Origin of the sequence: Paenibacillus sp. SAFN-054 (assembly GCF_051966755.1) — a bacterium.
GTDB lineage: Bacteria > Bacillota > Bacilli > Paenibacillales > Paenibacillaceae > Paenibacillus_AQ.
On record NZ_JBQCKS010000006.1, the window covers coordinates 173,015 to 288,357 of the forward strand.

81 protein-coding genes and 1 pseudogene (2 of these 82 running past the window's edge) are annotated in these 115,343 nt (G+C 49.5%); 15 read left to right on the forward strand and 67 right to left on the reverse strand.

Going from position 1 to position 115,343, the window contains the following annotated elements; translation table 11 throughout:
* The 5 genes from ACTHPM_RS23790 to ACTHPM_RS23810 form a co-directional block, all read right to left on the reverse strand.
* A protein-coding gene (locus tag ACTHPM_RS23790; protein ID WP_440397455.1) for an extracellular solute-binding protein crosses the window boundary here: on the reverse strand, positions 1–949 show its 5' end (the start). It extends 2,048 nt beyond the left edge of the window; the window shows 949 of its 2,997 coding nt (coding positions 1–949); the start codon lies at positions 947–949; its stop codon lies beyond the left edge, outside the window.
* A gap of 161 nt (positions 950–1,110) precedes the next feature.
* Positions 1,111–2,499, reverse strand: a complete 1,389-nt coding sequence (locus ACTHPM_RS23795) for an ABC transporter substrate-binding protein (protein ID WP_440397454.1) — start codon at positions 2,497–2,499, stop codon at positions 1,111–1,113.
* Between the two features lie 181 nt (positions 2,500–2,680).
* Complete coding sequence (locus tag ACTHPM_RS23800; protein WP_440397453.1) at positions 2,681–3,568, reverse strand: AraC family transcriptional regulator; 888 nt, start codon at positions 3,566–3,568, stop codon at positions 2,681–2,683.
* 115 nt (positions 3,569–3,683) lie between these two features.
* Positions 3,684–5,357, reverse strand: a complete 1,674-nt coding sequence (locus tag ACTHPM_RS23805; RefSeq protein WP_440397452.1) for an extracellular solute-binding protein — start codon at positions 5,355–5,357, stop codon at positions 3,684–3,686.
* Positions 5,358–5,439: 82 nt separating this feature from the next.
* Positions 5,440–7,134: a DUF4838 domain-containing protein gene (locus ACTHPM_RS23810; protein WP_440397451.1), complete on the reverse strand. Its 1,695-nt coding sequence runs from the start codon at positions 7,132–7,134 to the stop codon at positions 5,440–5,442.
* Positions 7,135–7,219: 85 nt separating this feature from the next.
* On the opposite strand from ACTHPM_RS23810, the gene ACTHPM_RS23815 reads away from it, so the two are divergent.
* Positions 7,220–8,083, forward strand: coding sequence for a helix-turn-helix domain-containing protein (locus ACTHPM_RS23815; RefSeq protein ID WP_440397450.1), 864 nt, complete (start codon positions 7,220–7,222; stop codon positions 8,081–8,083).
* Between the two features lie 216 nt (positions 8,084–8,299).
* Here ACTHPM_RS23815 and ACTHPM_RS23820 read toward each other — a convergent pair whose 3' ends face one another.
* From ACTHPM_RS23820 to ACTHPM_RS23835, 4 genes are all read right to left on the reverse strand, one after another.
* Positions 8,300–8,818 (reverse strand): SecY-interacting protein Syd, encoded by a 519-nt coding sequence (locus ACTHPM_RS23820; RefSeq protein ID WP_440397598.1) that lies wholly within the window; start codon positions 8,816–8,818, stop codon positions 8,300–8,302.
* Between the two features lie 257 nt (positions 8,819–9,075).
* The gene (locus ACTHPM_RS23825) at positions 9,076–9,444 is read right to left on the reverse strand and encodes a DUF5301 domain-containing protein (RefSeq protein ID WP_440397449.1); all 369 of its coding nucleotides are present in this window, start codon (positions 9,442–9,444) and stop codon (positions 9,076–9,078) included.
* 178 nt (positions 9,445–9,622) lie between these two features.
* Positions 9,623–10,027, reverse strand: coding sequence for an Imm7 family immunity protein (locus ACTHPM_RS23830; RefSeq protein WP_440397448.1), 405 nt, complete (start codon positions 10,025–10,027; stop codon positions 9,623–9,625).
* 120 nt (positions 10,028–10,147) lie between these two features.
* Complete coding sequence (locus ACTHPM_RS23835) at positions 10,148–10,675, reverse strand: hypothetical protein (RefSeq protein WP_440397447.1); 528 nt, start codon at positions 10,673–10,675, stop codon at positions 10,148–10,150.
* Between the two features lie 156 nt (positions 10,676–10,831).
* On the opposite strand from ACTHPM_RS23835, the gene ACTHPM_RS23840 reads away from it, so the two are divergent.
* A complete protein-coding gene (locus ACTHPM_RS23840) occupies positions 10,832–11,173 on the forward strand; it encodes a helix-turn-helix domain-containing protein (RefSeq protein ID WP_440397446.1) in 342 nt (113 codons plus the stop codon).
* Between the two features lie 129 nt (positions 11,174–11,302).
* On the opposite strand, the gene ACTHPM_RS23845 is transcribed toward ACTHPM_RS23840, so the two are convergent.
* The 3 genes and pseudogenes from ACTHPM_RS23845 to ACTHPM_RS23855 form a co-directional block, all read right to left on the reverse strand.
* Complete coding sequence (locus ACTHPM_RS23845) at positions 11,303–11,560, reverse strand: S-layer homology domain-containing protein (protein WP_440397445.1); 258 nt, start codon at positions 11,558–11,560, stop codon at positions 11,303–11,305.
* Positions 11,561–11,605 (reverse strand): annotated as a pseudogene (locus tag ACTHPM_RS23850) (S-layer homology domain-containing protein); the annotation flags it as partial.
* 3 nt (positions 11,606–11,608) lie between these two features.
* Positions 11,609–13,525 (reverse strand): ubiquitin-like protein, encoded by a 1,917-nt coding sequence (locus tag ACTHPM_RS23855; protein WP_440397444.1) that lies wholly within the window; start codon positions 13,523–13,525, stop codon positions 11,609–11,611.
* 203 nt (positions 13,526–13,728) lie between these two features.
* Here ACTHPM_RS23855 and ACTHPM_RS23860 point away from each other — a divergent pair, with 203 nt between their 5' ends.
* Complete coding sequence (locus tag ACTHPM_RS23860; RefSeq protein WP_440397443.1) at positions 13,729–14,769, forward strand: S-layer homology domain-containing protein; 1,041 nt, start codon at positions 13,729–13,731, stop codon at positions 14,767–14,769.
* 134 nt (positions 14,770–14,903) lie between these two features.
* Here the strand turns inward: ACTHPM_RS23860 and ACTHPM_RS23865 are convergent, their stop codons facing one another.
* Together ACTHPM_RS23865 and ACTHPM_RS23870 are read right to left on the reverse strand one after the other, a co-directional pair.
* Positions 14,904–16,628: an outer membrane protein assembly factor BamB family protein gene (locus ACTHPM_RS23865; protein WP_440397442.1), complete on the reverse strand. Its 1,725-nt coding sequence runs from the start codon at positions 16,626–16,628 to the stop codon at positions 14,904–14,906.
* A gap of 241 nt (positions 16,629–16,869) precedes the next feature.
* Positions 16,870–17,754 carry an SDR family oxidoreductase gene (locus ACTHPM_RS23870; RefSeq protein WP_440397597.1) on the reverse strand — a complete coding sequence of 295 codons (885 nt, stop codon included), beginning with the start codon at positions 17,752–17,754 and terminating at the stop codon, positions 16,870–16,872.
* Between the two features lie 598 nt (positions 17,755–18,352).
* Here ACTHPM_RS23870 and ACTHPM_RS23875 point away from each other — a divergent pair.
* On the forward strand, positions 18,353–18,991 hold the full coding sequence (locus ACTHPM_RS23875) for a TetR/AcrR family transcriptional regulator (RefSeq protein WP_440397441.1): 639 nt from the start codon (positions 18,353–18,355) through the stop codon (positions 18,989–18,991).
* A 154-nt stretch (positions 18,992–19,145) separates the two neighbouring features.
* Here the strand turns inward: ACTHPM_RS23875 and ACTHPM_RS23880 are convergent, their stop codons facing one another.
* From ACTHPM_RS23880 to ACTHPM_RS23895, 4 genes are all read right to left on the reverse strand, one after another.
* Complete coding sequence (locus ACTHPM_RS23880) at positions 19,146–19,979, reverse strand: carbohydrate ABC transporter permease (protein ID WP_440397440.1); 834 nt, start codon at positions 19,977–19,979, stop codon at positions 19,146–19,148.
* A gap of 3 nt (positions 19,980–19,982) precedes the next feature.
* Positions 19,983–20,933 carry a carbohydrate ABC transporter permease gene (locus ACTHPM_RS23885; protein ID WP_440397439.1) on the reverse strand — a complete coding sequence of 317 codons (951 nt, stop codon included), beginning with the start codon at positions 20,931–20,933 and terminating at the stop codon, positions 19,983–19,985.
* A gap of 78 nt (positions 20,934–21,011) precedes the next feature.
* The gene (locus tag ACTHPM_RS23890) at positions 21,012–22,322 is read right to left on the reverse strand and encodes an ABC transporter substrate-binding protein (RefSeq protein ID WP_440397596.1); all 1,311 of its coding nucleotides are present in this window, start codon (positions 22,320–22,322) and stop codon (positions 21,012–21,014) included.
* Positions 22,323–22,461: 139 nt separating this feature from the next.
* Entirely contained in the window at positions 22,462–23,388 is a 927-nt protein-coding gene (locus ACTHPM_RS23895; protein ID WP_440397438.1) for an AraC family transcriptional regulator, read from the reverse strand.
* 156 nt (positions 23,389–23,544) lie between these two features.
* Between ACTHPM_RS23895 and ACTHPM_RS23900 the strand changes: the two genes are divergently transcribed.
* Positions 23,545–24,741, forward strand: a complete 1,197-nt coding sequence (locus tag ACTHPM_RS23900) for an acyltransferase family protein (protein WP_440397437.1) — start codon at positions 23,545–23,547, stop codon at positions 24,739–24,741.
* A gap of 543 nt (positions 24,742–25,284) precedes the next feature.
* Here ACTHPM_RS23900 and ACTHPM_RS23905 read toward each other — a convergent pair.
* The 3 genes from ACTHPM_RS23905 to ACTHPM_RS23915 all read right to left on the reverse strand — a co-directional run bounded on the left by ACTHPM_RS23905 (position 25,285) and on the right by ACTHPM_RS23915 (position 28,878).
* Positions 25,285–26,130 (reverse strand): hypothetical protein, encoded by an 846-nt coding sequence (locus ACTHPM_RS23905; protein WP_440397436.1) that lies wholly within the window; start codon positions 26,128–26,130, stop codon positions 25,285–25,287.
* Positions 26,127–27,206 carry a Gfo/Idh/MocA family protein gene (locus tag ACTHPM_RS23910; protein ID WP_440397435.1) on the reverse strand — a complete coding sequence of 360 codons (1,080 nt, stop codon included), beginning with the start codon at positions 27,204–27,206 and terminating at the stop codon, positions 26,127–26,129. Before ACTHPM_RS23910 ends, ACTHPM_RS23905 begins: the two co-directional genes overlap by 4 nt.
* A gap of 820 nt (positions 27,207–28,026) precedes the next feature.
* On the reverse strand, positions 28,027–28,878 hold the full coding sequence (locus ACTHPM_RS23915; RefSeq protein WP_440397434.1) for a helix-turn-helix transcriptional regulator: 852 nt from the start codon (positions 28,876–28,878) through the stop codon (positions 28,027–28,029).
* Positions 28,879–29,025: 147 nt separating this feature from the next.
* Between ACTHPM_RS23915 and ACTHPM_RS23920 the strand changes: the two genes are divergently transcribed.
* Positions 29,026–30,405, forward strand: a complete 1,380-nt coding sequence (locus tag ACTHPM_RS23920; RefSeq protein WP_440397433.1) for an MFS transporter — start codon at positions 29,026–29,028, stop codon at positions 30,403–30,405.
* A 19-nt stretch (positions 30,406–30,424) separates the two neighbouring features.
* Here the strand turns inward: ACTHPM_RS23920 and ACTHPM_RS23925 are convergent, their stop codons facing one another.
* The gene (locus tag ACTHPM_RS23925; protein ID WP_440421703.1) at positions 30,425–30,601 is read right to left on the reverse strand and encodes a hypothetical protein; all 177 of its coding nucleotides are present in this window, start codon (positions 30,599–30,601) and stop codon (positions 30,425–30,427) included.
* Positions 30,602–30,694: 93 nt separating this feature from the next.
* A complete protein-coding gene (locus tag ACTHPM_RS23930) occupies positions 30,695–31,531 on the reverse strand; it encodes a GNAT family N-acetyltransferase (RefSeq protein WP_440397432.1) in 837 nt (278 codons plus the stop codon).
* 161 nt (positions 31,532–31,692) lie between these two features.
* On the opposite strand from ACTHPM_RS23930, the gene ACTHPM_RS23935 reads away from it, so the two are divergent.
* Together ACTHPM_RS23935 and ACTHPM_RS23940 are read left to right on the forward strand one after the other, a co-directional pair.
* Complete coding sequence (locus ACTHPM_RS23935; RefSeq protein ID WP_440397431.1) at positions 31,693–32,058, forward strand: PadR family transcriptional regulator; 366 nt, start codon at positions 31,693–31,695, stop codon at positions 32,056–32,058.
* Complete coding sequence (locus ACTHPM_RS23940) at positions 32,045–33,094, forward strand: HAAS signaling domain-containing protein (protein WP_440397430.1); 1,050 nt, start codon at positions 32,045–32,047, stop codon at positions 33,092–33,094. Before ACTHPM_RS23935 ends, ACTHPM_RS23940 begins: the two co-directional genes overlap by 14 nt.
* Before the next feature lie 117 nt (positions 33,095–33,211).
* On the opposite strand, the gene ACTHPM_RS23945 is transcribed toward ACTHPM_RS23940, so the two are convergent.
* From ACTHPM_RS23945 to ACTHPM_RS23960, 4 genes are all read right to left on the reverse strand, one after another.
* On the reverse strand, positions 33,212–35,446 hold the full coding sequence (locus tag ACTHPM_RS23945) for a helix-turn-helix transcriptional regulator (protein WP_440421705.1): 2,235 nt from the start codon (positions 35,444–35,446) through the stop codon (positions 33,212–33,214).
* A gap of 184 nt (positions 35,447–35,630) precedes the next feature.
* Positions 35,631–37,265, reverse strand: coding sequence for an extracellular solute-binding protein (locus ACTHPM_RS23950; protein WP_440397428.1), 1,635 nt, complete (start codon positions 37,263–37,265; stop codon positions 35,631–35,633).
* Between the two features lie 33 nt (positions 37,266–37,298).
* On the reverse strand, positions 37,299–38,210 hold the full coding sequence (locus tag ACTHPM_RS23955; protein ID WP_440397427.1) for a carbohydrate ABC transporter permease: 912 nt from the start codon (positions 38,208–38,210) through the stop codon (positions 37,299–37,301).
* Positions 38,211–38,221: 11 nt separating this feature from the next.
* Positions 38,222–39,154, reverse strand: coding sequence for an ABC transporter permease (locus ACTHPM_RS23960; protein WP_440397426.1), 933 nt, complete (start codon positions 39,152–39,154; stop codon positions 38,222–38,224).
* Between the two features lie 103 nt (positions 39,155–39,257).
* On the opposite strand from ACTHPM_RS23960, the gene ACTHPM_RS23965 reads away from it, so the two are divergent.
* A complete protein-coding gene (locus tag ACTHPM_RS23965) occupies positions 39,258–39,416 on the forward strand; it encodes a hypothetical protein (protein ID WP_440397425.1) in 159 nt (52 codons plus the stop codon).
* Between the two features lie 298 nt (positions 39,417–39,714).
* Here ACTHPM_RS23965 and ACTHPM_RS23970 read toward each other — a convergent pair whose 3' ends face one another.
* The 9 genes from ACTHPM_RS23970 to ACTHPM_RS24010 all read right to left on the reverse strand — a co-directional run bounded on the left by ACTHPM_RS23970 (position 39,715) and on the right by ACTHPM_RS24010 (position 46,147).
* Positions 39,715–39,891 (reverse strand): YjfB family protein, encoded by a 177-nt coding sequence (locus tag ACTHPM_RS23970; protein WP_440397424.1) that lies wholly within the window; start codon positions 39,889–39,891, stop codon positions 39,715–39,717.
* Between the two features lie 109 nt (positions 39,892–40,000).
* The gene (locus ACTHPM_RS23975; protein WP_440397423.1) at positions 40,001–40,906 is read right to left on the reverse strand and encodes an HD domain-containing protein; all 906 of its coding nucleotides are present in this window, start codon (positions 40,904–40,906) and stop codon (positions 40,001–40,003) included.
* A gap of 62 nt (positions 40,907–40,968) precedes the next feature.
* The gene (locus ACTHPM_RS23980) at positions 40,969–41,559 is read right to left on the reverse strand and encodes a hypothetical protein (protein WP_440397422.1); all 591 of its coding nucleotides are present in this window, start codon (positions 41,557–41,559) and stop codon (positions 40,969–40,971) included.
* Positions 41,543–42,334, reverse strand: coding sequence for a hypothetical protein (locus ACTHPM_RS23985; protein ID WP_440397421.1), 792 nt, complete (start codon positions 42,332–42,334; stop codon positions 41,543–41,545). The genes ACTHPM_RS23980 and ACTHPM_RS23985 overlap by 17 nt, the downstream gene beginning before the upstream one ends.
* A 66-nt stretch (positions 42,335–42,400) precedes the next feature.
* Positions 42,401–42,586 carry a hypothetical protein gene (locus ACTHPM_RS23990; RefSeq protein ID WP_440397420.1) on the reverse strand — a complete coding sequence of 62 codons (186 nt, stop codon included), beginning with the start codon at positions 42,584–42,586 and terminating at the stop codon, positions 42,401–42,403.
* 108 nt (positions 42,587–42,694) lie between these two features.
* Positions 42,695–43,036 (reverse strand): endoribonuclease MazF, encoded by a 342-nt coding sequence (gene mazF / locus ACTHPM_RS23995; protein WP_440397419.1) that lies wholly within the window; start codon positions 43,034–43,036, stop codon positions 42,695–42,697.
* On the reverse strand, positions 43,030–43,260 hold the full coding sequence (locus ACTHPM_RS24000) for an AbrB/MazE/SpoVT family DNA-binding domain-containing protein (protein WP_440397595.1): 231 nt from the start codon (positions 43,258–43,260) through the stop codon (positions 43,030–43,032). The genes mazF and ACTHPM_RS24000 overlap by 7 nt, the downstream gene beginning before the upstream one ends.
* 373 nt (positions 43,261–43,633) lie before the next feature.
* Positions 43,634–44,680: a methyltransferase domain-containing protein gene (locus tag ACTHPM_RS24005; protein ID WP_440397418.1), complete on the reverse strand. Its 1,047-nt coding sequence runs from the start codon at positions 44,678–44,680 to the stop codon at positions 43,634–43,636.
* Between the two features lie 282 nt (positions 44,681–44,962).
* A complete protein-coding gene (locus tag ACTHPM_RS24010) occupies positions 44,963–46,147 on the reverse strand; it encodes an alanyl-tRNA editing protein (RefSeq protein WP_440397594.1) in 1,185 nt (394 codons plus the stop codon).
* Positions 46,148–46,517: 370 nt separating this feature from the next.
* Here ACTHPM_RS24010 and ACTHPM_RS24015 point away from each other — a divergent pair, with 370 nt between their 5' ends.
* Positions 46,518–48,824, forward strand: coding sequence for a serine hydrolase (locus ACTHPM_RS24015; protein WP_440397417.1), 2,307 nt, complete (start codon positions 46,518–46,520; stop codon positions 48,822–48,824).
* 127 nt (positions 48,825–48,951) lie between these two features.
* A complete protein-coding gene (locus ACTHPM_RS24020) occupies positions 48,952–49,563 on the forward strand; it encodes a hypothetical protein (protein WP_440397416.1) in 612 nt (203 codons plus the stop codon).
* A gap of 1,303 nt (positions 49,564–50,866) precedes the next feature.
* Here the strand turns inward: ACTHPM_RS24020 and ACTHPM_RS24025 are convergent.
* From ACTHPM_RS24025 to ACTHPM_RS24035, 3 genes are all read right to left on the reverse strand, one after another.
* Positions 50,867–51,643, reverse strand: coding sequence for an HNH endonuclease (locus ACTHPM_RS24025; protein WP_440397415.1), 777 nt, complete (start codon positions 51,641–51,643; stop codon positions 50,867–50,869).
* A gap of 318 nt (positions 51,644–51,961) precedes the next feature.
* Entirely contained in the window at positions 51,962–53,875 is a 1,914-nt protein-coding gene (locus ACTHPM_RS24030) for a response regulator receiver domain (protein WP_440397414.1), read from the reverse strand.
* Positions 53,875–57,018 carry an ATP-binding protein gene (locus tag ACTHPM_RS24035; protein WP_440397413.1) on the reverse strand — a complete coding sequence of 1,048 codons (3,144 nt, stop codon included), beginning with the start codon at positions 57,016–57,018 and terminating at the stop codon, positions 53,875–53,877. Before ACTHPM_RS24035 ends, ACTHPM_RS24030 begins: the two co-directional genes overlap by 1 nt.
* 109 nt (positions 57,019–57,127) lie before the next feature.
* On the opposite strand from ACTHPM_RS24035, the gene ACTHPM_RS24040 reads away from it, so the two are divergent.
* Positions 57,128–58,336, forward strand: a complete 1,209-nt coding sequence (locus ACTHPM_RS24040; protein ID WP_440397412.1) for a DNA cytosine methyltransferase — start codon at positions 57,128–57,130, stop codon at positions 58,334–58,336.
* A gap of 22 nt (positions 58,337–58,358) precedes the next feature.
* Here the strand turns inward: ACTHPM_RS24040 and ACTHPM_RS24045 are convergent, their stop codons facing one another.
* The 10 genes from ACTHPM_RS24045 to ACTHPM_RS24090 form a co-directional block, all read right to left on the reverse strand.
* Entirely contained in the window at positions 58,359–59,222 is an 864-nt protein-coding gene (locus ACTHPM_RS24045) for a phospholipase D-like domain-containing protein (protein ID WP_440397411.1), read from the reverse strand.
* Between the two features lie 3 nt (positions 59,223–59,225).
* On the reverse strand, positions 59,226–61,055 hold the full coding sequence (locus ACTHPM_RS24050; RefSeq protein ID WP_440397410.1) for a hypothetical protein: 1,830 nt from the start codon (positions 61,053–61,055) through the stop codon (positions 59,226–59,228).
* Positions 61,048–64,392 (reverse strand): helicase-related protein, encoded by a 3,345-nt coding sequence (locus ACTHPM_RS24055; RefSeq protein ID WP_440421707.1) that lies wholly within the window; start codon positions 64,390–64,392, stop codon positions 61,048–61,050. Before ACTHPM_RS24055 ends, ACTHPM_RS24050 begins: the two co-directional genes overlap by 8 nt.
* A gap of 26 nt (positions 64,393–64,418) precedes the next feature.
* Positions 64,419–66,413 (reverse strand): hypothetical protein, encoded by a 1,995-nt coding sequence (locus ACTHPM_RS24060; protein ID WP_440397408.1) that lies wholly within the window; start codon positions 66,411–66,413, stop codon positions 64,419–64,421.
* 3 nt (positions 66,414–66,416) lie between these two features.
* Positions 66,417–71,297, reverse strand: coding sequence for a RecQ family ATP-dependent DNA helicase (locus ACTHPM_RS24065; RefSeq protein ID WP_440397407.1), 4,881 nt, complete (start codon positions 71,295–71,297; stop codon positions 66,417–66,419).
* 807 nt (positions 71,298–72,104) lie between these two features.
* The gene (locus tag ACTHPM_RS24070) at positions 72,105–72,671 is read right to left on the reverse strand and encodes an IS110 family transposase (protein ID WP_440397406.1); all 567 of its coding nucleotides are present in this window, start codon (positions 72,669–72,671) and stop codon (positions 72,105–72,107) included.
* A 180-nt stretch (positions 72,672–72,851) separates the two neighbouring features.
* Entirely contained in the window at positions 72,852–76,199 is a 3,348-nt protein-coding gene (locus tag ACTHPM_RS24075) for a DEAD/DEAH box helicase family protein (protein WP_440397405.1), read from the reverse strand.
* A 70-nt stretch (positions 76,200–76,269) separates the two neighbouring features.
* Entirely contained in the window at positions 76,270–77,448 is a 1,179-nt protein-coding gene (locus ACTHPM_RS24080; RefSeq protein ID WP_440397404.1) for a restriction endonuclease subunit S, read from the reverse strand.
* A complete protein-coding gene (locus ACTHPM_RS24085; RefSeq protein ID WP_440397403.1) occupies positions 77,441–78,910 on the reverse strand; it encodes a type I restriction-modification system subunit M in 1,470 nt (489 codons plus the stop codon). The genes ACTHPM_RS24080 and ACTHPM_RS24085 overlap by 8 nt, the downstream gene beginning before the upstream one ends.
* Before the next feature lie 258 nt (positions 78,911–79,168).
* Complete coding sequence (locus tag ACTHPM_RS24090; protein WP_440397402.1) at positions 79,169–80,317, reverse strand: amidase domain-containing protein; 1,149 nt, start codon at positions 80,315–80,317, stop codon at positions 79,169–79,171.
* A 116-nt stretch (positions 80,318–80,433) separates the two neighbouring features.
* Here ACTHPM_RS24090 and ACTHPM_RS24095 point away from each other — a divergent pair, with 116 nt between their 5' ends.
* A complete protein-coding gene (locus ACTHPM_RS24095; RefSeq protein WP_440397401.1) occupies positions 80,434–81,933 on the forward strand; it encodes an oligosaccharide flippase family protein in 1,500 nt (499 codons plus the stop codon).
* A 181-nt stretch (positions 81,934–82,114) separates the two neighbouring features.
* Here ACTHPM_RS24095 and ACTHPM_RS24100 read toward each other — a convergent pair whose 3' ends face one another.
* The 9 genes from ACTHPM_RS24100 to ACTHPM_RS24140 form a co-directional block, all read right to left on the reverse strand.
* The gene (locus ACTHPM_RS24100; RefSeq protein ID WP_440421708.1) at positions 82,115–84,097 is read right to left on the reverse strand and encodes a WD40/YVTN/BNR-like repeat-containing protein; all 1,983 of its coding nucleotides are present in this window, start codon (positions 84,095–84,097) and stop codon (positions 82,115–82,117) included.
* A 191-nt stretch (positions 84,098–84,288) separates the two neighbouring features.
* Complete coding sequence (locus ACTHPM_RS24105) at positions 84,289–85,080, reverse strand: copper amine oxidase N-terminal domain-containing protein (protein ID WP_440397399.1); 792 nt, start codon at positions 85,078–85,080, stop codon at positions 84,289–84,291.
* A 194-nt stretch (positions 85,081–85,274) separates the two neighbouring features.
* The gene (locus ACTHPM_RS24110; RefSeq protein ID WP_440397593.1) at positions 85,275–86,309 is read right to left on the reverse strand and encodes an N-acetylglucosamine kinase; all 1,035 of its coding nucleotides are present in this window, start codon (positions 86,307–86,309) and stop codon (positions 85,275–85,277) included.
* Positions 86,306–87,817 carry an argininosuccinate lyase gene (argH, locus tag ACTHPM_RS24115; RefSeq protein ID WP_440397398.1) on the reverse strand — a complete coding sequence of 504 codons (1,512 nt, stop codon included), beginning with the start codon at positions 87,815–87,817 and terminating at the stop codon, positions 86,306–86,308. Before argH ends, ACTHPM_RS24110 begins: the two co-directional genes overlap by 4 nt.
* Positions 87,818–88,557: 740 nt before the next feature.
* Entirely contained in the window at positions 88,558–91,113 is a 2,556-nt protein-coding gene (locus tag ACTHPM_RS24120; RefSeq protein ID WP_440397592.1) for an NEW3 domain-containing protein, read from the reverse strand.
* A 169-nt stretch (positions 91,114–91,282) separates the two neighbouring features.
* The gene (locus tag ACTHPM_RS24125) at positions 91,283–93,028 is read right to left on the reverse strand and encodes an ABC transporter permease (protein WP_440397397.1); all 1,746 of its coding nucleotides are present in this window, start codon (positions 93,026–93,028) and stop codon (positions 91,283–91,285) included.
* Between the two features lie 17 nt (positions 93,029–93,045).
* Positions 93,046–94,128, reverse strand: coding sequence for an ABC transporter ATP-binding protein (locus ACTHPM_RS24130; RefSeq protein ID WP_440397396.1), 1,083 nt, complete (start codon positions 94,126–94,128; stop codon positions 93,046–93,048).
* 101 nt (positions 94,129–94,229) lie between these two features.
* The gene (locus ACTHPM_RS24135) at positions 94,230–95,312 is read right to left on the reverse strand and encodes an extracellular solute-binding protein (protein WP_440397395.1); all 1,083 of its coding nucleotides are present in this window, start codon (positions 95,310–95,312) and stop codon (positions 94,230–94,232) included.
* A 35-nt stretch (positions 95,313–95,347) separates the two neighbouring features.
* Positions 95,348–96,529, reverse strand: coding sequence for an ROK family transcriptional regulator (locus tag ACTHPM_RS24140; RefSeq protein WP_440397394.1), 1,182 nt, complete (start codon positions 96,527–96,529; stop codon positions 95,348–95,350).
* Positions 96,530–96,590: 61 nt separating this feature from the next.
* On the opposite strand from ACTHPM_RS24140, the gene ACTHPM_RS24145 reads away from it, so the two are divergent.
* Positions 96,591–96,992, forward strand: a complete 402-nt coding sequence (locus tag ACTHPM_RS24145; protein WP_440397393.1) for a hypothetical protein — start codon at positions 96,591–96,593, stop codon at positions 96,990–96,992.
* A gap of 126 nt (positions 96,993–97,118) precedes the next feature.
* Here ACTHPM_RS24145 and ACTHPM_RS24150 read toward each other — a convergent pair whose 3' ends face one another.
* Positions 97,119–99,089 carry a LuxR C-terminal-related transcriptional regulator gene (locus ACTHPM_RS24150; protein ID WP_440397392.1) on the reverse strand — a complete coding sequence of 657 codons (1,971 nt, stop codon included), beginning with the start codon at positions 99,087–99,089 and terminating at the stop codon, positions 97,119–97,121.
* Positions 99,090–99,313: 224 nt separating this feature from the next.
* On the opposite strand from ACTHPM_RS24150, the gene ACTHPM_RS24155 reads away from it, so the two are divergent.
* Complete coding sequence (locus ACTHPM_RS24155) at positions 99,314–102,997, forward strand: NHL domain-containing protein (protein ID WP_440421712.1); 3,684 nt, start codon at positions 99,314–99,316, stop codon at positions 102,995–102,997.
* A gap of 454 nt (positions 102,998–103,451) precedes the next feature.
* On the opposite strand, the gene ACTHPM_RS24160 is transcribed toward ACTHPM_RS24155, so the two are convergent.
* The 8 genes from ACTHPM_RS24160 to ACTHPM_RS24195 all read right to left on the reverse strand — a co-directional run.
* A complete protein-coding gene (locus ACTHPM_RS24160; RefSeq protein WP_440397390.1) occupies positions 103,452–105,191 on the reverse strand; it encodes a glycoside hydrolase family 35 protein in 1,740 nt (579 codons plus the stop codon).
* Positions 105,192–105,266: 75 nt separating this feature from the next.
* Complete coding sequence (locus tag ACTHPM_RS24165) at positions 105,267–106,541, reverse strand: Gfo/Idh/MocA family protein (protein ID WP_440397389.1); 1,275 nt, start codon at positions 106,539–106,541, stop codon at positions 105,267–105,269.
* Between the two features lie 36 nt (positions 106,542–106,577).
* Positions 106,578–107,465 (reverse strand): carbohydrate ABC transporter permease, encoded by an 888-nt coding sequence (locus ACTHPM_RS24170; protein ID WP_440397388.1) that lies wholly within the window; start codon positions 107,463–107,465, stop codon positions 106,578–106,580.
* 15 nt (positions 107,466–107,480) lie between these two features.
* Positions 107,481–108,371 (reverse strand): ABC transporter permease, encoded by an 891-nt coding sequence (locus ACTHPM_RS24175; RefSeq protein ID WP_440397387.1) that lies wholly within the window; start codon positions 108,369–108,371, stop codon positions 107,481–107,483.
* Positions 108,372–108,462: 91 nt separating this feature from the next.
* A complete protein-coding gene (locus tag ACTHPM_RS24180; protein ID WP_440397386.1) occupies positions 108,463–110,187 on the reverse strand; it encodes an extracellular solute-binding protein in 1,725 nt (574 codons plus the stop codon).
* Between the two features lie 140 nt (positions 110,188–110,327).
* Positions 110,328–111,686 carry a response regulator transcription factor gene (locus tag ACTHPM_RS24185; protein ID WP_440397385.1) on the reverse strand — a complete coding sequence of 453 codons (1,359 nt, stop codon included), beginning with the start codon at positions 111,684–111,686 and terminating at the stop codon, positions 110,328–110,330.
* A 2-nt stretch (positions 111,687–111,688) separates the two neighbouring features.
* Entirely contained in the window at positions 111,689–113,434 is a 1,746-nt protein-coding gene (locus tag ACTHPM_RS24190; RefSeq protein ID WP_440397591.1) for a sensor histidine kinase, read from the reverse strand.
* Between the two features lie 254 nt (positions 113,435–113,688).
* On the reverse strand, positions 113,689–115,343 hold the 3' portion of the coding sequence (locus ACTHPM_RS24195; RefSeq protein ID WP_440397384.1) for a hypothetical protein. The gene runs 436 nt beyond the window's last position; only the last 1,655 of its 2,091 coding nucleotides appear in the window; its start codon lies off the right edge, out of view — the gene reads right to left on this strand; the stop codon is at positions 113,689–113,691.

Genomic DNA, 115,343 nt, shown 5'->3' on the forward strand with positions numbered 1-115,343 from the left:
CCTTCCACCAGCTCCATCCATCGATCATGTTGAACAGAATTTTCCCGCCTTCGGCTTTCGGCGTCGTCAGCGGATCGCGGCTCGTCTCCATCTTGATGGAGGATACGGTTTTGCTGCTAATCTGCTCCGCTTCGATGACTTGAACTTCGCTTGAGGCCGTTTGAGTATCCGGCTGCCGACTCTCGTAATTTGCATAAGAGGGGTATTCCGTCGGCGGAGCAAGCTTGATCGTATCCAAAACCATCGAATCGATCGTCTCGAGGCGCAATCGGTGCTTACCGGCGGGCAAATACCATCGTAACGGGGCCGAATAAGCTCCTTCCAAGTCATGCAGTCTTTTCAGCGTCCATCCGCTGATCTCTTCGGGAGCCGGACGAATCTGATCTCCTTCCTCGTCAACCTTAATGGGCGATTTATCTTTCCAGTGACGTTCCAGAGGAACGGAGCCCGACTCGCGGAACGGCAGCTCTCCATCCACGGTGAGCTTGACTGAGGCATTTCGCTTCATTGACTTATCCATCAATGGATGGTAACGCATCTCGATCTCGTAAAGTCCGTCCTCCGGAACGTCGACTTCATATTCGATCCACCCCGTCCGGTCGTTCTTCCATTGGAGCGTGTTTGCCTCTCCCGCATACTCTCCGGTTACAACCTCGGTGTCCGGTGATTTAGCGCTAATATCGACTGCCTCGATGGAAACTTCCCCGCTAGCATTGGTTGCTCCGCTTTCGATCCATTGCGTCAATCTATCCAGGTAATAGGGCTCCAGCCCATCCTTCCTTTCGGGTCCCAAACTCGCTTGATTCTTTGCCGGTCCGTCATTGGGCTTGGTGGACGCCGCTTCAGAAGAGCCCCGCTGTATCATAAGCGAGGGTGCGAAGATCATGGATGCCAAGACCAGCACTTTCAATCCTCGGCTAGCGGCTCTTCGATGTTTTCGGAATGCCACGGGATGGCCTCCTTCCGTTAGCAATGATTTCTTTTCAATGCTTGGCTGCCTTCACATCAGGAAATTAGAGAAAAGGCTGCTGAATAAATAGACAGTGTTCCTGGATGGTGTGAAGACGCACCTTCCAGGAACACCCCTTTTTTCAGCGTCGAGATTCTTCGTTATTTTCCTTGAGCCTTCATCGTCTCTACCGCCTTGATCGCCTCTTCGTCCATTTCCCTCAAGACCGTATTGATATCTTTATCCAGCTTGGCGAAGGTTTCGGCTCTTCCCCAATGATCAGCTTTCGCTCCGAAGTACTTAGGCAACGGCGAAGAATAATGCGGACTGCTCGGTTTCAAAGCAAAGATGGATTCAAAGCTTTTGTCACCGAATTCCGTCTTCAAATAATCCAGATAAGCCTGCTCTACTTCAGGTGTCGTCGAGATCGGGAACATGCCTGTTTTGGCATTCGCCATTTGGAATTCATCGCTTACGATATAGCTGAGAATCTCATACGCCTGTTCCTTATGTTTCGTCGTCGCGCCAATGCCTATCACGTTGCTGTACGAAATCGGGCCCTGATCCTTTGTATCCGGCCATACCGGCATTGGTCTGTAATCCCATTGCAGGCCATGTTCCAGTTCAGCTTCTTTCAGCTCCCAATCCGACGTCCAAAATACCAGCATGGCGACATTTTTCTGGGTTGCGAAGTCTTCGACACCCTTGTAATGAACGATCGTGCTCGGATCTACGCCTTCAGGGAAGATGCCGGGAATCGACCAGAAGCCCTGCAAAATTTCAAAATACTTTCGGAACGCAGGCTCTTTCTGATACAAAGGCTCGTTGTTCTCATTCAAATCCGCCGGACGGTTCGAGTCCAGAATGTAGATCGGATTCTGCAGATCAATCCCCCGGTACTGCACGCCATCGACCGTCCCCGTTAACTTCTTGGCAAGCTCGACCGTCTCTTCCCAGGTCATCGGCACGTTCGGATCCGGGTAAGGAACGTTGAATTTGTCGAACACCTCTTTGTTGATATATAGCTTCTCGACCGCGCGGTTCCAAGGCAGTGCATACAGCGAACCGTTACCTACAAGCTTCAAGCTTGTAATATTGGATTGCTCCAGTCTGTCGACGCCAATATCGCTGCCTTCGATCAAGGAGGTTAAGTCCATCAACACGCCTTCCTTGACTCTGCCGTTGACATGCTCCCAGTTGGGAAGCGTGATCAGGTCAGGAACATTGCCTGTCGCGATCATCTCCGGTTCGAGCTTTGGAATCAGCTTCCATGTCACATGCGGGAACTTCTTGCGCAGCTTTTCGCCGAACATTTTCTCGAACCGTGCATCATCCCACGTATTGAGGAAGGAAATTTCGACTGGCTCCGTCAATGCCGGTTTGGCCTTTTCCGGAGAAGGCTCTGCCGGGGCCGTCACATTCTCCTGCTTTTCCTCTGCAGCCGGCTTGGGATCAGCTGCGTCCCCTTTGCTGGAACATGCAGTAAATAAAGAAATAAACAAGACCATAACCATAAAAAAGATTCCGCGGTTCTTTGCTGTTGTTCTCATCTTTACCCCCTCCTGGAAATTCATAATTGAAACGCTTTCACGAATGATCTTATCACCATCGCCTCCCCGTTAACGAGACAGCGTTGTAGACAAAAACTATAATTTTGTTATCGTGATCCTTGGACTGGACAACAAAAAAAGCCGTGCATACACGGCTTTGGAAGAAGCATATTGAACCGCCTCACGCATGGCTCGGAGAGGTGCGGTATTTATAGGGTGTAAAGCCGACATGACTGCGAAAAAAGCGGCAAAAGTATTCGGTGGAAGAAAAAGATAGCAGCTGGGCAATCCCGCTAACCGGCAAGTCGGTTTGCTGCAGGAGCTCCTTGGCCCGATTGATCCGAAGTTGTTGAGCGTAGTATTTGGGAGACACGCCGTAAACCTCCCGGAAACAATTGCAAATATACGTACGGTGAACGTTCAGCTTACTCGATAAATCCGATATCAGCATGCTGTACGTTGTATCGTTCTCCAGCAGGTAGGCCACCTCATGGGCAATCTGCAGCTTGGACTGGTGCATGCTCGTACGAATCGTCGTTTTCTGGAGCTGCGTTTCGAACAGAAAGGTCATGAATTGCAGCCAGACCGTTTGGAACTGGATGGTCCGCAGCGAATGAATGCTCATGACCTGTGATCCGGAAACGCCTGCGGCACCCTCCGACGGGCGGTAGGTTTCGGTAAATTGCTCGATAAAATGTTCCATCCACATTCGCAGCTTGCTGCTCTCGGCCGGATGGTCGTCAGAAGTCAGGATCGGATCTTCTATACCTTGAAGAATCATGCGGACTTCCTGATGATCCATGCTGAAATGGAAATTGAAAAAGACGCTGTCCTCAGCGGCTCTCACACTGTGAGTAATGCCGGATTTGATGAAGATGGCTGTGCCTGCGGGCAAAGAATACGTGCGGCCGTTAATTTGCTCTATCAAATGCCCCTTCTCGCAATACATAATCTCAAATATCGGATGACGATGAGAGGGATAATCCCATCCTTGTTCCACGGAGGAGTATTGCAAGCCGGTCAAGTGTATCGACGTAAAAAACTTCGGGACCACTAAGTTCTCATCCATCTCAAAGCTCCTTCCCCTCTTTCGCGCTCAATCCTTTCTTGCTATTAGTATAACGGCGCATGCCGGTAAGTCCTATGGCAGCATTTTAACTTCTATGACCACGCTCATAACATATTTATTGTTTAACATTCACATACCAATCGTTTACTTCCTGCTCGATCAGCATGCCTCCCTGACGCTGCCACTCGGAGATGAAACGATCAAAATGATCAAGCGGCACGGTACCGTAAATGATTTTCACGAAGGTTTCAAGCTCGATGTCCGTGAGCAGATCGCCCACTTGGCGCATCGTCTTCGTAGGCGCGCCCAAAAAAACATTCGATACGTTGCTGAAATTCAAATGATAGCTGACAGAGCCTGCCCGTAAGGTTTCCTGGTCAAGCAAGCTTGATCTCATCTGCGCTACGGTTTGCGGTTTGTTCCCGCTATAAATATAATCAATGTCCCTCGTTTCCAGATGCGGGATCTCCGGGGAATTCCAAAACAAGGTGTACTTGCCGACGGTAGGATTGCGGTCAAACCGGTTGGAGCCATTGACCAGCCTGCCTTCCTCGTTAAACGAATAATCGTAGCCTTCGAAATAGCCGAATTTAAAGTCCCCCGTCTCGTATTCCCTGTCATAAATTTTATCCAGATAGTAGAAGAAGGCATCCATATGCTTGAAGTCCTTATTAAACAGGACCACTTTATTCTCATTGACCGTGCCCGTATATCGGGCAGACTTCCCCTCCGGCCCTGCGGGAAGCGGATAGGCGACGACTTCTGCCCCCGGATGCGCTTTCATAAGTTCCTTCAAAGGCCAGTCCAGCGCCCAATACGGTGCTGCGATCATTCCTGCTTTCCCGTTCACGAAGCTTCCCGCTGCTTCCGTTTCGCTAAGCGCAGCGATTTTGGGGTCGAGATAGCCTTTGGCGAACCATTGATTCAGGATGGAAAGGGCGTCCTTGATTCCGGGCTGCACGGAACCGTACCTGAGTCGGCCGGCCTGATCTTCCTGCCATATTCCTGGAATAGCCTTGCCTGTCATGGCGCCGAAGATGAAACTGGCGTCAGACATCCAATTGGAGAATCCGTTTCGGGCTGAGAACGTAAAACCAAACGTATCCTTCTTATGGTTCCCATCCGGATCTTTATTCGTAAACGCTTCCATAACAGCTTCGAATTGCTCCATATTCTCAGGCGCCTTCAGATGTAAGCGATCCAGCCAGTCCTGCCGAATCCATAGAACGGAGCTGCTGCCTTCCCCTGATGTCAGAACCGGCAGCCCCATCAGCTTGCCATCGATCCGCACTTGATTCATGGTGTCGCTATACTTCTCGTACAGCTTCTTAATCCGCTCGGATGCGTATTGGTCCATGGCTTCCTGAATATCCTGTACTCGGCCGGATTGAATGAAATCGGCAATCAAACCCCGGTCCTGCACGATGAACACATCCGGCAGCTGATCGTCCGTGGCCAGGGACAGCCTTAACTTGGTATGGTAAGAAGAGCTGTCCCGGGTGTTCCAAAGGTCTTTAATTTCGATTCCTAATTGATCTTGGGCCCATCGGTTATGCACATTATCATGGATGTCCTCTCCATTAACGAATACATAGTCCGGCCCCACCACCCGGGCTGTCGTGATCGTAACCCCGGGATCGAATTTTCCATTCTCCGTCACCCGGCCGTACTCCTTGTTGTTGAACCCGTTCTTCCCGTTAAGCACATTTCCGCTTTGGGTGCATCCGACCGACATGACCAAGACGAAAGCAAGAGCCAGAATGCCGGATGCTGCAACGCGAAGTTTCATTGTCCGTTTCCCCTTTTCCTACAGCTTTGCCTTAAATCATAATCGATCCGAGTGATTAAAATAAAGAAATATTAGAGTGCATTCAATTGGCGGTAAGCCCGGATTCCATCCGGTTCCTCGACTCGGCCAGCGGCTTCCATTCCGTGATTCGCGTAATTCCAAGCTGTGCGGCTTCATCGAAGAAAGCATTCCGCATCGAGACGTAACGATCGTTCATGAGCATCATCCGCACGTATGTGATCTGCATCCGCACGATTCGGACACGTTCCTGCAGGACTTCATTGTCGGCAAGCCGCAACGCAGTTTCCAGCAGAGCATCCGCTTCGTCAAGCAGTTCCTCCGTAAAAAAGCCCCCATCCACCGGTGCGAAGCAGCCCATATGGCAGTCATCCAGGCGATTAACCTGGCGCTCCAGCAAACGGATGTACGCCTGGATCGGCGCTGCCGCCGGACCATAATACAGCTGCAGAAATTCATCAATTAATGCATCCGGATCAAGCTCCGGATTCCAAAGCAATTTCGCGATAACATAGGCCTTCAGCTCGGCAAATTCCGTCTCGAGCGCCGTGTGCGCACCCTGGGCCATAATGCCGAGCGTACTGTTCCGGATAAAGAATTGAATATTCGGCTTCAGAACCCTCAAGTTGGGGAAGGGCATCAAATAATGATTAAAATCAACGACGTAATCCCAAATGTACACCTGGTCGCTCATGTTCCCCCAACCGATAATATCCTCTACGAATGCCTTGTTTTTCTCGCATTCGTCCAGCGGGTGCATAAAGCAGCATTCGATGCTGCATAAACGAATGATGACGTTTTTCCGCGGCTTCATGAATTTCGGCGGTTTTCTCGAGTACCAGTAAGCCAATGTCTCGATTTTTTTATCCGGATATTCCTGTTCAATGGCTTCCGCCAACCGGTTCACAAAGTACAGGATCGATCCGATCGGACTTTCTTCCCGCTCATCGATCGCCCGGCAATGCTCGCATTCACATGCGCCCGTCCAGTCGTTCTGGGACACGCCAAAAATGGTGGCATGAGGTTCTTCCTGCATCCACTGCTTCAACTGCTTCAACGCAATGTCGAATACATCAGGATTGGTTAAGCACAGCTGACCATCGCTTCGCTTTCGCTCACCTTGCACCAGCGAGAAGTATTCGGGATTGGCATCGAAATATTGATCCGGAGGAAGAAGCTCGTAAAACGTGTGGACGAAGTGCCTGGACATTCCCAATTTCCCGCCATGCTTTTCTTCCAGGCGATATGGAGGCCAGCAGTTGATTTTGTTCCGTGCCGCCCAATCCCCATCGTATGTATCTTGAAAAAGCGCCGTACGGGTTGCGAGGACTGGGATTTGCTCAATATTAAGCTCCGGCACCCCAATAACGCTGTGGCGGGGAATGTGGCTGGCCTTCGAGCTTAACCAACGGCAGCCTGTCACATCTTCCAAAAAGGTATACACGCCATACAACGTGCCGCGCGGCTTGCCGCCTGCAATGACGATCCGGTCTCCGCAGGTCTTGATAAGGAATCCTTCCTCTCCCAGCCGGGACTCGGCCGCATCCAATCCGAGGGCTTGCGTGCGCCTGTTAAATCCAACCACCAGTTCGTACAATGCCTCTGCCTCTTCGTCGCTTACAATCGGAAGCCTGACGCCTCCAACTTCCTCCAGGAAATGCTGGAGCTCTTCGGCTGCATGCTTTTCTGATACGATCGCATCCTTAGAGAGGACGATTCTCCAATCGCTTTTCCCACCGGAAATGATGCTCTTCTCCATCTCTGATCCTCCTTTGGCCATATTGTCAACTACCTTTCATCATTGTATGATGTGTTCACAATAACATGGGGAGGGTACAGGAAACATGGCGAAAATAACCACTTACATGGATTATGCGGTTAGTTCGAAGCCGATTCGGGTCGTGGACCGCAAAGCGGACAAAACCAGATTAAACATCGCCTCGTTAAGCATCGTGAACGTGGGGCATCTTCCAGGGAGAACGTTATTTCGCAGTAATGCCACCTTTCCTCACTTTGCCATCGTGTTCATCTCGGACGGAGCAGGAACGTTCCGGATCAATGACGGGGAGCCACAGGAGGTGCGGAAGGGCAGCCTGTTCTTCCTTCGCACGGACGCGGTCTATAACTATGGGCCTTTGCCGGGGGATACATGGGACGAGCATTACTTTACGGTCGAAGGGAACAGAATCAACGAATGGCTGGGGAGCTGGGTTACCGAGACGGATAAGGTCAAACACGTCGGCAACGAGGATATCTATCATCATAAAATGGATACGATCTTCATGCTGATGGAGAGCGGCGCTCCCGGGGACCAGGACCGGGCCGCACTGATGCTCGAGTCTCTGCTGCTTGAATTCATATTAATGGAGAAATCGAGGCAAACGGCCGACCGCGCCTATTCAGCCCCCAAACTCATGGAAGACATTGTACACTCGATCTACGAGACATTTAATCCCATGGATATTTGTGAACGAAATCATATTTCGCTTTCGACGTTACGCCGGTTGGTTCAGAAGCATACCGGTTACCCGCTCAACGAGTACGTTCACCGGTTAAAAATTTCCGCCGCCAAAAATACGCTTCTGAACACCGACAAATCCGTTAAAGAGATTGCCGATCTGTACGGCTACTCGGATGCGTATTATTTCTCGAGAATATTCAAAATGTATGCGGGAGTCTCGCCCCGGGATTATCGCAATCAAGTTTAAACATATCACTTTTCAGCTAAGCAATTTCTCTTCAATATAAGGATGCTCAAGTAAGCGAAGTAAACTCTTGGTTAAGTATTTTATCTGGTATGGATCCAAATTCAAAATCCATGCTATTTCTATCCCCCAGATATCCGTGTGATTTTTCCATCAGCAACAACTCAGATGGTATGAATCTACTATTTTTCTACGTCGTCCATGATCCTGATCATTTATTTATCTTTTTAGCCTCAACGTGGAAATAAGCTGCTCAAGACTCTCCGAGATGACTTCGAATGAATTCCTTTCGAAATCCTCAAGCTTCACGGAACCGTCTTCGTTATCCACCACAACGATCAGCCCGTCCCCTTCGATCCCTATCGGGATATGGGCAAGCTTCGAATCGTGATTATTCTTGTAGCCTATGAGCATATCCCTAAACGATGGAACGAATTTCCCCGGCTGGACGGATTCCAAGTTCACATTATGGTCTTGAATAAACCCTTCCAGATCGACAAACCAGTAAGCGTTAAAATATTCGATGATTGACGGATGAATTCGGGTATCCAGTGCCTCTTCCAGGGTCTTCAGATCATGAAATTCTCTTTTTTCAACAGGATTCCACATGACGTACCCTTCCTCATCAACCTCACCCGCATATATCAAAGGATCGACATCTTCGAGGAACGGCGTCATAAACAAAAAGTCCAGGCCCTCATCCGCCATTTCTTTTCTTAATGCAAAATAGCCCTGCATCGCTTTTTTAATAGACAAAAGTTTCACTCCTTTATTTTTGTTCATCCTCCCGTATTATCGCGATCATCGAATAATCCCGTCAACCATTTCATTCTTCTAAGCCATTCTCATGAGGATTTACTCAAATAAGCCAGGAATGACTGAATCAAATTTATTTTTTATTTTAAATGTATATAAATTGAACTAAAGAAAGGGAAAGCATTTCTCCTGTATTCCGTATGGAATCAAGGAGAAGCAGGGCTAAGCTTTAGTTCATTTTATGTAGTCGCATTCTTTTTCCCGTTTGACTGGTAGTCATACACCTTCAGAACGTCTTCATCGTAAAGCAGCAAGCCAAATCTCCTTTGATTATTAATTCTTATGGTCATGTAGTATGGTTCTGCTGTATCTATTGCGGTGTACGATCCTGCTCTTAATGTAATGACGGATAAGGAGTTTATGATCTGATTGATTTCGCTTTTGTCTGTTAATGTTTTCTTCTCGTCGGTTGAACTCTTTAATACCTCCACAGAGCTAATCTGATCCGTATTTATTTTTGTGAGTACAAGCCCCTTGAATGTGGTGTTCTTACTATAAGAATGAAAGGTGACTAAACCAACCATAGCGATGATCATTACCGCAGCCATAATGTAGATATTACTTTTCCGCATGAGATGCCTCCCCTTTTGACAATCAAAAAAGCTCATTCCTACTCATCATTCACGTGAAAAGAGCTTTGAAGAGAACCAAGCGCTGAAATGAATTTGTTCTTTGGGTTTAATAGCCCAATACGGTTCAATTAGCACCAGGTAGTCCCACCAAATTCTAAAATTCAGAGTCATCAGCTACAACAGGTATGAATGGCGACAAAAATGGGTCATCTTTTTCTTCAATGCTTCCCCTAGCAAGAACGAAGACTTTAAATTTATTAAAATATATTGGGTGCTCATCATTAAAAACATAGAGCATTCCATATGAGCCAGGTGCAACCTTCCCTATATTCTTCATTATTTCCACGGGATTGAATTTTGAAGAAGGCTCATGATTCAATAAACCCGTCATCGAAAGATGATATTGTCCATTGATCGCCTTCATTTCTAACACATCTACTTTTGGTTGTAAATCCTCAACAAACTTTTTAATGGATTCAAAAATGTTTATTTCTTTTTCGTTACTAGGCTCATCACCAGTACTTTCTAATACAACCGCCCAACCATGATATTGATACATACTTAGCACCTCTCTAGTCCTTTATCAAAATGGCTGAGAGCCATCTTTTGCATGATTTCCAAACGATGGTATGAATCTTCTACTATTTTTCTCTATAAAATGTTTCCGCAGATCCCCCCACTATAGAATCGAACGGTACTGCTCCAACGGGTTTGAAGTAATCCTGGCTGAAAGGCGGAACAGTACGTCATCCACTTGGGTCAGCAGCCGGGTCAGATGCGAGACATGCGTGTGCCGGATGAAGGAGACTTCTTGGCAGCTCGCCAAAAAATGAATGGAATAAAGCAGCATGACCGTATCCAAATCAGGGATCGAATCCTTGGCAGTCAGTTGAACCAGATCATGGAGCGATAAAGCATGTGGAGGTAAAATGTGATGATTCGCCTTCATATAAAGCGCCTTCAGCATATACTCCAAAGCGCGTTCGCTTAATATGATGCAGATCTGCGCCGAGGAGGGATCGATATAGCGGGCTGCCGAGTTCATGTAAGTTTGCGAGAGATGCTGCAGCTTCTTCATAGTCTTCTCCAGCGTCCGGCCGGGGTCCTGCCATTCCAACATCGAGTTTCTGTTATGCCTGCTTTCATTCTTCGAGTTCGAACGATTCACGTGCTTCAGCTCCCATTTGGTTAATTGCACGATTGACATGAATTGGAGTCGTTATGATTTTGCTTATCGTGGACATACTTATTGGTACCATTATACAACAAAATAATAGTTATAAATATTATTTATGATATTTACCTGCTCATGTATGGCGAATGGGTTTTTATCTACACTTTTTAGTAGAGAGGTGTGGAAGGGATGACGGATAAGGATATACTGCTTCGGGTAGGCGCCCGCATTCGCGAGCTGAGGAAGGAAAAAGGCTTGACCCAGGAAGCTCTCGGCGAAAAAGGCGGCTTTCACTTTTCATATATCGGGCAAATCGAACGGGGCGAGAAGAACGTCGCGCTGTTGAACCTTGCCAAAATTGCGGAAGCGCTGGGAGTGGACATTTCTCAGCTGTTTACGCAGCCCCATCTGGACCAAGGCGAGGAATCCAAGGCAGATATTCAGGAGATCAACTACATCTTGAACCAGCAGAACGCGCAAAAGGTCGCGATGGCGAAAAATGTGGTGAAAGAGATTTTTAATCATAAGTGAACGTGAGCGGGAAAATAGAGTAAAGCCGATTGGAAACCCAATCGGCTTTTTCGTGCACTCCTGTATGCGAGTCCCCGGATCAAAAGATATAAAACGATGACCTGGGGATTTTGATGAGTTGACGGAGGATTAAATCATACCCGACTTCTGCAGCAGACGCTTCAGAACGAGGCAAACCTCGGCACGGGTGATATCGCTTTTCGGATCGAGCACACGGTCGCTTTTGCCGGCGATGAGCCCTGCGGACAGGGTGTCCGCAATGCCCCTGAGCGCCCACGGTGATGCTTCTGCCGCATCCTTGAAGGAGCTCAGCTCGTGAGCGCCCGAGGCTTCGGAAAGCCCGGCTGGCAGTGAGGTAATCTTCATCGCTGCGGCGATCAAAACCATTGCCTGCTCGCGGGTGATGGTGTCGTTCGGACGGAATGTCCCGTCCGCTTATCCGGCGATCAGGCCAAAGTCCTTGCCCGCTCTGACATCACCGCCGTACCACTCAGCAGGGTCCACATCGCTGAATAAGGAGCCGTTCTGAGCCGGGAACAGTCCCAAAGCGCGAACAAGCATAGCGGTGAACTCGGCGCGGGTGATTTTCCCGTCCGGATCGAATGCAGCAGAGTCTCTGCCCTCCAACATGAGCCTGGAGCCGATCTCCCGGATTGCTTCCTGGGCCCAATGAGGGTCCGTATCCGTAAACGTTAACGGGCTGCGGACCAATGCAAATGTTCCTGTATATCTGCTGGACAGACGAGCGGAACGGCTGTCGCCGTCACGCTCCAGCATGCGGGTGGGAACGTGGCGCATCGTCTCGTCTGCGGCCATGGCGGCGCCCGTCGTCACATCTTGGGCACGGGCGCCACTCGGAAGAGGAATATCGTATTCGGCATAGGCGCCAAACTGCGGAATGCCGATGATGCTGTCATGATGCATCCACTTCGCACTGAAGTGGACCGGCGGGATTATGAGTTCGAGCGAATGGTGCTTGGCGGCACTCGCTGCCGTCTTCTCGTTCCCCGCGGTGACTTCCAGCTGGAGGTTGACGTCCTGCAGGATGATCGACGGATCCAGCTGGCGTCTTAACGCCTCAAGATCGATCGCCGCGGCAGGAATTGTCATACGGCCACGCTTGGTCTCCAGTACGAGCACGGCCTGATACTCTTGCATCAAGGATACCAGGGAGCCGTTAAGCTCGCCGATCGCCACATCGGCATCCGATAGAATCGAGAGCGAAACAACAGCCTGTTTGGCACCCGCCAGCTTGGAGCGAAGTTTGGTGGCATCCAGCGACGCGGTGGCGACCGTCCTGCCGTTCTCCTTCGTAACCGAAGAGCTTCCGATATCTGACTTTTCCCCATTAATCTTAAATACAATATCCTTGTTAAGTCCCGATTTCGGCGACGGTTGAGGGATTGGCGAAGACGGGGCCGGCGCATCCCCTCCGCCATATACAGGCGGTTGGTTTGCCTGGACTGTTACCTTCGCCGTGTCGCTGGCGACCGACGCCGTATGCGAACCGGTCACCGCCGCATTGGTATTGGTCACGACCGCATAATAATAGGTTGTGCCAACCGCTGTGACGGGCGGCATATACGCTGAAGCGGTCGCACCATCGATGACCGTCCCGCCGGTATTGGCATTCAGATCGTTCCGGTACCATTGGTAGCTCAGCGTCCCTCCATCGTATACGGCTGCGGTTACGCTGAGCGGTTCTGGACGGTCTCCCGCGAGCAGCGTCTGCCCCAGCGGCTGCGCGGTGATGACAGGAGCCTCTGCGTTTACGGGCGTTGGAGCAGCCCGGGTCACTGTCACTTCATACGTCTTCGTGGCCTGTCCGTTCATTACGAATATTGTGATTAGATTCGGTCCTACAACCAGCTTAACGCTCGCCGTTTTTCCGATGAATCCGTTGATCGTGACCGTTGCAGCGTCATCTAGCGGCTCGGCGATAACGTCGATAGAGGATGTCGCATTGCCGACCAAAGCTTGGTAGGTCTCCTTGGATGAATCAAATGCCGGGTCCAAAGTACCCGGCTGCAGTGCCAGGCTACCAAGCGCGGTGCTGCCTTGCAGGCGCAGTACGAGATGGAGCGTCGATTCCTTCTGGATGTTATAATCCGCGAGTGTGCGACCGTCTTCCAGCTGCTTGCCGGCGAAGATCAGGCGCTGCTGCTCGGGTGGGATGCCCTCTTTGTCTTGAATTTTTTGTTTTACAGCCTCGATAGTATCTGAACTTTCCACCTCGAGCGTGATCGTCTTGCCGGTCAAGGTTTTCACGAAAATTTGCATCGCCGAAGCCTGCTGCGTAATGAGCAGCGCGAGAATGAGCAAGCAAATGAACGAAGTGCCCAGCTTTTTCATAATTCCCCCCCTTTTTATCGAGAACATTTTCCATGAGGTAATTATAATGATAAGACGAGCCAAAACATAGATGCATGGGTAAAAATCCTTCCATAAATCGGGTGATCGATTCAATTCCACTATTTACTTGTTGTTGATAATAAAGGTTTTGAATACGATGGATAAGGCCATAACCAATTCAACATCTTAGGGGGAACAACATTTTGAAAAAATGGCTTGCTGCTTTATTTGCCATCGTTATGATGAGCATTTCTTTCCAACCGGCGTTTGCCGCCGAGTCAGAGGAATACGACCTGGACCGGTTTTATCCTGCTGACGTAGATGGACACTGGGCTTCGGATGTATTGGACGATTTCATTCAAGCCGACCTTATTAAAGGCTATGCGGAAAATGAGGACATCTACATCAAGCCCGATGCCAATATTACAAGAGCTGAATTTGTTGCCATTTTGCTGAGAGCGGCCAGCCCTTCCGTGGAACAAGACGCGAACAACAGCAATACATACGCCGATGTGAAGCCTGGCGACTGGTTCTATGCAGTCGTCAATGAAGCTAAAGCGCTGGGCATTGTCAACGGCATCGATGCAACTCATTTTGCACCTCATCAAAAGATCTCCAGAGCTGAGATCAGTGCGATCTTGTCCAGATTTTTCAGCGAAACCATCGACTTTAACGGTACAGCGGCGAGCTTTACAGATATTGCTAAGCATTGGGCCAAAACCGATATCGAGAAGTTAAGCAAAGCTGGCATTACCGGCGGTTATCAAGACGGAACCTTCCGTCCTCAAAAAACAGCGACCCGCGCAGAAGCCGTCGCCTTGTTGAGTCGCGCTTTCCATAAGGAATCCGGCCAGCTGCCCGACGACGACACGCTGGTCGATCTAATCAAGAAGTCGACCCAGGCGCAGTACGAGGCGCTAGAAAGCGGATCGTTCGATCAGATCAAAACCAGCATTGATAAATATAACGTCGGCTTCGCCAGAGACGCCCAGCTCTACTCCGCCGATTTGATCCAGTCGTATCAAGAGAGCGGCATGGTAATCGGATACAATGCGGTCGGGGAAATGAAGGGCCGCGTTCTGTCGAAGTCCAACCGCTTTGCAACCGTGGATATCACGGGTGGGGAAGTCGAAGTAACCATAACCCAAGGAAAAAATGTCACGACGACGACCATGGCAGGAGATGCAACCTACTGCCTGCGTAAGACGCAGGACGGCTGGAAAATCTACGGCGTAGAAGAATAATCGTACTTTATGCGGAACGGTGGATGGATGAAAGCAATAAAGAGCACCTGCCGTTCTTCAAATGAACCAGTGAAACCCTGTCCTTTTTCAAAGGAACAGGGTTTCTCTCATCTAGGAGAATTTTACATTACTTCCTATTTCACCGCCGCTGCCCCTTTGGTAACTTCCACCGTGCGCGTAGCGCCATTCCATTTCACGGAAACGCCCAGCAGATCGCCAAAGTCCTTGATCGGCACGTAAAGTGACCCGCTCAGCGTCGCAGGCGAATATGTTAGAGCGACTTGCTTCCCGTCTATGAGAGCGAAGGGAGAACCGTCGGCAATCGAGAAAACATGCGCTCCGTAAGTCACGGTCGTCCGCTTCGTCTGCCCATCGTAATTGACCTTGGCTACAAGCGCTTCCGTCAGTGACCGGAAAGGGATGAACATCCGGTTGTCCGTCGTCATCACACCCGTCCCGGCCGGCAGCGCGAGCGCCTTCCCATCCAGCGTAACTTTGGCATCTGACTTGATGAAGGCGCCCACGCTACTACCCGCAGCAGCAGGCTTTGCCAATTCCGCAGGCAGCGGGTACGCCTGCAGCTCACCTTCCGCCTGAACGAGGAGCATGGCGCTCTCTACCTGGAATGCTCCGTAACTGCGTGCCGCCGTCTGTGCACGAAATAAGGCTTGGCCCGTCGCGACGTTCAGCGCATATACCCTACCATCCGTCTGCCCGACGAACAGACCGGATTCGATCATATCGACACGGCTGGCCGGGTTATCGAGGCCATTATAATAAACCTGTGTGCGATCAACGATTTTGCGGGCATGTATTCCGCGGTTATCGTCATTCAGAAAGAACAGCTTACCGTTGTAAGGACCGGCGATGAACTCTCTTCGTTCCTCAATGATTTCCGGCTTTACAACAGCGGGATCGGCATCGTAATTGAACCGGAAGACGCCCTTGCCTGCCACGGCAACATAGACGTCGTTGCCGTCCATCACTACTTTGGACGGGGGATAGACCGGACTGCCGTCAGCCGTCATGGCAACGAACTTCTTGCTTGCCGTGATCTTGCCAGTCTTCACATCCACCTCGTCAATGTTCGCAGAAGTCTCTACATAATCGACATTCGGCCACTGGTCCTGGAAGTATAGCTTATCCCCTTCCGATTGGAGAAGACCCGAATGGTCGCCAGGCAGCCGCCACAGCGTCTTGCCCGTGGCGGGGTCGATCGCGTAAGTCGTATAGACGGTAATCGCTCCCGATTCCACGGCCCCAGCAAGCAGCGTTCCTCCGACGCGCTGAGGCAGGGACTTGACGTCCTGATTCCGCCATTTCTCCTTGCCTGTGGCAAGATCAACCGAAATGAGCGAACCACCATCGAAGACGTACAAGGTTCCGCCATCCACAGATATCGACGGTGCCTGGCCTGACGGAGCACGGTAGATGCGCGCGCCTTGGCCGGTTGACGCATCGACCCGATAGACCGAGCCGTCTTTGGCGCCGACGTACAGCTTCGTTCCGTCCGTACGAGCCAAGGCAGCATTGCCAAGCCCTGTCCCGAAAGACCAGAGCGTCTTCCCGGTAGCGGCCGCCTTCGCGGTCAGTTTGCCGCCAGCGATATAATAAACGCGCTCCTGACCCGTGGTGACCGCAGAAGGATTGGAGGCGGACGATTCCCTCGGCGCGTCGAGCGCCGCTGTCCATGCGGGCTTGACGAGTGGTACCGGATTCTTCAAAACAGATTCCGAGCCCGGGCTTGAATAACCTGCATTCGGACCGGATGTTGCAGCCCACGCGGACGGGGCTGTAGAGACGCTCCCAAGCGTTCCGGCGAGCAGCAGCCCGGCCGCCGCCATTGTCCATTTTCTCATGATCGGGTTCCTCCCAGTTTTTAACGAAATTTTCCCTACCTTTTATGGACGCTGCCAGCTACAGCAAAGTTACAATCTTGAACTTTCGGCCCTTTGCACAGCAAAAGAGGCTGATTGGAATTCCAATCAGCCTCTTTATACGGAGAATACCCACCCATCTCTTATTCCATGAACCAAATGAGTCTAAAACTTATTGGCTCAGAGCCATTCGAAAAACTCTTTGTTCATCCATTTCATCAATTTAACGGTTGAAATAATGCCCCTGTTCCAGATCTGCGATCAATCCAAGGTTTACCGGTTGCCATCCCAGGCGTTCCTGAGTCAGCGCGCTCGATGCCAGATTGTCGGTCGACGCGGCGAAGGCGAGCCACCCGAAGTAAGCCTCTGCCTCTTCAGCTGGAATGCTGCGCACCGGCAAGTTCAGGTGACGGCCGATGACCTCAGCAATCTGCCGGAAGGGCACGCCCTCCTCACCGACCCCGTGATACACGCCGCCTGCGACCCCTTTCTCCAGCGCCAGTCTGAACAGGCTCGCTGCATCAAGCTGGTGAACCGCCGGCCAGTGGTTGAGTCCTTCATCCACGTATGCAGCAAAGCCTTTTTCACGCGCGATGCCAATCAGGGCCGGAACAAAGCCCTGCTCGCCGGGACCATGCACGGTCGGTGACAAGCGGACGACCGAAGCTTTCACCCCGCGCTGAACCAGCGCGAGTGCAGCCTCCTCGGAGCGCCGCGGCGTAGGCTGGTTCGACGCCTCTTCTTCCGTCACGAGCCGCCCGGGCTCAAGCATTAATGTTCCCGAGGTAGCCACGAGCGGCTTTCCGGTGCCTTCAAGTGCTGCCCCGATCGCCTCGATCGCCCGGCTGTCCGCCTCGGCGGCTGCCGCGAAGTCCGAGAAATCGTGTTTGAAGGCTAGATGAATCACGCCATCCGCTGCGTCGGCACCTTCCTGCAGGCTGTTAAGGTCGTCCAATGAACCGCGGTGCACCTCGGCCCCAGCGGCCGTCAGCGACTGGGCAGATCTATCCGAGCGAGCAAGCCCAACGACCTGATGCCCCGCGGCAATCAGTTCGCGAACAACGGCCGAACCGACGAACCCGGTTGCGCCTGTTACAAAGACGCGCATATTTTTTGCATTTTCCATTGTTGCCATATGAATTCACTCTCTTTCCCCGGTTTATTGATTAGTAACTCAGATAGTTAGCCAACAGATACTTAGATGTACGGTTACGGACTCAAAAGGAACGAAGCGCGTCACGCCAGCATTTACGAACAAGGCGTCGATCGTTCCAAACTCAGCCTTCACCCGTTCGGCAAAAGGCGTCAATATCACTCAACGAGGAGGCGTCACTTACGACAGCGACTGCAATGTTCCCCAATTGTTGTAGAGCCGAATCGAGCGTGGACTGAGTTCAGCCGGTGATCAATACACGTGCTCCTTCATCCGCCAGCATCTTCGCTGTCTCCAGGCCGAAACCGCTGCTGCCTCCGTAATGACGACCCGCTTGCCTTCGTATTTCCCTTTTTCCACCGTATTCATCTTACTTTCCTCCCTCGGCTTTAAAAGCTCATTTATTTTTGCAAGACCGATTATAACCCGATAAATTAATAAAGTAAACTAAATTAATAAAAATAGTTAATTTATTATTTTTAGTAAAAACGGTTTGTGAACACAGCGAATTCGTTATAATATGTGGTATAAGCACTAAAGGAGGCTTCATTTCGTGAGAAAAGCCGTAAGCGCCGATCACTACATCGAGAGAATAAAACCGGTCATCCGAAAAAACAAATTCAGCCAGCTCAAAATAGACGAGATCGCCAAATATATGGATATCAGCAAAGTGACGCTGTATAAGCATTTCTCATCAAAAGATGACATCATTCAGCAGGTTGTAGAGTATGAGATGAACTACTTGCAGCAGGCCGATGCCGTGGTGAGCGACGAATCCGTCTCTTACATCGAGCGTTTTAAGCAAACATTCCTGCAAACCCTGATCTGCGTCGTTTTCATATCCGATTTGTTCCTGGAGGACCTCAAGGAATTCTATCCGCAGCTGTTTGAAAGACTGGCCATTGCCCAGCAGAATCGGAATAAAAATCTGGAAAGCTTCTTTGAAGCCGGGATGGATCAGGGAATATTTAACCGGATGAATGCAGTCCTATCTTTGGTTCAAGACGATGCTATGCTGCGGCGGATCATGGAACCGACGTTTAGCATCCAGTGGTATGACCTCACCTTGAAACAAGCCGTTATGGAGTTTTACCGAATGAAAAAGTATCAAATGATTCGGCCTGAGCACTGGAATAAAGTTGACGATTCCCGTATTGAAGATCAGGTCGTGAGCATTTTGCAAACCATATAATCATCCTGTTCATTGTTCCAGTTCAAGCATCATTAAGATAAAGTTTGAAGCATTGCCTGATCCATGTACGCCAAAGACCCTGCTGGCACTTTACGCGCCGGCAGGGTCTTTTTTAGTTATCAGAAAGAATAAAATTTGAAGCCGAGTCAAATCCTCATTTGAACCCCGTAAACGCCGACCCCGACTGCATAAAATACTTTTGCCCGAAGAAATACAGGAAAATCATCGGGATTGCCATGATCGTCGACGCGGCCATCAGCTTCTCCCACTGGGCCCCGTGATCCTGCTGGAAGCCCTGCAGCCCGAGCGTCAGCGTCCATTTGGCGGCATCGTTCAAGTAGATGAGCGGTCCCATGAAGTCCGTATAGGCACCCACGAAGGTGAACAAGGCAACGGTCGCCAGCGCAGGCTTCAAGGTCGGCAGGATAATCTGCGAGTAGATGCGGAATTCGGAGGCCCCGTCCATCTTAGCGGCTTCGGACAGCTCTCTCGGAATGCCGAGCAGAAACTGCCTGAGCAGGAAAATGTAGAACGGCGCGCCGAAAAAGGCACCGATCGTCAGCGGCAGGATGGTGTTGACCCAGCCCAGCTTGGCGAAAATGATGTACTGCGGAATCAGCTGCACCTGCGACGGCAGGATCATGGTTGCCAGGATGATCGCAAAAATAATTTTGCTCCCCGCCCATGGAATCCGGGAGATCGAGTAAGCCACAAGCGGTGACGCCAACAATTGCCCGACGATGCAGACTGCGCAGATGAGGAAGGTGTTCAGCATGTAGCGCCAGAACGGCACCGCCTCGAACGCGGCCTTGTAATTCGACCATTGAAATGCATCCGGCAGGATGCGAGGAGGCAGCTCGAAGATCTCATTCGACGACTTGAGCGAAGTAAACACGAGCCAGACGAACGGGAACAGAAAGAAGAAAGCGAACAGAATCAGCATCGTATGCGGAAAAATTTTTGTGCGAAGCAGCTTGGCAGCGCTCATCCGCTATTCACCTCCGTAGTAGACCCAGCGTTTGGATGTTTTGAGAACCAGGAGCGTAATCAGCATCACGATCACGAACAAGATCCAGGCCAGCGCCGAGGCGTAGCCCATTTTCAGATTGATGAAGGCTTCCTGGTACAAATTGACGGCATAGAACAACAACGACTGCCCCGGTCCGCCGAGAGAGCCCCCGTTTGACTTGCCGCCCGCCAGAATGTAGGATTCCGTGAAAATCTGAAAGGCTCCGATGAGCCCCATGATCAGCTGGAACAGAATGATCGGCGACAGCGCCGGCACCGTGATTTTCCAAAACCGGTACCACCAGTTGGCCCCATCCACCTGCGCCGCTTCGTAGTAGGTTTGCGGAACGCCCTGCAGGGCAGCGAGAAAGATGAGTGCACCCGCACCGGAGCCCCACAGCCCCATCAGAATCAGAGATGGCTTGGTGAACTGGGGATCCAGCAGCCAAGCCGGATCGGGAAGATGCGCCCACCGCAGGAAAATGTTGACCAGACCGAAGTCCGGATTCAGCATCCAGGTCCAGAGCAGGGCGCTTGCCACGCCGGGAATTACCGCGGGAAGATAAAATATGGTGCGGTAATAGTTGATGCCTTTCACTTTGAAGTTCAGCAGCAGGGCGATCAGCAAGGAGCTGAACAGCGTAATCGGGACGGATATGAACGCCATGAACAGCGTATTGCTGATCGATTTATAAAAGCTGTGGTCTTTCATAATGGCCTTGTAATTGTCCATCCCCACCCATCTCGGGGGATTGAACAGATCGTATTCCGTCAGGCTGAAATAAAGGGAACTGAAGAAAGGATACACGGTAAAGATCAGGAAGCCGATGATCCACGGGGAAGCGAAGAGCAGCCCCAGTCCGAAATAATGCCATTCCTTTCTCGTCCAGCCCTTTCTGCGTTTGGGCGCCGCTGCGGATACCGTTTCTATCATCTGCACGTCCTCCTCGTGATCGTGGAATGCCGGACCAAGGTCCATGAACGGTCCTTAGCCCGGATGTGATGAACCCGCTTATTTGACGAGAGGCTGGATTTTGTCTTTCACCCTTTTCAAGCCTTCTTCCATGCTGATATCCCCGCGCAGGATCACGTTATATTGGTTCGAGAATTCCGTCATGTACTCCGTCGAGAAGGAAGTAGCCGGGAAGGAGTGCAGGTTCGGACTCGAGGAATATTGCAAAAACTCCTGGAAGCCGGGCACCTCCTTATAGATTTCATGCGTCTGCAGCGAGGTCCGGGTCGGCAGGTTGCCAATGGCCGCGGTGAACTCCGCCATCTGCTCCGGCTCGGTCATCCACTTCAGGAACTGCCATGATTCGTCCGGATGCTTCACGCCTTTTGGAATGTAAAAGACGCTGGTCGTGACGTTGCCCGGATTTTTCAGGCCAGCGTCGCTCTCGTCATATGGTATCGGCGCAATGCCGTACTTCAGGTTCGGAGCGTACTGCTTGATGAACGTCGGAAGCCATTCGCCGTCGATCGTCATCGCGTATTTGCCCGTGAAGAACGGGTTCTGCGGCGACATGTACTGTCCGAGTCCAGACGCGAACCGGTCCAGCTCCTTCGATCCGAATTGGTCCCAGATGCCTTTGCCGAATTCCAAGGCTTTCTTGACCCCGGCATCATCCGGCGTGACCTGCTTCTTGTCGGCATCGTAATACGACCCGCCATAGGCATAGCTGAACGTATAGGCATCGACGCCCGGCCAGAGGCCCAGCTGCTGCAGCTTGCCGCCATCCTCCTTGACGCTCAGCTTCGCGATGTATTCCTTCAGCTGGCTCATCGTCTCCGGCGGCCCGCTAAAGCCTGCCTTCTCCAGCAGCTCCTTGTTATAGAACAGCATCGAGACATGCATCGCAACCGGAAGAGCGTACGTTTTGCCGCTGGCTTGGGAAGAGCTCAGCGCGGCAGGCACGAAATCGTTCAAGTCGACGTTGTCCTTCTTGATGTAGTCGTCCAGCGGCATCATCGCTCCGCGTTCGCCCCACGGCACGACGTCCTGGCCGAAGTTGGACGCGATGTCCGGCGGGTTGCCCCCGGTAATCGCCGTCAACTGTTTCTGGTAATCGCTCTGGGACAGTCCTTTCACCTGAATGTCCGGGTTCGCGTCGTTCCATTTCTTGATCAGTTTCTCGAGGGCTTCCGCCTCCATGCCGGTCCAGCCGTACCAGAAGCTCAGCTGCACCTTTTCTTTCGGGGCGTCGCTGCCCTTCGCTTCACCGGCTTCCTTGCCGGAACTTGGCGCATCCTTACCGCCGCAGCCCGCAAGCACGACCGCCAGCAGGAAAACCATTACAAGCCCCCATGTACTCCCTTTTCGCATCATGTCTCTTCCCTCCTTAATCTTGGGGCGGCAGCGCCGCGCAATAGCGCGCTTGCCGCCGTCAACTACACACATGGTATCATGTAAGCGTTTTAGTTAATTTCACTATTGTCTCTACTAATTGGATTATCGTTAAAATTTAAAACGACTTGCCTGTCACCTGCTTGCGGAACTGATTCGGGGAAATGCCCGTGTACTTTTTGAAAATCCGGCAGAAATACGCCAGCTCATTGAACCCCGTCGCGTAGCATACGTCCGTGATGGACAATGAAGGGCGCTGCAGCAGCACGAGCGCATTCGAGATGCGTAAATCGACGAGATAGCGGTTGAAGGTCTTGCCCGTCCACTCTTTGAACAGCCTGCAGATCGTCGGCTTGGACATGTTGGAGATGGCGCAGATATGCTCCAGCTTGATGTCCTCATGCGCGTTCCGTTCGATGTATTCGACGACTTTGTTCATCGTATCGCGGTATCGTTCGATTTTCTGGAATCCGGCCTTCACCAGCTCCCCGTTCACCTGGCGGATCAGGATCGACAGCAGCTGCAACAGGCTTGCCTTCAGCACGATTTCAAAAAAAGGCGTCCGCTCCTCGTATTCTCCGAGCATGTCCTGGAGCAAGCTGCGAATCCTGCCGTCCGTGACGACGTCGAAAGCGATCTGCGAATGCGGCGTGCAATCCGACTGCGAGAAATGCTTCAAATAATTCGCGTCGAAGAACCTCCGCTCACCCGAAGGATCGCCGAAGCGCTCGTTAATGAAGGACGGCATGAATTCGCAGCCGAGGATCTCCACTTCTTCCTCAAAAGCCTGCACGCGATGCAGCGTAAAGGGAGGAACGAGAAACAAATCGCCTTTGCGGATGCGGTACTGCCGGTTGCCGAGCGTGTGCACGAATTCGCCTTTGGATACGTACCAGATCTGATAATAGTCATGGAAATGGGTGGACAAGCTGACGAGGGCGTCCATCCGGTACATTTTGCAATGCAAATCTTCCAGCATCTCCAGCTTGGAGTTGAAATAAATGACTCCGGCGCGGGTCAATCGATCGATATCGAGCTTCTTCATTGTCGCGTGACTCCTCTCTGCTTACCCTTTGGAATAACGATCTCATTCGCTTGTGCGTCCCGATTCGGGCTGTGGCAATTCGATACGTAAGTACAATCTTTCCCTTCCCGGATCACCTAGAATGAACTCAAAAATCGAGGGAGGACTGCACCTGGTATGAAGACGAAAATCGCTTATTTGGATGGTTTCAGAGGACTGGCGGCCTGCGTGGTCGTGGTCTCCCACTTTTTTCAGGTGTTCGCGCCGTCGGTCTTCGAGGGAAAGCCGGAGATCGCCCACTTTCCCTTTGAAGGCTTCGCCGCGCGCACGCCGCTGAACCTGATGTTCAACGGCAACTTCTCGGTGTGCGTATTTTTCGTATTGAGCGGATATGTGCTCAGCTGGCGCTATTTTCGCACGAAGGACAAGATGCATATTTACGCCTCCGCGCTGCGCAGGTTCTTCCGGCTCGCCATTCCGGCCACGCTGTCAGTCTGCCTCGCTTTTGCGGCCATGCGCCTGGGCTTAGGATTCTTCGATAACATCCGCCAGGCGACCCAATCGTCGATGCCCGATCCGTTCACAGCCAGCCCCCGCTTTCTCGTCATGGTCCAGGAAGCTCTGTACCACACCTTCTTCACTTATGGGTCCGCTTACAATCCCGTGTTATGGACGATGACTTATGAGCTGCTGGGCTCCTTCCTCATCTTCGGGTTCCTGCTGACCCTTGGCCGATCGAAGCTGCGGATTCTCGGTTATGCCGTTCTCGCGGTACTGCTCGCGGATTCCTACTATCTCGGATTCGTGCTCGGCATGGTACTCAGCGACCTGTCGTACAGCGGCCGTGACCGGCTGGCGGCCTTTCTTCCGCCTTGGACGGTTCCCCTGCTTCTCGGCGCCGGGCTGTATCTCGGATCATTCCCCTACGTCGGTACCGGGAATACGATCTACTCCATACTGGTATGGAGGGGCTCGTCCACCTTCTCACTCTTCGTGTTCTACCATACGCTGGGCGCATGTCTAACCTTAACGGCACTCCTCATCTCGCCCCGGCTCAAGTCGCTGTTCGGCAGGCGTCCCTTCCTCTACCTCGGCCGCATATCCTTTTCGCTATACCTGGTCCATTTCACGATCATCTGCTCTCTGGGCTCCTATCTGTTCTATCAATTCCACCTCCTGTTCCCTTACGGCCTAAGCACAGTCCTCACCGTTATCCTAACAACTCCTTTCATTTTTGCAGTAGCTCATTTTTTCAATCGGTTCGTCGACGCTCCCACGCTCGCGGTGCTCGGACCGTGGAGCAGGCGGGTTTTGGATCGGTTCGTTCGGGATAAGCGTGGCGGTGTGCCGGTGGAGAAATCGAAGGGAGTGTAGGGCAAAGACTGCTGGCGTAAATGAGACGAAAGAATCTTAAAGCTTTACTATGTGCAAGGCAGCCGCTGCGGGTACGGATCGTTCTTCCGATCGCTGTTGTCTCCAAGTTTTCTTGATGATGTTTTCAAAGGTAAAAACTTGTAGACAAAGGCGAACGCTACCGCTTCTTCAGATCGATTCCGTCCCCTCCGCTGCTTTTGTGTTTTATCAGGTACTTTTGTGTTGGACATTCATTATTTAGGTTTCGCTTGCAAATCTTTGTGGTCGCACTCCCTTTTATGTCCATGGGCAAGCCGGACCATAACAAAAAAATCTCCACAGACTCGTTTCAGCGCCGCCATGCGCTATCAACGAGTCTCAGGAGATTGCAAATCGAGCTGCGTAACAGCTTAAGCACTATCAGAAGAGGCTCGATAATAGCCTCCAAAGCGCTTCTTCTGCCAAGTCAGCCGGCTGGTGATCGACTGCCGACCTATATTCAAATGCAACACAAAGCAGCCATTTTCCGTTCTCCGAAAATGGCTGCTTTTTCTGTTCTTAAGCTTACTGGCTCTGCGGCAGGTCGATCCAGTGATACGGCTGCTTGGCGGCCATAAGCCCGTTTTCGATGATCGACATGATCGCGATCGTCTCGGCTGGCGGTACGCTTGCGCGGCCCGTTTCGAAGAACGTCACCAGGTCCCGGATGAAGCTCCGGAAATAATCCGATGCCGGCTGCACGACGCGGCAGGTGCCCGAATCGTAGTTGACGGCCATCATGAACGGGCAGCCGGCACCCGGCTGCTGGATCGTGGCCTGGCGGCCGCCCGCGAACTCGATCAGCAGGGACGGCGCGGCCTCCGTGCCGACGAACATGACGCGCTTCGCGTCCGTGCCCATAAGCGCGACGATCGGCTCGATCTGATGGATCGAGTAGTTCTCGAACGAGCCCGGTCCGAGGCTCGTGATCACTTGAATCCCTGCGCGCTCGACGTCCCCGTATTCATCGGCATAACGCAGCGCCGACGAGGAATACAGCGGCGTTTCATGCTCTGCAGCCCGCTCGAACAGGCGCAGCGCCGCCGCCCGGTCAGGTGCGAACGTCTTGTCGATGTACGTCGGCTTCCCCGAAGCGAGCGGCAGCTTAGCCAGCGCCTCATGCTGCTCGGGGTTGTCGGGCGAGAGCACGATTAGGTAGTCGCTTTGGGCGATGACCTCTTCAATCGTGTCGCACCAGGACACGCCGTGCTTCGTGCACCACTCCCGGTTAGTCAGCCCACGGTCCGCGTCCTTGATCGCATGTGCAAAAGCAACCTCCATCGCCCCGCCCGAGGCTTCTCTGATCCATCCGGGGTATTGATTGGCATGCCATTCGTCGAGGTAGTAGTCGATGAAGCCGATTCTTTTCATGCCTTCGTTCCCGCTTCCACCAGGGATACCTCGCGGCCTTCGCCCGAGGATTGATAGATCGCCTCGATCATTTGCGCGGTCAGGATCACGGTATCGATGTGCGACGGCAGCTTTTCACCCGAATGGATGCCTGCGATGAACCCGTCGATCTCCTCCTGGAACGCGTTGGTCTTCGGATAGCTTGGCGTGCTTTCGATCAATGCGCCGTGCTTTGCTGAATAGAGCGTAAATTCCTTGCCGTATTGGAGACGGATACCCGCCTTGTCCCCAAGGAAATCGATGTACGTTTCTTCTACGCCGATGTTTTGCGCCCATGCGCCGTTGACCGAAATCGACGGACCCTCGGTCCGGATCATGGCCGTCACGAAGTCGTCGACGTCGTAGCTGCCATCGTAATTCGGCGGCCCGGCCCACATGCTCAGGTAGGCGTAATTCCGGAGGTCCTGGCCCAGCTTGGAGTACGCTTGCCCCGACACCGTCCTCGGCCGCGGATCGCCCGTACAGTACATCACGATATCGAGGTAATGCACGCCCCAGTCGATGAGCGTCCCGCCGCCGGCGACCGCTTTGGTCGTGAAATCTCCGCCGAGTCCGGGAATGGAGCGATGCGCGCGGAAGCTCACCACGACGTGGTACAACTCGCCGAGCTCGCCGCTTTCGATCATCTGCTTGATAATGTTGACGCCTTTATTGAAGCGGTTGACGACGCCAATGTTTAGCGTCATGCCGGTCTCATGCTGCACACGCTGCATTTCCAGCGCCTCCTTGTACGTCCGGGCCGCCGGCTTTTCGCAGAGCACATGCTTGCCCGCCCGCATACAATCGATTGCGATTGAGGCATGGACGTTATTCGGTGTACAGATCGACACCGCCACCACGTCCGGGTCCTCCAGCACCGTATGATAATCCTCCACCGCCATGCCGCAGCCGTACTCCTCTACCGCCTTTTCGGCCCGCTCCTTGCGAATGTCGCAGAAATACTTGATCTCGGCATCCTCGTTCGCCATGTACGCTGGGATATGTGCATTGTTAGCAATCGTTCCGCAGCCGATAACGGCTACAATCGTTTTAGCCATAGTCTCTTCCCTCCGATGGTTTGCACCCGGACAGGCAGCTCCGGATGGCAATAAGTATTTTGGATAACCGGCGTTGTCGTCGGAATCATCATGCCCTTGCCTTTTCAGCCGGCGGCATTCAATCGTCCAACTTGACGGCCAGCTTACCGATAGAATACCATGTAAGCGGTTTATTTGTTGTCAATATCGTATGTAAAAATAGGATTATCGTATTTTTCGGAGGTGCTTATTACCGCCGTCTGCATCAACAGAATGAACAAGCCGGCAGGGGCTTGGTAAAAAGTATGCGGAGAGACGGTTGGGTATGCGAATGCAGGCCTGGAATTTAAGCAATCGAGAGTCGTGTGTATGGGGGAGGAAAGGATATACGGGGCCATCCTTTTGAGTGACACAAGCAAGCTGCCAGCATGGATGGCATTGTGACCGATCTTGGAGAGGAGAGAAGCACGAAAGACATTGATCGTTACATGGATTGCGGTGATGCAGCGTCTGCCTGAGCAGTAAGGGGCGGATATTAAACAGGAAGTGCAAGGTCTGATTGAAAATATGCTGGAGGAACGCGCATCAGCTGACCAAGTATCCATGAGGATGTCAAAAGCGTGCTGCCTTCAGCCTTGACCTCCGAATGAGCGGCCGCGAAGTATCGCGGGTACCGGGACTTGATCGTTCACCTGTTGATCGATGCTTACGTGACTTACGCTAAAAATGTTGTTGGTCCCGATTGTCATAGGACTAACTGCTGCTTTCCTCATGGATACATTCCTTTCAGATTCGATAAAGCGAAGCCCGGTTACAGGCTATTTCGCTTCTCTGGTGAATTTCAAGGCAGGTTATGTTCTTCTGACAGAAGCTTCTTGGCTCTCGTGATGGTTTCGTCGTTAGCAGGAATATTGACCGTCACCGTAAGATGGGGTGCATCCGATACCGAAAAAGAAATTTGATCAAATACAAGCAAGCCTGCCGTCGGATGATAATTGATTTTTTTCCCTTCAGGGCCATTCACGACATCATGCCGGGACCACCATGTCCTGAATTCTTCACTTGCAAGACTTAATTCCTGGATAAGCTCCATCCACCAAGGATCACCGGCGAACTTCCCGTAGTTGGCGCGAAAGTGCGCTAAGCGGTGCCGGGCATGAGTCTCCCAAGTTTCCTGAAGCACCTGGCGGACATACGGAGAGGTAAACGTCCGCCAGACCGTGTTGCGCTCGCGCGCGGACATCCTCCCATAATCCCCGTAAATTAAGGATGCTACAGGGTTCCACGCAACGATATTCAGCCGCTGGTCAGTCACATAAGCGGGACTTGCCCCCTGTTGATCAAGGAAGCTTTGCAAGGTTGGGCTGACTTCGCTCGTGTCCGGCAGCATGTCGGCAGGCAATTGCTGTAACGCCAAATGAAATAAATGTTTGCGCTCGCTCCAATCAAGCTGAAGAGCCTGCGCAATACTTTCCAATACCTGAGCGGATACCTGAATGTTGCGCGATTGTTCCAACCACGTATACCAATCTACGCTAATGCCCGATAGCTGAGCCACTTCCGAGCGGCGAAGCCCGGGCGTACGTCGCCGACCTGCATTCGGCAAGCCGGCCTGCTCAGGTGTAATGCGGTCGCGCCGCGTTTTTAAAAACTGCCCTAGCTCGCGTAAACGTTCATTCTCTGTATGTTCCATTAGCTCGCACCTACTCTCAGCACAGGGGTAATGTATAGGACTAATACTCCTATGATAAACCGTCATCTAGTTCTAGTATATGTTTCTAATATACACTCTCAATGAAGCAAATGGAAAAACGTTCAGAAATGAAAGGGGAGTCTATACTTGGAAAACACACTACGAGCCCATTCTCACAATAGCGGGAAGCTAGCGCAAGCGCTGCTGCTTCTCGGAATTTCGCTCGGATACTTTATGGTTCTATTAGATACGACTGTTGTTAGCGTCGCACTCCCTGCTATTCATGCCGACCTTGGCGGAGGTATTACCGGGCTTCAATGGATTGTTAATGCCTACACCATCGTATTCGCAGGTCTGCTGTTATCCATGGGGACGATCGCCGATAAGCTCGGAGCCAAACGAATCTATATCATTGGTCTGGCTCTCTTCTTCGCGGCATCAGGCTTCTCAGCCATGGCTCAGTCTCTAGGTGCCCTTATCGTACTTCGCGCGTTGCTCGGAGTGGGAGGCGCTGCTCTGTTGCCGGCCTCGCTTACTCTCATCGCACATGTTTTTCCCGAACCAGCTATGCGTGCCCGCGCTCTTGGGATCTGGGGAGCGGTTACTGGGGTTGCGCTCGCCGCAGGGCCTGTCATAGGTGGACTTCTAGTTGACTCGCTTGGATGGCGCAGCATTTTCCTTCTTAATTTACCGCTGGCTGTCATCAGTTTAATCCTCACTTCGCGGTACACCACCGAAACCACTCGTCAACCGCAGCTACGGCTTGACCTAGCGGGGCAAGTCCCAGCGGTTTCCTTCATCGTCGTTTTGTCCTTTGCCCTTATGGAGGGAGGAGCCTATGGATGGAGTTCACCCCTTATTCTGGTGGCATTAGGTATAGCGCTGGCATGCATCATCTTATTCTTGATCGTGGAAGCAACAAGCAAAGCCCCCCTGCTTCCGTTACGGCTATTTAAGAAACCTACCCTATCCGCAGGAATACTTGCCGGGATGCTGGTTAACATTGGCCTCTCGGGGATTTTGTTCATGATGCCTCTCTTTTTCCAACAAATTCGCGGATTGTCAGCCCATTCCGCAGGATTAGCACTTCTTCCGATGATGATCCCCATGGCCATTAATCCCATTTTCACCGGCCGGATCGTGGGTCGTACCGGACCAAGAATACCCATGACGGCCGGATTTCTCCTGGGTGCCATGGGGATGCTGATGCTAATCGGTAAAGACGGGAATACGGATTACACGTTGACCATGATCGGCTTATTTTTGTTAGGCATAGGAATATCCTTTACGATTCCGGCGTTAATGGCGGCTGTTATTTCTTCGGTTCCCACCGATCAAGTTGGCGCTATCTCTGGAGCGCTGAACTCAAGCAGGCAGCTTGGAGCGACGCTCGGCGTTGCCATCCTGGGTGCCATTCTGAGCAGCAGCGGAACCCTGCTTACCGGAATGAATGCGGCGCTGATTGTGACAGCTTCCATTTTTGTGGGCGGAAGTTTACTTTCGTTCCTATTTATTCGTCGGAGATGACGAAGACCGTTCGTTTCTCTTACTCCAAGAACAGGTGCATCATCTTACAAAAAAAGATTACAGAACGCAAACAAGACACTTCATTTTTATGAAAATGAGGTGTCTTGTTTGTAGCTTCTGCCTCGCCAATCCGCGCTTTCAGAAGAAAAACGCCGCTAAGCTCAGCTGTGATGTAGAGCGGTTCGATGCGGCTCATCACAAGCGGTGTCGAACAATCCATCCATCCTCCGCTCTTTCCAACAGCGTATCCGCATTATTTTGATAAATGATGTCCTTGATATCTTCATTGTCATTCGTTGGAAACCGCCGGGTTCATCCATCTATAGTAATCTTGGGAATGCACGGTTTTAAATCCAACCGATTCATACAAACCTAGAGCGTGGTCGTTTTTCGTCTCGACTTCTAAGTGTACCGAATATCCCGCCAAGCTTTGTTCTTTAATGACTCGGCGCAGCACTTTCCGGCCTATTCCCCTGCCCTGATATTCTGGCAAAATGGCAAATCCATAGATCCACGCTTGCCCCTCTTCCCGGCTCACTCGAATGTTCCCTACCGTACCTTCGCTCACGTCAATCATCAACATTTCCGTGTGATCCGGGGTGACCTTGCTCTCTATAGCTCTGGCGTCCTCTTCGCTCAACCCGAACGCCGCAACGGATAACCGTACGCGCATGTCGTAATCCTCTAATGTGGCGTGCCTCAAAAGAATATCATTCGTATCTTCAAGGGATCGTTGCTGCCACTTCATTTGATGCTCTGTGAAGGCATACTCAGCACCTATTTTGCTCAAAAAAGCTTTTGCCGCATCGGATCCCGCAGGCGCGTTCAACAAAACCTTCCGGTATCCGTCTCGCTCTACTCTTTTCATTCCTTGTTGGAACAACCGGTGAAAATGCCCTTGTCGCCTTGCACCTGGTTTGACCATCCCGCACACTTCGACGGTCGAACCAAAAGCATACAAACCTAGAAACGCTACAAGTTCGCCATCTTCATAATGAAGAAAATCCAGGTGGTCAGATTCGCGCGCTCTAAGCATTTCCCAGTTAAGCTTCAGTTGGATGTGATCATGAATTTCACACTCTTTTTGCAATTTTTCAATATTTTTTAATGTTTGTGTCGTTAACATGTATTCTCCCTTTGGCTGTCCGCATTCATATCACTCCGTTATTTGAACAGGACATGAGGTTGGTTACTCACACCATAACACATATTGAAATACCCAATTTATATTATTTCATTTACAATAGTGTGCGTCATACAGTACAATATTTTCCAGGAGTTGATCATATGGCGGATGTCAATGAAACGATAACGGGTTTATTAAGCGAGCTGCGGCGAGGCACGATTGTCATTGGCGTGCTCAGTCAATTGTCCGAACCCCAATATGGCTATTCTCTCGTGCCCTTATTGCAGGAAAAGGGAATCGCCGTCGATCCCGGCACCCTATACCCCTTGCTTCGCCGGCTGGAGAAGCAGGAGCTGCTTCAGAGCAAATGGGATACGAATGAATCGCGTCCCCGTAAATATTATTTGCTCAGCCCGTTCGGGAAGAAAGTATATGCAGGACTGTGCGAGGAGTGGCGCAAGCTGGTCGCCAGCATGGATGGCATTTTGACCGATCTTGAAGGAGGAGAGCAGTATGGAAGTCATTGACCGATATATTTATGCCGTGACGCAGCGTCTGCCTGAGCAGCAAAGAACGGATATTAAACAGGAATTGCAGGATCTGATTGAAGATATGCTGGAGGAACGCGCACCGGCTGACCAAGTATCCCAAGAGGATGTCGAAAGCGTGCTGCTTGAGCTTGGACCTCCGAATGAGCTGGCCGCAAAGTATCGCGGGTACGACCGTTACTTGATCGGTCCCCTGTTGATCGATGCTTACTTGACTACGCTCAAGATTGTGCTTGCCTCGATTGTCATCGGACTAACCGCTGCTTTCCTCATCGATACATTCCTTTCCCATTCGGGAAAGCTAAGCCCGGTTACAGACTATCTGGCCTCTCTCGTTACAGGCGCTGCACAGGGATTCGCTTGGGTTACCGTTGTATTCGCGTGGATAGGGCATAGGCAGCGATTAAATATCGCCGGTAACGCCAGCAGGACTAAAGTGTGGAGCCCCTCCCATTTGCCGCCGATTCCGGACGCCAAGATGAAGATCAATAGATTTGGGCCAATCCTAGGCATCTTTCTTACCATTGCAATCATGGTGGTTTGTCTCTATCTGACCGATCTGCTCGGGATTTGGAGGTACCACGATGGCGTGTTCATAAGCGTTCCGTTCCTGGACAACGATGTATTCAGGCACTACGCACCGCTTCTGTGGATTGTAGCCGCATTGTCGATTATGCAGGGAATCGTCCAACTGGTTGTACGTTATAGATCGGTTAAGCTGATGGCTTTCAATATGGTGATAACGGTGATGACAACAGCGCTTGTGTGCATCATGCTTGCGGATCAGACGCTATGGAATCCTCATTTCATTCAGGATTTGACCGCGTCGAGTTTTTTGCTCGAAGGCGACGGAATAAACCTCGATAACATCGTGGCGATCTGGCCCAAGGTAAAAGATAGGCTGATCAACATCATCATGTTCTTTGCATTCCTCAGTCTCTTACGTGAGTACCTTGCCTTATACCGAGCGAAATCGTCACCTTCTCCAAAAGAAAAACAAAAGCCGCTTGTATAGCGGCTCAGGCTGTCGATCCCTATTTTTCCGGTCTTGGCCGGATTTCCAAACTACCTGTCTATGCATCAGAAGCATGTCAAAATTAAATGATGATGAACGCTTCAGCCCCAGCTTAAATCAGCGGCCATCCGCCGTTCCCGCGTATTCATCCGGCTTGATGCCTTCATACCGCGCGAAGGCGCGCTTGAAAGAATACACATTTTCGTACCCCACCCGGTGCGCGACATGATCGATGCCGCAGCTTCTTTCCCTGAGCAGTTCTTTCGCCTTCTCCATGCGCAGACGGCATACGTAATCATAGAAATTGATGCCTGTAACCTCTTTGAATATTTTGGACACCTTCGAGACGGACATTTGATACATCTCCGCAAGCTGCTTTAATGAAATATCTGCGCTCGCATAGTTGTGGTTCACGTATTGCAGCAGCTCGCTGCCGGCCGTCATCGCGGAAGACGTATTGGCATACCGTTTGCGCTCGCAAATGAGCGTGCCGACTTCAAACATATAGCTCCACATTTCCTGGGTGTCCGCCGCTTTGGCCCGGCTGGCGAACTGCTTCGAGTAAATGGCCGTATCCAGATTCAGCTCATGCAGCACTCTCAGCATCGTTTCCATCAGCAGGGACAGCAGTCTGCTCACGCTGGACTCCATCAGCTCCCGCCTTTCATTCTCGGCATGGATTTCATGCAGAATCTGCAGGGAGGTGTCCAGGTTCCCGATCTTCAGGTTGTTGATGAGCTGTACTTCCCAATCCGTCGGATAATAATAATCGACACCAGCCTGAATCGTTTCCTCCTGCAGCACCTGGAAATGTTCGCGCGAGAATACGGTGTAATGCAATCTCTCGTTGGCCGTGTAATATGATTTGCTGATGCCTACAAGCCCTTGTTCAACCCCTCCGTATAAAATATCGGGATGAAATCCGCACAGCCGCTCGATTTCCCCGGCCATCCCGGCAGCCATTCGCTCCAGTATATCATCGTCCCCAAACGGGCGCGCAGAGGATACAATCATCGCCTTGTCCGCATTCGTCACCTCGAACAGCTCATAGTCCAGCCCATAACGGCTCATCGCCTGCTCCACAATCATCATCAGCATTTCGATCTTCCGGATTTTCTCGAAGTCGGAGAAATCGCGGATGGCATGGAAGCTGACCAGCATCGTGCAGTAATACATCTCCTCGGTGTAGCCGATCCCGAGCTTCCCCAGTTCATTTTTATGATGATCGTCTATAAAATATCCTTTGAGCAGACGAAGATACAAATTCGACTTGGCGGCGCTTTCATAATCCTGCATGGATTCCTGAAGCTTGCGGTTCTCGTGCAGCAGCCGGTCGAACGACTTTTCGATATAGTTATATTCGGAACCTCTTACGCTGCCCTGTCTAGAATCCTCGGTCCGTGCCGCGGCGCTGAGCTTGTTCAGCAGGGCGCCGAGCGGACGGTAGCTGATCCTGGCCAGCAGATAAGCTGAACAGGCGCCAAGGATGATGGAAATCAGGATGGCCGCAAGCGAGCTGAACAAATTGCCGATGCCAATGACGCTGCTGTCGACGTAGGAGATCGTATACTGCAGATCGCTGGCTTGCGAAGACAAATGAATGGGGAAGGTCGCTGCGCTGCTGCCGGGCGGGTCATTTCGGGTTTGGCGATAGATCAATGCATCACGGGACGTCATGGCAATCTCCTGCGATCCGGTTCCCCCGAACCGGTGCATATAATCCGTGAGGTAGGCGCTGTCCATAAACAGTACCAATACCGCGCGCGGATGATTGACGACCTCCAGGCTCTGCAGCACGGGGATTACCCGCTTATCGCTGCCCCACAGCTTCATGCCTGCCGGCGGCAGCAGGGTAAAATACTGCTGCTCCGAGAAAGAGCCGAGCAGCTGCTGCCTGGCCGGCTCGTCGAATGCGGCAATCGACTGGAACAGCTCCTGAAGCGGGAACATCCCCCAGGACGTCAGCGCCTGCTGCTGCTCCGGAAACACCACCATGCCGAACGAGAGGATGCCCTGCGAATTCACGCTGTTGTCGAGGCTTTTGCGGATCTCCAGCATTTTGGTAATATCGAATTCCTGATCATATACACTCGTATGCTGCATCAGCTTCTTCACCCAGGATTCGTTGCTCAGCGTTTTGCCTAAATTTTTGAGCTCACCCAGCTTATTGTCGACCAGGTCGGCAATCCGCTTGGCATCCATCGCCTGCTCCTCGTGCTGCCGACGTTTCTCTTCGATGATATTCCGCTGCACGTTCAGGGCGCTGAACACAATGATCGGAATCATCAAAATCGCGGTGTAAGACAACAGGATTTTACGAAACGTGCCGCTGCTGAAGCTGCCATTGCGCATGGGCTACCCTCCCCTAAAGATAAGACTTATATAAACTGAACTTGAACACCCGGCTTCGTCGCGCCGGAAACATGTTGCTTTCTTAAGTCCTTTTTATACAGACTACAAAAACAGGAAAACAGCAGTGCCTCCAAAGCGAAAAGGAGGCCGCCATTTTCCAAACGCATACGGGTGCGGCATCAAACTACTGGATGCTGTTGTACCGGTCGAGCAGCTGCTGGTCGATGGCAAGCAGCTCATCCAGCCCCAGCTTTTTCAGATCCGCGATATATTGATCCCAGTTGTCGAGCGATTTCTGCCCCAAAGCCAGCTTGGTCGCAAGCTCCGTGGAATATGTGTTCAGGTTGGTCAAAATCTTCGTTTTGGTCTCCAGCTGCTTGTCATCGGGAATGGCCAGATAGTTGTCGTTCATATTGACGAAATACGGCTTGTATTTCAGAATATTACGCTCGTTCTCCGCTTTGTATTCCGGTACGCCGGACAGCTCAAACTCGAGATTGGCGAACTGAACCCGCGGGAACACCGTATCTCCGAACAGCCGGAGCCCCGGTGCCAGGCCCGATTTGGACAGTTCTTCGTCCGAGGCGTTATTGATGAATACGTTGGCGCCGCTGTCGTCCTTCTTATAGGTTTGCCCTTCGATTCCCCAATACAGAAGGTCCGCATACTTGTCGGAATAGATTGTATCAAAGTATTTGATCGCCGCCTCGACGTTCTTGCTGTCCTTCGTAATGGCGTATTTCTGCCACACCAGAAACGGAGGCTCGATTTGGGCTGCAGGCGTGATGCCATCGGCGGCCGGAAGCGGCATGAGGGGGAGATATTCCCCGCCGCCTTTGATCGTCGGCTCCAAATACGTCTCCAGATTGTAATCGCCGACGGAGGCGACCTGGTTTTCGGTCATTTTCTGCTGCTTCTGCTCCGCTGTCCCCCCGATCAGACTTGTATCGAGCACGCCTTCCTTCACCAGCTGCTGCAGGTAGCGGAAATAATCCTTGATGCCGTCCTGGTACCATGGGGAGACGACCTTCTTGTTCTCCACATCCACGGAGGAAATGCTCGTTCCGAGGCCAAACCACTGCGCGATGGGACCGGAGAAGGCGCCCGGATCGTAGACGAGGACCTCATCCTTTTGCCCGTTGCCGTTCGCATCCTTCTCGCGCATCGTCTTCAGCGTTTGCAAATATTCCTCCGCACTCGCCGGAACCGGAAGGCTCAGCTTATCAAGCCAGTCTTTGCGGAGCAGCATCGTCAAAGAGACCGGGGCCGGATCGGTACCTTTATACGTTTTTTTGTGCAGGTCGCTGAACCAGTACATTTTCCCGTCCGACGTCGTCGTCGTTTTTTTCGCATACGGGAATTCCTGTTCATACATCTTCTTGATGTTGCCGTTGCTGTATTTCTCAATCAGCGGATTCAGGTCCAGCAGCACGCCCTGCTTCGCCAGATTAAGCACCGTCGTATTATCAAGCGCCGATATGTTCACGATATCCGGAAGATTGGAGCCGGACGCCATGCGCGTTTTGATGACGACGTTATACTGCTCGTTCGGCACGAGCTCGTAATCGAGCTGGAGCTTCGCATCGGTCAGCAGCTTGTCGACTTCCTTCCAGACCGGGTACTTCTCCCTGTCCTGGAATTTGATGTACTTGTTCGAACCGGTCGGCCCGAGAAGCTTCAGCTTGGCGGACTGCTGCCCGTCCGGGGCACCACCTTCCGCTTCCTCCGGTTTGCTGTCCCCTCCGCTGCAAGCGGTTGCAGATGCAAGTATAATAACGGCGATGATGGCGGGCATGAACGGTATTTTCCTTTTTTTCATGGAACTCTTCCCCCTTTGGATGGCTCTATCGGCTTATTCCTTCAATGAACCCAGCAGCGCTCCCTTGATGAAGTACTTCTGAAAGAACGGATACGTAAAAATGACCGGCAGCGTCGTGAAGACGATAATGGCGTATTTCAGCTGAATGTTCGAGAGCATGTTGGCCACCGCATTTTTCGTATCCTCAAGCGATAACATCTTCAAATCGACCGACTGCTGGACCACGACCCGGTACAGGTACATTTGCAGCGGATGCAGCTTCTCATTCGGCAGATACACGAGCGCGTCGAACCAGCTGTTCCAGATGCCGACGACCGAATAAATGGCGATGACCGCCAGGATCGGCTTGGATATCGGCAGAATGACCCGGAAGAGCAGCTGCAGATGGGAAGCGCCGTCGATAAAGGCCGACTCCTTCAGCCCGTCTGGAATGTTGGCAAAAAAGGTCCGGACCAGGATGATATTCCAAATGCTGACCATTCCCGGAATGATGACCGCGAACATCGTGTTGTACAGCCCGAGCTTATTCACCAGCAGATAGGACGGAATGAGACCGCCTCCAAAATACATCGGGATCAACAGGTAAGCAACGACCCACTTCCTGCCCATGAGATTGCGGACGGTCAGCGGATAGGCGCCAAGCACGGCCGTGAGACAGTTGAGAAGCGTACCTGCACTCACATAAATCAGCGTATTGGAATAGGCCCACCACATTTTCGTATCGCTGACGATCAGCTTGTAGGAATCGAGGAAGAAGCCTTTCGGATACCAGAACACATTCATGGCCGCCACTTCCGTCGGATTGCTGATGGACATGATAACCACGAAATAAAAAGGATACAGCGTCAGTAAGCAGATCGCGAGGGCCAGCACATACATCATCACGTCGACGGCTGCCGAGCCCTGCTTGATGGTGTTCGGATTTCTTTTGACCAAGGCGGCCATGGGACTCCCCCTTACCATAAGGCGTAATCGGAATATTTGCGGCTGAGCGTATTGGCTGCGTACAGCAGCGAGAAATTGATGATTGAGATAAACAGTCCCACGGCCGTCCCCGCGCTGAAATTTCCTCCCAGCAGGCCGTCGCGGTACAGATACGTTCCGATGACGTCGGCCGTCTCGTACACCATGGGGTTATAGATGAGCAGAATAAACTCGCTGTTGGCGGAAAGCAGGTTGCCAATCGCAAATATCAGCAGGATGAAAATCGTGGGCCGGATGGCGGGCAGCGTAATATGGAGCATTTGCTTGAAGCGGTTGGCTCCGTCCATCTTCGCCGCTTCATATAGATGAGGGTCCACGGAGGACATAGCGGCCAGATAGAGGATGCTGCTCCACCCGAACGACTTCCAGATGCTCGTGATCGTATAAATCGCCGGAAAATATCCCGGCTCCGTATTCAGCGCCACCGGCGTGCCGCCGAACAGCTTGACGACGGCATTCACGATGCCGTCCGTATTGATGAAGGACAACACCATCCCCGCCACGACCACGTTCGAAATAAAATGGGGCAGATAGCTTGCCGTCTGCACGTACTTCTTGAACACGCCGCTTTTGAGTTCATTGAGCAGCAGGGCGAACAGGATCGGCACCCAGAAGCCAAACACCAGAAAATACAAGCTGAGCAGAAACGTGTTGCGCATCAGCCGCCCGAAATACGGGCCGTTAAAAAAGTCGATGAAATGCTGAAAGCCTACCCAATCGGTTCCGTGGAGGGATAAAAACGGTTTGCCCGGGTAGTAATTCTGAAAAGCGATCAGAATCCCGTACATCGGTATATAGCTGAAAATCAAAATGTGAACCAGAACGGGAAGCATGATGAGGTAAAGCTGCAGATTGTCACGCACTCGAAAAGATTTTCGCTTAATCGGCTGACGGATGGCTTTCATGATCTTCCCCCTTCCCTGATGGTCTGACGGAACTTGCAGGCCCGCTTTCCGCTTGGACTCATGATAAAGTGATCCCCGGATGCCGGGCAAGCAACAATTTTTGATGGGGCGCACAATATTTGCGGAAAGTCCGGTAAGATCGGCGCATGATGCCGGATGCAGCGGAGGAGCCGCCGCCTTGCAGGTGCTCTCTATCAGTACTTTCAAGCTGCCTGAAGCCGGTTCAAATGGAGCCACGGATTTGGCAAGCAGCAATATTTGATGGTTCGCGCAATATTTGCGCTGGGGGGAAAATCAACGTTACATGAGGTTATCGAATAGCGGGTAGATCGTATGCTGGATGCTAAGTATCGTGAACAGGGTGAATGGAATGTTGCCGGATATAAGGAGGAAAGCGAAGGAAATAGGTCATCGGCGGCGTTATGTTCGGTAGTTGAAGGTACAATTTGAGAAAAGCACTGCTAACTCCGCGCAAGCAAAAAAAGACGTGACCGGACTGGTCATTTACAGCGACCCCCTGTTCCGGTACACGTCTTCTGTTTACCACGCTTGCTGACAGTTTAAATCGAAATGTCCAGCTTCTTTCCCAGGTTGGGATCGATGCTCTTCTCCATCAACTGAATCAGGTTCTGCCCCTGCAGTTCCGCCTGGCCCTTGGCCATGCTGAGCACCGACAAGCTTACCTGCTGAGCTAAAGCTGCCTGACTCATCGATGTAGACAATGCTGCAATATCCATCATGCCACCTCCTTTGCCTTTATATCGGCATCCGCCCTGAATCTCATCACCTCCAAGGGGATCATTACTGCCGCTATCGCTTCCGTGTTCCTTCCGTCCGGTGAAAGGACTATAGGGTTCCCTTTTTCAAATTACGGTACAGGTGATGGTATACCTCATGCGGATACAGATGGAACTTCTCTTGTAAGGCAGCGCACACGGATAAAATCATATCGGTCCCTTCCGAGTTGACCTCAAAGTCGATGTCGCGGGATCGAAGGTACTCGAGGAGCTCCAGCTTTTGCCCGATTTCGTCTTCGCCTGCCCCTTCCCTGTATCCCCGGCTCCACCCGTACACAGCGCGCTGCCAATCCTCCAAGGTTATGGGCTGCTGCACCGGCGGCTCAGCGCGGTCCAGCTCTTCATACAAGTTCTGCAGAACCAAATCATACAGCTTCTTGTCCCGGCGGATGCGGCGAATTTCCTCGGGAAGCTCCAGCTCCAGGAAAAACCGCTCCACCTCGTCCTGGAACGTATCCAGGAGCGGGAACCGCGAGGCGTACCCCAGGCTTTCGACCAGGCTGGTATAATACCATTTCTGCTGCTCATAGCCCCGGTTAAACCTGCGCCACACCGCATCCCCGTGGGCTTCGAAATCGCGGCGGGTGGACCGCAAATTGTGAAGCTTATCCGCGCAGGAGAGCTGCCGGAGGGGCAGATCCGCGCTTTTCAGAAAATCCAGCGTATGCTGCTTTCTCGCTTCCCAAGGCGCCGACTTATCCGGCTCCGATGCTCCCTGCACCAGGCGGAGAACCTCGCTCCCGAAGCGGCTGCGGATGTCTTCTTCCGTCGTGTCCGTGTCCTCCAGCGTATCATGAAGGAGCGCGGCGATGACGACTTCCTCTTTGCACTTCGCCTGCTGCAGGATCATGGCCACGCCGTACGGATGGCTGATGTAAGGAATGTCGGAGCCTTTTCTTACCTGGTCCCGATGCGCAACGGCGGCGAATTCAATGGCCGAATCGAACTGAGTCATGCGGATGCACTTCCTTTCACAATCGTGGAATGGGTTGAATCATGCTATGCGAAGACCTGCCCTTATGCCTCAGGCAAATTTAGAAGCTGCTCGAATAGGTTGTTCCGGATCGTCTCGGCGTCCGTGACGGAAGTGAGCGGAATGCTTGTACCGATAGCCTGCTGGAGTCCCCAATACTTCTTGACGGACTTCGCCTTCGTCTTGCTTCGCCAGATGCCGTCTTCGCAGGTAATATCAAAATGATTGTCCAGCCAGTATGGATCGCGAAACAGCCAGTGGTCCGAGGTCGCAGGCATGCGCTCCCACTTGGAGAAATCGTAACGGAAACGGGACAAGGTGATGTCCGGATAATCGTCCTGCCCCTCCAGGTCGATCTCGATGACAAACACATCCCCGTCCTTCACATCAGGCACGCGCTCGTTGCCGGCGGAATCGCCGTCCAGCTGATAGATTTTGATAAAATTGCTCAGCAGCCAGCCCTCTTCATAGGCATCGGATTTCCATCTGAGAAACCGTGACGTTAAAGACATGAACCCCAGTTCCTCGCCGATCATATCCATTTCATTCATAAGCAGATTTAAGTTTTTGTAGGTTTCGCGCAGCACGGTGACCGAAAGGCTGATATTCCCGCCCAGATCATTTGTTGTAGACATAGTATTCCTCCTGAAGCGCAGTGTTGGTCGGCCAATGTAGTTGGGTTTGCGAGCCTGATGTTGTACTGAACTGGTACGGCTTCTCCTCCAGCGGGATGTTATGAATGTGGTGCAGGAAGCCTCTGAAGCGCTCGAAGCCTTTTTGGACTAACAAATCGATGACATCCCGGATGATCATCTGCTGCCCCCGGTCCAGCGCTGCCGGATCCACCGATTGCAGTTGTTCCAATACATGTTGCCAGGCGAGGAAGCCCAGCGTGACATCGGGTGAAATCAGCGGCCGATCCTTCATATCCGTTTCGACCGGGAGCAGGATCTGGAAAGGTGCCAAAAACACGAGATAAGCGGGGCGCCCGCCGCGGATATCCTCAAGCAACCGGGAGTACCGCACGAGCTGGTGGCAGCTCTCTTCCGGCGTAATCATCTCCTCCGACTCGTCGTCCTCCGACGACAGGCCACTGTAATACTTCACTTCGATACCCAGAACGATGTCCACATGCTCAAGAATCAGATCGATTTCTCCCTCGGCGTGGCGGTACCAGAACTTCAGTTCATAGTCGTAATCTTGGGTCGTTTCTATAAAGCTCTTCCAGACGGGGTCCGGGGAAGGGTGCCCGGCGTCCTTCAGGCGAACCGCCTTCAGGATCTGCTTCAAGCCCACTTGAAAAGGAAGATATCGTAGCGCCCCAAAAACGTCGCTGGTCAGCTGGTCCTCCAGCCGGTCGGACAGGTTGCTGCCGGAGCTTGAGATTTTATGGTGAATTTCTGCGAGCAAAAGGTTCTCCCTCCCTGTTGGAACAAACATGTAGAGTTTATGTATGTCATTCGTTATTTCCGGTATTTAATCCTCCGCCTCGATCAGCAGAATGCGCTTCTGAAACTTGCCGCGCTGCTGCGCTTTCTCGTCCTCTTTTCTCAGCAGTATCGATTGAAAATGAGGCACTCCCTCGCCCATGTCGCGTGTATGGAAATCCTCGATCCGAAAATAACCGTGGACCTTCATGCGTATCTCCTGATCAGGGTACATCGCAAAATAACGCTTCGGCTCATAAGCATCCTGCTCCCAAATCCCGCTTATTGCATAATTTCCTCATAAACAAAAACCCCTCCGAAACGTGTTCCGGAAGGCAAATCATTAGTGGATAAGCAAGTTCAGTTTTGAAACCACCTCTGCCAGCGTCTTTTGCGGCACCTTGCATATAAAAGCAGCTTGACGCGACTCCCAATCCAGGCTCTTGACCTGATCGGCGAGAATAACCCCCTCGATCGGCAAATCCTGCGGAATGTTCACCTCAAAAGGATAGCCTTTTCGTTTAGAAGTTATCGAGCATAATAAGGAAAGCTTCGCCTTTCCATTATAGGCTGCTGGGGATAGGACCAACGCGGGTCGTTTTCCAGCCTGCTCATGACCTGCTTGTGGATTGAACTGCAGCCACACCAAGTCTCCGCGATCCGGCACATAACCGTTTCCTACCATGCTTCACGACCCTCTGGATTGCCTGTTGAGACTTCTTCATGGAGGTTCTCCGGCGTCATTTGGTCAAGCAATTCCTCTAGCGAAGTCGACTTTGGCTTGATGATCAAATTTCCATCCTCAACGTCAAGCTCGATCTCCGACCCTTCCTCTAGACCAACCTTAACAGCAAGGGATTTCGGAATACGAACACCTAGACTATTGCCCCATTTTTGAACCTGGAACACAAAACCACCTCCGTGATTGTATATACAAAGTATATACAATGTGATGAGAGGAATCAAATCAGCCTGAGACGCTATTGCTCCAACTAACATTTTATAGATCATTTACTCCTTCTGCTTCAATCGAGGTCACCCGACTTTTGGAAATTAACGGATTATGATACACCAAATATGCCTTGCTAAATCGCTCGAAATAGCTTGGCTCATGCGATTTTGGAGCTAAAATGATCATTTTCCGATTAAGCTCGCGCACATGAAGGTCAAAGACCGTATTTTTGCGCTGCTCATCAAGCGCACTGTCAAATTCGTCGAGCACGGGTAAATCCGGGATTAGACTGTAAAGGTATTGTTCACGTTATGGTTTGAAGTGGATGCTTCAAGCCATCTCGTCCTCTTTTCTAAGCAGCATCGATTGGAAATGAGGGGCTCCTTCGCCCATGTCGCGCGTATGGAAATCCTCGATCCGAAAAAACGCCTGAATCTTCATGCGTATCTCCTCATCAGGGTACATCGCAAAATAACGCTTCGGCTCATAAGCATCCTGCTCCCAAATCCCGTCCGACTCCATCCCGCCATACAGCCCTAAGTAGAACAAGCCTCCCCGCTTCAGTACGCGCTTGATTTCCGTGAGCACATCCGACAGCTGCGCTTTCGGCACATGCAGCAAGCAGTTCATGGCATATACCGCGTCAAAGGAACGATCCGCAAAATCCAAATCGCAAAAATCCATCACCCGTGCGCGCAGCCCCTTTTGCCTGCATAAAAGAACCATTTCTTCGGATAAATCGACGGTCGTCATATCGAAGCCCCGCTCCTTCAAAAACAAGCTGTCCCGCCCCGGCCCGGCTCCAATCTCCAAAACGGTTTGCACATCATTCGTCCGGAATGCACTCAGCACTTGCTCGCGTTCTTCAGCCTTCCAGCCTTCCAGGTTGGATGCATTTCTGAGTTCTGCCTGATTGTCGTAGGACTGACGGAGAATGGTTTTGATATCCGCGGTCTTCATATGATCAGCACCGGTTCTTGGACTTGAAGGTTCATTCTCTTCGATTAACAGGTTAACGAATGCTACATCCGCCGGCGCGAAAATATATTCGCCAAGCTCATCCCGCTTCACCCAACGGACTTCGTCATGATCGGTCAGCTTGATGGTGCCGCTAATGAACCGTGCCTTGTATCCGATTAAACGGATATGCTTTTCCCCATAGCGATGGTCATTGGTTCCGAAGTACGCGTAAGGTTCAATGCCGATCTGCATCTCCTCAAGCAGCTCACGCTTCAGGCATTCCACCGGAGTTTCGCCTTCCTCCAACTTGCCTCCCGGAAACTCCCAAAGTCCGGCCTGCGGCTTTCCCGCCTTTTTTCTGGCGATTAACAACTGTCCGTGTTCGTTTTCGATAATAGCTGCGGCTACTTGGATCAAAAGGGGAACCCTCCTGTCATTAACGCTAAAGAATGGTAAATCGATAACAATAGATTAGCACATTTGGATGAGGGAAGCGTAAAACTGCACAGCAAAATATCGTAAGTATATTGGTTCTTCCCACATAAAAATAGAAGTGCCGTGTTTTAGACTACAACACGCAAAGGCATGCAAATTCCGTGCCTCTTGTAGCATCTTATGCTTCTCTGTCACTAATTCTCTTAAAACCAACTAAAAAAGCGCCCATCATGGGCGCTTCTCACATTCTCCGCTGCGTACCGCTTATTCCCCTTCAAGCGCCGATAATGTCTGCGCCGCAAAATGGTAAAACGCCATGGCGTCCTCTCCATTAGCAAAACCGGCCTGCGCCATCTTGTCGCTGCCTCCGCCTTTACCGCGGTAATCATTCAGATGCTGCTTGAAGAACGCACCGCAAGCGAGATCGCTATCATCACCTCGGGCGAGAAGCACCTTATCATCCGCGCCAGATACGAAGAGCACGATCACATCAGCTTGGTCGGTGAGCTTGGCCGCCAGGCTTTGCATATCCTTCAGCGGCTTGTCCGCAAAAGCGTGCTTGATCAGGCTACCCTGACGGTTTGCCAGCAGCTTGTCAGCCAGATACGCGTCATTCTCCGCCTTCACGGCAATCAACTCGGCTTGGAGGTGTTTGTGCTCCTCATCCATTTTCGCAATCCGATCCGGAATCTCTTCCTTGGCGGTCTTGAACCTGGTGGACAAGCTACCGAGAATCTCCATGCCGGCATTAAATTCTCTCAAGGCACGATAGCCGCATTTAAAATAGATACGCATATGCCCTTTCTGCTTCTCCGCTTTCAGCAGCTTGATCAACCCGATCTCACCCGTTGCAGAGACATGCGTCCCGCCGCAGGCATTATATTCGATCCCTTCAATCTCTACGATCCGGATATCTTCAGTTACCTTCGGCTGCTTCACCAGCGGCAGTACGGCTGCCTGTTCCTCGCTTACGAAATAATTCGTTACCTTGCGATTAAGGTAAATCTGATCATTGACCTCGAGCTCCAGCATCATCAGCTCGTGCTGTGGCAGATCGGACCTAGCGATATCAATGGTGGCGTAATCCTCACCCAGGTGAAAACTGAGCGTCTCTGCCTGGCATGCCTCCAGACACATGGCCGATAGCAGATGCTGTCCGCTGTGATGCTGCATATGGTCGAACCTTCTCCCCCAATCCAAGCGGCAGCCGACCTCTTCCTTCTCGGGAAAACGCTCAACTTTATGCAGGATCTCCCCTTCCTTCAGTACAACATCCAGAACCGGAATGGTATCGATCCATCCCAAGTCACAAGGCTGCCCTCCGCCATGCGGATAAAAGGCCGTCTCCTCCATGACCACATAGGCCCCGTCCTCCCGCTCCACTTTGCGCGTGATTCGTGTCTCCCACTCCCGGATATATGCGGATTCATAATATAGCTTCTTCGTCATCTTCATGTCCTCACTGTTCCAAGTTTAATTCACTCTGTTTCCAGCTTACTATAAAACGGTCGCGAAGCGCCAAATTCCCCTACAAATAAAAAGGACCGCCTGCCAGCGATCTTCAATTCCCCATATGGAATCATGAGCTCCAGATGTCAACGACACGTCCCATCTAAATGGAAATTAGCTTGGGCTGGTATGTACAATTGATTACTCCACTTTACGTTATGTCAAGTTATATTACACATTCTAACTGAATGCCAAACTAAAAAATAAAAATCGTAAACATATTGTAATATAATCTAACATCAATATATAATGTGTTCAATCAATTTACTGTTGTGTAAGGTAATATTACATTATATCTAGGAGGCTCATCATGCGCAAAAGATCCAGAAGTCTCAAATTCTTGACGGCAGTCGCCTTATCCGCAGCTTTGCTGCTGGCGTCCGTTCAAGCACCTTCCGCCTATGCGGCCGCATCCGGCGAACATTTGACCGGTTTGGAAACCGTGCTTCAGCCCATTATCGATGCGGCGGAAGCTCACGGGGTCGGCGTATCGGTCGATATCAAAGATTTGAGCGGTACATACGGACACGAGACCATCGAGCTCGGTTCCCAGGATGCCTATTACTCCGCAAGCATTATCAAGCTGGCTTTGATTGCGACCCTGATGCAGGAGGTGGATTCTGGTCAGCATTCCTTGGACGAGAAGCTTACAGTGAAACCGGAAGATGTCGTCGGCGGAGCGGGTTCGCTGCAGAAAGAGAAATTCCCACAGGATGTGACGATCGGACGGCTGGCGAAGCTGATGATCACTCAATCCGACAATACCGCAACGAACGCCCTGATCGGCCTCGTCGGCTTCGACAAGGTTAATGCGTTCATCAAAAGCCAGGGCTTCACCGTCACCCATCTTGGACGCAAAATGATGACCCCGGCCAAATCGCCTGCCGAGGACAACTATGCGAGTGTGCCTGAGATGCTTACTTTGCTTGATCGAATCTATAACGCGGAGGTGGTGTCGGCGAAGTCCCGCGACCAAATTCTGGAGTGGATGAAGGCGCAGGAGGTCAATACGAAATTTGGCGCCGTTCTGCGGGGCAAGCCGATCGCACATAAGACCGGGGAGCTTGGGTACGTTAGCCACGATGTCGGCTACTTCCTCATTCCAGGCCGTGAGATCGCCATAGCTGTACTTACGAAGGTGCTGAAGCCCGAAGATGACGGTAAAGCAGAGGAACAAGGCAACCCTTACGTGCAGCGTATCGCCAAAGCAACCTATAACTATCTTTCCGACCATCCGGCATCTGCTGCTTCTACTGCTTCGACATGGCCGGCCATGTCTCTGGCCGTCGCCCCAATCATCGACACTGCCAAGAGTAAGGGCATCCGCGTGTCGGTCGGCATCAAGGACTTGAGCGGGCAAGCCGGCGGCGCCGAAGTTCATCTGGGATCGCTGCAATCATACATGCCGGCCAGCACCATCAAAATGGCCCTTGTATCGACTCTCATGCAGCAGGTGGATAAGGGCGCACTGACGCTCGACCAGAAGGTTACGGTTAAACCGGACGATGTTGTCGGAGGCACGGGATCGCTCCAGAAGGAGACTTTCCCACAGGATGTGACCATCGAGCGGCTGGCGCGGCTGATGATCACCCAGTCGGACAACACGGCGACCAACGTGCTGATCGACGTTGTCGGATTGGAAAAGGTTCAGGCACTCATGGATCAATTGGGTCTTCAAACGATGCATCTGGGCCGCAAAATGTTCGCCGCGGCGCCGACGCCGGAGCAGGACAACTATATCGACGCAGCCGACCTGGTGACGCTGCTCACCAAAATCTACAACCATGAGTTTCTGTCCGAACAATCGAGCAATCAGATTATCTCTTGGATGAAGGCGCAAGAGGTGAACACGAAGTTCGGCGCCGCGCTGCCGGATGCTCCGATCGCCCACAAGACCGGCGAGAACGCAAACGTGACCCACGACGTAGGCTATTTCCTCGTGCCGGGCCAAGAGATCGCCATCTCCGTCATGACCGAAGTCACGACGACGGGCGATTTCGATGAAGCACAGGCGATTGGCAATCCGGTCGTGCAGTCCATCGCTAAGGCGGTATACAGCAGCCTGACCAATCATGTGAAGTTCACGGATGTGAAGCCCGGTTATTGGGCGGAATCGCTGATCGAGAGCGCCGCTGCCGCGAATCTCATCAAGGGAACGACTGGCAGCACGTTCAGTCCGGAGCGCGAAATTACCCGCGCGGAATTCGTCTCCCTGCTTGGGCGCTCCCTCGGTTTGACGGCTTCCAACGGCGCTCAGCCGTTTGCCGACATCCCGAGCGAAGCCTGGTATGCGTCAGACGTCGCTGCTGCTCAAGCGGCGGGCATCGTGCTGGGCTCGGGCGGCTCCTTCCGTCCGAATGCTTCGATCAGCCGCGCGGAGGTCATGGCTCTGATCACCCGGGCCTATGAATACAAGCATGGCCAGGTCGCCGTACCTTCGGCAACCGTCTCCTTCCAGGACGCGAAGAGCATCCCATCCTGGGCGAGCGAGGCTGTCGCTAAAGCGGTGTCCCTGCAGCTCGTGAACGGCTATCCGGACGGCTCCTTCCGTCCAGGCAATCCGACCACGAGAGCCGAAGCTGTGAAGCTCGTGGCAGAGTTGCGTTTTAAGCTATAATCCGAGTCCGGATTATATGAGAAAAGGGCGCGATAGACCTGTTAATCCAGGCCTTTCACGCCCTTTTTTGAGGATCCAAGAAACTAAAACTATTTTATCGAGTTTAAGATTATTAAAGGAGGCAGTTATGAAGATTACTTGTGTTAAGTCGGATTATGCTCATATAGGTTATGTGTATCTACAACCTCCAGCCGGGAAAGTTCCCCATCAAACCCACTGTATATTAAATCAATCCATGGATATTTCCCAGATCCAAATACCTTTTGAACAAAAACAGGAACTGGGAATCTTCCTCGACAACATGACGATGCTCCCTTTTTCGTTTAGAAGCGGATATAAGCAAGCGAAATTCGAGACTGAATATGGAGTCGATTTTGACAGTTCCGGATATATTACCGGATTTGAAGTCGGGCTGTCTCCAGCGCAATTTATACAACTCATTGAGAGCCAGTCATATAGACTATACGAATCGGATTGGCACAATCAAACCTGCCATATCTTCTTACTCGATGAGTTTGATTCGGTATTTTCTGAATTTAATGTGATATGCCGCATGAACCGAAAGGAGGACGCCTATCTCATCATTCAATTCATTGAACCTGAGACACTTGGCGTAACCTTCTACCCTTCGGAAGGGAAAAGAATCGCTCTAATCAAGGCACTCATCTCAGCAAATTCAGAGCTATATCCTCTGAGCTATTTGTTACAGCCTGAATTTGAGCTTATTGAAGACAAGTAAACTCTAAAAAGCTTAATATATGGAGTATTGGGAAGTTCACCATGGAGTTTTCCAACATACAAAAGCTATGTCTCAGCTCTTCTATTAATTAGAAAGGGAGAGTCGACTGAATTCCCCCCCGGGACTAACACGCTTTTCCGCTCAAAATAAACAGCCAAACGATATTCGGCAATTTCTCGGGTCCATTGAAACAGCTTTTCCCGCACTTGCGCCGATTCCTTCTCAAAATCGACCTGTACGGCAAGCGTCGTGCCATCAAACGTAATGAGCCATTCCAGAATCCGGATGTACCCCCCCTATTCCTTTCTCCCCAGATGCTCCTGTTCACCTTCTTTCCCCAAGATTAAATCTTTCATATTAATGGATTATCGTAAATATCTAATAGGAATCTGCAAAGTACCTTATTAAAGAAGAGGATATCTTATGGTTATCTGATCAAGCATAGGAATGAGCGCTGGAGGAGCGGGGAGATTTAAAGAGCTTAAAGTGGCATTGTGGTAAATGTTCCATTATCAGAGTTAAGGTTTGATTTTATTGTTGGTACCAATCTTGTTGAATCGTTATTGAGGACTAAAAATGGGTATGTTAAGATAAGAATAGAAATAAGGAGCAGCCGCCCTGCTGCTCCCCGGTACAAACATCTTGAGCGGGAATTTCTCCTCCAAGATCAGAATGACCAGGAAGTAACCCACTTAGGCGCGAACCTTAAGAGTGGGTTACTTTCGTTTATCGATGTAAGTCAGCAATGCCAACAAGAAGATCCCGAAGGTTATCGCCTCACCGAACGAAATGTTCATCGCATCACCTCCTTCACAAGGAGGAGTGCGCCCACTCAAGGTGTGTATGTACCATCCAAATTATAACATTCTACGAAAACAGATTCATTAACAATCATATATTTCGTCCACTGCCAACTGTCCCACTCTTACTGTCTTCTACAATCCCCAGCACCCGCTTTTCTATGCGCAATAACTCCACGCTTTGATTAGGAGAGGGATGGCACGATCGATTTGATTCGAGCATACTAATTGCAATTTAGATAAATGTGGCTTTATTCAAGAATTTCTAATGAGTAACACACAGAAACACATGCACCGTATGCGGGAGCAAGTGGGAGTTGTTTGGCTTCTGTGTTAGTTGGTTAAAACCCTTGATATATAAGGGTTTTATCCATAGTATATTGCTCTATTTGCGTTTTATTGTTTGTTGGCGATGTTCGTCAACAAACTGTCAACACAATTAATGGTGCCTACTCGAAAGGATGGGAGCATCTCAACATCTTATTTTTTTAGCTAATATTGATTTAATCCTGGTAATAGCCATAAAGTTCATTTAATGTTATGCAAATTCCGCTATTTTCAAGCCGCTTTTGTCTCAACTTGTATAATTTTTCCAATATCATCCTTTTATCTTCAAAAGAACCATAGTGCAGTATTTTATGACAAACTAAACATAGTGATACGATGTTCGCGTAAACGTCTAAACTAACCTCGAATTTCTCTTGATACTCCATCGGGATAATATGATGTGCCTCAACATAATTTTGTTTATTAAACTTTGAAATGAAGTGTTTATGGTTATTATTTATTTCACATAAAAAATTCGCCGCGGCTATAGTATCTTTAGCTAATCCAGAATTTCTTGGCCATAACTTAAAATCATTGAGTTTTAGACTCAGCCTTTCTTGCACCGTATCAACAATATCAGGTGATACTATCTGTCCTTCTTGCGACAGTTCTATCAGCGATTGGTCATACTCAAAATCTTGGCGTGTTATTTCTTTGCTAATTAATTGTTCATTATATTGATCTAGAAATAACTTGAAATAATTGAATGCTCTGCTGTACATCCTATTCCCACGTTCATCTTTATCTCTTAATTCTGGAATTGATCGGTATTTCTCCTTCATTTCTTCAATAATTCGAGAATCGGTAATATCATAGAGACTGCCCTCAAGCATTTTATATTTCTTTAGTTCTTGTGAATTGACATGCATAGCCCGTGTATATTTATCGAGAGTACTTGCAGAAAGAGATGTATAACATTCTAGCCATACACGGAACAACTCTACTTGTGGCATTTTTTTGTTCTCCTGTTATTCAAAATTAGCCGTCCAATCAATATTAAATGATCAATATATACTTATGGTTAATAAACTATATTCCTCGATTGACATACTGCTTGGTCGAGTCCACATAATTGATCCCTCATTAGTTATTGTTCGGGCAGTATTATTAATTTCTCTCTTAAGTAGACTTTGTCAGGCCTTTTGGAAAAATCATTTCCGTGCAACATCTTTGACCAGTTCCATACAAAATACGCCGGACAATAAATTCCGGCGTTTTACTACAGATCTTATATTACTTATATAGAAGCTCTTTTGTCTTTACAAACAAAATCATTCAATTTTATTAAATATATATAGACCTCTTAAACTCGTGGAACCTTTTATAAACACTTCATCAACTCCTGCTCTTGAATGATAGGCTATATATGAATTTACTATCTGTTGGATGTAGTTATTCATCAATCTATATGGTCGTGTATAATCCTTTAAATCCTTAATCTTTACGGTATTTGAATCACTTAATTTCCATATTACACATATAAGCTTTGCTCTATCTTCAGGATCCGGAATTATCGATAGATGCTCATTACCTCCTAATGTTCTTGCGGAGTCATACCTCTCTATCTTACCTTTAATAAATTTTAATTTGAAACCAACTTTTTTAGGTCTGAATACATCACATTGAGGTGAGATACAAAGTAATAATTCACCATCTCCTTTAAAAAGAATGTCTCCAGTATTAAAATAATTATTTATTTTCGTTTCATCAGTTGAAAAATGCTCTATCTCTTTAATAGAGGTGTTATCATAACTTGTTATCTTCATAAGATGAACAAGTTCATTTACACTGTCATTAACCTTTTTAGAGTCCGCTTCATCACCTATAATGAACAAGATTACGCTGGGAATAATCGGTTTTAACCACTTGGTCGCTTCTGTATGTAAGTTCTCCCTTAGAAGACTTAGCATAGTATCTTTAACTTGCAAATCTGCAGCTTCGGGTAATCCATTAATACCCATTTCTTTGTAATGCAATTCAGCCATTATAGAGAGTATATCTGCATAAATGATTTCACAAACATTTACTAGCACATTTTGTTTAGTTAGATCCGCTTGGGACAGAACTTCAAAATACTCTCTCCACTTTTTAGGATTAACATGAAGAGCCAATTCAATATAACTTTTGTTTTTTATTCCAGTTTTTTTAGAGTCTTGGATTCGTATCAGCTCATTTATCGCATCAGACACTTTATTTGCGATAACTTCATCATTTTGTTCAAGTAATTTTTTCGCATTAGTTTTCCAACCATCAGAAATCTTAATAAATATTTTATTATTTACATCGATAGATTGAGTAATATGATTATTAACCATTCTGGAAACAACTTCTGAATAATCTTCCATATCAAGGCCAGAAGAATGTAACTGAAGCATTAAAGCGTTGTCAAAAGGAAAAGAAAATTTTTTTAATATTTGCGCTGATTTTTCTGTAATCTTGTTAATTGTGTCAAAAAACACAAAAGGAAAAAAACCAAATAAATTTACTAACTTATCAATAAATACATTTAAAATTTGTTCAGCCTCTAACTCTCTTTTTTTACAAATAATAATTAATGAGTTTGTGGTCTGAAATCCATAGACTTCCTTATCCTTAATATCGACAAACATTTCTTGAACATCGCTATTAAATTTATCAACTATACTCTTTCTAGCAACAGCAGGATCTTTAGTATAAATTATGAACAACTTCATCTTATTTGATTTCTTAAACAGTAAATCCAATAATTGTAGTGTAGTATTACCTTTCGATTCATCTAGTTCCCAATCCATAATCGTAAGATGTGATCTCTCAATTATTAAACTTAACTCTTCCAAATTCGTTTTATTTTCATAATAATAAGGACTGACCTTATATCCTAATTTATTAAGATTATAAACCAGATCAAATGCTTCAAAATATTCATTTAATTGTTGTGCCCTATTTTCTATTACGGGAAAAGCTGAATTCTGCGTTTCATCAGCTTCTTTTCGCTCATGATTTCTTTTAAAAGTAACTGGTCTCGAAGAAATTTGGCCTTCTATCTGTTCTATTTCTTTTTCTACGCCTACAGATACTTCGCTATTGGGGTGTAAAAGAAGTCCTTTTATATCATCAGGTCGTTTTAAAGCATCATCAATATATAGAATGTCTTTAAAATAATTTCGTGCAATGTTATAAATATCATCAGTTTCAACTGGCGGCATTATTGATTCACCCTAGCTTTCTCGTCAAAAGTAATTTCAAAACATGCACCGTCTAAATGTTTATCCTCTCTATCTTCAATTAATTTTATTTGGTGTTTTTGTGATTCAAGAACTTTCTTAACTATTGTCAGCCCTAAGCCACGTCCTCCGGTTCTTTTTGTGAAGAATGGGTTAAAAATCTTATCCACATCCCTTGCTGAAATTCCCGGTCCACTATCCTCTATATAGATTGTATTTTTATTTGAGTTACTCCTGAACAAAATAACTCTGGTATCCTTATTTAGCATCCAATAGATCGAATTATCAATTAAATTAGATATTACGGGATATATCTTAGATGTAGATAATAAAAGAAAATAATCCTCTTCTATTTTGTTCTCAACTTTTATGTGGGCTTGAGTAAGTCTTGAACTAAAGAAATTCAATATATCATTGATTAAATTACGCACATTAATCTTTCTTCGACTTAAATGGTTACTACGATACATGGGGGATAACTGACTATGTTTTGTACTTATAGCCCTAAAGCCCGCTTCGATTTGCTTAACCCAATAATTCTGAATAGAACTCAAATTAGCACTCTTAATATTACTAATACCGTCTTCAACGTTAGTCATCAACTGATTGAACTCATGATTCACAATTTCCGCCGCCATTCCGATATTAGCCAAGTCCGTTAAAATCTCATTTTCTCTTAGTAGTTTAGCATTTTCTTCTTTCAGTATTCCGATAATTTTATCGGTTTCATTGTAACTTTTCGCTTGGTGTTCAGAAAGAAGAGTTTTCGCAAACTCTATGAATAATTCATTTATTTCCAGTTTATACTTTTCCCTGATAGCAGGTAATTCTTCTGACTCATAAAGATCGATTTTCTCTTCAATCATTGTATAATGAGCCTTTAGTTCTGAAATCTCAATGTTATGAACCTCGGCTTTTTTTAAATTTTCGATCTTTAAATTAATGCTATTTAAGATATTAGAAATATCCTTAAACTTTTCTTCACACATCGAAAGAGTCTGTCTTTTTAGTTGATCAATTTGATTATTAATTTTTATTGAGTACTGAACTCTATTTGTATCCGAATCGGCGACTTCAGTAATGGTGTTTACGGTCTTATCTCTTAAAGTTTGCACCTTCTGATTCAATTGATTTATTCGTGTCTCATTGTCCGCAATAAATGTCTTAAAATTCAGCTTTAAAGCGTCATAAAATTGGTTTTCCCAAATGACCAATAACTTCTTATATTCGCTTTGAAACTTATCACAGTTATTTTTAAAGTCTAGTTCAGCCGTAATTAAAAATGAGGCTACCTCTTGATTATGTGTCATTACTTCTAAAATATCTTCTTCATCCATGGAAGGCTGTATTCTTGGATTAATTTCGACAGTTAATAATCTTTTATTATTATCCAACTGTTCAGTGAATGATGCTTTACAAGACAAAAAAACCGCATATGCTCCTTGTATCAAATCATATGTCAATGTTGACGGGAGCTTTGGAAGATGAAATGCCAGTCCTTCATTCTTTATTTTATTAAACTGCTTTTGCTTCTCTTTAAAAGTTACCTTTAATTGTTTAATTTCCTCCTTACTTTCAGTTTCTTCTTTCAGAAGTGAGGCATTTTTTTCCTCTTTTAATTGATGTTGTAGATTATTATATGCAAGATACGTATCGCGAAGGCCCTTTGACGATTTTCTTGAACTTGTTACATAATCTACCGCCACGGTAAACAACAAATTTTGCAGCACTTTAACAAAGTAGTGATACTGATTATTTTCAATTAATCCCTCCCGACTAGACTTGTCTTCGAGAAAGGGATTGTCTTCTGAAGTTAATTCGATTTTACCAAAAAGGTTTCGATGACTGAATAAATATCTACCTGCATTTTTTGATCTACTTTGCTCTAGATTCAGAAAATCGTTTTCCGGGTCTCCATAAGGAAGAATTCTTACATTATCTCTGTATACTTTTAATCCACCTATGTAATCTATTCTCGAGTTTAATAATTCTATCTGTTCAGAAGTCAAACCCGAGTTCTTAGGGTTTTTTTCATAGTGACATAATTCCAGCTTTATTGGACCACAATAATTTTCGGCCGGATTAGTAATGCCAGCAGTAACATCTATTCCGCTCCGGAAGTCAAGATTGCATTCTTTTAGTAATTCAAGCTCCCCATTAGGTGCGAATAACTCACCGTAAAACTTCCCCTCTATTATCTCACCTTTTATTTTTAGATCATATAAATCGTGCAGTTCATCATCAATAAAATGATTAAAAGGTGCCTTTTGATTGTTTGCGATAATTTCTATAGAAAAATCTTTAGCAGTGTTATTAAAGCTATCAACAAACGAACCAAGGCGATTATACTTTTGGGTGGCCATGTAATTTTCGGATCTATTTCCGGAATCATCAAAGACTTCTTCCCATGAATGACGTAAATCTTGAATCACAAGAACAGTTCCTTGTGAGATTTCGTCGATGGAATGAATTATCTCAGATAATTGTGAGATTGGTATCAGGCATTTCTCAATTTGGCTTTTTATCCTAAAATAAATATCTTTGTACTGTTCTTTAACAACGTCGTTGCTTTCGTACCAAATGGTATTCTTAAGATTATCTAATTGAATACTCATCATAGATTTTAGAAAACCATTGTCAATAATCTCATTAGGATCCCGATTAAAAAACAATGGTATATTAACATCCTCAAGATACAGGTCCTGTATCTCAAATAAATTCCAATTTAGATAAAGTGCATGCCAATTCTGGGTCGAATGTTTTGTAAACATCCATAATTGCTCACCAAGGGCCGCTGATGCTAGCCTGCCAATCCCTTTCTCACCCATTAACGGTCTTTTCTTTATATTTGAAATTTTATTCTTTTTATCCTTCTTCTTAGAGTCAGTCCCTAAGACCAACCATTTATTTACTACATCACTTTCGAGCATTCCATGACCATCATCATACATAATGATATAAGAATGATCTGTTCCTAAATTGTCAAATAAAACTGCAACAGATTCTGCATCTGCATCGTACGAGTTTTTCATCAATTCAATCAATGCAGTTATGTCGTCTCTAATTTGTTTCCGTCCTAAGAGCTCAATGGCTCTTGCTTTGGTTCGAAATTTATTAATCGTCAACTTGTTCACCTTCCGATTACATAGTTTTCACTCGAGAAATAACTTTTCAGAGCCGGTTCATTGTTATACAATAATATGTTATAAGGAGTATTATTGTAGGAGGTACCATGTGAAATTATTTTCAGCTATAGATCTATTTTCCGGAGCAGGCGGGGTATCCGAAGCGTTGAAAAAACACTTTGATATAAAATGTGCCGTTGAGTTCGACAAAATTATTGCGAGTACATATGCACTAAATCACGGTAGCGACCACCTGTTAGTGAAAGATATACGAAAAGTCAAGAAAAAAAAATGGAATAAGATTAAAAGTAAACTGAATGGCGATAACCTGGACCTTCTCGTTGCAACACCGCCGTGTCAAGGATTCTCAAGACATAGCCGTAAGAAAAGTGTCACTAATGCCGACGATCGCAATAAACTTATAATGCAAGTGCTAAGAGTCGCGAAGATATTTCAACCCAATTATATCCTATTTGAGAACGTCGATAATATAGTTAATTTCAAAATCTTTCATATCTTCTTAACCCTTCTTGCTAATTTGGATTCCAACGGCCACAAAAAACATTGGGATCGTCCGTCATATCACTTACGCTTTGAAGTAGTAAATGCCGTTAATTACGGGGTTCCTCAACATAGAAAAAGAATGATACTTATCGGAAAAAAGATAAATGAATTCCCGAATACCGATGCGATTATTAAAGAACCCGTCAAGGGACAACCTTATGTAACTAACCCGCTTCCTTTATGGCCAAAAACAGAAAAAGCCCCCACGTTAAGAAAGCATTTGGAGCCATACAATTTATCTAAATTAGAAGCCGGTGGGGCTGATGAAAAAGATAAACTACATAGATGTAGGAATCTTTCCCCTGATAACCTAGTTAGAATCCGGGCTACTCCTCGGAATGGAGGTAGTCGTTCCGATTGGAAAGAAGAGCAGTTAACATTGGAATGCCATAAAAAGTCGAATGTTAGCTTTGGAGATGTCTATGGAAGAATGAATTTCGACAATTATGCTCCAACCATAACATGCGGGTGTTTAGCCTATACAAAAGGACGGTTTGGACATCCTGAAGAAGATCGAGCAATCAGCATGAGAGAAGCTGCATTAATTCAAACATTTCCTATGCATTACAAATTCACCGGAAAGGTCGATGGAAATGCTTATGAAGGTTCAAGCGAAAACATAGCTACTCAAATCGGCAATGCAGTGCCTGTAAAACTCGCTCAATCTTTCGTGAATCTTATATACAATCAACTTCTAAACGGAGCTCAAATTGAATTTTTTCCCGAACAATTAGTTGCTGCAACCCAAGCATAAGACCGAGACCTAAGATATTCACTTAGGTCTCTTTACTATTTTCATAAAAAAATGAAGTACATCCCCGAGAAGACAACATTACGTTTAATAAAGAGTAAAGGGGCTTAACTTGTTTACCTTTAAGCAAAACACCTAATTCAATGTTTCTCTCAAAACCATACTGGGTGAAGTTGGCGCTTCCTAAGTAAGCTTTAGACTTATCTGCAACCAATACTTTTGCATGAAAAGTAAAACTTTCTCTTTCCTGTTTGTCTTTATATTCATAGATGAATAAGTTCTCCCGCGAACTTCCATCAATACTAGAAATAAGTTTTTTAATTATTGTTGTATTATCCGAAGTTCGACGGGTAATAATTTTCACCTTTACACCGCGCCGAATAGCATATTGAAGTGTGGTTGCCAACATGTTTACACCTTCTTCTTCGAAGAAAGGGCTCACTATAATTATTTCTTCCCGAGAATCGGTTATTAATTTATGAATCATACTGAAAATCTCTTCAAACTGATCCATATCCATGCTTTCCGAGAGATACTGTGGAACTGTCGCCAATAATATAGGGGTTTCCAGCAATAGTTGAGCCCTGACAGAAGAATCAAATTGGCCATAAAAGTATGACTTTTTCAAAATGTCCCCAAGCCGTTTCCCATCCACTAAGCTATATCTTCCCATTTGAAGCTGGGATTCTATGACTACCCCTTCCGCTTCCATTGCATATAATATATTGGTTATTTTATGTTCATTTAAAGAATTACCAATTAACCCATGAAGATCGACTGAGGAAAACATCCCCTTTTTTATACCTAAATAATTGATCGAAGCTAAAAACAAGTCATATACTTGTTCGTCGTCGCCCAATATCTTGCTGATCGATAAATAAATTTCCATAGCTTACATCTCCCAATAACCCACATCGATCAAATGGTTATCAGCCGTCCCACCGAATAATAAATTTCGTGAAAGAGTCCTATTGGCATGCCTACAGCTGGTTTCGGCTAAATACAAACACGAGTGACAAGCTCCATTATGTTCGTGACAAACTGGATCATAAACACATTTATTACAGTTGATATAAGTATCACGCAACCATTTTTCCAGACTTTGCTCAAACATACTATGCATACCGCCCATTGTAGCAGCCTGTTGGCTATTCGCATAAATTGCGAACGAAAGCATCTTAGGAAATAAATATTCACTCATACTTCCTCTATCGAAACCGCTTAATACTGATGCTTGCCGAATAAGTGAATGACTCATACTGTGTACCAAGCCGATGACTTGCTGGGAAATCGCGGTCGCTTCGCTAACTTCTCCGAATTTATCTATTTCCGATATGTTCTGCACAAACCAAGCTTTTACGTGCTTATTATCCCTAACACCTCGGTATTTAAAGTTGGGATTATTCCGCTCCAGCCATTCCATCACTCTCAGAGGATCTAGTGTAAACATTATCGCTTCCGTTTCTAGTGAGTTGATGTAAAAAGGCTGCTTTCCATCCATATTAGGAAAGGAACGTATAACCGAACTATCCTTATCTCTTTCCAGTCTGGTGTATCCCAACATGACATTTAGAACGGGAAAATTTTGAATCAGTTCGATTCGTGAAAAGCCTCTTTTTGCAACTTCATTTTTATACTTATCAATTCTAGGAAGTTCTTCAGGATACTTTGATAAGAATTGTTCCTTTAATTTTTCAAATGTAACTATTGAATAATTCTCCATAGGGTAAACAAATTCAAGTAATTCTTTTACTGCACTCTGGCTGATTATCCAATCATTAATGATGGCCTTTATATCGTTAATAATCCTTTGTCGTTCACTAATGCTATTTGTTGAAATATCATTTTTTAACTGTTCCAACATTTCCAGACGGCCGGCCCTCATCGACTCCGGTAAAGACTGGATCATCCTCATTAACTCTTCAACGTGGGTGCTGCTGCTACTATTATCGTCTGCCAGTAGCTCGGCAACCTTTGTATTCGGATGATTAAATAGGCCGAGATGCGCGGCGAGCAATATTTCAGGATGACTTTCATCTTTAAGCAACGCTTCTAGCTTATCATCTTGAATATTCACCAAAGTTATATTTTGAGGTATATAAGCGTTACTCGATCTGTGGACAGCGGGAACCATTCTCTTATTTTTCAAATTCTTATAAGTACACGTACAACTGCGATTTAATCCGGTATTAACCGGGTTGTTACATACCTTGCATACCCATTTGAAATTGCTGTAAGTTTGACTTCCTCTATCGTCCAACATCATGTCATCTTTTCCATGAACAGGACAAGACGGAACGTATAACGGTGCAATTTCACCGCACTCATGAACCAATACATGATGAATTTGAATCATAGCTTGACCGCATTTATTGCAGGTTAAAGTATTGCCCTGATTACGGAAATCTTGAGCGCTAGTGAATTGCTTGACTCTCTTACATCCCTTGCATTCAAAAAGAAGCGGGAAAACATCCGCAATAACCCTTTCAGGTTCCACTAAAATATAAGAATCCGTATTTTTGAAATCCGGAAAAAACCTCCTTCTCTCTTGCGGCCATCCACCAATCACCTTTGCCGCCTCTTCGAGGACATACTTTTTACTTATCGTTTTATTTTCATTTCCTTCAATTTCAGACACTTTGCATATTGCGATCCCTTTTTCCCAGTCAAACGTTTTACCTGGCAAAAAATGAAATAATACTTGAATTTTACCTCTATCCATTTCTACGTCCCTCTCTCTCGATCGTTCTGAATAACGAGTCGGTTTCACGACCAATCTTAAAATCCACCGGCTCGTCAATATCACGCAGGCTTCTCATTGGTTTCGGGTTAATTGAATCGGACGTGAAATTTTGTTTCGGGTTACGCAATTGGTTGAAGAACTTACGAACCATTTGTTCTATTTCAAATTTAAAATCTTCGCTTCCAGGATCCCCGATTCCATATGAACGATTTAGATGATCGATAACTTTTTCTTCAGTTAGTTTACCGTCTTCTATCAGCTTTCTAGCTTCTTCCGCGAAATATAGGTTCTTTTGATGGTCATAATAATATATGTTCAATAAAACTGCAGTGAAGAGGCCCGGTAATGTCTTTTTAATGCTAAACTTCGACCATCTATTTATCGGTACCGGCTCGACCAGCCTGTCTTGGTACTCATGATACTTCTTAAAAAAGTGGTAGTGACTCTGATCTCTTTCCCTATTTGGATTAAAACAAACTAACACGATACCGACGTGCGAACGGCCTACACGGCTACTCGACTGGATATACTCCGCAGTTTGAGTAGGCATCCCGAAGAAAATCATAAAGTTAAATCTAGCAACGTCGACACCGTGGGATATCATACTGGTTGCAGTTACAGAAGTAATACGCGACTCCTCATCCTCCGGGGGATTTTCGAGTAAATTAAGTATACCCGCCACTTCGTCAAAATTAGTACTTCCTGTTAATGATTTATTGTGCAGAGCCTTTAACTTATATCTGTGAAGATATGAAGTGACTTGTCCTTCAATACTCTGATCCAGCCGGTCTCCTTCGCGCTTTGTTAAAAGGTAAGTCAAAGAAACTTCATACAGTAATAAAAGCTTGTTAATGTCACCTTCCGTGAGATCTTGGAGCCCGTTAATCCCGTTCACAAGTCTGAGATCTGACTTAAGAGTCTGTATTTCTTTATGAAACATTTGCAAGAGTTCTATCATTGTATTTATATGGGTTTTGTTATGCGACATAACCCCGACAAATATGCGATGAACCTCGTCTTTTAAAGTCATGGCATACAGAGACTCTCCCAATATAGGGCCGGATTCGGGAAAACGACGGGCGGTTCTCCTATACATATGTTTAATTTGGTTGTTATAATTTTCTATTGTTGCTGTAGCAGCGATTATTTTTTGTCGTGCACCGTTCTGTGCTTCTTGCTGGATATAATCGATAAATGTTTCATAATGGGAATTAAAAGTCCCCAATCCCTCTTTAAGTAGATGTAACTCGTCTTGTATCTGTAACGAAGGTGACGGGTCCTTTAGTACGACCGGTTTAAAGTCGGTCTTTCTTAACTTGCAGCCGTACTTTTCGGTACATTCCCCAACGGACAAATAACCGTGTTGCGGGCATTTATGCGTCACTTTACCGAATAAGTGCGCAAACTTCCTTTGATTACCGACAGCAGACAACTTGTCCACCGTACCGATTATCATAGTGGGAAGATACCGGTATATCTCGTTATCGACTACAAAAATAGGTAATACATCTTCTTTACATTCCGGATTTGTACAACGATGCACGATCCTTGCTTCTTCATATAAAATGTCCATATAGATGGAAGATTGTTTGCAAAACGGACATTTCGTAATAATTTTAAACTTTTGCATCAAATCGGGATTTTGTTGATAATATGATCTGCGATCGTCGTTATATTTAGTTAAAGAATTTGGAGTGTTACCTTCCCCTACCAAGTAACCTACAGAGAAAGCCTCATTATCGGATGCCTTTATTCCGTCAGTTTCTCTCCTTACTAACTCCGCTTGACCTAAAGTATCGGCGATTCTCTGAATCTGTTGTAAGCTTAGTAGTCTTAATGCAAAGCGCGTCCATGCCGTGACCCCTGCCTTCTTACCTCTCAAACGGTCGAAAAAAGCGTTGAATAATACTAAACCCAAGTAAGTTTCTGTTTTACCTCCGCCGGTAGGAAACCATAGTACATCCACCATCGGAGAGTCGTTTTCAACGTCCGAGTACTCTCTTGAAACGATATCCGGTATAATTGATACAATATATACAATTTGAAATAATCTCCAAGACATGTACGGCTTCTTTCTGGATTCATCTTGCCGTTTGAAAACTTCGTTCATAAGCATAAAGCTCTTTCTAACCAAAGGCTTGGAATCGTCTTTAATTAGCTGGATCCCTCTTCTAAATCTCCGCATTTCATCCGCAAACTTTTCTTTACCTTCCATTACTTTTTCTTCAGCCATCGCATAATCAATCTCAGATAGGTCCGATTTCGCTTGATCAATCCAATTATGATAATAACTATCCATAGCTCTATAAATTTCTTCCAACACCGGAATCGGATCTTCTGAAAGTTCCTTAAAGCCTGCGTTCACCTTGTTCCTGGTGACATACAACTTTTGATAATAAATTGGGGTGAACTCAGTTCTATATGTCTTTGTCAGGCTGTTATATTCGACGGCACAGTTTTGACCGTAACCGACTAGTGTCTTGTCATATCTATAGTCTTCCGGTATTGCATCAAATTCAAAAAATAACGGTTCATTTGAACCTAATTCCACCTCAATTTGAGCCTCAAAAATATAACCGTCAATGTAGTTTTTTTCGTTTTTGCCTTCATCAGGGGTATCGTTTCGGAGAAGAACGGATAATTGGTATTCACCGTCCGCTACCTTCTTTTTCTTAAAGTGAAGGGAAATATTCCAATCGGGGAGATTCACCTCGCTGTACTTTTCCTTTAAAGCCTGTATAAATCGATCATATTCTCCAGAATTAAAAAAACTAGGCACTTGATGTTTCCCCTTATTTTTTGAACGAAATACATCCGGATCATTATGCATATCCCCAATATAGTCGGCCAATCCAATCTTATGCATTCGTTCTTCAACATCATCTATAAGATTTATCTCTACGGGTTCACATGTAATTAACAGTCTTTTAAATTTAATTAAAAACTCGTCTTTTTCCTTTTCTTCATCTTCTTCTGCTTTTTCATTTTCGTCCGCCTGCTCTATACTTTGCAACTCGAGCATCTCCGACTGTTCCGCAAATGTGGGAAAAACCCTATAATATATGGAAAACTGGGGGGTAACCTTAATAATCGGGGTATTCTCATTAAGAGCTATTTTAATATCCATACCTACTGCATTAGGTGCTATTCGTCTACTAAAATGATCCTCGATCGGTTGCCCAGCATCATCCTGTTTAACAACTGATAATGAACCTGCGAAATATTTATTTCTAGGTCTGTCGAAGTAGCAATAATTATGATTTTTACCGGAAGCTTTTTCGGTAATTTTTCCAACCAAGTATTCCGACAATTTCAATTCATGAAACCTATTGATAGACATATCTAGTTCCCCGCTTCCATTTCAATAGAAATCTTAATGGTTTCAATGTATTCATGATGCAGATCAATATATTTTTTCTTATCCGTCATAATAGACTCACGATATCTATCCAAAGCTCGTTCGAATTTTCTATGTAAATCGGGAGAAGGCTCGCTTTCATTGTTTATATCATAGACTAGTTTATACAGCTCTAATTCAATTCCATTAAAGCTTTCCATTGATTCGCGGCCAATGATATCAAAGAAAGAATCATCCGTCTCAAGAATAAATGATAGTTGCAACGCCAGAATCAAATTCTCACTATCAGTCTCGTTGATAACTTTACAAGTACCTAGGTATTTGTCCCAATATGCTTCGGATCTCATTTTATTATTATCAAGAAGAAAAGCGACTGATAGCAGCAGGAGACATCGTCTGAAAAATAAACTATGTTGCAAATCAATTAAAAACAAATCTCTAACCATTGCCTCGAGTTCTATTAAAACCGAATATCGTTTTTCTCCGACTAACACTTGAAAATGATCATGTAAATCCTTAATTATCTCATCCTCTAAATTTTCATTCATAACACGTTCCAAATTTAACGAATCCAGTATTTCTTCCGCGGTATATTCCTGATTTAATTTAATTTCCGTTTGGGGCATATCCCTTGATTCTAAGGTATTTTGACTAGTTATCTCGGCGATATTCTCCGGAATAAAAGTAAATATATCGAAATGGATTTGCGGATCTATGCTTATTGTTTCTCCTCTTTTTATGAAGAAGGGATATAAGTCGATTATTCGTTCCAATTCCGTTTGATTTATCGAGTAATACGTATATGCAAGTTCCAATAAATCTTCGGCTTCCAAGCCTTCATCGCCAGCCATAGCTAATATGTTTGTAAGGTAAGTCAATAACGCGCCGTTCTTTTGATACAGTACCGAAAATCTCTCCAGTTGGGACTTATCCACTTCCCCAAAGGATTCCTTGGGACCTCGGAAAACTCCTCCCTCTACAGGAAACTTCTTCAAATTCTCTAAAGCATCTACTTTTTCAATTAACTTACGGTTTTCTTCACGTAGTCGTTCATTTTCTTCATTTTGAACATTAAATCTTTTAACTAATTCCGCCAACAAATCTTCGGTCGAGCCCATAAATGTACTATCACCCCTCCTCTCGACTTCCGTATAAGATGTAGTAGCGTATCCGCCCGCATCTATATCGCCGATTTTCCCACCATTAATAGACTTAATGACTGCCGTATTTAGATCCTTCAAATCCCTAATCACTCGTTGGCACAGATTATATGATAGTCCTAACTCATATAACCCCTTTAATATGATCTCATTTATCTGGTAATCGGTATTCGTTATCCCTTGTTTTTGTAGTAAAGAAGCGACCTCTCTAGATGATCTACATAAATGTATCTTATTTAAAAAATCGCTCCAATTCCACCAAAAAGGATCTCTATCAATTACTTCAAAATAAACCTGCCCCTTAACGGTAAGCGCAAAACCGATCCTTTCACCACCAGTCAAACCAAACCGATCTACTAGGTGATCAAGCCCTTCCCAAACCCCTTTTTTTCTTCGTGACAGAGTGAATCTTTCATAACTGTCGGTTACTATAGACAATTTTTGGCAAGGCAACCCTGATAAGTAAAAGCATTCCTTAACCCTTGAATCCTCCAATATAAATCCCTTTTTAATTTCGGGAGGTGAAATTATAAAGGAGAACCCTTCCATAAAGGCGCGAATAGGGTACCAACTTTCGATTTTTCTCTCATATTTATCCGGCACATGAAATAAAGTTCTTAGTAAAATCGGAACTTCCAAAGTATGCTTTGATTCCAAATCACCTTCAGCATCCGCATAAATATCACTATCAGTATATGGACGGATGTATAACTGGTTTCTTATTTTTTGTTTTGCAATTTTGTCAAAGCCGCCGTTACATAACAGACTTAACATGGAAATAGGGGAATGTGGACGAAGCCTTTTTTCTTTTAGCGTCAACGACTATTCCCCCTTAGTGTGATCATTCAATAAATTTCGACCAAGCGTTGTTAGCGATAGGTATTGGTCTCCGGAACTTATAATTCCTTCCTCGATTAACTCCGTCATCACGGAGTTGACCTCTTGATATGTGTACATGCTTAAAGCTCCAAAGCTTACGTCCGATCGGTGTTCAGGCCTAATATGATTGCGTGCTTCTCCTACCAAAGCATTGATGAGATATGATTTTGCAGATCTTCCGTTAAACCTTTCAATTAATGATATAATTTCACGTTTTACTTGTTTTTTGTTATAGTGCTTTGAGCGTTGTTTCTCTAATATAGGAAATGCAGCCGATTTACAAATATCACATTGTCCACAGGATGTGGTATTCTTTGCCCCTAAGTATTTACTAAGACCCAGATAACGACATTCCGATTTATTATTGACATACTCCAATACTTTGCTGAAAGAATCTCTTGATCTAGCTTGAATTTCCTCAAGTTCTTTGAAAGGAAAAGAATCAACGACCGCACTGAGTGTCATTTCCTTAATAGGTTCATACCAGTTCCCCCAACCACTGGCCTCTATTAGTGATTTGCCAAGCCACTCTCGAATGAGTTTTTTTATAACGTTCGGGTCATCAACATATTTTCTAAACACCGAAAAATCCAAGTTTACATTTTCTTTTAGCCACATGTTATCTTGAAAATATTCAGGGTAAAGTTCGGCCATCAACATACGATTTTTAAGAGTAATCGTTTTAGGAACATCCTGTATTCTCCGTAGGGACTTGTTAATGGTCAGATAATTTAAAATCATAACTTCTTTTTCCTGTATCTCATTTAATTGATCATGTGTGAAAAACCGAGAACCATCTTCTCGTATCTTCTTTACAAAATCCTCCACCTGTTCGTGAGTACAAACTATTTCGTTAATGAAATGCCTTTGGGTCCTTTCGTTATCCGGATGGTACATCAACACACATTGCGCGTTCTGCCCGTCTCTGCCCGCCCTACCGGCCTCCTGATAATACGCCTCCGGTGATCCTGGAATATCAAAATGGATTACAGCTCGCACGTCACTCTTGTCGATTCCCATCCCGAAAGCCACGGTTGCAACGACCACCTTTAAACCGTTTTCTCGGAATAGTTCGTGAACCAAGTTTTTAGACTCGGATTCCATGCCCGCATGGTAAGAGGCCGACAGAATTCCCTTATCATTCAGGACTTTACTAAGTCGTTCGGCATCAATTTTTGTAGATGTATAGACTATTACTGCACCAGTGATATCGCTCAACATTTGCAAAAGAACACTGATTTTTTCACCAAACAATTCAAACCTATTCATCATGCTAAAATCCAAAACCGAGAAATGTAAATTTTCTCTAGCATCTAATCTATTGATAATTGTTGGATTTGGTAAACTTAGTTTCATCGAAATATCGTTCAAAACATGAGTCGGTGCCGTAGCGGTAAAAGCAGCACAATTAACGAAATAGTTATCCTTATAAAACTGGCCGATGCTTAGAAAATCCAGTCTAAAACTGTGCCCCCACTGTGAGATACAATGTGCTTCATCTATTATTAAGGAGCCCAAGATATTTGACTTGACCAGTTCCTTAAATCGTTCTCTGGTCAATCTTTCCGGAGAAACGTATAGAAGCCGAATTTCTCCTTTTTTCAAACGATATTCAGTATCTTGTCTTTCAAACTCGTCTTGATCAGCGGCTAAATAGCCGACATTTGCAAAGCCGAGTTCCCTTAGATTCATCACCTGATCGCGCATCAACGAGTTTATAGGTGTTACTACGACACTCAAGGCGTCGCGCATCAAGGCGGGAAGTTGGTAGCATAAAGACTTGCCTGCCCCGGTTTCCTTTATACAAACTATATCTTCCCCTGTAAAAACCTTCTCTATTACATTTTCTTGCCATGTCTTTAGCCGATTGATTCGAAATCTTTGTTGAGCGAAAGAAAGGATTTTACTTCTAGCATTATAATAATCTTCTGGCTTTAATTTAACGCCGTCCAAAGTCCACTCTTCGAAGTCGGTTTCATCATATACGGTTTGGTTATCATTCTGAAAAAAACGGTCTACTTGTTTATATATGTTTTTTATTGAGTCACGTATAATCGGATATTCAGGTAAAACCGCCAGTATCTGTTCCGCATAGCGCTTATATTGAATTCTTTTATCAAGTACTACAATGATCCCCTTATCAAGTTCCGTCCGTAATAATCGGCCGCACCCTTGTAGAAAAGTACCCGCGGCGTCAGGCAACAATGATGTTTCAAACATTTCTTCCGAACCATTTAACTTAGCTTCCACGGCAATAAGTGGATCAGATGGGTGCTTAAATGGTAAAGATTCGATAACCACGCATTGCAAAGCATTACCTGGAATATCAATTCCTTCCCACAAGGTTCTTAATCCAAATAGTACATGGCCTGATCCAGCCTTTCGGAAATCATTTATGTGAGTAATAGTATCTTCATCATTTGCAGGCAATAAAGTTAAGCCGATCTCCTCTAACATCGGTTGAATAATACTTTTATAACTCTCCATCCTTAACCGTGAGTTAAACAGCACGAGCGTTCGACCATTCAATTTTTGAGCAAGTTTTACAATTATTTCACTTCGCTCAACAATTGATTCTTTACGATCATTGGAAGAATAAATGTCAGAGGGTAATAGAATGATTGAATGCCTTCTATAATCAAAGGGAGCCGGATATGATTTTAAATCAGGTTTGTCAAAGCCTAACAGCTTTGCATGTCTGTCTTCCCAACCTTTTAAAATCATACTTGCGGAAAGCATCGTTATGGATGCGGTCGATTCTTTTAAACGGTCATTAAAAGTATTAATAAACCGTTTTCGTACCGCCTTGATATAACTACTATCGAGAGAATCACGTATTACAAAAAAGTGATAATTCTGATGCTTGAGAAAACGAAGAAGTAATTCAAATAATTCGTTCGATTCATTCAGTTCTTCCAATCTTTCGAATAAATCTCTTAAATCTGTTTCCAGACTCAACACCGGCGACAGTATCTCTTCAGGATCCAGAATTTCGATTGAATAATTTTCTCCTTCAGAGGACTGTTGAAATAATGCATCTAAATTGTTCGCCATTACCTTGACGGCATTTATTAATTTTTTTCGTAATGAGTCACTTATTATAGACTCGAATCGTTCAAGCTGTTTTACAATTTCATTTGGGCTGAAAACAAAGGAGAACGCGTCCATTATAGCTTCAATAACATGATGCCCTTCATCAATTATCAAATGTATTTTGTTTTCAGCATTTGAGAGAGCATTAAAAAGACTAAAGTGGTTGGTTACCACTATATCCGCTGAGTTGATTTGTTTAATGTCTTTGAAATATAAACACTTATTAAATGAAGGGCAATTTTCCTTTGCGCATTCCGAATGATTTACCGAGAGGTTTTGTCGATCGGTAGATTCCAAAATAGTATTTGGAATTTCTGAAATAAGTGATTTTCCGTTTTGATTAATCCAATACAATAGAAATTGATAACCTTTATTTAATTTAACTTTATCAAGACATATATAATTTGTTATTCCTTGAAGCTGTACAGTCTTTATAGGTAATTCGAATTTATTAAAGAAAGAAGGAATGTCCTTAGTAATAATTTGATTTTGTAAGCTCTTCGTAAAAGTACTTATAATTATTTTTTCACCGTTATTAATCTTCAGCAAAGACGCGGCTAAATAAGCAAAAGACTTACCGATCCCTGCTGGTGCATCGGCGATCAATATTCCAGCCTTTTTCATATTTTCGTACACATCATCTGATAATCTTAGCTGAGTTTCCCGAAAAATATATCCACTCTTCGTGAGAATTCCACCGATACCGAGTACTGGACTTATATCTTCAGGAACTGTATATTTCTTAATGACCGATTTAGCATTATTTATAAGTGGCGTCACATTTAAATTTGGCGAATAACGATTTATAAAATTCAACTCTACATAATCATCTTCATAATTTTTCATCCATGAAAATTCAGGATCATTAAAATACAGGTTTGCAATTTTTATATAATTTTCCAATACCTCTGAGGGAGCAAACATAGAAACATAACTAAGTCCAAATAAATCGAATATGTCTTCTAGAGATATGATTAAACCTGGTAAAGAAATATTATTTCTAATCAACCACTCAATAAAAATTTCTTTCTCATATCGAGTTTCAAATATCAAACTGGAATTATCTACTTTTTTAATGATATCGTTCATCGCATCTTTTTCGGATTGTGCAGAAACTAACAATTCCACACTCACCTTATGCTCGGACAACAAATTTTCAGGTGGTAATGCAGCCGGTAGAATATAGAAGTTTAGAATCCTATGAGTTATCGGATCCGTGAATGAAACGACGAAAGGAATTTTCCTAAATACCCCTAACCTGACGAAATAAAACTTTTTTCCTGGAGAATTGGAAGAAAAGTGTGCATGGATAACGTTACGATTTTTTCCAGTCGTTGTATTTAGCCTATCCATGGCTTGGACCCATAACTCGGATTGCTCCTGTTTATTCAACTCTTTAGCCATTAAAGCACGTTCGATTAAGTATTCTTGTTTTTCCGGGAAGTAAATATTTAGCTTAATCAGTATCTCATATGCTTCCTCTTTATTGTTGTTCTCTATCAGCTCTCTATAATACTTATAAAGGTCTTTTTCAGATTGGTCGCTGAGGCCTAAATATTTCCCCTCATATAGTTTCCATTTCTTATTTAATTGAAACTTAAGAAGCACCTTTAGTTCAGTTTTAGTTAATCCATCAACATTTAATTGATCATATACTTCACGTTCACTCAGCCCATTACTACCATCCAGTAAATTTTTAATATTACCTATAATTGTCTCAAAGTGGAGCATGCTTTGCTACCTCGCTGTATTATTTATCTATTCCAAAATAATTAGTTCTATTTTCCTATCAAATTCTCCTGCAATGGTGACTTAAAGTGACCTCACAATCACCCCTAAAAGGTGATCTTAAGTCAAACTCTGGAATCAGTCGAGATGGGCTAACAAACTCGATTAAATTTGTCCCTCCTAAAAAAGAAAAGAAGACGGTTGGACCAGCTACACTAGGTTCGACATGAAAATTAAGGGCTAGTAGAATAAGTACAATACATCAAGGAGTGGATCTACTATGCCAAGAGAAAGACGTACATTTACTGAGGATTTTTAAAGACAGATGGTTCAATTGAATGAAAACTGAAAATCAAGAGCAGATATTGTTCGTGAATATAAGCTTACAGGATCTGCGTTAGATCGATGGATTAAACAGAGGTACATTCACTGAAAGCAAATCGAACATCAGAGGAGAATGAATTGTTGGCCTTAAGAAAAGAGAATGAACGTTTGAAGATGCAAGTAGATATTTTAAAGGAAGTAGTGCTGATGGCATAAATGTGATGGAGAAACTTGTTGGCGCAAGCGATTACGACCACCTTGTAGGGCTTGCCCTCCTTCCTTTACTTGTCGTAGTAATCACTTATCCTGCGGTTTACACCTCTGCGAATTCCACACTGTACGGCAAAATACAGAGCTCAGCGTAGTCTTTTCGAGCCTCGTTTCGTGATCCAGTTGTATGTAGCTGTGAACTTTCCTGAGCTGTAGATTCATGGATCTAATGCTGCGTAAGCTACAAGTTGCTTCGCATCCTTGAATTGGCTTGCATCACCGAGCTCTGCCCACGATGGCTGTCGCCAGCTTGTTCCCAACGCCTGGGATACTTTTAACCAATTCCACTTCAGGCAACTCCCTAGCCAGTTCTTCCATCTGCATTTCCAAACAAGTTAACTGTTTGTCGAATTCAAGCAGCAGAGAGACCATGCTAGTCAACGCTATGGTCTCGGATTGACTCCTCTCTTGGGTTTTCCAATCCATGAGTTTATTCAACCGTTTCGTTTTCTCAGTAATCCATCCTTTTGAATAGGACTTACCTACACATTCACGGATGAGATCTCCCACATCTTCGATCCTGTTATCCAAACATCGCTCTAGCACTTTCAATGATGTGATCGCATATAGATTATGAAATACCCCGATAAAGTCCGGAAACACTTGCTCAAGCAAAGCTCTGCTATTTAACTTGGCCTGCACGTAAATCGCGGATACAAACTCATGTTGCCTCGTCAGTTGTTGAAGCTCGGTGTAGGATTCTTCCCACTCACGGTGCGCCTTAACGTCCCCTCGGTAATATATCTCAGCTAAATGCCATGCATCTGCTGCATCTGTTTTCACCTAGCGAACCTGCGTGCCTTTCGATCGTTTCGCTTGTAGAGGGTAGAGTTCCGCCACTTTGCTTGATAAGTTTATTCTACAAGCCCTTATTTTTCTGTCCAACTTAGTGTAGCCTATCCATCAGCATGAACAGCTTCTATAGTATGGAAAGCTAGACTACGATGAATCGCTGTCTAGCGATTATCCGATGATCTTCACAGCATTTTCTTTAATCTGTGTAACCATCTCTACCAGTCTTTTTTGCTTCGTCCCGTCAAACAGCTTGATGAAACTCTGCGGCTTGTCAAAAGGCGGCTTAACCAGTTCAGACACATTATCGATATATCCGTTTTGGACAATATAATCAATAACCTTTTTAACAAAGACAATTTGCCCTTGATTTAACGACTGGTCATTAATAAATTCCGAAAATGCAGCCGTTGCCGCTTCATACTCCAGCTTGGCAATTTTTCGCACCAGCAGACCAAATGGGGTGTCCTTGAATTCCCGCTGATAATCCTCTGCGGTGCCAAGTTCGCCTGTAAAGATCTTCTCCAAAGCTTCATAGTCCAGCGTCGTTAACGGAATATTATTACGGAGCTTGTGAATCACAAGATTGTCCCGGTTCTTTTCAATATAGCGGTTGACCTTGAGCTTATAATCCTCAAAGGTATATGCCTCATACATCGCTTTTCCCTCGTGGACTTCAAGAACTTCATCGGCAAGGTTGGTATAAATCGGATTCTTACCGCCTTCATCCACAATAAATTTAATGAGATATCGCAGCTCTTTACGCACTTTTTCAAAATTCAATATATTAGCACTATCCCAGAACTCGTCTGTTCCTATGGTTTGGATAAGCGACAGTTTTTCTTTAACTTCCGTTATAGTTGCACGCTGCAATAGGGTTGTAGCTACATCTATGAGTTGTTTCTTTCCCTTCTTGTATTGTGGCGATTCCTCAGCCTGTGCAAGCATTAGGCCATACATTAAATTATCAAAGCGTTTGGCATGCTCGTCCGTATCATCCATGTAGACAATAGGCGCAAGATATTTAATTAGATTGGACTGATCCTGCTCTAGCAGGCAGACAAAAGCCGCCTTATGCTTATATTTCTCTATATATTGCAACTGCATCTTTACAGATACTAATTCCGTATTAAGGGCTTGAATTTGTCCAATTACTATTTCTATCAAATCAGCACGAATCAATTGATAGGGTTCATCTATAAAAACGGACTGCTGCATATGATGAATTAAGCGGACCCGCTTAGCAAAAATGGCCTCTGACAAGCTATAGGCTTCATTCCCCTGCAATCCCTCCTTATGTTGACGGAAGAACTCGAAGTTACCCAGATAATCAAAAATAACAAAAAGTGTCTTGTCCTCTCCATCTCCAAATAGATCTTTACGAAGCCTTGTCCCTCGGCCAATCATCTGCCAGAACTTGGTTTTGGAACGAATCCGCTTGAAGAACACCAGATTGACGATTTCCGGCACATCTATACCTGTATCCAGCATATCTACCGTGACAGCGATATGAGGACTTTTATCGGGTATTTTGAAATCATCAATCAGGCTTTGAGTGTAATTGTCACCGGATACAATACGCTTAGAAAATCCACCATTATACTGAGGATACAGTTTATTGAATCGATCCACGATGTACTGTGCGTGTTTTTTGGTCTGCGCAAAGATAATCGTCTTCCCCAATCGGTCTCCACCTGACACTTTAATACCCTTGGTCATTAGATCCTCCAGCACTCGATCCACGGTAGCCTGATTAAATATAAAATCGTTAATTGCTGGAGAAGGGATAAATTCAGGCATCTCGCCATCATCATCTGTAAAGTCCTCTTCATATCGCGCTTTATCCTCAGCAGAAAGTGTCTCATAAGTGATGCCCTGCTCCAGAAACTTCGTCGTAACTTCAATATTATGATAAGGAACCAAAACGTGATCAATTTCCACAGCCGTCTCGTAGGGATAAGCATAGGTCGGCACGCCGCTCTCCATCTCGAAAAAATCATAAGTATTACGATCCACTTCCGTCTTGGGAGTCGCAGTCAGCCCTACAATAATACCGTCAAAATATTCAAATATGGTACGAAATTTCTTAAATATACTTCGGTGTGCTTCATCCACGATAATTAGGTCGAAGTGAGCGGGAGTGAATAATCGCTTGCCATCATCACTCTTGGCCGTATCAATGGCATTCAGCATCGTTGGATAAGTGGAGAAGACAATGCGAGCCGTCTTGTCATCCTTGTTGTTAAGCAGATTGCAAAGTGACATGTCCGGCAGGTAGTTCTTAAAGTCGTCCTTCGCTTGTTTGACCAGGGCTTTTCTGTCGGCCAGAAACAAGATATTGGTCACATACCCTCCACGGGACAACACATCGGTTAGACTGGAGGCTGTTCTTGTCTTCCCAGTGCCTGTCGCCATGACCAGTAAGGATCGTCTATGACCTGTCGTAATATTTTCGCAAACGGCTCGAATCGCTTCCTTCTGGTAGTAACGGTCCGTGATGTTATCGTCAATGACCACTTCATCCAAAACCTTGCGTTCTTTTCGCCGATTCATCAGCTTCTGCAGATCTGACTTGGAGAACACGCCGCTCACCTTACGCTGAGGGGAGGTAATGTCATCCCAGAGGTTGGTTTCGAATCCATTGGTCGTGAACATCATTGGCCGTTTGCCAGTCATTTGCTCCAGACAATCTGCATACAACTTGGCCTGATGGGTTCCGATTTTCGGGTCTTTAGAGGTACGCTTTGCTTCAATGATCGCCAGGGGCAAGCCATCCTTGCCATAGAGCACATAGTCGGCATACCCTTTTCCCTCGTTATTCGGCATCCCGTACAGTTCTACTTCTTCCCTTACATCATCACCGAGTGTCCAGCCAAGCAGCTTCAGGTCTACATCTATGTATTTTTTGCGCGTGCGGAACTCCGAGATATCCTCTGGGGTAAAATGGCGCTCTTCCTGATGCTGTTCTTTGTCAGCGGTGAGCTTGTCACTCATTGCCGCGATCTGAGCACGTAGAGCCTCAATCTCAGATTCCTTTTGCTCGATTAAACTGTCTTTCTCTTTAATCCCGGCTTCATCCAGAATTACCTTCTCGGCCGGAATATTGCCCTCAACAAAATGGCGCTCTTCATAATTAGCACCGTAGCAATAATCAATCCACTGTACGAATTCAAATAAAGCTGCCAGTGACAACACTGCATCACTACTACTGATCGCCTTATCCGTATGTACCGCAAGGTTCCCCAGCTTGATAATATAGGAAAGCTTGCCCCAGGTCTGGTTATCCATCGCGAATTTGAAGGTGGGTTCATGAATCAACGCTTGCAAATTATCCTTATATGGCATGGTGATGGTGTTATCTGCAGCGTATACCCATTTCACAGCAAGCTCAAAAGCCCTGCGGGTGCCCACCGCCGCCATTGCCGGAGAGGTAGCAAGTACTCTCTCCGCTTCAATGCAGGCTGTAGCAAATAACTTATATTCCGTTTGCCCTAGTAAGAACTCAAAATTTGCAGGCATTGGGTTCACCTCACGGGTAGAATGATGGTAGAGATTAATTGAATAAGAGAAACTGATAAGGATAAGCTCGTTATTCGAAATACTCGCTCATTAGACTGTCGAACAGATGCTGCGTTTCGTCTATGGCCTGTTTGACGAGGGCTTTTTGTTCTTCTATTTTGGTGACGATGTTGGCGAATTGGGTTTGGAGGGCGAGAGGCGGAAGTGGAACAACCAACGATTTAAATTTCTCCATAGAAACATTATACATTGAGCCACTTGTTCCAGTTGAAACATTAGATAAACTATTTCTTACTGAGTCATCACTTAATATATATTTCATATAGATGAAGTTTGCTAAACCCTTAAATTCAATTCTCCATAGCTTATCTGGAAGAATTAAGTCTGGATAGTCATCAAAAATTATGCATGTTGCCCCTACTAAATCTCTTGTATTAGCTCTACTAAACAATAAATCATTCTTATGAGGGAATACATATTTTTTTATATTCAAATCCTTATCCAACACCTTATACTCTGTTTCTCTAAAATAACCTGATGTAACTGCACTAACTTTTAGCACAGCTATTTCATCTTTTCCCTTTTGTCTCTTAACACCGTCAGCACTCCACCCTGCTTCAATAACTTTAATGGTTTTCCCTATAGAACAACGATCCCAACCCTTTTCATTCATAGCAGGATCACCAAACATATCGTAATAGGTCGATTTGATTAGATTATCCAACTCAGCAAGCTGCTGTTTACGTATGGCAAGCAGTTCCGCGGAGGTGTCTAATGTTTTGGCAATTTGCTTTTGTATTTTGAGCGGTGGGAGTGGGATTTCAATTTTCCCTACAATAGTCTTAGAGATCTCCTTGAATGTTGCACCTCTACCCAGAGAATTTAAGAATTCAGTTTTACCTTTCAAAAACCAGAATAAATACTTATTGTATATTTTATGTGAGCATATTAAATTCTTAAATCCCTGATTACAATACATTTCCACTCCGGCAATAGCAACCTTTCCAATTGGTGCTCTTGAGGAAAGTAGTACTGTTCCAATTGGTAAAGGTTTCAGACTGGTGTCTTTAACCGCCTTTTCAGTAATTTTCCGCTCAGTATCAATAATTACAACACGCGTATCATTTAACTCTGCGGGTGTAACCCAATTATGTTCACCGTTCCAGTACTCTCCTACCGAAGTCTTCGGAGTTGAGCCTGAGACAATAGTTGCTACTTGGTCTAATGTTGTTATACTCCACTTACTCACCCAATATCCCCCTTAATTCCTCCATCTTGGAGACAATATCAAGGTTCAGTCCATCTAATCGAGCCATGATCACTTCTGGCTTGTCGTATTCTACCTTTTCATATACAACCTCTTTATATCTATTAATCGACAGGTCATAGTCATTCGCTTCAATCGCAGACTTGTCCACCATGAAGCTAGACTCGGTCGGTTGGCGATCAGTTTCACCTTCAAGGTTATGATAACGGGCAATAATATCCGGGATATCGTTAGCCTCAATAGGAGAGCGCTTGTCGTCCAGGGAATAACCGTCTGCTTTCATATCATAAAACCATACTTTATCTGTGCCGCCCGCACCTGTCTTAGTAAACAACAGAATAGCCGTGCTAACCCCTGCGTATGGTTTGAACACGCCACTAGGCATGGAGATCACCGCTTGAAGCTGATGATTCTCTACCAACTCTTTGCGCAGCGATTTATGTGCCTTGGTCGAACCAAAGAGTACGCCGTCAGGCACGATACAAGCACAGCGCCCGCCTTTACGGAGAATACGAAGGAAAAGTGCCACGAACAATAGCTCCGTCTTTTTGGTATCCGTAACGGTTCTTAAGTTTTCGTTGATGCTCTCTGCGTCCACGGTTCCGGTAAACGGAGGATTGGCAAGCACAATATCATATGCAGATACAATATTATTTTGTCTGGATACACTGTCAACATAATCAATATGCGGCTGGCTAATGGAATGGAGCATCAAGTTCATGGCAGACAGGCGCAGCATGGTTCTATCGGTATCAAATCCTGAGAACATTTCACCCGAGAAATGTTCCCACTGCTCGCTGGTCATCTCAGATTCAAATTTTTCACGAATATACTCAGCTGAAGAGACAAGGAAACCCGCCGTACCACAAGCTGGGTCAACGATCTTATCATTTGGTGTGGGCGCAAGCAGACGGACCATCAAGTCACGTATATGCTTAGGCGTTCTGAACTGACCGTTTTGTCCAGCAGAAGCCAGTTTGCCTAGCATGTACTCGTAAAGATCCCCCTGCATATCCAGGTCCTTAATATCATGTTCATACAGTTCATCAAGACCGGTAATCATCTTTTGCAATACCTGCGGTGTTGGAATCAGGAACATGGCATCCTGCATATAACGCGAGAAAGCCGTCATGTTCGCTCCATTCATTGTTTTAATAAAAGGGAACACTTTCGTGCCAACAATATCATAGATGATGCGGGCATCTTTGGTTTTGAATTTGCTCCAGCGCAGTTCTTGCCCCTCTTCGTCCTGCGGGAAAATCTTCGGCATGACTTCACCGCTTAAAGCCTCAAATCTCTCATTCTCCAGTTCCTTCTCATCAAGGGAACGTATAAACATTAAATAGGTAAGCTGTTCAATGACCGTTAGGGGGTTACTGATCCCTCCCGCCCATATATCAGACCATATTTTATCAACCTTGTTGCGAACTTCTCCTGTCAACATCAATAATGCTCCATTCTATTTCTTAATTCTTCTTTTTTCGATAATACTTCCTATATTATACACCTATCTCCTTAATCAAAGAACCCAGATTCCCTATACTGCTGCTGCGGTTTGGGCGTTAGATTTTTTATGATACGCATATGCCTGGTACATATCCACCCTCAAACCTAATTCCCCCACAAAAAACCGGAAAGCCACAAGTGGCAACCCGGTTATTTTTTCGCTATATAATTCCCCAACTTGCCCCTACAAGCCCCCCTACCTCACCCTCACCAAAACATACTTCGTCGTTTTATCCCACCCCAAATCAAACGGCACCCGGTACCGGTCCGCCGTATGCGAGTTCACCAGGGGATAGCCGTTGGCATCCTGCCCGACGATGATCGAGAAGTGATCCGTATCTCCCTTCAGCTCGTAGCCGATCAGGTCCCCGGGCTGCAGCTTGGCGATCGCGCCATGCGGGTGCTTGTCGCTGGGGCGCGTGATGTCTTCGAAGGTCCCTTTTGCAACTAAGCGGCCGTAGCCGGAGTACAGCAGGAAGCGCTGAAAAGCGTCCGTCTGCACCCATGCCTGGCTTCCGCCTCCACGGTACCGCCAGATACCCGACATCGGCAATCCGCCGCCCTCTTCTTTATCGCCGAGCACCTGGGAGGCGAAGTTGGTGCAGTCTCCCCCAAGCGACGTATAATCCCTATAATTCCGGTTGTAACGATTATTGTTTCCGGCGCCCCAGGCTATGCCCGCATATTTGTTGGCGTAAGCGACGGCGCGTTCGCGATTGTATCTTGCTTCTTGGGTTGGGGCGTTGTGTTCAGATGAAGGCTGCGGAAAGCCGGTCGGCGAATCCGGTATCAAATCCGGGTTTTCCTCCAGCGGATCGAGGTACCACTCCTTCTTGACCATCCATCCGTCGCCCGTCTTCTTTAAGATGAGTGCATGCCGGGTGCCGATGCCGAAGGATTGCGGTGGAACGGACGACGACTTGTAGCTGTAAGAAATCCGGGTGGATTGGACCAAAGAAATCACGGCTTGATCTCCACTCGCCTTATAGCGGGCAATGCGAATACGCGGTTCAGCGGCGACAAGCCGCAGCCCGCGTTTTTCCACCCAGGCATGAATGTACTTGGCGCGTTTGGCCTCCATTTGATACACATGGCGTCCCCCAGCCTCGGATAGCGCATAATATTTCTCGATTGTCTTCGGCTCCTGATGGATGAGCAGGCGGTTGCGGTCTTGATACAACTGCTCCAGAAATGGCATCATCTTATTGCGATCATCGTCCCGCCCGGGGGAAAACGCATATGTATTGGATGGCGATACGCAGAGGGTGAAGGCAATGCCAATCAGTAGAAGCAGTCGGTACACGGCAGCAAAATCTCCTTTCCAATGGTATTGAAGCCTGAACATCGTGGTAAAAATTCAACCATTATGCTTCCCATCATGTAAATGGAATATCCTCAGAAGTTCATACCCTGACCACTTCGTTCATATAATTTTGGACAACGTCTTTTTGGGGTGAAAACATGCCGGTTCCTTCCTTTCTAAAACAAACCGTGATGCGCACAAGCATCATTTTTCTGGTCAAAGCGATCGGGCTCGCTGTCCGCATCCCATTGTTTCGGCTGCTCGGCTCGGAGGGAACGGGGATTTATCAGATTGTGTACTCGATATTCGGATTCGCCCTAACGCTCACCGTGGGCGGCTTTCCCACATCGCTGGCACTCATGACCGCCACAAACGCGGCGCGGGGGCTGCATTTTTTTAACCGTCTGGTTGTCCCGTTCCTCATGTTGGGTGTGTTCGCCGCTTCGATTTATTACGCAATAGCGCCCTATCTTGCAATCTATCTTGGAGACAACCGTTTGTCGTTCCCGATCCGCTGCATAACGCCGGCGCTGGTGATTATCCCTTTATTGCAGCTGTACCGCGGTTTGTTGCAAGGGATCGAATCCTACATGCAGGCGTCCGTATCCGAACTGATCGAGCAGGCGGTGCGCGCCGGTACGATGCTGCTCTTGGCTATCCTCTGGATGAAAAGCGGCATTCACGCCGCCGTCGGTGGAGCCGCTTTTGGTGCGTTTACGGGCGGTTTGATCGCATTATGTTTTCTTGGGATTTGGAAGAATAAAACGACGTCCGCTATCCACTCCGGGCGAAGATCGGCCATGCGGTGGTCCGTCCTTGGACCCGAAGCATTCCTATTAATGAAGTCATCCCTGGCCATTATGCTGACCCGTTTGATTTCGCCGGCATCCGATCTTCTGGATGCACTCATCATTCCGCACCGGCTGCAGATATCGGGACTTAGCCACTCGGGCGCCGTCGCGGTGTTCGGAGAAATCTTCGGCATGGCCTCGATCATCGTTTACCTGCCTACCATCGTGACTGCCGCAATGTCTTATACGGTTGCCTCCAAACTGTCTGCCAGTTGGCAAAGCCACCACAGGAAGGATTTTATCGAACGCTCGAACTTTTGCCTGGAGATCGGGTGGTTATGGGGGCTAAGCTCTGCCATGATCCTCTTCTTTCATGCGGACGAGCTCTCTGCGCTCATTTTTGGAAACGAAGATGCCGCGAAGGGCATTCGGTTGATGTCTTTTGTTCCGGTCATTGCGGGCATGAGGGAACTAACGACAACGGTTCTATGGACGATCGATCTCAAAAGGGCGCCCTTCCGCGGCTCTCTCCTGGGTCTTGCCTGTTCGGCGACTGCGGTTTACTGCTTAACGGCCATTCCCGGATTCGGGTACGCCGGCGCGGCCATCGGTATTTTGTTATTCGAACTCGTTCCTTTGCTCTGGAATGCCCTTGTTATGCACAAACATTGCAAAGGTGCGCTCTCTGTCGGCCACTTATTAGGAACCTCGCTCTTCCTTGTGCTAACGCCCATTCTTCATGCTCCTCTGGATGCTTTTCTGTCACATATCGGCCTGGAATCGTCAATCATCCGGTCGTTGGTAAGTATCTTATTTTTTACCATGAATATGGCTCTATACATCCTGTACCGTTTTGGGAAAAAATAAATTCACGAGACTGGAGTGCAGACGACCGCTGCTATGCTGGGGGACATCAAAAACTAGGCACTATAGAAAGCAAAAAACACAATAGGAACCCATCCGAGGATAGGCCCCTATTGTGCTTTAAGACTGCGCCAGGTTTATGAATGGATACAACGAGGGTACATGTGTCAGTACGAGAAGCCAGCTACAGCTGATTCGTATACATGATTTCGCCGTACGTACCTACAAAAATATACTTCCCATACATTTTAATGCCGTCCTCCATCATTTCCGTACCGAAAATATTGACGCCGGGATGCTTATCAGGCAGCTTCACCTTGCTCCACTGCACGCCATCCTTGGAGGTATAGTAATTCTCGTAAATGTCATATTCGGTATCTTCCGCGATTTCATTGTAAGACTGGTACATGGCATAGAAGCTGCCGTCAAACGAAGTGATGAAATTGAATCCGTCCTGATCGTCCTGCAAGTTCGTCGTCTTCTTCGACCAGTTCGTGCCATCCTTCGATATCCACAACTTGGTCGGATTATACTGATTGGCAGCCACATAGGTGTTGCCGTTCCAGGCCAGGAAGGCTTCATCCAGGTCGAGCACCTTCAGGAGCTTCCAATGGACGCCGTCGGTCGTCTGCATGATTTTGGTCGTGCCGCGGCCGGTATCATAGTTGTGAACGCGGAAGGCGGCGAGCAGCCGTTTGCCGTCATAGATCATGGAGGTCAGCCAATCCCCGCTGACGCTGGCGATCCGGGTCCAGTTCACGCCGTCCTTGGACGTATAGGTGCCGTACACTTGGTCGGAAGCGACGAAAAACTTCCCTGCCCATGTAATATTGCGCAAACCGCCGTACTGATCCGAGAATTTGACGTTGGCCTGCTTCCAGCTGGAGCCGTCCGCGGAATAGTATATGCCGCCGTTGCCGGCCGCCACGAACTTGTTCGCGCCCCAGGCTACATCGAACAGATGGGCTCTTCCCAATCTCCCTTTGTAGGAGAACGGATTGCTGCTCCGCCATGTTTTGCCGTCATCCGTATACACGACGCTGCCGTACATGCCTACGGCGACAGTTCTTTTTCCGTTCGTTGCCAGTGCACTGAAATCGCCGCTTGTCGCGGTTCCGATCATCCGGTAGCTCCATGTTTTCCCGTCTGCCGTATAGATCGAGAAAGTGCCGTCTGGCCGGTCCTGCATATCATTCGATCCGATGCCGGCAAAGCCGTTTTTCACCGGGTAAAGCGTGTAAATTCGGGTTTGGATATGCGCCAGATCGACCTTTTTCCAGGTTGTACCGTCCTTCGAGGTATAGGCGACGCTGTGAATCCCCTCATCTCCCCAGTACAAGTAGCCGGTTGCAACGTACATGTTATGGCCGTACACGATCGTCTCCAGTCCGGCTCCGTTCGGCAGCGTCATGAGCTTCTTCCAGGACACGCCGTCCGTGGATGTATACACGCCGTTACCCACGCCGATATACCGGTTACCGGTCCAGACCATGTCACGCACATTCGCGGCCTTGTTATACGTTTTGGCGGACCAGCTCCGGCCGTCTTTGGAGACGAGCACGTAGCCGTCACTCGAACTGCTCACAAAATACGTTCCGTTCACGACTTTCAGCGCATCGGCGCCATATGGATTTTTTAATGTATATGTAGTGGTCCAGTTCTCCCCGTCCCGCGACGTAAAGATGTGCTTCACACCGACAGCCACAAAGCCGCCAGGACCCCATTCCAAATTCTGAATCGTTTCTTTGGGATTAAAGCTGATTTTCTTCCAGGTGAGACCATCCGGCGAGACGAAGCCCTCGGAAGGCTTTTTGTAAATATCCATTTCGTATTCCGTATTGCTGCCAAACATGACATACTTCGTACCGTCCCAGGCGATCGTCGTCAGATGATAATTGCCGAACTTCGACAAAGCCGCCCAGTTCACTCCGTTTGCGGATTTCATCACCGTTCCGTACGGGCCGACGGCGATATACTCCTTATTCTTCCCCTGGATCATGGAATACGGGGCATTGGAGCTAAACGTCGTATCGAGCTTCCATCCCTTCCCCATGGATACCGGCGACTGCTGCAGCGTAATCTCATCCAACTCCGGGTACGCCCCAAGCGCCCTCGCCGGCGTGCCGGGACTTACCCACAACGACAGCACCAAAGATAAACATACCAACCATCCAAAAGCTTTTTTCCTCATGATTTCCTCCTGATGTTCAATGGCTTGATCATTTTTTATCTTAGGCGCATTTTGCCGTTTTGTAATGGGTCTATAGTCCTTTGTTTGGAAAATAGCATGACAAAAGCCTCAATCGTAAGCATCGGGAACCGGGAGTTTTTCGCTCTTTAGTTCATATTCAAACAGCCTTAAGGCCTCATCTCATAAAAATCGTACACAATCGAATGCACAAGCCACTGATTGCCCTTCTTCACCAACAGGCTTTCTTCCGAATCGTATCCCTCTCCGTTGAACACTTCTCTATGGATTCTCATAGAGGTCTCACTCGGGTAGAAATACATCGAGGATGAATCCTGCCGGAATGCAGCCGTCGGCTTCAGCCCGCCTTTGCTGATCAGTGAGTTGATCATTGTATCCGTAAAATAGGGCTTCAGATAGGCGCGCTTTTGAGAGACGTTGGCCATATGCTCTGCTTTGCGGATTGCCTCATTCAGGAGGTCAAAACCTTTCGTATCGATAATAGGCTGTGCATATACACCGATGGCAGGTACAATGCCGTCATATAAGTAGGCAATGCGGCTGTCTTTATACCAGATCACTTCATTACCCAAGCCGTCCCCGATGTATTTTAAGGGAAGGTAGGTTGTGCCTGCTTCGATTTGAGGGGTCACATCCATATGAATCGTTCTGTCTCCGACCTGCATATCCTTCGTGCCCACCTGGACCTGCAGCGTGACCCCATCCTTCATCACGGACGCCGTCTTGGTCTTGCTGTTCCATGTCACCTTGGCGCCCAGTTTATCCCCGATCGCACGAAGCGGAGCGAATACCCTTCCGCTTTGCAGCTTCCCGTTATAAATGTTGCGGTCCACAGCTTGCGCATGGTCCGCCGCATGAACCGTGAAAGCTGGCGTCTGAAGCAGCATCCCTGCGGCAAGCAAGCCTGCGAACGCTATTTTTGATTTTCTTCCGATTCTCATTGAATGAAGCCTCCTTCGTATGAAGTCATCTCCCCAGACGCAAGACTCCCAAACAAGGTTGCTAGAGTGATCCGATGTCCTGCATCCGCCCTTAGGTAAACCTCCTTATGATCTGGTATACAAAATGACCCCCGGAGCACAAACCTCCAGGAGTCACCTTGTAAAATGCTATAAATAAATCCGTATAGCCTGAATTAGCCGAGATCCAGCAGCCTCTTTCCCTGCCCAATCACGCCATAAATCGGCTCCCGCTTCGCTTCATCCACCCGCGCATGCGGTGATAATGCCGCGATCCGCTCCGCCAATCGTCTTCGCACGACCGGATTATGCTGCAGCACGCCTCCCTGCAAAATCACTGCAAAAGGGGCTTCGTCCACAGACAGGCCAAGCTTCTGCATGACCGCCTGCGCTCCCAGAAACAGCTCATCAGCTGCCGCTTCAAGAATTTGGCGGGCAGGCACATCACCCTCCTCAGCCGCTTCGCCGACGAGTCTGCTCAGTTCGGCCGTCTTATCTACGCTGTAAGCAGCGGAGTAAGCCCAGTTGAACAGCTCCTCTACACTTTTCAGCTTCAGGTGCTGAAGCAGCTTATCCGTTAACGGCGAGGCGGCGCCTCTTCCGTCGTATCCGCGCAGCGCCGTGCGGATCGCCTGCTTGCCGATCCAGTAGCCGCTGCCTTCGTCGCCGACGCGGTGGCCCCAGCCGCCGGCGCGGGCGCTGTCGCCCTTGGCGTTGATCCCATACACGATCGAGCCGGTGCCGGCGATGATCAGGATGCCGGGATCGCCGCCGGAGGCGCCGAGCAAGGCCGCGACGCCGTCGTTCTCGACGACGACGCGATCGGCCTGCACCTGCGTGCCGGCGAGCGCTTCGTGGACAAGCTCCTCGATGATGCGGCGGTCGTAGGCGGTGTCGAGGCCCGCGAGCCCGAAGACGGCACAGTTGACCTGCAGCGGCACGTCTTCCTCCGACGCAGGCGGTTGATCTGTAGGGAATAAGCCAAGTAAAGATGCCGTACTCACATCACGATCACCAACAGCCAGCTGCCGCTTGGCCTCCCGGATCGCCCGCGTCAGCTCCCGCGCCGCGGCCTCGCGGCCCACGCCCTGGTAGTTGCACGACCCCGCGCGCCCGCTTGCTAGCATGCGGCCTTCGGCGTCTGCGAACACGGCCAGGCATTTCGTTCCCCCGCCGTCCACGGCCAGCAGGGGAACCCTTGCCGGGTTCATCGGCTGACGCTCCAGCCGGTAAGCGTGCGGTCCAGGTTCTCGAGCGCGCCCTCCGTGCGGGCACGGGCCGCGTCCAGCCATTGCTCCTGCGTCTGCTGGCTCTGCTTCCGCTTCACGATCACGCCGCGGATTTCCGAAGGAGCCGGTCCGCCGGGCAGGATCCGGATATCCACGAAATATACCGGATCCAGCGCCAGCCGCAGCTGCTCTGCGGTCAGCGACAGCTCCCGGCCGATGACTTGCTGTGCGATCTCGTTGACGAGCTCCAGTGTAATTTCGTTCGCGGCCCGCCCTTCGGCCGCGGCGCGCTTCACAAGGTGGCTGACGATATGATGGGAGCTGCGAAACGACAAGCCGTCGGTGCGCACCAGCGTATCCGCAAGCTCGGTCACGGTGGCGAAGCTGCCTTCGGTGCGCTTGCGCAGCACCTCCTTGTTGACGTCCACCGTCCCAATGACGCAGGACAGTAGGCGGTACATCCGTTCCAGTACCATGAGCGCCTTCCACGCATACGGCTGCATGTCGTCCTCGGTATCCACGATGTCGCCGAACGGGGTGTTGTGCATCATGGTCAGGACGGTTTGGGTGTTGCCGACGCAGCTCGAGAGCAGCGCGCGCATATGCTCGAACGAAACGGGGTTCCGCTTCTGCGGCATGATCGAGCTGATCTGCACATACGGATCGGCCACGCGCAGCATGCCGAATTCCTGCGTGCACCACAGCAGGAAATCCTGCGACGATCTGCCCAGGTTGATGGCCGCGAGCTGCACGGCGGTCATCATCTCGCCGACGTAATCGGCGCCGCCGATCGCGTCGTACGAGTTATAGATCAGCTCGTCGAAGCCGAGCAGCTCCTGCACGCGCTCGCGGCTGATCGCGAAGCCGGAGGTCGTGAGCGCCGCCGCGCCCATGCTGCTCCGGTTGCAGTTGGCATAGGCCGCCTGCAGCCGGCGGATGTCGCGGTCCAGCGAATCCGCCACCGCCATGATGTAGTGGGCCAGCGTGGTCGGCTGCGCCTGCTGCGTATGGGTGTAGCCGATCATGATCGTGTCCGCATGCTCTTCGGCGAATGCCAGCAGCTGGCTCTTGAGCGCAAGGGCTCCGCGAAGCGTCACGAGCAGTTTCTCCCGCAGCACGATCCGGTAGATCGCGATGCCCATATCGTTGCGGCTGCGGGCCAGATGCAGGTTGTCGGCAATGTCGCCTGCCGCTGCATGCAGCTCATGCTCGACCTGAAAGAACAGGTCCTCGAATTGTCCGGTATATTCCGCTTGGCGAAGCCCCTCCAGGTCAAGGCTGCGAATGGCTGACGCAATCTGGCTGGCCTCTTCTTCGCTGACGAGTCCTTGCTCCTTCAACATGATCAGATGTGCTTTGTTAATGGCCATCATGGCTCCAAGCAAGCTCGTCTTCGCTTCGTCAAAAGCGGGTTCGAGCACGGCTTCCGTATACGTTCGTCCCGGAAAATGCCCGCCTTCCTGCTGCAAAATCTGTTCCCGAGTCCTCATGTTGTCCCATTCCCTTCCTTCGTTTTATGTATTGATCGATATAAAACATTTACTTCGTGCAAGGTGGTCGCTTCGAATCCGGATCGTTCTTTCGATCGCTGTTGCTCCCGGATTTCCTGATTGAAATGATCATGGTCGAAATCCGCTCACAAAGGCGAACGCTATCGCTTCTTCTGAACGATTCCGGCTCCTCCGCTACTTTAGCCTCTATAAAACATTTTACTTCGTGCAAGGTGGTCGCTTCGGTTCCGGATCGTTCTTTCGATCGCTGTTGCTCCCGGATTTCCTGATTGAAATGTGATCATAGTTGAAATCCGCTCACAAAGGCGAACGCTATCGCTTCTCCTGAACGATTCCGGCTCCTCCGCTACTTTAGCCTCTATTGCCTCTATAAAACATTTACTTCGTGCAAGGTGGTCGCTTCGAATCCGGATCGTTCTTTCGATCGCTGTTGCTCGCGGATTTCTTGATTGAAATGAGTTCATGGTTGAAATCCGCTCACAAAGGCGAACGCTATCGCTTCTTCTGAACGATTCCGTCTCCTCCGCTACTTTAGCCGATAATCATTCGACCTCTCCGCTGAGCAACTGTAGATTCCTAAAGCTCATTTTCAACAAAGCCTCAACTTCTCTTCCTCATCCCAACATCCAAGGTGGCGGCGCGAAGCACACCGCTTCGCGCCCACCCTTTTTCATACAACTTAAGCCTTGATTCCACAAACTACAATAAGTCCAGATGAATCACTTGCTGCTCGAAGGAGCTGTCGTTCCCGCGGACGCCGCGCCCTGCTTCAGGCTGATCATATTCACGAACATGCGGATCGAACCCGGCACCAGGCTCGGCATTTCGCGGTACCACACGAGCGAGCTGTAAGTGTACGTTCCTTTGCCGTAATTGGCCGAGAGGAACGTGCCTGTAAATTCTTTTTCGCCCGCATCGCCGTTTGAGATCAGCTCCGTATACTCTTTGCCCCATTCGGACGGGTTATAGGCGGAGCGGTCCTGGATCCAGTTCTCCCAGTCGGCCGCGGTGATTTTGTTCGGCGTATTGAAGATCGGATGGTCCGGCGCCAGCATGGTCACCTTGGAATTCTCGTCCGTGACGCGCCACTGAATCAGCGGCTGGCCGATCGTGATCGGATACGGCGCCAGCTCCGGCGACCATTTGTCTTCCGGCTTATGATACTGCACGACCAGGTTGCCGCCGTTCTTAGCGTAATCGAGCAGACGCTGGTTGCTTGGAATCAGCTCCGGACGGAATGCATATGCCCGAATACCGAGCACGATCGTGTCGTACTGCGACAAATCGCCGAACTGAACCGTTTTGGCATCCAGATTCGTGACGTTGACGCCTACTTGGCGCAGCACCTGATCGATATTATCGAAACCGCTGGAGACGTAACCGACCTTCAGTCCTTGCGGCACCTTCAGATCGAACGCCTGAATCGCTACGTTGGCCGGCTTGACGTAATACGTTTTGCCGATATGCGGATACTGGATGACCTGCACCGTTCTGCTGCTGTCTGTGGTACCAATGCTCGATACCGCCGACAGGCTGTAGCTTCCCGCCTTCACGCCCGCAGGCGCCTTGACGGTGAACTCGGCCGTCTTGGTTTCGTATTTGGCCGCGAACTTCAGCTCCTGCACCGCAGGCTCTACCGTCCAGCCCTCCGGCGTTTTCAGTGATACTTTCGTCGTCTCGGCACCCGGCGCGTAATTCGTCGCCGTAACTTTCACGGAAATCGCATCTTCCGGCTTCAGCGTGTTCAGTACCGCCGCTTCCGGACTGAGGGACAGCGCAACCGGCGGCAGCACCGCCACCGCATTGTCCGGAACCGCATGCAGCGTCGCCGGCGTTCCGAACGCTTCATACCTAATATCCGCGGAAATGAGCGGCAGCGCATAAGGATTGAAATCCTCGGCCTGCTTCGGCACGGTGACCTCGAACTCCGTTTTGACCGTCTGGTTCTTGCTCAGCTTGTCGAAGCTCACAGCACCTGCCGCTTTCGCAGTCCAGCCCTCCGGCACGTTTAGCTTCAGGCTGACCTTGCCGACGTTCACGTCGCCGCCGTTAAAGGCCGTTACCGTCACCTTCGCGGTTTGCCCCGGAATGAGCTCTCCGCTCTCCGGCTTCACCTTCACGACGACGGAAGTCGCTTCCTGGCTCGCTTTATTCAGCTGTCTGTCCTTCACGTCCAGCCGGTGCAGCAGGTCATTTTTCGCAGATGTGTCCAAAGAAGAGGACTTCACCAGCTCCACCGCGGTTTGCACATCCGCTTTCATCTCATGGACTTCGCGGGCGACTTGATCGAATGCGGGATAGGCCGCAATCACTTCGTTTGCATCCTTTTGCAGCATGTTCAGCTGCTTGGCGACTTTGTTGTCTTTTCCTTTGGTGTTGAGTTCCTTGGCCAGATCATCGAACGTGAAGGCGATGCCGCCAAAGAGCGACGTTTCCGGCTTGCCGCTTGCCTTCAAGCCATTCGCTGCCGCTTCCAGTTTGTAATATGCCGTTCCCTGGCCTTCGTCCACCTGTCTGCCCATGCCCTGGCTCTTGTGCATATAGCGGGATTCCTCGCCGAGCTGGGCATAGGAAGCGCCGTACAGCTCATTGTATGCGTTGACCGGCAAAGAGGCATCGTAGGCCTTATCCGTTGCAGGGACGTACAGCTTCTTCGGCTGCCATGGCTGCAGTCCTTCCTTCAGCTGCTCCGGGAATACCTCCGGATTGCCCGCATCCTTGAAGGCCCGTACGGTCAGCACGTTGATCGCGCGGTGATGGCCGTGCGTCGAATTCTCGTTCAGGAAGGCCGGGATGAGCACATCCGGACGCTTCTCGCGGATTTGGCGGATGAGCCGCTCGTAGGCGACGTCTTCTCCCCATTTGGCGAGTGTCTCGTCCGGGCTCTTGGAGAACCCGAAGTCAAAGATCGGATCGTCCAGCTTCTGACTTAAGTTAGCCAGCGTCACGTTCGTAATTTTGGACGCCTCCTGAAGCTCCCGCGTGCGGATGATGCCGAGGGCATTGCCCAGCTCGCTGCCGATTTCGTTCTGCCCGCCTTCCCCGCGGTTCGCAATGACGCTGTATGTATCCACGCCAAGACCGAGCGACAGATACGCCAGCGTCGCGCTGTGCTCGTCATCCGGGTGAGCCCCCGTGTTCATCGCGCTTGCCACCGTCGTGAGCGGCTTGATCGCTTTCCATAAATCGACCACCCCCCTGTCGGCGGATGCCCTTCCCGGACCGGCCTGCAAAGCCATTGTTCCGGCCATCACCAGGCTCAGTGATGCTGCCATCCATTTGTTCGCCGTGCGTTTCTTGCTTGATTGATTTGGACTCAACGTTACTTCTCCTCCTTCAAGCATGCGAGTTTGTATCATTATCGCGGCAGGCCCGTACAGAATCGGACGAACCAACCGCGCAATGAAAGGAACTTGTACCGCTTCAGGTTCAGAACATCTATGGTCAAATCGCGGAGCCGGCATTGCCGCCGGTCAGTTTGCGGGAAACATAGAGCACGAGAATGATCATGACGATCTGCAGCACGCCGTAGGCGCAGGCGGTTCCGAATTCGAACGCGTACATCCGCTGGAAAATCTCGACCGAGATCGGTGTCGTCTTGTTCGTGTACAGCAGGATCGAGGCGACGAATTCGCCGATGCCTTCCACGAGCGCCAGCAGCGTGCCCGCCAGGATACCGCTCAGCGCCATCGGGAACACGACGCGGCGGAAGGTGTACCACCAGGAAGCGCCCAGGTTTCGCGCCGCTTCCTCCACCGAGCGGTCGGTCTGCATCAGCGTGGACGACGTCGAGCGGAAGATCAGCGGCAGATGCCGGACGAAATAGGCGAGCGGCAGAATCCAGAAGCTGCCGATCAGCACCTGCCCGAACGAGAACGCATTCGGCTCGCTGAACGCCGTGATCAGGTTCACGGCCACGACCGTGCCCGGCAGCGCCCAAGGCAGCATGATCAGAATATCGAGCAGCGTTTTGCCTTTGAAGTTCATGCGCACGATGGCGTAGGCCGCCGCGACGCCGAACAGCAGGTTGCCGATCGTGGCGGCGATGCTGATTTTGAAGCTGTTCGCGATCGGGCGCCACGTTTTGCTGTCCGTGAACAAATCCTTGAAATGATCGAGCGTGTACGATGGCGGCAGAACCTGGGTCGTCCACTTCCCGTCTTCGGAAAACGCGAGCATCACGATCACAAGAATCGGCAGCATGAGCACGAGCACCCCGAGAAAGGACAGCACCATCGAGACGTTGCGGCCGGCTTTGCTTTTCACCTCGGTCCGGTGCACGCTGACGCCCTTGCTCATGTTCTGATAGTTCCGCGCGCCCTGGTACCATCTCATCAGAATGAGGAACAGGATGGACACGATGGAGAGCAGGGTCGACTGCGTCGCAGCCATATCCAGATCCCCGTTCGTGCGCGACAGGTAAATCTGCATCGTCATCGTCCTCTCGATCCCGAAGATCAGCGGAGCGGTATACGACGCCATCGAGATCATGAACACGAGCAGCGATGCCGCGACGATCGCCGGCGTCAGCATGGGCAGAATCACCCGCCGCCAGATGGTAAAGCGGTTTGCGCCCAGGTTCGCGGCAGCTTCCTCCAGCGACGGGTCAAGCCCCTTGATTGCCGAGGACGCCGTCATATAGAAATAGGTGTACATCGTAAACGTATGGACGACGAGCACGCCCCAGATGCCCTTCAAGATAAAAGGCGGCTTCTCCAGATGAAACAGATGCTGCAGCCCCCGCGGAATAATCCCGCTCGAACCGTACAGGAATTCAAAGGACAGTACCCCGATCAGCGGAGGCAGCGCCATCGGTACGAGGACGAGCACCGACAGCAGCTTGCGGCCCGGAAAATCGTACCTCTCCAGTAGGAACGCCATCCCGACGCCCACGATGCCGCAGGTGATGACGCTGAGCACCGAGATGTATACGCTCGTCCACAGCGCCTCCAGATTCGAGGTGTGCTCCAGGCTGAAGAAGCGTGAATAATTGTGCAGCGAGAAGCTTCCCTCCTGCTTAATGCTCTGTACGAACGTCTGAAAGAACGGATAAATGACATAGGCCAGCAGGATGAGGAACAGCGGCGCGATCAGGACATAGACGAAATGCCGCGACGTGGTCAGCGCATTCCAACGGCTGTTCGGACGGAGCTGCGGCCGCGGCGTCAATTGAGGCTGTGGTTTGTTCATCGCTTCGGCTCACCCCCTTATTCCAAAAAGTAAATGCTGTCCGGAGCCACGGTAAACCAGATCTCCTCGTCCCGCTCCCGCATCCGGTGCCCCTGACCGACGAACAACGCCTTCACGGTCAGCGGACCTGCCTGAGCGATATAATTCACGCTGATGCCGGTGAATTCCGACAGCAGCACCTTCACGGCCATCGTATTGGCCTCGCCGCGCGCGGACGGGGCGGCCTCCCGGACCGCCTCCGGACGCACCGACAAGGTGACCTTCCGTCCCACCGCGAGTTTGCATTCGGGCGAAGCGTTCGCGGCAAGGCCTGTCAGCAGCAGGTCCGGCGCCAGCCGGACGTCCACTGTGCCGTTCTCCAGGCGCTCCACCGTACCTTCCCACAGGTTAGATTCGCCGATGAACGAAGCGACGAAGCGGTTGACCGGCCGATTGTAGATGTCATGCGGCGTGCCGATCTGCTGCACGACGCCGTCCTTCATGACCATGATCCGGTCCGACATCGACATCGCTTCCGATTGGTCATGCGTCACATAGATCGTCGTGATACCGAGCTCCAGCTGCAGCCGCTTGATCTCCTGCCTTGTCTCTTCGCGTAGCTTCGCATCCAGGTTGGACAAGGGCTCGTCGAGCAGGAGAATATTCGGTTCGATCACCAATGCGCGCGCAAGTGCGACCCGCTGCTGCTGTCCGCCCGACAATTGATCGATGCGGCGCTCGCCGTAGCCGTCCAGGTGCACGAGCTTCTGGGCGCGCGTCACCTTGTCGCGTATTTCTGCCTTGCCCTGTTTACGGACTTGGAGACCGAAAGCAATATTCTCGAAGACGGTCATGTGCGGGAATAAAGCGTAGTTTTGGAACACCATGCCCGTGTTGCGCTTGTTGGGCGGCATGTTCGTCACATTCTGCTCCCCGAACAGGATGCGTCCGCCCGTGGGATAATAGAATCCGGCGATCATGCGCAAGGTCGTTGTCTTGCCGCAGCCGCTTGGGCCGAGAAAGGTAAAAAACTCGCCTGGCTTGATATGTACGTCCACGTCTTCCACGCCTTTGGCCCCGCCAAAGGTTTTGCTGATGCGATCCAGCTTGACTCCGATCATCTTTAGTCCTCCTTCAAGTCGTTCACGTTATCCGGCAGACCCGGCGGGGTGCACCCCCGCCGCTGCCTTTTGTATCGCCTAAAAAGCTTGGCCCTATTCGGTTATTTGCCGCCCTTGCCCTTGATATTCTCGTCCCAATGCTGCATCCATTCCTTCTCTTTGTCCGCCAGCACGGTCCAGTCGAGGTCAAGCGGCTTGGTATCGAGGTTCTTGTACCAATCCGGGAACTGGCTCTTGTCGATGTCGGTCCGGGTCGGGATCTGGAACAGCTTGTCCGCCTTTTCCTTCAGCTGGCCCTCATCGAAAATAAAGTCGAAGAACTTCTTCGCGTTCTCCATGTTCTTGGCGCCCTTGACGATGCCGACGCCGTCCACGAGAATCGGCGCGCCGCTGGCCGGATAGATGTAATCGAACGGCTGCTTCTGCATTTCCTTCTGGATCAGGATATCCTGGAGGTTCCACAGCGACAGCTTCCCTTCCTGGCGGGCCAGTTTCAGGTACAGCTGCGTTGGGTCCTGCGTATACTCTTTGGTATTGGCGTCGAGCTTCTTCAGCCACTCATAGCCTTTCTCCGGGTTCGCCGGGTCCTGGCGGTAGATCATCGCGTCATAGATCGTCCGCATCGTGCCGGATGCCATCACACCGCGGATCAGGATCTGGTCCTTCCATTTCGGATCAAGCAGCTCGTCCCAATCCTTCGGCGCTTCCTCCTTCTTCACCGCCTCGGAGTTGTACATGATGACCTCGGGCAGCAGCATCTCGCCGTACCAGCGGTCCTGCGCGTCTTTGTATTCGGCCGGTATGCTGTCCGCATAGCTCGGCTTATACGCTTCGAGCAGGTCTTCGTTCGCCGCCGTGATAAAAGAGGACTGCGTGCCGCCCCACCAGAAATCCGCCTGCGGATTGGCCTTTTCGCCGCGTACCCGCTCCATGATCTGCTGGGCGCCCATCGTCATCACCTCGACGTCGATGCCCGGGTTCAGCTCCTCGAACTTCGGCACGATCTGCTCGACGACGTTTTTGTCGCGGGCGGTGTAGATGACGAGCTTCTTCGATCCTTTGGCGTCGCTATCGCCGCCGCCTGCTGCAGCCGGCTCCTTGTCTCCCCCGCCGCATGCCGTTAAACCAACCGTCATCGTCAGCGCCATGGACAGCATGCCGAGCTTGAACCATTTCTTTGTCATTGTTCGAATCCCCCTTATTTTTAAATGCCACAATTTTAACTACCGGCCGGCGCCGCTGCGAACGAGTGCGTCTCCAGCACGCTGTGCACCGCGCCCAGCAGGCCCGCGCGCTCGCGCAGCTCCGCCAGGCGGATGTCCGGGACGACCGGAATCCAGTCCAGCAGCAGCCCCCGGATGCGGTTCAGGCCGGCTTCATCCAAGTGAAGCATCTCCCCGCTTAGGACCAGCATCTCCGGATCAAGCACGCTGACTGTATTGGCGATGCCGGAAGCCCATCCGTGGTACACCTCGTTCAGCAGGCCTTCCGCCGGTCCGCTGCCTTCCTCGCTCAGACGGATCAGCTGCCGGAGAATGCTCGCCTCCGGATCGACAGCCAGGCCGATCGCCGCGGCTTTGTGGTAAATGCCGCTGACCGAGAAATTTTTCTCGAACACGCCGAATTCGTCCTTGCGCCGTCCCGGCGACTCGCCGATCCGCATGTAGCCGATTTCCCCGGAGGCCTCCTGGCTCCCGCGGTATAACTGCTTGTCCAGGATGATGCCGGCGCCGATCCCGGTTCCGACATACATGTACACCAGGCTGGATACGCTAGTCCCGGCGCCGCCGAAAAATTCGCCCTGCGTCATCATGTTGACGTCATTATCGAGCACGACCGGCAGCTGAAGGCGCTCCTCGATCTCCCTTCCCACAGGGAGGTCCATCCAGCCCGTGCTCGGTGCATGGCTGACGGTGCCATTCCGGCGCTGCGTAATGCCCGGCAGGCCGACACCGATGCCGATGACCCGGCTGCGGTCGGTCCCGCTCGCTTCGAGGAGATGCGCAAGCGTCTTCTCGAGCGCCTGCAGCGCAGACTCGCCGTCCACCGGCTGCTTCAAGCGCGTATGCCGCTGCGCGATTAGCTCGCCCTTCATATCGGCTACCGCCATTTCGAGCTCGCTCCCCTCGAACACGGCACCTACGACCGCATATGCCTGCACATTGTATTCCAGCAGGATCGGCCTGCGCCCCCCTCGGGATTCGCCGGTGCCCACCTCGTGAATGAGCCCTTCTTGAATCATCTCTTCCACCAGCGCCGAGACGCAGGGCCGGCTGAGGCTTGTTTTAGCTGCCAGTTCGGCTCGTGACAAGCGGGGCTCCTGCCGCAGCTGATGCAGTATCCCTTCCCGGTTCATCTGTTTGACGAGTTTGGTGTTTCCGGTTCTCCCCCTGCCGATCACGATTCATCCACCACCTTACTTTGTTAAAATAACTAACAAATTCAAATTTAGGGTCAAGTATATGAATGCGCTTACAACAAGTCAATGCGTTTCTCCAAAAATGGGAAATCCCTCCTACGCGTCGAAAAAGCCCGAATCCATGTTTTTCCTTCCCCTTCCACTGACGAATAAAATCTCCCCCGCCCCCATGGGTTACGGATTTCCCAGCTCTCCCCATCTTTGGAATGTCTCCTTGCCTAAGCCGAATTTTTCTCAAAAACGTTTTTGGCAGACTACGACTTTCTTCCCGCAACCTTTTTCCCTGTCGCCGATCTGCAATCCTCCCGATGGACCATCAAAAACTGACGATGAAAACCGGGCGTATCCTGATCAATATGTCATGCTCGGAATTCTTGACTCCTCTGTTCACGCAATCCATACCCTTACAAATCAAGGATCATCCCGTTTCAATATTGTGGGTTAAACCTTTCCAGACAAATGCTTTACTGAATCGAAGGGTCACTTGCTGCTCCGACGGGTTCCCTGCCCCTTCGCAATCTTCCGCGCCAACCAACAGATGGAATAGAACAGACGAAAAAAGCTGATAGAGCTAGAGCTCCATCAGCTTCTTTAGCAATTGCGTTTTCCTCGTAACGCCGGCTTTCTTATAGATTCTGCCGAGATGTTTCTTGATGGCGACTTGAGTGACGTTCAACTTCATCGCGATTTCCGCGATGGAATCCGTAGACAATACGAGCAAGGCGACTTCTCGCTCTTTGGCTGTGAAGCCAAACAGATTGTCAGGTAACTTCGGAGTCAGAGATAAGCCTGCGCTCTGGACCCACCTGTCGAAGTATGCCCTCTGCCTCTCTCCGCGAATGTCCAGCATGAAGGTGGGAGACGGGATATTTTCGCCGAAATCGTAATGAGTAGCTCCCTCAACTTGAATAAAGCCCATCCGTTTGGTGATTTCTTGGTGGTACGGCAGGGGACTTGAGAACATCAACGTTCCTTGTTTCAAAAGAAGGGAAACGAGCAAACGCATTAAAGCGGCACGGGCAGCGATGCTATCGTCCTTTCTCAGGTCGATGTGGTAAATGAACCATCCCGACGGCTGATCGGGGGAAGTACGATACTCGTCCAACTGCCCGGGGTCCAGCGTATTGAAATAATGCCTGGAAACGGGTTGAACCTGTAAATAGGGTAAGGAATCGCGGTGAATCGGTATGAAGATCGCCAGTCCAATCGTTGCCCCTTGGCGGTTCTTGATCATTCTGACCGTATCCGGACCGAATGTGATTAACCTGGCAGGATCAAGGTTGCCGAATGCAATTCGATCATGCTGAGCGGGAATGTCCATTTGATGCAGCTGTCCGGTTTGGGGATTAAAATAGCTTCGTTCGTAATCCGCTTCGGCTTGCATCACGTCTTGGATATGCTTCTCAGCTTGGTGAAGATTGTCTGCATGAACCGTCTCGTATTCGTATTCTCCGTGCGGTGTATCCTCTGAGAAGGTCGAGAGAAGGACGGAATCCTCCAGTCCTAAGATCAAATTCGCTATCGTATCCGTCATATCCCCTTCCGCGGACGGAGAGACGATTTCCCGGTGATAGAAGGCAATACTGCGATGCCGAAGCTGTTTGAATCGTTTGGGCGTACGAGCGCGGATTTCTTTGGAGAGGGTCGTTCTCAGCAGCGCATGAATCCGATATCCGCTTTTACAAGGCCGGGTGAAAGAGAGATCGGTGAGCCTGCGGAAGCTCGCTCCAGAAACGGGCTTGTCTATCATCCACTCCAGCAACTCTTGATTGAAAGTTCGAACGAGGGATGCGGCTTCTACCAGTTCTTGAAGGGATTCGTCCGGAACCTCGCGCAGCCACCGATATGTTAATTCCCGGAACAAGTCCTCCCACTGATTGTCCTTTTCCTCTGCGAATAGCTTCTCCAGCGCCAGACCGACGGTCAGAGACAAGGTTAGCGGATGGCCCAGTGTGAATCCATATAATCTGTGCAGTGTCGCTTCGTCAACAATTCCGAACCGCTCAGCATAGCTTGTACAGACGGCCGCGTCGAATGGATCCACCGGTACAGATTTGACCAAGCTGCGCCATACAGGCGAAGCGACCCAGCTTCCTTGCAGTGCATGCCGTCCTGAAATAATAAACAAAACATGGTCGCCGGTATGGGGGATAAAGCTTTCCCTCAGCCACCAATCCAGACTGCCGAGTTCTTCGTAAGTATCCATCGCTACGACGAGACGCGTTTGGTCCGCCATCTTGTTTAAGCCGTTCAGGCAATCTTCAACCGGACGATGCGTGATTTCGCCAGCAGGCGTCTGAAGCATCGTGTTCATTTTCTCGCATAGCCCTTGAGGAGTGTGGGAGAAGTCATTGCTGTCCAGCAGCAGGAACGGAACGAGGCGGGATTCGACTAATCTGCGGTATTCGTCCAGTAGAAAGCTTTTGCCGATGCCGCCTGTGCCGTATACATTGAGGATCTTATCGTGCAGATATTCCTGTGTCAGAAAATCGATGAACATGTCCTTCTCCCGTTCACGGCCGACGAAAAACCGACTTTCCATACGCTTGATCCGATGCTCGCTCATCTCACGTCCTACCTCTCGTTCGGAAAAATGTATACCTAAGTATACTATAAATCCCGATAAGACGTTGTTAGTATTTGGAAGATATTGAATGCTGTAGCTTACAAATCAACAATGGGAGAAGTGTGCGAATGAACGGGGTAAAAAGAGGTATTATCGTATTCCTTGCAATAATGTTTTTGCTCGTAAGCGGTTTGGCGCCGATGGGAAATAGAGTTTATGCCGCGACGACTAAAGATTTTATTGAAACGGTGGCTGGTGCAGGTACACCCGGATATTCAGGAGATGGCGGGCCGGCTTTACATGCAAAACTGAGGCAGCCAACCGGAGTAGCCATCGATCGCGCCGGCAACCTGTATCTCTCAGATTCAGCTAATCATGTGATCAGAAAAGTCGACTTGGCAGGGAATATCAGCACTGTTGCGGGGAACGGTTCCCGTGGATACTCTGGTGATGGAGGGTTAGCCACGTCTGCACAACTTAATATCCCTAGAGGCATAGCGTTCGACGATCATGGAAATCTGTATATTGCTGATAGTGAAAACCATCGTATCCGAATGGTTGATCTGGACGGAAAAATCAGTGTAGCAGGTACGGGAACAGCCGGATATTCAGGAGACGGCGGGTTAGCCACATCAGCTTCATTCAATAGACCCGTGGCAATCACGTTCGACCGTAAGGGTAATTTATTGATTACGGATCGATTAAATAGCTGCATCCGGATGATTGATCCAGTGACGGGAATCATCAGTACCCTTGCAGGTAGGGGGATAGCCGGATTTTCGGGAGACGGTGGACCCGCCGCTTTAGCACAATTAAATTATCCGGTAGGAATTGCCGTGGATAACGCAGGATATCTGTATATAGCGGATACTACGAATGCTCGTATTCGGAAATTTGACCCCGTGACGGGAATCATTAGTACCCTAAAAGCAAATTTGAATTATCCTAGTGAAATAGCGGTTGATAGCGCAGGAAATCTGTATTTCCAACTTTTGAACAATAACCATAGAATTCGTAAGATTGAGAAGGCGACAGGGAACCTCATTACAGTAGCGGGTATGGATACGAATGGATATTCAGGAGATGGCGGATTGGCCACGTCTGCACTATTGAATTCCCCCTCTGGGTTAGCAATCGACAGCGCGGGTCATCTCTATTTTCCGGACCAGATGAATCATCGAATCCGGAAGGTGACGTTCGCAGCAGCGCCTTCAGCGCCGACGAATCTAACTGCAACAGCAGGCATTGGCAAAGTGACATTAAGCTGGGACCCGGTGAACGGAGCCGATGAGTATAAAATATATAGAAGCACCACTGCCGGAACTTCTCATTCAGAAATCGCCACCGTCAGCGGTTCTGTATATAGCTATGAGGCGGCGGGATTATTCAATGGAACGACCTATTACTTTACGGTTAAGGCATCGGCTCCCGGTGGCGATAGCGGAGATTCCATCGAAGCGAGCGCTACGACAATTGCGCAAGTGGCAGCGCCCTCAGCCAATCCTGCCGGAGGTTCCGTAGCCTATGGGACAACGGTGACGCTCAATACAAGCGAACCAGGAGCGAGTATCTATTACACGACGGATGGCAGTACGCCAACAGACAGCAGTACGCTGTATAGTTCGCCAATCGTTGTGACTGGTGATATGACGATCAAAGCCTTTGCAGTGAAATCCGGTTTGGCGGGCAGCGAAGTCATGAGTGAACACTATACGATCCTAGCACCGCAACTTAGCCCGGCGACCGGCAATTTCGATAAGAACACCTCTACCCAAACGGATGTGACGACGACAATCATCTGGAACGGCGATACGCTCGAAAATATTTCGCTTGGAGGAACGGAGCTCGTTGAAGACACCGATTACAGCGTATCCGGCAATGTGGTGACGATCAAGAAATCGTTCTTGGCCGGTCAAACGATCGGCACGAAGTCCCTTCTCTTCACGTTCGCCTTGGGAACATCACTGACGTTTGCAATCGACATCAGCGACACAACGCAGGTGCCAGGAGCGCCGATGTTGAAGCCTGCAGTTCCCGGGAATGCGCAGGCAAGCTTGGAATGGAGCCCCGTGGACGGTTCGACAGGGTATACCATCTATCAAAGCGACGATCCCGCTTCCGTTGGATCTGAAGCCGGTTCTGTAAGCGGATCGGTCTATGCCTACACAGCGACCGGGTTAACGAACGGGATGCCATATTACTTTACGGTTAAGGGTACGAATGACAAAGGAGATAGCCCGCTCTCCAACATCGTGAGCACGACTCCATTTACGGTGCCGGGTGCGCCGACGATCGGCGCGGTGACAGCGGGCAACGGAGAGGCGTTGGTCCATTTCACGCCTCCTTCGGATGACGGAGGACGTCCGATCACGAGCTATGAGGTGACCACTTCACCCGGCGGCATAACCGGAGCGGGAAGCACCAGCCCGATCAAGGTCACGGGGTTAACGAACGGTACCTCCTATACATTCATCGTGAAGGCGATCAATCTGGCTGGAAGCGGAGTGGCTTCGGCAGAGTCGAATTCCGTAACGCCGAGTGCGCCGCCAATCGTTACGCCATCCGTTCCGAACGAACCTGAGAAGCCTGTGATACCTGTGAAACCTGAGAAACCGGATACTGGCGTGGCCGTATTCATCAACAGTATAGAGGCGAAAGCTGAAACGGCAACCGTAGAGAAGACGAACAAGGATGGCCAGCACACGACAACTGTCGCACTGGTTCCAACGAAGCTTGAGGAGCAGCTTGCCGGAGTTGATCGCGGGGCGGTCATCGCCGTTCAAGTCGCCCCCCCTTCCGATGTTACGACGGTAGAACTTAGTGGGCCGATCCTTCAATACCTGGCACAACAACAAGCCATCGTGGAAGTCCGGACCGAGGATGCCATCTATCGATTACCTCTCCAGCGGCTCGACGCGCAGTCACTGATCGGATCGTTTGGAGACTCAGCGACGCTGCAAGAACTTAGAGTTCAGCTTGAAATCGCTAAACCGACGACGGGCACGGTGCGCCTCGCCGAGAACGCTGCTGCCCAAGGTGAATTCGCCCTTATCGTCCCTCCGGTAAACTTTACGGTGAGGGGGATCTACGGCGCCGCCGAGAAGGAAGTAACCAAGTTCGACAACTACGTGGAAAGAATGATCGCACTTCCGGATGGCACGGATTCCAGCCAGGCTACGACAGCCGTCGTTGTAGAGCCGGATGGTACTATCCGTCATGTACCTACTCGGATGGTGACGCTTCATGGCAAGGCCTACGCCAAAGTATACAGCCTATCGAACAGCACCTATGCCGTCATTCGGCATTCGGTCACCTTCAATGACGTAACAGCGCAATGGGCCAAGGATGCTGTGGACGACTTGGGCTCGCGAATGGTGGTGAGCGGTGACGTCAATTCCCTGTTCCGCCCTGATCACGATATCACCCGCGCAGAGTTTGCAGCGATACTCGTTCGGGGCTTGGGGCTGAAGGCGGAAAGCGGCGCGGAGTCTCCTTTCTCGGATGTGAAGCCGGATGCATGGTATAACGGAGCTGTGCCAACAGCTCATACTTATCATCTGATCAACGGCTTCGGGGACGGAACCTTCCGCCCTGCCGACAACATGACGCGGGAGCAGGCGATGGCGATCATCGCAAACGCGATGAATCTGACCGGGTTGAAGGATCAGCTTCTTTCTTCTCAAGTGGAGGATGAACTGCTCAAGTCTTTCGTGGATGAGAACAACATAAGTGTCTGGGCAAGAGACGGCATTTCCGCTGCCATACAAGCAGGAATCGTCTCCGGCCGCGGCGGCAAGGAGCTTGCTCCGAAAGCGTTCATTACACGGGCAGAAGCCGCCGTGATGGTACAGAAACTGCTACGAGAATCCAAACTCATTGATTGATCTGAGGCTGGTCTGAAAGGGATTGCAATCCCTTCCAGAGCTGCGACTTCATACTTGAAAATCCTTGTGTATGAAGGGCTCAGGTTAATTAAAAATGCTCATAAATAAAAAAAGTACCCATAGATCGGACACCTGTCTTTCTAGGTGTCAGTCTATGGGTACTTGTTTCATAAGTTACTCAAAAGCTCAAATATCCGGCTGGCACTCTCTTGGTTTGTCGCGCCAGCTGGAATCGAGATCATGACCGCATCTCCCAAACGAACCTCGCTCGTTTTACCTCGTAGAATCGTAAATTACCATCCGTCGAGATGAGCTGCAGACGCCGGCACCGTAACTACGCGGAATTGGTGATTCCTTCTCACGCATTGCCGGCAAGTTCAGTCACTCCTGTATAGTTAAGCGTGATGATGTTGGTCTTATCCCGTACACGGAAGTCGGTGTCAGTGTCGCCGTCTCACGCCGTTTCCACGAACTCCACCTGCGGCGCATCGCAGCCGTACAGCTCGAACACGACGATCTCGTTGCTGCCTTCGCGCAGCAGCGGAGCCGGCACGTACAGCGTCTTCTGCGGACCGATGTTCCAGTAGCGGCCCAGGTTGAAGCCGTTCACGAACACGACGCCCTTCGTCCAACCTTCCAGGCGGATGAAGGTATCCGCCGGCCCATCAACCTCCAAGCTGCCGCGGTAAAAGGCCGGTCCTTTCGCCTGTTCGCCCGGAGCGTACTCCAGCCCCGACAGGTCGCGAAGCGGCAGCGGATGCGTCGTCCATTCGGACAGGAATTGTCTGCCGAACCGGACGCCTTCCGTAATCCCTTTGCGGTCTTTCATGTAAGGACCATAGTTGACGCGGCCCATGTTCTCCACGAGCACGGTCAGCTCAAGACCCTCCGGCGGAACCGCGAACCTGATCTGCTGGCCAGGCTCAGCTCGGTCCAGCGTTCCGGCAAGCTCTCCGTTCAGGAATACGAGCGCGCGGTCGCGCACATCCTGGATGAACAGCTCATCCTCCGGTCTCGGACCCGAGATGAACGTCCGGTACTGGATGAAGCCGTAGTCCTGACCCAGCTTTTCCATCGGTTCCGGATATGCGCTATGAACGGCCGTCGAGAGACGGTCCAGATTCGCAGGCAACGCGGCATGCTCCGTCAGAGCCACGGTGCCATAGGCCCGCTTCCGAATCGGTGCCGGCATCTCGGCCGGTTCGACCTCAACGTACTTGGAGATGACCTTCTGCACGGCATAATACTTCGCCGTCGGCTCGCCGTTCTCGCTCAGCAGCGCGTCGTAATCGTAACTGGTCACGGTCGGCTCGTAGCTGTCCGCGGTATGCCCGTTCGCGCCGTTCCAGAAGCCGAAGTTCGTGCCTCCGTGGAACATGTAAAAGTTCACGGAAGCGCCCAGGCGCAGCATGTCGTCCAGCACCGCGGCGACGTCCTCCGCCGGACGGGTATGATGCTCCTCGCGCCAGTGATCGAACCAGCCGTTCCAATATTCCATGCACATGATCGGCGCTTCCGGCTGGTATTCGCGCAGCTTCTCGAAGGCTTCCTGCGCGCGCGAACCGAAGTTCACCGTCGCCAGCACGCCGTCAACCATCCCGCCCTGCAGCATGGCGTCTTCCGGACCGTCGGAGGTGAACAGCAGCACGTCCATGCCGCGCTTGATCATCGCATCCTTGAGATAGTTCAGGTAGGCCTTGTCGTTGCCGTAGCTTCCGTACTCGTTCTCGATCTGCAGGGCGATGATCGGCCCGCCTTGTGTGCACAACAGCGGCTTCAGCTTCGGAAGGAGCACGTCGTAATAATCGTCCACATGATCCAGGAACGGCTGATGGAAGCAGCGCAGGCGCATGTCCGAATCCGCCAGCAGCCATGCCGGCAGCCCGCCGAATTCCCATTCCGCGCAGATGTATGGGGATGGCCTCACGATGACGTGCAGGCCTAGCTCTCCGGCCATCGTCACGAAACGCTCGAGATTGGCGATGCCGTCGAAGTTGAACTTCCCCTTCATCGGCTCGTGCATGTTCCACGGTACGTACGTCTCTACGGTATTCAGCCCGAGCGCCTTCAGCTTCCGAAGGCGATCCTCCCAATACTCCGGCACGACGCGGAAATAATGAAGCGCCCCCGACAAAATTTGAATCGGCTGGTCATCCAGAATGAATGAAGACCCCGAATAATGAAATGTTGGCATATATCCTCCCGCTTGATCGAAACCGGTAACAGGATTCCGGGACCGCATGTTCCGGAATCCTGCTCCCGGTCCGTTTTATTTTACTCCCTCGGCGCTGTACCGCTGCTCGAACTCCTTCAATCGGATGACTTCGCCCGATACGCGGGATTCCTCCGCCGCGAAGGCCATCAGATGGCTCTGCACCGAATGCGCCGCCGATGTCAGGCCTTCCGCCGCACCGTCCGCACGGACGAGCTTCAGGAAATCCTTGACCAGCCCCATGTCGCCGCCGCCGTGTCCGACATGGCCACCCATGTCGGAGAAGCTGATGCGCTCGACCTTGCCGGTGCCGAAGTGAATGATCTCGATTTCGTTCTTCTCCATCGCGCCCCGGATCTCGCCCGTCGTTCCCATCAGCTTGATCGTCCGGCTTACGTCCCTCGTGAACGCGCTCATCGTGAACGCGACCGTGACTTCGTTCGCGAACTCCAGATTCACGACCTGGTGGTCGACCACGTCGTTATCGCAGTGATACACGCAGCGGCCGTACGGCCCTTCCTGCAGCGCCTTTAAGCGGGCATCATAGCTCATGTCGTCGCTGATCGCCGACGTCGGCCAATTCGTGTCCCCGGTCAAATAGACATCCGGCGCGTAGTAGAGGCAGGAATCCGCGACCGGGCAGCCGTCCAGGCAGCGCAGCGGCGCGCCTTCCGGCGCCTCGGAAGCTTTGAAGTGAGTCAGGTCCCCGAAGGAGGACACCTTGACGCAGTCCGCCCCGGCCAGCCAGGACAGAATGTCCAGGTCATGGCAGGATTTCGCGAGGATCATCGGGCTCGACTCGTCCTTGCGGCGCCAGTTGCCGCGCACGAAGCTGTGGGCCTGATGCCAGTACCCCACGTTCTCGTTGTGCTGAATCGAGATGAGCCTACCGATCCTGCCGTCATCCAGCAGGCTTTTCAGCGTCTGGAAGAACGGCGTGTACCGCAGCACGTGGCAGATGGAGAATACCAGCCCCGCCTTGGCCGCTTGCTCGCCCATGTCGATGCATTCCCCGGGATCGGGGGACATCGGCTTTTCGAGCAGCACGTGGTATCCCGCTTCAAGCGCCTTCATGGTCGGCTCGTAATGCTGCTGATCCTGGGTGCAGATCAGGACGGCATCGGCCAGCTTCGGCATCCGGAACAAGTCGTCCCAATGCTCGAAGCACATCTGATCCGCGATTCCATGCCGTGCCTGGAAGCTTTCCCGGCGCTCCCGCACCGGCTCCGCCACGGCCACCACTTCGAGCTCATGCGGATGCGAAACCGCGTATTCCAAATAGTTGATTCCGCGCAAACCTGCGCCGATTAAGGCTACCTTTACTTTTTTCATCCGAATTGCACTCCCTTACGAAGATGTCACCAGCTGTTATTCCTTGACGCTACCGACCGTCATGCCCTTCACGAAATACTTCTGGAGGAACGGATATACGACCATGATCGGCAGCGCTCCCATGAAGATCTGGGCCGTACGGAGCGTCTTCTCGCTCAGGTTCTCCATCGCCTTGATCTGCTCAATCGAAATCGACGTCATCTGCGAGTTGATCGACATAATGAGCGTAGACAGATAGGTCTGAAGCGGATACTTATCCGGCGAGTTCAGGTACAGAATGCCGTCGAACCACGCGTTCCAGTGGCCCACGATCGTGAACAGCCCGATGGTCGCGATGGACGGCAGCGATATCGGCAGATAAATGCGCCACAGAACCGTCCAGTGTCCGGCTCCGTCGATGGTCGCCGCTTCGTCCAGCTCCTTCGGGATTGTGCGGAAGAAGTTCAGCATGAGAACCATGTTCCACACGTTCAGGGCGCCCGGCAGGATGAGTGACCAGATCGAATCGATCAGGCCGGTGTTTTTGATGATGATGTAGGTCGGAATGAGTCCGCCGCCGAAAAACATCGTCACCGCGAAAAACCACACGTACGGCGTCCTGAACTTAAACTGCTCCCGCGACTTCGCCAGCGGAAAGGCGGTAATGAACACCAGGAACATGTTAACCGCCGTGCCGAGAACGACCCGTTCAACCGAGACGCCGAGCGAGCGGAAAAATTCCACCTTCTCGCCCAGGTACTTGTATGCGTCAAAGTTGAACCCGACCGGCCACAGACTGACCTCGCCGGCCATGGCCGCCGTATTGGAGCTGAGGGAAATCGACAGCAAATGAATGAAAGGGATGATGCCGAGCAGGGTGATGATCGTCAGCACCAGCGTGTTGAACACCACGAAAACCCTTCTGCTGAGCGTTGGTCTAATCATGTCTTTACCTCCCGCCTAAAAGATCCGGTAATTGTTGAATTTATAAGCCGCATAATAGGTCACGGACACGAGCACGAGCGAGATCACCGATTTGAACAGCCCGACGGCGGCCGCAGGTCCGAATTGCTGGCTGAACATGCCCAGCCGGTACACGAACGTGTCGATGATGTCGGCGCCTTCGTAAACGGTCGGATTGTACATGATCAGGATTTGCTCGAAGCCTGCGTTCAGGATGCCGCCGAGGCTGAGCACGCCGAGCAGGATCAGGATCGGAGACATCCCCGGCAGGGTGATGTGGATCATCTGCTTCCAGCGTCCTGCGCCATCCACTTCGGCCGCTTCGTACAGCGTTGCGTTGATGCCGGTAATGGCGGCGAGCATGACGATCATGTTGTATCCCATGCCCTTCCACACGTCGGAGCCGATGACGATGCCGCGGAACCACTGGTTATCGAGCATGAACATGATCGGCTTCAGATCAAGGGCTGTAATCAGCGCGTTTACCGGCCCGTTCAGCGAGAACAGCTCGATGATGACGCCGCCGAGCACGGTCCAGGACAGGAAGAACGGCAGAAAGATCGCCGACTGGATAAAGCGCGAGAACCATCGCTTGGTGACCTCGTTCAGCAGCAGCGCCAGAATCAGAGGCACGAGCAGGAACAGCACCATTTTAAAGATCGAGATGATGACCGTATTCCAGAGCACCTGCTTGAAATCTGGCAGCTCGAACACATAACGGAAGTTGTCGAAGCCGACGAATTTTGAATGAAAGAATCCGGACAGCGGCTCGAATTGCTGAAAAGCCATGACCAGGCCGGCCATCGGCCCGTAGGCATAAATGAGCGTGACGATCACGCCGGGAAGCAGCATCAGATGAAGCAGGTATTCTTTTTTCAGCGTTTTCACAAGTTGAACCTCCCCGTCGGTAATGGAATGGAAAACGGGAGGAATCTGCCGGCTGCTTCAGGCTCATCCTCCCGTTTCATCATTCAATGAATTATTTCGCTGCCTGCGTGCTGTACCAGTCGTTCACCTCTTGGGTGATCTGGTCGCCGCCAAGGGATTTCCAGCTTTGAACGAACTTGTCGAATTCGTCCAGGGGAGCGCCCATGATGATCTTGGTGAAGGCTTCCTGCATCAGCTTGTCGAGCTGCGCGCCTTTTTCCACTTGCGTTTCTGTCGGAAGGCCGTAGAATTCGTTGTTCACGAACGCGCCGCTTTCCTTGATCTGACGCGTTACGCCCCAGCCGCCGTCCTTCGCCGCACGGCTGAAGTATTGCCCCCAATTCACGCCTTTGCTCGCTTCCTTGGTATTGCCGGCCAGATAATCCTGCGCTGCCTTAAAGACATCGGCCACGTTCTTGTAGTTCTCGTCATCCAGCGTGATTTCGGTTTGCTTCGCGTCGAACGCTTTGTTCACTTCCGTGAAAATCGTATCGATTTGGGCCGGGTTGTAGATCCGCGGGTTGAACCAGTTGTATACGTAGCCGTTTTCGGCCTTGTTCTCGTCCATGTATTTCTTTTTGCCTTTTTCGATGTAGAAATTAAGCATTTTGATGGCCGCTTCCGGGTGCTTCATGTTCTTGTTGACCGCGAACACCTTGCCGCTGCGGATCTTTGGCACGAGCGATTTGCCCGGACCGTCGAGACCCGGAATTTGGACAGGAATCCACTCCGCCTTCGGATCCTTATCCACGCTCAGGTTGAGCGGATAGTTCGGATACCACCATTCCCCGTACACGATACCGACTTTGCCTGACGTAATATCTTCGACAGCCTTGTTCTCGTCCTTCAGGGCGAACTCTTTATCCAGAATGCCATCCTTGTACCAGGATTGCAGCTTGCCAAGTGCGGTTTTCACTTCCGGCTGGATGAGGCCCGGGATCAGCTTGCCGCTGCTGTCCTTGATCCAGGCGGATTGGTTGTCGCCGATCGAAGGGTAAGCGCCGTAGCTGTTGAAGAAGCCTCTCAGATCATAAGCCCAGAAGAATAGGTTCTTTTGCAGCGAAATGCCGTAGGTGTCGTTTTTGCCGTTTTGGTCCGGATCGTTTTTCACGAAGGCTTCCGTAATTTTGTCCAGATCGGCGACGGTTTTCGGCGCCTCCAGCTTCAGGTTGTCCAGCCAGTCCTTCCGGAGCCAGAGCAGCTGCGTCGACAGGAACGGGTCCTCGAAAGCCGGCATCGCCAGCAATTTTCCGTCCGCGGAGAATGTCTTCATGGCGAAGCCTTCGTCGGATTCCATGTACTTTTTCAGTTCAGGAGACGCGTAATTGTTGTAGGCTTCGGTCAGATCGGCAAGCATGCCCTGCTTTCTCAGCTTCTCGAAGTCCTTCTGGTTCAGCTCCATGATGTCCGGCAGGTCTGCCGAGGCCATGGCCAGCGAGAACTTTTGCTCGAATTGGCTGGACGGCACCGTCCATTTGTATTTGACCTCGATGTTCAGCATGTCTTTTAGATCTTTGAGATACGCGTTCTGCTCCGGCGTGATGCCCTTCGGCGTCCGCGGATCTTCCGGCGGGTTGTAGCCGAGCACCTCTGTCACGGTCACCGTGTCCGCATATTTACCGAGCGGCTCCGGCGGAGCGGCATTGGTGTTCTCTTCTTTCGGTGAGTCCTGGGGTGCAGATCCGGCCGAGTCCTTTCCTTGGCTCGAGCAGGCGGATAATACGGATAACGTCATCGTGGCAACCAGAATCATTTTCCATGGTTTGATCCATTTCATGATGAATGCTTTCCCCCTTTTATGTGCTGTCTTTTGTGTAACGTGCTTTCATGTTTTCATTATAGGTTTCGAAGGAAAACGCTATCAATTTTGAGTTTTTTACATGGCTATCACTTTGTTTACTATCTAGTCATTCCACGTCACTTCCCGCCCGCCAGGTGTTCGTTCCGGTAATCCTGCGGCGACATGCCCATCTTCTTCTTGAAAAAGGTCGTGAAATACGAGTGCGAATCGAAGCCGACGCGCCCGGCGATTTCGTTCAGCTTCAGGCTCGTATGCCGCATCAGCTGCACCGCCCCCTCCAGCTTCTTGGCCTGGATATAGTCGTGCAGGTTCTGCCCCGTCATCTGCTTGTAGTAGCGCGACAGGTACGACGGATTGAAATGGACGTTGTCCGCGATCGCCGTCAAGGAGACGTCCCCGGCCAAATGCGCGTCGATATAGCCATGAATCTGCTCAATCACCAGCTGCTTCAGATCCTCCTGCTTCATCCGGCCGTTCTCGTACAGTGCCTCTTCATGAATGCGCGCTTTCTGGATGTCGACGATGGCCATATGCTGGCCCATGGCAGCCCTGCCCTCCAGCATTCTCCGCAGCGTCTCGTACTGGACCCTCGCGCTCTCCCAGCGCCCGTCCAGATTGCCGGAGATGCCGAAGGAGACGGAGAGGCCCAGCAGTTGTTCACATTCGTTCTGCACCAGCTCCAGAATGCCCTTGATGTATACGGTAATCTTTTGCCAATGCATCAGGTCGCCTTCCTCCGCTTCCTGAAAACGGCCTAACAGCTCCGCTCCCGGCTGCAGCAGCCAGATATGCATATTGCCCTCCATCACCGCATGCTCGCAGACGATGGTCGAAGGCAGATCATTCAGGAAAATGCGCTGAATGGCCTCCTGCATGCTTTTGGACGGTACATCCTCCATGCGGTCGATTCTTCCTAGCAGGAAAAATACCGGCCGCTCCGCATCAATGCCAAACGACAGCTCCTCGTAACGGGGATCGGACAGCAGACCGCACAGCGGCTCGCCTCCCAGCACGCGCTCCATCAGCTCGTTCCGGAGGACGGACTCCGCGATCTGAAAGTGGAGCTTCGCCTTCTCTTCCAGAATTCTGCGCTTGTTCTCCTCATCCAGCTTCCCCGACGCCTTCTTCACGGCCCCGAATATCGGATCGATGCCTTCCGTCTTCAGGATGTAGTCGTCTACGTTCTTGCGCAGCGCTTCATGCACATAATCAAATTCACTGTATCCCGTCAGGAAAATCACCCGGCACTGCGGCCAATAGTACGTAATCTCATCCACCAGCTGAAGTCCGCTCTTCTGGGGCATGCGGATGTCGCTGACCAGAATATCGAGCTTCATTTTCCTGGCCGTCTCTAGCGCCTCCTTTGCGGAATACGCCTTGCATACGTCAAGCTCGAGCTCCGTATTTTCCTGAAAAAGCTGAACCAGGCCGTTCACGATTACCGGCTCGTCGTCTACGATTAACAGTCTATACATGGTTACGCCTCCTCTTTGTCATCGGTACGGATGATCAGATCCACCCGCAAGCCGCCATAAGCGCTTCTTGATACGAACACTCCGCTATCCGGGCCGTATTTCAGCTGCAGGCGGTTGTTTACATTCACGAGCCCTGTTTTTTCGATATGCTTCGAATCCATCGCCAGCTTCTCGCGCAGGCCTTCGATCACTTCTTCCCGCGCCAGGTTCCCGTTATCCTCCACGGTTACCCGCAGGCTGCCGTCCCGGTATTCGGTCCCGATGTAGATCATCCCCTCCATCATGCCGTCCTCGAACGCGTGCTCGAACACATTCTCGACGATCGGCTGAATGATGAGGCGCGGCACGGTCAGCGCCGGGGGAACACCTTCAATCGTCTCCGCCTCATAAGCGATGCGGTTCGAGAACCGGATGCACTGAATATCGCAGTAATCGAGCGCATGCCGGTATTCCTTGTAAAAGGGGACCTCATCGGCGCCGCTTCTCGTAATATATTGATAATAGCTTCCCAGCTTCTGCGAGAGCTCTGCCGCACTGTCCGAATCGCCGACCTTGCACATCATGTAAATGTTGAAAAAGCTGTTGTACAGAAAATGCGGGTTGATCTGCGACTGCAGCTGTTTCAGCTGCGAATGCTGCAGCGCTATTTTTTGCTCGTAGTTTTCCTCGATGGAGCTCTTCAGCTTTTGCGCCATGCTGTTGAAGCTGTTGAATACGTAGTGGAATTCGTCCTTCGTCTTGGAATCGATCATAATATTCAGGTTATCGGTTTCGATCATGTGGAACGCCTTGACCAGCTTCGACAGCGGCCGGTGAATCATCAGGTTGACCGAAAACGAATACAGCACCATGACGATGATGGCTATGATAAACAGCGTATAGAACCAGGTAATGAACTGGCTCAAAGGACGCGTGATTTCATTCTGATTCACGTACATCAGGAGGGACAGGTGCAGGGAGCTGACCTCGTTCGGGATAATAAAATAGCTTACGCCGCCCAGCCTTTTCATGATCGGCGCGCTCGGATCCTGCAGGCTTTGCTCGCCAGCCAGATGGAGCAGCGCATTCGACTCCTTCGTGCCCGCCGCTGTCGCCAGAACGGTGCCGAGCTCCTTGCTGCCGAGCAGCACCTCGGATTCCTGGTACAGTCCCGCGATTTCCTGCAAGGCCTCCAGCAGCTTGGGGCGGGATAACTCAATATAAGACCAGAGGCTGCCGTTGTTCTCCGTTTCGATCAGGAACAGACGCCCCCCGCTCCGGTAAAATGACGGCTTGGGCGTCTCCGCCATCAGCGAGGAGACGAGCTTCATCTCCGCGTTTGGCGTATTGGTAACGCCTGTTTCCGTGGAAATCGTCTTGCCGACCGCCTCGACGTAAACGCCGGCGTTCACCACGTAATCGCTCGATACGGTCAGCGTCGTCAGCCTGTCCCGGACCTGGTCGATCAGCTCCACTTCCTCGTAATTCTCCAGCATGCCTCCGCGGAAGCCGAGCTTCTGGAGATCCTTGTCATTCAGCAGCTGAAGCTGCAAATTGCGGATGAAGTACACTTCCTTGTCGAGCTGTTTGGAATAAAAAGACGCGCCTGCCAATGAGGAGTTCAGGATGGCATTTTTGGTGATGGACATCCCCTTGTAATTCAGCCAGATGTTCATCGATATGAGAGGTAGCAAAAATAGGACGAACACGATTACGATTTTTTGGTACACCAACCACTTGGACGATTTTCTTGCAGCCTGCAGCTTCATGCTTCTCCCCCGTTTACCGTTCATGTTCGCTGTCGTTGAGTTTAAACTTTCGTTCACTTCATCCTAAGTATAGTGATTATATAAAATGAACAGAAGCCTTACCTTTTTGAAGCCATGTATGTAACAAAAAAAGAACCGTCCCTTTGGAAGATTCCTTCATCGCGTGATGGATCCGGGAAGGGCGCAAAGAGAGCTCATCCTTCCCGGATTCCTGCTTCTTTCTTGCTTCTTTCTTGCTTCTTTCTTGTTTCCTTCTAGCGTCTGTCGTACATCTCCAGCTCGTTGATCGCGAAATTGCCCCATTTCAGGTTGGCCGCATGAATCTTGAGACGGAATTTGGAAGCGGTCGTGCGGGCGAAATCCACCGTCTGCGCTTCGTTCGTCTGATCTCCGTACTTCCAGGTCCACTGGATTCCCTGCTTCAGCGGTACCCACGCGGTGCCGTTATAGTATTCCAGGTCGAGCTTGGTTACCCCTTGGCCCGTCCCGAATCTCGTCACCACCTTCAGCTGGTTCGCCGTGACGGATTTCGTGCCGAAGTCGAGCGTAATGTCATTCGGGAACGTCACGCCCTGAGCCACGCTGGACCACGCCTTGTCGTACGATCCGTCCGTCAGGCTCTTGATGGAGCTGCTGGACAGGGTCGGCACGGAAGCCGTCGCGGTCGCGAGCGGCGCCAGGTTGCCCGGGTCCGGTCCGGGCGGCTTCGGCATCGGGGTCACCGGTGCCGGCGTATAAGTGATCGGCGTTTTGCCGGTGGCCGGCGGCACCGTTCCCTGGTACTCGAACGCGCCGATGTCCGGATCGCCGTTATAGAGCGGATTGCCGTAATAGTCGCGTCCGCCGTTGCCTTGGATCGGAACGCCTGCGCCGATCAGCGGAGAATCGCTCTGCAGCTGGTAGCCGTTGACGGTGTTCATGCCGGTGCCCCCGCTGCCCGGGCTGACAAGCTTCGGATTCGCGGTCACTTTGTGGGCGTCGGAGCTGACAAGCGTTTTGCCGCCGTAATAGGCATTGGAGTCAAAGGTCTGCCCCGTCAACGTCCAGCCCCTGTCTCCGGTGCTGTAGTATACGTTGTTATAGTTTTTGATGTTTTTCGGGCTGCCCGAGGATTTGGTGAAGTAATCGCTCATGACCGGATTGCCGGAAGCGGCGCCGACATAGATCGTATTGTTGTAATTGAGCACCGTATCGATCGATCCGCTGTAGCGGAAAATGCGCGCTTTGTCGTTCTGGCTGATGTTGTACCGCACGATCGTATTGATCGTGTTGTAGGTGTCGTTGACGTACAGCATGAACCCGCCGGCGTTGTCATGGCTGTAGTTGTACTGTACGAGCGAGCCGAGGTTGCCTGCATCGACGTCGAAGCCCGTGCCGTCCTCCGCACCGTTCTTCGCGGCAAACGATTCGTTGTACTGCACGACATTGTTGTCGGCATAAGCCCACCAGATCGACGCGTTCGTCGCCAGATATGTCGCCTCCTGCACCGTGTTATGCTCGACGACCGCGCCGTCCGTGACGTTCCAGGCAATGCCCCCGGTGGCGGCCCGGACGACGGTGTTGTTCGAAATCTTCACCTTCGTGGACGGGGTCCACGGCCCGTAAGGCTTCGGTACCCATTCCCACAAATCGCCCATGCCGTAACGGATAATGCAGTTCGAGCTGATATAGATGCCGTATGCATCCACGTCGGTCAGCGTATTTCCGTCGATCAGCACGTCGTTGAACGCGCTCGGCACCCAGGAACCCACGGAATCGAAAATAATCCCGCCGGAGCGCGTCGTATAGACGCCGTCCACGTCATGGATATTCAAATTTTTGATGTAAATATGGTTGAGAATACCGCTCTCCTCGTTCAGGATGTAGACCCCGCGCCGTTCTCCGCGCGTCCCCTTCCAATCCCGGGTGA

Coding starts and splice junctions, on each gene's coding strand:
- ACTHPM_RS24085 (WP_440397403.1), bottom strand. CDS start 78,910: ATGTTGACAGGAGAAGTTCGCAACAAGGTTGATAAAATATGGTCTGAT.
- ACTHPM_RS24020 (WP_440397416.1), top strand. CDS start 48,952: ATGAAGATTACTTGTGTTAAGTCGGATTATGCTCATATAGGTTATGTG.
- ACTHPM_RS23885 (WP_440397439.1), bottom strand. CDS start 20,933: ATGATAGAAACGGTATCCGCAGCGGCGCCCAAACGCAGAAAGGGCTGG.
- ACTHPM_RS23950 (WP_440397428.1), bottom strand. CDS start 37,265: ATGAAAAAAAGGAAAATACCGTTCATGCCCGCCATCATCGCCGTTATT.
- ACTHPM_RS23865 (WP_440397442.1), bottom strand. CDS start 16,628: ATGAGAAAATGGACAATGGCGGCGGCCGGGCTGCTGCTCGCCGGAACG.
- ACTHPM_RS23835 (WP_440397447.1), bottom strand. CDS start 10,675: ATGTCAATCGTGCAATTAACCAAATGGGAGCTGAAGCACGTGAATCGT.
- ACTHPM_RS24090 (WP_440397402.1), bottom strand. CDS start 80,317: ATGTTCAGGCTTCAATACCATTGGAAAGGAGATTTTGCTGCCGTGTAC.
- ACTHPM_RS23845 (WP_440397445.1), bottom strand. CDS start 11,560: ATGGTTTTGATCGCCGCAGCGATGAAGATTACCTCACTGCCAGCCGGG.
- ACTHPM_RS24190 (WP_440397591.1), bottom strand. CDS start 113,434: ATGAAGCTGCAGGCTGCAAGAAAATCGTCCAAGTGGTTGGTGTACCAA.
- argH (WP_440397398.1), bottom strand. CDS start 87,817: ATGAGGACTCGGGAACAGATTTTGCAGCAGGAAGGCGGGCATTTTCCG.
- ACTHPM_RS24050 (WP_440397410.1), bottom strand. CDS start 61,055: ATGGATAGAGGTAAAATTCAAGTATTATTTCATTTTTTGCCAGGTAAA.
- ACTHPM_RS24180 (WP_440397386.1), bottom strand. CDS start 110,187: ATGAAATGGATCAAACCATGGAAAATGATTCTGGTTGCCACGATGACG.
- ACTHPM_RS23840 (WP_440397446.1), top strand. CDS start 10,832: ATGACGGATAAGGATATACTGCTTCGGGTAGGCGCCCGCATTCGCGAG.
- ACTHPM_RS23825 (WP_440397449.1), bottom strand. CDS start 9,444: ATGGCTGCGGTAATGATCATCGCTATGGTTGGTTTAGTCACCTTTCAT.
- ACTHPM_RS23805 (WP_440397452.1), bottom strand. CDS start 5,357: ATGAAACTTCGCGTTGCAGCATCCGGCATTCTGGCTCTTGCTTTCGTC.
- ACTHPM_RS23830 (WP_440397448.1), bottom strand. CDS start 10,027: ATGTATCAATATCATGGTTGGGCGGTTGTATTAGAAAGTACTGGTGAT.
- ACTHPM_RS24125 (WP_440397397.1), bottom strand. CDS start 93,028: ATGAACAAACCACAGCCTCAATTGACGCCGCGGCCGCAGCTCCGTCCG.
- ACTHPM_RS24010 (WP_440397594.1), bottom strand. CDS start 46,147: ATGACGAAGAAGCTATATTATGAATCCGCATATATCCGGGAGTGGGAG.
- ACTHPM_RS23905 (WP_440397436.1), bottom strand. CDS start 26,130: ATGAAAAGAATCGGCTTCATCGACTACTACCTCGACGAATGGCATGCC.
- ACTHPM_RS23870 (WP_440397597.1), bottom strand. CDS start 17,754: ATGCGCGTCTTTGTAACAGGCGCAACCGGGTTCGTCGGTTCGGCCGTT.
- ACTHPM_RS23980 (WP_440397422.1), bottom strand. CDS start 41,559: ATGTCTACAACAAATGATCTGGGCGGGAATATCAGCCTTTCGGTCACC.
- ACTHPM_RS24130 (WP_440397396.1), bottom strand. CDS start 94,128: ATGATCGGAGTCAAGCTGGATCGCATCAGCAAAACCTTTGGCGGGGCC.
- ACTHPM_RS23930 (WP_440397432.1), bottom strand. CDS start 31,531: ATGTTAACGACACAAACATTAAAAAATATTGAAAAATTGCAAAAAGAG.
- ACTHPM_RS24075 (WP_440397405.1), bottom strand. CDS start 76,199: ATGCCTGCAAATTTTGAGTTCTTACTAGGGCAAACGGAATATAAGTTA.
- ACTHPM_RS23990 (WP_440397420.1), bottom strand. CDS start 42,586: ATGTACCCTGATCAGGAGATACGCATGAAGGTCCACGGTTATTTTCGG.
- ACTHPM_RS24030 (WP_440397414.1), bottom strand. CDS start 53,875: ATGCCGCCAGTTGAAACTGATGATATTTATAACATTGCACGAAATTAT.
- ACTHPM_RS23815 (WP_440397450.1), top strand. CDS start 7,220: ATGGCGAAAATAACCACTTACATGGATTATGCGGTTAGTTCGAAGCCG.
- ACTHPM_RS23820 (WP_440397598.1), bottom strand. CDS start 8,818: ATGCAGGGCTATTTTGCATTAAGAAAAGAAATGGCGGATGAGGGCCTG.
- ACTHPM_RS23895 (WP_440397438.1), bottom strand. CDS start 23,388: ATGAAGAAGCTCGATATCGATCGATTGACCCGCGCCGGAGTCATTTAT.
- ACTHPM_RS24135 (WP_440397395.1), bottom strand. CDS start 95,312: ATGACAAAGAAATGGTTCAAGCTCGGCATGCTGTCCATGGCGCTGACG.
- ACTHPM_RS24025 (WP_440397415.1), bottom strand. CDS start 51,643: ATGCCACAAGTAGAGTTGTTCCGTGTATGGCTAGAATGTTATACATCT.
- ACTHPM_RS24120 (WP_440397592.1), bottom strand. CDS start 91,113: ATGGCAGCATCACTGAGCCTGGTGATGGCCGGAACAATGGCTTTGCAG.
- ACTHPM_RS23925 (WP_440421703.1), bottom strand. CDS start 30,601: ATGAGCCGCATCGAACCGCTCTACATCACAGCTGAGCTTAGCGGCGTT.
- ACTHPM_RS23940 (WP_440397430.1), top strand. CDS start 32,045: ATGGAAGTCATTGACCGATATATTTATGCCGTGACGCAGCGTCTGCCT.
- ACTHPM_RS24045 (WP_440397411.1), bottom strand. CDS start 59,222: ATGGAAATTTATTTATCGATCAGCAAGATATTGGGCGACGACGAACAA.
- ACTHPM_RS23910 (WP_440397435.1), bottom strand. CDS start 27,206: ATGGCTAAAACGATTGTAGCCGTTATCGGCTGCGGAACGATTGCTAAC.
- ACTHPM_RS23800 (WP_440397453.1), bottom strand. CDS start 3,568: ATGGATGAGAACTTAGTGGTCCCGAAGTTTTTTACGTCGATACACTTG.
- ACTHPM_RS23965 (WP_440397425.1), top strand. CDS start 39,258: ATGGGGCGCACAATATTTGCGGAAAGTCCGGTAAGATCGGCGCATGAT.
- ACTHPM_RS23880 (WP_440397440.1), bottom strand. CDS start 19,979: ATGAGCGCTGCCAAGCTGCTTCGCACAAAAATTTTTCCGCATACGATG.
- ACTHPM_RS24065 (WP_440397407.1), bottom strand. CDS start 71,297: ATGCTCCACTTTGAGACAATTATAGGTAATATTAAAAATTTACTGGAT.
- ACTHPM_RS24155 (WP_440421712.1), top strand. CDS start 99,314: ATGGGAAATAGAGTTTATGCCGCGACGACTAAAGATTTTATTGAAACG.
- ACTHPM_RS24185 (WP_440397385.1), bottom strand. CDS start 111,686: ATGTATAGACTGTTAATCGTAGACGACGAGCCGGTAATCGTGAACGGC.
- ACTHPM_RS23975 (WP_440397423.1), bottom strand. CDS start 40,906: ATGACTCAGTTCGATTCGGCCATTGAATTCGCCGCCGTTGCGCATCGG.
- ACTHPM_RS24110 (WP_440397593.1), bottom strand. CDS start 86,309: ATGAACCCGGCAAGGGTTCCCCTGCTGGCCGTGGACGGCGGGGGAACG.
- ACTHPM_RS23810 (WP_440397451.1), bottom strand. CDS start 7,134: ATGGAGAAGAGCATCATTTCCGGTGGGAAAAGCGATTGGAGAATCGTC.
- ACTHPM_RS23855 (WP_440397444.1), bottom strand. CDS start 13,525: ATGAAAAAGCTGGGCACTTCGTTCATTTGCTTGCTCATTCTCGCGCTG.
- mazF (WP_440397419.1), bottom strand. CDS start 43,036: ATGGTAGGAAACGGTTATGTGCCGGATCGCGGAGACTTGGTGTGGCTG.
- ACTHPM_RS24095 (WP_440397401.1), top strand. CDS start 80,434: ATGCCGGTTCCTTCCTTTCTAAAACAAACCGTGATGCGCACAAGCATC.
- ACTHPM_RS23960 (WP_440397426.1), bottom strand. CDS start 39,154: ATGAAAGCCATCCGTCAGCCGATTAAGCGAAAATCTTTTCGAGTGCGT.
- ACTHPM_RS23915 (WP_440397434.1), bottom strand. CDS start 28,878: ATGGAACATACAGAGAATGAACGTTTACGCGAGCTAGGGCAGTTTTTA.
- ACTHPM_RS23900 (WP_440397437.1), top strand. CDS start 23,545: ATGAAGACGAAAATCGCTTATTTGGATGGTTTCAGAGGACTGGCGGCC.
- ACTHPM_RS24165 (WP_440397389.1), bottom strand. CDS start 106,541: ATGAAAAAAGTAAAGGTAGCCTTAATCGGCGCAGGTTTGCGCGGAATC.
- ACTHPM_RS23890 (WP_440397596.1), bottom strand. CDS start 22,322: ATGCGAAAAGGGAGTACATGGGGGCTTGTAATGGTTTTCCTGCTGGCG.
- ACTHPM_RS24160 (WP_440397390.1), bottom strand. CDS start 105,191: ATGCCAACATTTCATTATTCGGGGTCTTCATTCATTCTGGATGACCAG.
- ACTHPM_RS24150 (WP_440397392.1), bottom strand. CDS start 99,089: ATGGAAAGTCGGTTTTTCGTCGGCCGTGAACGGGAGAAGGACATGTTC.
- ACTHPM_RS23935 (WP_440397431.1), top strand. CDS start 31,693: ATGGCGGATGTCAATGAAACGATAACGGGTTTATTAAGCGAGCTGCGG.
- ACTHPM_RS23955 (WP_440397427.1), bottom strand. CDS start 38,210: ATGGCCGCCTTGGTCAAAAGAAATCCGAACACCATCAAGCAGGGCTCG.
- ACTHPM_RS24170 (WP_440397388.1), bottom strand. CDS start 107,465: ATGATTAGACCAACGCTCAGCAGAAGGGTTTTCGTGGTGTTCAACACG.
- ACTHPM_RS23795 (WP_440397454.1), bottom strand. CDS start 2,499: ATGAGAACAACAGCAAAGAACCGCGGAATCTTTTTTATGGTTATGGTC.
- ACTHPM_RS24015 (WP_440397417.1), top strand. CDS start 46,518: ATGCGCAAAAGATCCAGAAGTCTCAAATTCTTGACGGCAGTCGCCTTA.
- ACTHPM_RS23945 (WP_440421705.1), bottom strand. CDS start 35,446: ATGCGCAATGGCAGCTTCAGCAGCGGCACGTTTCGTAAAATCCTGTTG.
- ACTHPM_RS23970 (WP_440397424.1), bottom strand. CDS start 39,891: ATGGATATTGCAGCATTGTCTACATCGATGAGTCAGGCAGCTTTAGCT.
- ACTHPM_RS24105 (WP_440397399.1), bottom strand. CDS start 85,080: ATGAGAATCGGAAGAAAATCAAAAATAGCGTTCGCAGGCTTGCTTGCC.
- ACTHPM_RS24145 (WP_440397393.1), top strand. CDS start 96,591: ATGAATGCGCTTACAACAAGTCAATGCGTTTCTCCAAAAATGGGAAAT.